Source organism: Tardiphaga sp. 42S5, from assembly GCF_034044155.1.
In the GTDB taxonomy this organism is placed as follows: Bacteria; Pseudomonadota; Alphaproteobacteria; order Rhizobiales; family Xanthobacteraceae; genus Tardiphaga; species Tardiphaga robiniae.
In genome coordinates this window covers 5,243,721-5,359,063 of record NZ_CP139027.1, presented here as the reverse complement: position 1 = coordinate 5,359,063, position 115,343 = coordinate 5,243,721, and the positions used below count along the sequence as shown (strand labels likewise).

Annotated in this window: 103 protein-coding genes (1 of these 103 only partly in view); 57 read left to right on the top strand and 46 right to left on the bottom strand. The window is 62.7% G+C overall.

Annotation, left to right across the window (positions count from 1 at the left end):
* From fliR to SFY93_RS24985, 6 genes are all read left to right on the top strand, one after another.
* Positions 1-274, top strand: partial view of a flagellar biosynthetic protein FliR gene (gene fliR, locus SFY93_RS25010; protein ID WP_068735671.1) — the end only. The gene continues 497 nt to the left of window position 1, outside the view; only the last 274 of its 771 coding nucleotides appear in the window; the start codon falls outside the window, past its left edge; its stop codon occupies positions 272-274.
* Between the two features lie 10 nt (positions 275-284).
* Positions 285-1,358 carry a flagellar biosynthesis protein FlhB gene (gene flhB, locus SFY93_RS25005; protein WP_093756615.1) on the top strand — a complete coding sequence of 358 codons (1,074 nt, stop codon included), beginning with the start codon at positions 285-287 and terminating at the stop codon, positions 1,356-1,358.
* Between the two features lie 160 nt (positions 1,359-1,518).
* Entirely contained in the window at positions 1,519-4,092 is a 2,574-nt protein-coding gene (cckA, locus tag SFY93_RS25000; RefSeq protein ID WP_320445002.1) for a cell cycle histidine kinase CckA, read from the top strand.
* Between the two features lie 215 nt (positions 4,093-4,307).
* Positions 4,308-5,345, top strand: a complete 1,038-nt coding sequence (locus tag SFY93_RS24995; protein ID WP_320447849.1) for a Tim44 domain-containing protein — start codon at positions 4,308-4,310, stop codon at positions 5,343-5,345.
* 211 nt (positions 5,346-5,556) lie between these two features.
* Positions 5,557-6,225: a lectin gene (locus SFY93_RS24990; protein WP_089265691.1), complete on the top strand. Its 669-nt coding sequence runs from the start codon at positions 5,557-5,559 to the stop codon at positions 6,223-6,225.
* 182 nt (positions 6,226-6,407) lie between these two features.
* Complete coding sequence (locus SFY93_RS24985; RefSeq protein ID WP_320445001.1) at positions 6,408-7,115, top strand: glutathione S-transferase; 708 nt, start codon at positions 6,408-6,410, stop codon at positions 7,113-7,115.
* A gap of 24 nt (positions 7,116-7,139) precedes the next feature.
* Here SFY93_RS24985 and SFY93_RS24980 read toward each other — a convergent pair whose 3' ends face one another.
* The 3 genes from SFY93_RS24980 to SFY93_RS24970 all read right to left on the bottom strand — a co-directional run bounded on the left by SFY93_RS24980 (position 7,140) and on the right by SFY93_RS24970 (position 8,719).
* The gene (locus SFY93_RS24980) at positions 7,140-7,814 is read right to left on the bottom strand and encodes a methyltransferase family protein (protein WP_320445000.1); all 675 of its coding nucleotides are present in this window, start codon (positions 7,812-7,814) and stop codon (positions 7,140-7,142) included.
* 104 nt (positions 7,815-7,918) lie between these two features.
* The gene (locus tag SFY93_RS24975) at positions 7,919-8,089 is read right to left on the bottom strand and encodes a hypothetical protein (RefSeq protein WP_170849544.1); all 171 of its coding nucleotides are present in this window, start codon (positions 8,087-8,089) and stop codon (positions 7,919-7,921) included.
* A 156-nt stretch (positions 8,090-8,245) separates the two neighbouring features.
* Complete coding sequence (locus SFY93_RS24970) at positions 8,246-8,719, bottom strand: hypothetical protein (protein WP_320444999.1); 474 nt, start codon at positions 8,717-8,719, stop codon at positions 8,246-8,248.
* Between the two features lie 191 nt (positions 8,720-8,910).
* Here SFY93_RS24970 and SFY93_RS24965 point away from each other — a divergent pair, with 191 nt between their 5' ends.
* Complete coding sequence (locus SFY93_RS24965) at positions 8,911-10,563, top strand: fumarate hydratase (protein ID WP_089265165.1); 1,653 nt, start codon at positions 8,911-8,913, stop codon at positions 10,561-10,563.
* A gap of 15 nt (positions 10,564-10,578) precedes the next feature.
* On the top strand, positions 10,579-11,253 hold the full coding sequence (locus tag SFY93_RS24960) for a DUF429 domain-containing protein (RefSeq protein WP_320444998.1): 675 nt from the start codon (positions 10,579-10,581) through the stop codon (positions 11,251-11,253).
* 1 nt (position 11,254) lies between these two features.
* Here the strand turns inward: SFY93_RS24960 and SFY93_RS24955 are convergent, their stop codons facing one another.
* Positions 11,255-12,244: an SH3 domain-containing protein gene (locus SFY93_RS24955; RefSeq protein ID WP_320444997.1), complete on the bottom strand. Its 990-nt coding sequence runs from the start codon at positions 12,242-12,244 to the stop codon at positions 11,255-11,257.
* Between the two features lie 401 nt (positions 12,245-12,645).
* Here SFY93_RS24955 and SFY93_RS24950 point away from each other — a divergent pair, with 401 nt between their 5' ends.
* Positions 12,646-13,347: an Ig-like domain-containing protein gene (locus SFY93_RS24950; RefSeq protein ID WP_320444996.1), complete on the top strand. Its 702-nt coding sequence runs from the start codon at positions 12,646-12,648 to the stop codon at positions 13,345-13,347.
* On the opposite strand, the gene SFY93_RS24945 is transcribed toward SFY93_RS24950, so the two are convergent.
* From SFY93_RS24945 to SFY93_RS24930, 4 genes are all read right to left on the bottom strand, one after another.
* On the bottom strand, positions 13,344-13,916 hold the full coding sequence (locus SFY93_RS24945; RefSeq protein WP_320444995.1) for an inner membrane-spanning protein YciB: 573 nt from the start codon (positions 13,914-13,916) through the stop codon (positions 13,344-13,346). The two genes, SFY93_RS24950 and SFY93_RS24945, sit on opposite strands and share 4 nt — an antisense overlap.
* A 56-nt stretch (positions 13,917-13,972) precedes the next feature.
* Complete coding sequence (locus SFY93_RS24940) at positions 13,973-14,548, bottom strand: hypothetical protein (protein ID WP_320444994.1); 576 nt, start codon at positions 14,546-14,548, stop codon at positions 13,973-13,975.
* A 90-nt stretch (positions 14,549-14,638) separates the two neighbouring features.
* Positions 14,639-14,962 carry a hypothetical protein gene (locus SFY93_RS24935; RefSeq protein WP_320444993.1) on the bottom strand — a complete coding sequence of 108 codons (324 nt, stop codon included), beginning with the start codon at positions 14,960-14,962 and terminating at the stop codon, positions 14,639-14,641.
* Between the two features lie 228 nt (positions 14,963-15,190).
* Positions 15,191-16,594, bottom strand: a complete 1,404-nt coding sequence (locus tag SFY93_RS24930; RefSeq protein ID WP_320444992.1) for a carotenoid oxygenase family protein — start codon at positions 16,592-16,594, stop codon at positions 15,191-15,193.
* Between the two features lie 88 nt (positions 16,595-16,682).
* Here SFY93_RS24930 and SFY93_RS24925 point away from each other — a divergent pair, with 88 nt between their 5' ends.
* The gene (locus SFY93_RS24925) at positions 16,683-17,438 is read left to right on the top strand and encodes a TetR/AcrR family transcriptional regulator (protein WP_320444991.1); all 756 of its coding nucleotides are present in this window, start codon (positions 16,683-16,685) and stop codon (positions 17,436-17,438) included.
* A 61-nt stretch (positions 17,439-17,499) separates the two neighbouring features.
* On the opposite strand, the gene SFY93_RS24920 is transcribed toward SFY93_RS24925, so the two are convergent.
* Complete coding sequence (locus SFY93_RS24920; protein WP_320444990.1) at positions 17,500-18,114, bottom strand: hypothetical protein; 615 nt, start codon at positions 18,112-18,114, stop codon at positions 17,500-17,502.
* Between the two features lie 148 nt (positions 18,115-18,262).
* Here SFY93_RS24920 and SFY93_RS24915 point away from each other — a divergent pair, with 148 nt between their 5' ends.
* Positions 18,263-18,970, top strand: coding sequence for an SET domain-containing protein (locus SFY93_RS24915; protein WP_320444989.1), 708 nt, complete (start codon positions 18,263-18,265; stop codon positions 18,968-18,970).
* Here the strand turns inward: SFY93_RS24915 and SFY93_RS24910 are convergent.
* Positions 18,967-19,365 carry a hypothetical protein gene (locus tag SFY93_RS24910; protein ID WP_320444988.1) on the bottom strand — a complete coding sequence of 133 codons (399 nt, stop codon included), beginning with the start codon at positions 19,363-19,365 and terminating at the stop codon, positions 18,967-18,969. The two genes, SFY93_RS24915 and SFY93_RS24910, sit on opposite strands and share 4 nt — an antisense overlap.
* 116 nt (positions 19,366-19,481) lie before the next feature.
* On the opposite strand from SFY93_RS24910, the gene SFY93_RS24905 reads away from it, so the two are divergent.
* Complete coding sequence (locus SFY93_RS24905; RefSeq protein WP_320444987.1) at positions 19,482-20,300, top strand: helix-turn-helix domain-containing protein; 819 nt, start codon at positions 19,482-19,484, stop codon at positions 20,298-20,300.
* A 63-nt stretch (positions 20,301-20,363) separates the two neighbouring features.
* Entirely contained in the window at positions 20,364-21,029 is a 666-nt protein-coding gene (locus SFY93_RS24900; RefSeq protein ID WP_093756596.1) for a DsbA family oxidoreductase, read from the top strand.
* 10 nt (positions 21,030-21,039) lie between these two features.
* On the opposite strand, the gene SFY93_RS24895 is transcribed toward SFY93_RS24900, so the two are convergent.
* Entirely contained in the window at positions 21,040-21,984 is a 945-nt protein-coding gene (locus SFY93_RS24895) for a JmjC domain-containing protein (RefSeq protein WP_320444986.1), read from the bottom strand.
* A gap of 18 nt (positions 21,985-22,002) precedes the next feature.
* Entirely contained in the window at positions 22,003-23,157 is a 1,155-nt protein-coding gene (locus SFY93_RS24890) for a GNAT family N-acetyltransferase (protein WP_320447848.1), read from the bottom strand.
* A 371-nt stretch (positions 23,158-23,528) separates the two neighbouring features.
* Here SFY93_RS24890 and SFY93_RS24885 point away from each other — a divergent pair, with 371 nt between their 5' ends.
* Positions 23,529-23,765: a hypothetical protein gene (locus tag SFY93_RS24885; RefSeq protein ID WP_320447847.1), complete on the top strand. Its 237-nt coding sequence runs from the start codon at positions 23,529-23,531 to the stop codon at positions 23,763-23,765.
* A gap of 173 nt (positions 23,766-23,938) precedes the next feature.
* Positions 23,939-25,339, top strand: a complete 1,401-nt coding sequence (locus SFY93_RS24880) for a caspase family protein (protein WP_320444985.1) — start codon at positions 23,939-23,941, stop codon at positions 25,337-25,339.
* 7 nt (positions 25,340-25,346) lie between these two features.
* Here the strand turns inward: SFY93_RS24880 and SFY93_RS24875 are convergent, their stop codons facing one another.
* Positions 25,347-25,586 (bottom strand): PilZ domain-containing protein, encoded by a 240-nt coding sequence (locus SFY93_RS24875; RefSeq protein WP_089265685.1) that lies wholly within the window; start codon positions 25,584-25,586, stop codon positions 25,347-25,349.
* Between the two features lie 231 nt (positions 25,587-25,817).
* Between SFY93_RS24875 and SFY93_RS24870 the strand changes: the two genes are divergently transcribed.
* Positions 25,818-26,105 (top strand): HdeA/HdeB family chaperone, encoded by a 288-nt coding sequence (locus SFY93_RS24870; RefSeq protein ID WP_320447846.1) that lies wholly within the window; start codon positions 25,818-25,820, stop codon positions 26,103-26,105.
* Between the two features lie 147 nt (positions 26,106-26,252).
* Positions 26,253-26,534, top strand: a complete 282-nt coding sequence (locus SFY93_RS24865) for a hypothetical protein (RefSeq protein WP_089265144.1) — start codon at positions 26,253-26,255, stop codon at positions 26,532-26,534.
* A gap of 89 nt (positions 26,535-26,623) precedes the next feature.
* On the opposite strand, the gene SFY93_RS24860 is transcribed toward SFY93_RS24865, so the two are convergent.
* Positions 26,624-26,833, bottom strand: coding sequence for a DUF6894 family protein (locus SFY93_RS24860; protein WP_089265143.1), 210 nt, complete (start codon positions 26,831-26,833; stop codon positions 26,624-26,626).
* Between the two features lie 294 nt (positions 26,834-27,127).
* Here SFY93_RS24860 and SFY93_RS24855 point away from each other — a divergent pair, with 294 nt between their 5' ends.
* Together SFY93_RS24855 and SFY93_RS24850 are read left to right on the top strand one after the other, a co-directional pair.
* A complete protein-coding gene (locus SFY93_RS24855) occupies positions 27,128-27,445 on the top strand; it encodes a hypothetical protein (protein ID WP_093756592.1) in 318 nt (105 codons plus the stop codon).
* A 104-nt stretch (positions 27,446-27,549) separates the two neighbouring features.
* Positions 27,550-27,987, top strand: coding sequence for an acyl-CoA thioesterase (locus SFY93_RS24850; protein WP_309948116.1), 438 nt, complete (start codon positions 27,550-27,552; stop codon positions 27,985-27,987).
* 40 nt (positions 27,988-28,027) lie between these two features.
* On the opposite strand, the gene SFY93_RS24845 is transcribed toward SFY93_RS24850, so the two are convergent.
* Positions 28,028-28,255 carry a hypothetical protein gene (locus tag SFY93_RS24845; RefSeq protein ID WP_068735728.1) on the bottom strand — a complete coding sequence of 76 codons (228 nt, stop codon included), beginning with the start codon at positions 28,253-28,255 and terminating at the stop codon, positions 28,028-28,030.
* Between the two features lie 142 nt (positions 28,256-28,397).
* On the bottom strand, positions 28,398-28,622 hold the full coding sequence (locus SFY93_RS24840; protein WP_320444984.1) for a hypothetical protein: 225 nt from the start codon (positions 28,620-28,622) through the stop codon (positions 28,398-28,400).
* Positions 28,623-30,214: 1,592 nt separating this feature from the next.
* On the opposite strand from SFY93_RS24840, the gene recA reads away from it, so the two are divergent.
* Positions 30,215-31,318, top strand: coding sequence for a recombinase RecA (gene recA / locus SFY93_RS24835; RefSeq protein WP_089265133.1), 1,104 nt, complete (start codon positions 30,215-30,217; stop codon positions 31,316-31,318).
* A gap of 182 nt (positions 31,319-31,500) precedes the next feature.
* On the opposite strand, the gene SFY93_RS24830 is transcribed toward recA, so the two are convergent.
* The 5 genes from SFY93_RS24830 to SFY93_RS24810 form a co-directional block, all read right to left on the bottom strand.
* On the bottom strand, positions 31,501-32,514 hold the full coding sequence (locus SFY93_RS24830) for an ABC transporter ATP-binding protein (RefSeq protein WP_320444983.1): 1,014 nt from the start codon (positions 32,512-32,514) through the stop codon (positions 31,501-31,503).
* On the bottom strand, positions 32,511-33,518 hold the full coding sequence (locus SFY93_RS24825) for an ABC transporter ATP-binding protein (protein ID WP_320444982.1): 1,008 nt from the start codon (positions 33,516-33,518) through the stop codon (positions 32,511-32,513). Before SFY93_RS24825 ends, SFY93_RS24830 begins: the two co-directional genes overlap by 4 nt.
* A gap of 25 nt (positions 33,519-33,543) precedes the next feature.
* The gene (locus SFY93_RS24820) at positions 33,544-34,482 is read right to left on the bottom strand and encodes an ABC transporter permease (RefSeq protein ID WP_320444981.1); all 939 of its coding nucleotides are present in this window, start codon (positions 34,480-34,482) and stop codon (positions 33,544-33,546) included.
* Positions 34,483-34,737: 255 nt separating this feature from the next.
* Complete coding sequence (locus SFY93_RS24815; RefSeq protein ID WP_149531197.1) at positions 34,738-35,718, bottom strand: ABC transporter permease; 981 nt, start codon at positions 35,716-35,718, stop codon at positions 34,738-34,740.
* Positions 35,719-35,748: 30 nt separating this feature from the next.
* Positions 35,749-37,356: an ABC transporter substrate-binding protein gene (locus SFY93_RS24810; RefSeq protein ID WP_320444980.1), complete on the bottom strand. Its 1,608-nt coding sequence runs from the start codon at positions 37,354-37,356 to the stop codon at positions 35,749-35,751.
* 252 nt (positions 37,357-37,608) lie between these two features.
* On the opposite strand from SFY93_RS24810, the gene SFY93_RS24805 reads away from it, so the two are divergent.
* Complete coding sequence (locus tag SFY93_RS24805; RefSeq protein ID WP_320444979.1) at positions 37,609-38,862, top strand: NAD(P)/FAD-dependent oxidoreductase; 1,254 nt, start codon at positions 37,609-37,611, stop codon at positions 38,860-38,862.
* Between the two features lie 116 nt (positions 38,863-38,978).
* Positions 38,979-39,230 carry a DUF6489 family protein gene (locus SFY93_RS24800; RefSeq protein ID WP_068735746.1) on the top strand — a complete coding sequence of 84 codons (252 nt, stop codon included), beginning with the start codon at positions 38,979-38,981 and terminating at the stop codon, positions 39,228-39,230.
* 8 nt (positions 39,231-39,238) lie between these two features.
* On the opposite strand, the gene SFY93_RS24795 is transcribed toward SFY93_RS24800, so the two are convergent.
* The 4 genes from SFY93_RS24795 to SFY93_RS24780 form a co-directional block, all read right to left on the bottom strand.
* Positions 39,239-40,216 carry an alpha/beta hydrolase gene (locus SFY93_RS24795; RefSeq protein WP_320444978.1) on the bottom strand — a complete coding sequence of 326 codons (978 nt, stop codon included), beginning with the start codon at positions 40,214-40,216 and terminating at the stop codon, positions 39,239-39,241.
* Between the two features lie 166 nt (positions 40,217-40,382).
* Positions 40,383-43,616, bottom strand: a complete 3,234-nt coding sequence (locus SFY93_RS24790; protein WP_320444977.1) for a bifunctional cytochrome P450/NADPH--P450 reductase — start codon at positions 43,614-43,616, stop codon at positions 40,383-40,385.
* Positions 43,617-43,725: 109 nt separating this feature from the next.
* A complete protein-coding gene (locus SFY93_RS24785; RefSeq protein WP_320444976.1) occupies positions 43,726-44,721 on the bottom strand; it encodes an alpha/beta fold hydrolase in 996 nt (331 codons plus the stop codon).
* A gap of 9 nt (positions 44,722-44,730) precedes the next feature.
* Entirely contained in the window at positions 44,731-46,272 is a 1,542-nt protein-coding gene (locus SFY93_RS24780) for a WS/DGAT/MGAT family O-acyltransferase (protein ID WP_320444975.1), read from the bottom strand.
* Positions 46,273-46,763: 491 nt separating this feature from the next.
* Between SFY93_RS24780 and SFY93_RS24775 the strand changes: the two genes are divergently transcribed.
* On the top strand, positions 46,764-47,252 hold the full coding sequence (locus tag SFY93_RS24775) for a phasin family protein (protein ID WP_231079957.1): 489 nt from the start codon (positions 46,764-46,766) through the stop codon (positions 47,250-47,252).
* Positions 47,253-47,354: 102 nt separating this feature from the next.
* On the opposite strand, the gene SFY93_RS24770 is transcribed toward SFY93_RS24775, so the two are convergent.
* The 4 genes from SFY93_RS24770 to SFY93_RS24755 all read right to left on the bottom strand — a co-directional run bounded on the left by SFY93_RS24770 (position 47,355) and on the right by SFY93_RS24755 (position 52,044).
* Positions 47,355-47,780 (bottom strand): DUF4399 domain-containing protein, encoded by a 426-nt coding sequence (locus SFY93_RS24770; protein ID WP_089265122.1) that lies wholly within the window; start codon positions 47,778-47,780, stop codon positions 47,355-47,357.
* A gap of 27 nt (positions 47,781-47,807) precedes the next feature.
* Complete coding sequence (locus SFY93_RS24765) at positions 47,808-49,340, bottom strand: SUMF1/EgtB/PvdO family nonheme iron enzyme (RefSeq protein ID WP_320444974.1); 1,533 nt, start codon at positions 49,338-49,340, stop codon at positions 47,808-47,810.
* A 213-nt stretch (positions 49,341-49,553) separates the two neighbouring features.
* Positions 49,554-51,131, bottom strand: a complete 1,578-nt coding sequence (locus SFY93_RS24760; RefSeq protein ID WP_320444973.1) for a fatty acid--CoA ligase — start codon at positions 51,129-51,131, stop codon at positions 49,554-49,556.
* Between the two features lie 109 nt (positions 51,132-51,240).
* Complete coding sequence (locus SFY93_RS24755; RefSeq protein ID WP_320444972.1) at positions 51,241-52,044, bottom strand: AraC family transcriptional regulator; 804 nt, start codon at positions 52,042-52,044, stop codon at positions 51,241-51,243.
* Between the two features lie 129 nt (positions 52,045-52,173).
* Between SFY93_RS24755 and SFY93_RS24750 the strand changes: the two genes are divergently transcribed.
* Entirely contained in the window at positions 52,174-52,578 is a 405-nt protein-coding gene (locus tag SFY93_RS24750; RefSeq protein ID WP_320444971.1) for a hypothetical protein, read from the top strand.
* Between the two features lie 66 nt (positions 52,579-52,644).
* On the opposite strand, the gene SFY93_RS24745 is transcribed toward SFY93_RS24750, so the two are convergent.
* A complete protein-coding gene (locus SFY93_RS24745; protein ID WP_089265117.1) occupies positions 52,645-53,517 on the bottom strand; it encodes an SDR family oxidoreductase in 873 nt (290 codons plus the stop codon).
* Positions 53,518-53,629: 112 nt separating this feature from the next.
* Between SFY93_RS24745 and SFY93_RS24740 the strand changes: the two genes are divergently transcribed.
* The 6 genes from SFY93_RS24740 to ppc all read left to right on the top strand — a co-directional run bounded on the left by SFY93_RS24740 (position 53,630) and on the right by ppc (position 61,858).
* Positions 53,630-54,439 carry a crotonase/enoyl-CoA hydratase family protein gene (locus SFY93_RS24740; RefSeq protein ID WP_320444970.1) on the top strand — a complete coding sequence of 270 codons (810 nt, stop codon included), beginning with the start codon at positions 53,630-53,632 and terminating at the stop codon, positions 54,437-54,439.
* Between the two features lie 204 nt (positions 54,440-54,643).
* On the top strand, positions 54,644-56,188 hold the full coding sequence (locus SFY93_RS24735; protein WP_320444969.1) for an acyl-CoA synthetase: 1,545 nt from the start codon (positions 54,644-54,646) through the stop codon (positions 56,186-56,188).
* A 22-nt stretch (positions 56,189-56,210) separates the two neighbouring features.
* Positions 56,211-57,005, top strand: coding sequence for a transporter substrate-binding domain-containing protein (locus SFY93_RS24730; protein WP_320444968.1), 795 nt, complete (start codon positions 56,211-56,213; stop codon positions 57,003-57,005).
* 60 nt (positions 57,006-57,065) lie between these two features.
* Positions 57,066-58,052, top strand: coding sequence for a tripartite tricarboxylate transporter substrate binding protein (locus SFY93_RS24725; protein WP_320444967.1), 987 nt, complete (start codon positions 57,066-57,068; stop codon positions 58,050-58,052).
* Between the two features lie 5 nt (positions 58,053-58,057).
* Positions 58,058-58,981: a DUF1932 domain-containing protein gene (locus SFY93_RS24720; RefSeq protein WP_320444966.1), complete on the top strand. Its 924-nt coding sequence runs from the start codon at positions 58,058-58,060 to the stop codon at positions 58,979-58,981.
* Positions 58,982-59,080: 99 nt separating this feature from the next.
* Positions 59,081-61,858, top strand: coding sequence for a phosphoenolpyruvate carboxylase (ppc, locus tag SFY93_RS24715; RefSeq protein WP_414717157.1), 2,778 nt, complete (start codon positions 59,081-59,083; stop codon positions 61,856-61,858).
* Positions 61,859-61,992: 134 nt separating this feature from the next.
* On the opposite strand, the gene SFY93_RS24710 is transcribed toward ppc, so the two are convergent.
* Entirely contained in the window at positions 61,993-63,108 is a 1,116-nt protein-coding gene (locus tag SFY93_RS24710) for an SMP-30/gluconolactonase/LRE family protein (RefSeq protein ID WP_320444965.1), read from the bottom strand.
* 306 nt (positions 63,109-63,414) lie between these two features.
* On the opposite strand from SFY93_RS24710, the gene SFY93_RS24705 reads away from it, so the two are divergent.
* Positions 63,415-64,647, top strand: a complete 1,233-nt coding sequence (locus SFY93_RS24705) for a tetratricopeptide repeat protein (RefSeq protein ID WP_320444964.1) — start codon at positions 63,415-63,417, stop codon at positions 64,645-64,647.
* 57 nt (positions 64,648-64,704) lie between these two features.
* On the opposite strand, the gene SFY93_RS24700 is transcribed toward SFY93_RS24705, so the two are convergent.
* The 4 genes from SFY93_RS24700 to SFY93_RS24685 form a co-directional block, all read right to left on the bottom strand.
* Complete coding sequence (locus SFY93_RS24700; RefSeq protein ID WP_089265109.1) at positions 64,705-66,006, bottom strand: MFS transporter; 1,302 nt, start codon at positions 66,004-66,006, stop codon at positions 64,705-64,707.
* A 335-nt stretch (positions 66,007-66,341) separates the two neighbouring features.
* Positions 66,342-67,265: an SDR family NAD(P)-dependent oxidoreductase gene (locus SFY93_RS24695; protein ID WP_120291267.1), complete on the bottom strand. Its 924-nt coding sequence runs from the start codon at positions 67,263-67,265 to the stop codon at positions 66,342-66,344.
* 173 nt (positions 67,266-67,438) lie between these two features.
* Positions 67,439-68,578: a thiolase C-terminal domain-containing protein gene (locus tag SFY93_RS24690; RefSeq protein ID WP_320444963.1), complete on the bottom strand. Its 1,140-nt coding sequence runs from the start codon at positions 68,576-68,578 to the stop codon at positions 67,439-67,441.
* A gap of 4 nt (positions 68,579-68,582) precedes the next feature.
* A complete protein-coding gene (locus SFY93_RS24685) occupies positions 68,583-68,996 on the bottom strand; it encodes a Zn-ribbon domain-containing OB-fold protein (protein WP_320444962.1) in 414 nt (137 codons plus the stop codon).
* A 214-nt stretch (positions 68,997-69,210) separates the two neighbouring features.
* Between SFY93_RS24685 and SFY93_RS24680 the strand changes: the two genes are divergently transcribed.
* From SFY93_RS24680 to SFY93_RS24650, 7 genes are all read left to right on the top strand, one after another.
* On the top strand, positions 69,211-69,543 hold the full coding sequence (locus tag SFY93_RS24680; RefSeq protein ID WP_068735784.1) for an AtuA-related protein: 333 nt from the start codon (positions 69,211-69,213) through the stop codon (positions 69,541-69,543).
* Between the two features lie 40 nt (positions 69,544-69,583).
* Positions 69,584-70,948 carry an amidase gene (locus tag SFY93_RS24675; RefSeq protein ID WP_320444961.1) on the top strand — a complete coding sequence of 455 codons (1,365 nt, stop codon included), beginning with the start codon at positions 69,584-69,586 and terminating at the stop codon, positions 70,946-70,948.
* A gap of 24 nt (positions 70,949-70,972) precedes the next feature.
* Positions 70,973-71,662: a DUF2848 domain-containing protein gene (locus SFY93_RS24670; RefSeq protein WP_320444960.1), complete on the top strand. Its 690-nt coding sequence runs from the start codon at positions 70,973-70,975 to the stop codon at positions 71,660-71,662.
* A 259-nt stretch (positions 71,663-71,921) separates the two neighbouring features.
* Positions 71,922-72,665: a 2OG-Fe(II) oxygenase gene (locus SFY93_RS24665; RefSeq protein WP_320444959.1), complete on the top strand. Its 744-nt coding sequence runs from the start codon at positions 71,922-71,924 to the stop codon at positions 72,663-72,665.
* Between the two features lie 21 nt (positions 72,666-72,686).
* On the top strand, positions 72,687-73,337 hold the full coding sequence (alkB, locus tag SFY93_RS24660) for a DNA oxidative demethylase AlkB (RefSeq protein WP_320444958.1): 651 nt from the start codon (positions 72,687-72,689) through the stop codon (positions 73,335-73,337).
* Positions 73,338-73,557: 220 nt separating this feature from the next.
* Entirely contained in the window at positions 73,558-74,817 is a 1,260-nt protein-coding gene (locus tag SFY93_RS24655; protein WP_414716969.1) for an MFS transporter, read from the top strand.
* A 110-nt stretch (positions 74,818-74,927) separates the two neighbouring features.
* Positions 74,928-76,145 carry an ABC transporter substrate-binding protein gene (locus tag SFY93_RS24650; RefSeq protein WP_320444957.1) on the top strand — a complete coding sequence of 406 codons (1,218 nt, stop codon included), beginning with the start codon at positions 74,928-74,930 and terminating at the stop codon, positions 76,143-76,145.
* 124 nt (positions 76,146-76,269) lie between these two features.
* On the opposite strand, the gene SFY93_RS24645 is transcribed toward SFY93_RS24650, so the two are convergent.
* From SFY93_RS24645 to hpaH, 6 genes are all read right to left on the bottom strand, one after another.
* Positions 76,270-77,895: a thiamine pyrophosphate-dependent enzyme gene (locus tag SFY93_RS24645; RefSeq protein WP_320444956.1), complete on the bottom strand. Its 1,626-nt coding sequence runs from the start codon at positions 77,893-77,895 to the stop codon at positions 76,270-76,272.
* A 15-nt stretch (positions 77,896-77,910) separates the two neighbouring features.
* Complete coding sequence (locus tag SFY93_RS24640; protein ID WP_320444955.1) at positions 77,911-78,780, bottom strand: fumarylacetoacetate hydrolase family protein; 870 nt, start codon at positions 78,778-78,780, stop codon at positions 77,911-77,913.
* Between the two features lie 28 nt (positions 78,781-78,808).
* Positions 78,809-79,792, bottom strand: coding sequence for a 3,4-dihydroxyphenylacetate 2,3-dioxygenase (hpaD, locus tag SFY93_RS24635; RefSeq protein ID WP_320444954.1), 984 nt, complete (start codon positions 79,790-79,792; stop codon positions 78,809-78,811).
* Between the two features lie 174 nt (positions 79,793-79,966).
* Complete coding sequence (gene hpaE / locus SFY93_RS24630; RefSeq protein ID WP_320444953.1) at positions 79,967-81,508, bottom strand: 5-carboxymethyl-2-hydroxymuconate semialdehyde dehydrogenase; 1,542 nt, start codon at positions 81,506-81,508, stop codon at positions 79,967-79,969.
* Positions 81,501-81,899, bottom strand: a complete 399-nt coding sequence (locus SFY93_RS24625; protein WP_320444952.1) for a 5-carboxymethyl-2-hydroxymuconate Delta-isomerase — start codon at positions 81,897-81,899, stop codon at positions 81,501-81,503. Before SFY93_RS24625 ends, hpaE begins: the two co-directional genes overlap by 8 nt.
* Before the next feature lie 16 nt (positions 81,900-81,915).
* Positions 81,916-82,722 (bottom strand): 2-oxo-hept-4-ene-1,7-dioate hydratase, encoded by an 807-nt coding sequence (hpaH, locus tag SFY93_RS24620; RefSeq protein ID WP_320444951.1) that lies wholly within the window; start codon positions 82,720-82,722, stop codon positions 81,916-81,918.
* 137 nt (positions 82,723-82,859) lie between these two features.
* Between hpaH and hpaR the strand changes: the two genes are divergently transcribed.
* The 7 genes from hpaR (at position 82,860) to SFY93_RS24585 (ending at position 90,357) form a co-directional block, all read left to right on the top strand.
* Positions 82,860-83,381, top strand: a complete 522-nt coding sequence (gene hpaR, locus SFY93_RS24615) for a homoprotocatechuate degradation operon regulator HpaR (protein ID WP_231079978.1) — start codon at positions 82,860-82,862, stop codon at positions 83,379-83,381.
* Between the two features lie 159 nt (positions 83,382-83,540).
* Positions 83,541-84,689, top strand: a complete 1,149-nt coding sequence (locus SFY93_RS24610) for an ABC transporter substrate-binding protein (RefSeq protein ID WP_089265093.1) — start codon at positions 83,541-83,543, stop codon at positions 84,687-84,689.
* Between the two features lie 220 nt (positions 84,690-84,909).
* A complete protein-coding gene (locus tag SFY93_RS24605) occupies positions 84,910-85,785 on the top strand; it encodes a branched-chain amino acid ABC transporter permease (protein ID WP_092146577.1) in 876 nt (291 codons plus the stop codon).
* Complete coding sequence (locus SFY93_RS24600; protein WP_320444950.1) at positions 85,782-87,560, top strand: branched-chain amino acid ABC transporter ATP-binding protein/permease; 1,779 nt, start codon at positions 85,782-85,784, stop codon at positions 87,558-87,560. Before SFY93_RS24605 ends, SFY93_RS24600 begins: the two co-directional genes overlap by 4 nt.
* Positions 87,560-88,303, top strand: coding sequence for an ABC transporter ATP-binding protein (locus tag SFY93_RS24595; protein WP_089265090.1), 744 nt, complete (start codon positions 87,560-87,562; stop codon positions 88,301-88,303). Before SFY93_RS24600 ends, SFY93_RS24595 begins: the two co-directional genes overlap by 1 nt.
* Positions 88,304-88,354: 51 nt before the next feature.
* On the top strand, positions 88,355-89,440 hold the full coding sequence (locus SFY93_RS24590) for a malate/lactate/ureidoglycolate dehydrogenase (RefSeq protein WP_089265089.1): 1,086 nt from the start codon (positions 88,355-88,357) through the stop codon (positions 89,438-89,440).
* Between the two features lie 140 nt (positions 89,441-89,580).
* Positions 89,581-90,357, top strand: a complete 777-nt coding sequence (locus tag SFY93_RS24585) for an HpcH/HpaI aldolase family protein (protein ID WP_068735824.1) — start codon at positions 89,581-89,583, stop codon at positions 90,355-90,357.
* A gap of 162 nt (positions 90,358-90,519) precedes the next feature.
* Here the strand turns inward: SFY93_RS24585 and SFY93_RS24580 are convergent, their stop codons facing one another.
* From SFY93_RS24580 to SFY93_RS24565, 4 genes are read right to left on the bottom strand one after another with little or no spacing between them, the layout of a single operon-like run.
* Complete coding sequence (locus SFY93_RS24580; RefSeq protein ID WP_089265088.1) at positions 90,520-91,113, bottom strand: MarR family winged helix-turn-helix transcriptional regulator; 594 nt, start codon at positions 91,111-91,113, stop codon at positions 90,520-90,522.
* Positions 91,114-91,117: 4 nt separating this feature from the next.
* The gene (locus SFY93_RS24575; RefSeq protein WP_089265087.1) at positions 91,118-91,870 is read right to left on the bottom strand and encodes an ABC transporter permease; all 753 of its coding nucleotides are present in this window, start codon (positions 91,868-91,870) and stop codon (positions 91,118-91,120) included.
* A gap of 2 nt (positions 91,871-91,872) precedes the next feature.
* Positions 91,873-92,694, bottom strand: coding sequence for an ABC transporter ATP-binding protein (locus tag SFY93_RS24570; RefSeq protein WP_320444949.1), 822 nt, complete (start codon positions 92,692-92,694; stop codon positions 91,873-91,875).
* On the bottom strand, positions 92,694-93,662 hold the full coding sequence (locus SFY93_RS24565; RefSeq protein WP_089265680.1) for an ABC transporter substrate-binding protein: 969 nt from the start codon (positions 93,660-93,662) through the stop codon (positions 92,694-92,696). The genes SFY93_RS24570 and SFY93_RS24565 overlap by 1 nt, the downstream gene beginning before the upstream one ends.
* Before the next feature lie 298 nt (positions 93,663-93,960).
* Here SFY93_RS24565 and SFY93_RS24560 point away from each other — a divergent pair, with 298 nt between their 5' ends.
* From SFY93_RS24560 to SFY93_RS24505, 12 genes are all read left to right on the top strand, one after another.
* On the top strand, positions 93,961-95,121 hold the full coding sequence (locus SFY93_RS24560) for an FAD-dependent oxidoreductase (protein WP_320444948.1): 1,161 nt from the start codon (positions 93,961-93,963) through the stop codon (positions 95,119-95,121).
* On the top strand, positions 95,100-96,050 hold the full coding sequence (locus SFY93_RS24555; RefSeq protein WP_320444947.1) for a polysaccharide deacetylase family protein: 951 nt from the start codon (positions 95,100-95,102) through the stop codon (positions 96,048-96,050). The genes SFY93_RS24560 and SFY93_RS24555 overlap by 22 nt, the downstream gene beginning before the upstream one ends.
* Positions 96,051-96,225: 175 nt before the next feature.
* Entirely contained in the window at positions 96,226-97,224 is a 999-nt protein-coding gene (locus SFY93_RS24550; protein WP_320444946.1) for a Bug family tripartite tricarboxylate transporter substrate binding protein, read from the top strand.
* A gap of 887 nt (positions 97,225-98,111) precedes the next feature.
* Positions 98,112-99,635 (top strand): D-arabinonate dehydratase, encoded by a 1,524-nt coding sequence (locus SFY93_RS24545; protein ID WP_320444945.1) that lies wholly within the window; start codon positions 98,112-98,114, stop codon positions 99,633-99,635.
* A gap of 234 nt (positions 99,636-99,869) precedes the next feature.
* Positions 99,870-103,157 (top strand): transglutaminase family protein, encoded by a 3,288-nt coding sequence (locus tag SFY93_RS24540; RefSeq protein ID WP_320444944.1) that lies wholly within the window; start codon positions 99,870-99,872, stop codon positions 103,155-103,157.
* Positions 103,158-103,188: 31 nt separating this feature from the next.
* The gene (locus SFY93_RS24535) at positions 103,189-105,696 is read left to right on the top strand and encodes a circularly permuted type 2 ATP-grasp protein (RefSeq protein ID WP_320444943.1); all 2,508 of its coding nucleotides are present in this window, start codon (positions 103,189-103,191) and stop codon (positions 105,694-105,696) included.
* Complete coding sequence (locus SFY93_RS24530; protein ID WP_320444942.1) at positions 105,693-106,571, top strand: transglutaminase family protein; 879 nt, start codon at positions 105,693-105,695, stop codon at positions 106,569-106,571. Before SFY93_RS24535 ends, SFY93_RS24530 begins: the two co-directional genes overlap by 4 nt.
* Complete coding sequence (locus SFY93_RS24525; protein WP_320444941.1) at positions 106,568-107,767, top strand: BaiN/RdsA family NAD(P)/FAD-dependent oxidoreductase; 1,200 nt, start codon at positions 106,568-106,570, stop codon at positions 107,765-107,767. Before SFY93_RS24530 ends, SFY93_RS24525 begins: the two co-directional genes overlap by 4 nt.
* Positions 107,768-107,799: 32 nt before the next feature.
* Positions 107,800-109,182 (top strand): ethanolamine ammonia-lyase subunit EutB, encoded by a 1,383-nt coding sequence (locus tag SFY93_RS24520; protein WP_320444940.1) that lies wholly within the window; start codon positions 107,800-107,802, stop codon positions 109,180-109,182.
* A 218-nt stretch (positions 109,183-109,400) separates the two neighbouring features.
* Complete coding sequence (locus tag SFY93_RS24515; RefSeq protein ID WP_089265078.1) at positions 109,401-110,984, top strand: B12-binding domain-containing radical SAM protein; 1,584 nt, start codon at positions 109,401-109,403, stop codon at positions 110,982-110,984.
* A 16-nt stretch (positions 110,985-111,000) separates the two neighbouring features.
* Positions 111,001-111,786 (top strand): ethanolamine ammonia-lyase subunit EutC, encoded by a 786-nt coding sequence (gene eutC, locus SFY93_RS24510; protein WP_320444939.1) that lies wholly within the window; start codon positions 111,001-111,003, stop codon positions 111,784-111,786.
* A 247-nt stretch (positions 111,787-112,033) separates the two neighbouring features.
* Positions 112,034-114,373, top strand: coding sequence for an efflux RND transporter permease subunit (locus tag SFY93_RS24505; RefSeq protein WP_231079997.1), 2,340 nt, complete (start codon positions 112,034-112,036; stop codon positions 114,371-114,373).
* An 84-nt stretch (positions 114,374-114,457) separates the two neighbouring features.
* Here the strand turns inward: SFY93_RS24505 and SFY93_RS24500 are convergent, their stop codons facing one another.
* The gene (locus SFY93_RS24500; protein ID WP_320444938.1) at positions 114,458-114,958 is read right to left on the bottom strand and encodes a hypothetical protein; all 501 of its coding nucleotides are present in this window, start codon (positions 114,956-114,958) and stop codon (positions 114,458-114,460) included.
* Between the last annotated feature and the right edge of the window lie 385 nt (positions 114,959-115,343).

Genomic DNA, 115,343 nt, shown 5'->3' with positions numbered 1-115,343 from the left:
GGGCGATGTGGCAAAGCTCGCGACCAATGCCTTCGCAGCGGCGTTCAAGATCGGCACGCAGCTTGCTGCGCCTTTCCTGGTGTTCGGCCTCGTCTTCAACATGGGACTTGGCGTGTTGGCACGGCTGATGCCGCAGATGCAGGTCTATTTCGTCGGTGTACCGCTTTCGATCATGATCGGATTCCTAATCTTCGCCGTCGTGCTCGCGACCATGATGGGGACCTACCTCGAATACGTCACCGGCGTCATGCAACAAATGATGCCGCGGATATAGGGGCGCGCGGATGGCCGACGACGATTCCGAGAAGACACATGACCCCACGCAAAAAAAGCTCGACGATGCTCACGAACGCGGTGACGTAGCCAAAAGCCAGGAGGTCAATACCTGGTTCCTGCTGGCGGGCGCGACGCTGGTCTTGTCGACCTTCAACGGCTCGGTCGGCGGCGGCCTGCAAACGCCGCTTAAAAACCTTCTGCAAAATTCCTGGATGATACGGACTGACGGGCCCGGACTTTTGATGCTGGCCAAGAGCCTCTGCATGTCCATCTTGTCCACCATGGGCATGCCGATCCTGTTTCTCGTGATCGCCGCGCTCGCGGGCAATTTGATCCAGCACCGGCTGGTGTTCTCCACCGAAGGTCTGGTGCCCAAGTTCAGCAAGCTGTCGCCGATGGAAGGCGCCAAGCGTGTCTTCGGCAAGCAGGCGCTGGCCAATTTCCTGAAGGGGCTGTTCAAGCTCGTCCTGCTCGGCGCCGTGATGTGCGCGGTGCTGTGGCCCGAGCGGTTTCGTCTGGATGCGCTGATCCATATCGATCCGTCGGCGATCCTCGGCATCACTACATCGCTGACACTGCAGCTGATGGGTTCGGTGGTGGCGATGCTTGCCTTCGTCGCCATTGCCGACTTCTTCTTCCAGTACCGCACCTGGTACGAGAAGTTGAAGATGTCGTTGCAGGAAGTGAAGGAAGAATACAAGCAGTCCGAGGGCGACCCCCACATCAAGGGCAAGATCAAGCAGCTGCGTCAGCAGAACATGAAGAAGCGCATGATGGCAGCGGTGCCGAAGGCGTCGGTGATCATTACCAACCCGACGCACTACGCCGTGGCGCTGTCCTATGAGCGCGGCATGACCGCGCCGATCTGCGTTGCCAAGGGCGTCGACAACATCGCGCTGAAGATCAGGGAGGTGGCCGGCAAGCACGACATTCCGATCGTCGAGAACGTGCCGCTGGCGCGCGCGCTTTACGCCACCGTCGAGATCGACGAGGAAATTCCGGGCGAACACTACCATGCGGTGGCCGAAGTCATTGGCTACGTCATGGGCCTGAAGCGTGGCCTGTCCGGGCGCCCGTCATGATTCGGCAAAGCGCCTGGCAAGGGGCCGGGAACGTGTTGCGAATCGGCGGATTGGAAGCGAATAGGCCGACGCGGCGCTTGCGTAAGGCCAGCCGATTGATGCACTCAGGAGGCGCGCAAACCCGCGCTGCCGCAACTGCCAACAGGCGACGAACCGTCCGATGACTGCCGAGACCGACCACGATCGCCAATCGATGACGGCGCAGAATCCGGTTCTGCACGAGCCGGCCCGGCGCAGCGGCAGCATCGTGCTGGTGCTGCTGATTGCCGCCGCGATCATCGCCTGCGCCGTGGCATTCATGACGCTCGGCCGCGCCCAGGCGCAGCCTTATATTTTGGGCCTGCTGGCGCTGCTGGCGATGGTCGGCCTGTTCGTGTTGTTCGCCTTTGCCGCCGGTATTGTCCGCTTTGCCGATCGCACCTCCGACGACCCGATCATGCGCACCGTGGCCGATCACGCCTTTGACGGCATCGCGGTCACCGATGCGCGGGGCCATGTGGTCTATGCCAATGCTGCCTATCTCACATTGACCGGTGCGGCCTCCGCGCAGGATGCGCGACCGGTCGAGCGCGTCTTCATCGGCAATCCCGACGTCTCCGAAGCCGTCTTCCGCCTGCTCAAGGCTGCCCGCGAGGGCAAGCGTCAGCAGGAGGAAGTCCGTGTCGCAGCGCCGGACGGCAGCCACGGCCGCTGGCTGCGCATGCGCGTGCGTCCACTGGGTGAGGGTAAGCGCGAAGCCAAATCCACGGTGTGGTCGGTGGCCGATATCTCCCGCGATCGCCAGCGTCAGGAAGACGTGTTCCAGGAATTGCAGCACGCCATCGAATATCTGGATCACGCGCCTTGCGGCTTCTTCTCGGTCAATCCAAAGGGCGAGCTGGTTTACGTCAACGCCACACTGGCGAACTGGCTCGATCACGATCTTGCCGAGATCGGCTCCGGCGGTCTGAAGCTGACCGACATCGTCTCCGGTGACGGCGCCTCGTTGCTGACATCCATTGTGCCGATGCCCGGCGAGGTCAGAACCGAAGTCTTCGACATCGACCTGCGCATGCGCAACGGCAAGACCATGCCGGTGCGGCTCTATCACAAACTCGCTTTCGGCGCCGACGGCGTGCCGGGTGCGTCGCGCACCCTCGTCATCAGCCGCGCGCGCGACGAGCGCTCGGATCCGCAACGCGCCGCCGAAGTGCGCTTCATGCGCTTCTTCGATCATACGCCGATGGCGATTGCGACGGTGGATCGCGACGGCACCGTGGTGCGCGGCAATGCCCGTTTCGCCAAACTGGCGCAGAGCCTCAACACATCGGGCGCCGTCAACAAGTCGATCCTCGCCGCCGTCAGCGACCGCGACCGCAACCAGCTCGTCGCGGCCATCGGCCACGCCGCGCAGGGGCAGGGCGATATCCCGCCGGTGGAAGCGCTGCTGGAAGGCGCCAAGGAACGCTGGGGACAGTTCTTCGTCACCGCCGTGGAGGAGAACGAGCGCGAGACCGAAGCCGCCATCGTCTACATGCTGGAGACCACCGAGCGCCGCACGCTCGAGAACCAGGTCAACCAGGCGCAGAAGATGGACACCATCGGCCAATTGGCCGGCGGCATCGCGCACGATTTCAACAACGTGCTCTCCGCCATCATGATGGCCAACGACTTCCTGCTGAACGCGCACAAGCCGACCGATCCGTCGTTCCAGGACATCATGCAAATCAAGCAGAACGCGACGCGCGCGGCGACACTGGTGCGCCAGTTGCTCGCATTCTCGCGCCGCCAGACGCTGCGCCCGACTGTGCTCAATCTTGGCGATGCGCTCTCGGATATCGATCTGCTGCTGAAGCGTCTGATCGGCGAGAAGGTCAAACTCGAAGTCGTGCACGGCCGCGATCTGTGGCCGGTGAAGGTCGACATCTCGCAATTCGAGCAGGTGATCGTGAATCTCGCGGTCAATGCGCGCGATGCGATGCCGGACGGCGGCGCGTTGACTGTGCGCACCGTCAACGTCTCGGCCGAGGAAGCCGGGCGGCTGTCCTATAAGGGTATGCCGCCATCGGACTATGTGCGTATCGATGTCAGCGATACCGGCACTGGCATTCCCGCCGATATCGTGGAGAAGATCTTCGAGCCGTTCTTCTCCACCAAGGATGTCGGCAAGGGCACCGGCCTCGGCCTTTCCACGGTCTACGGCATCGTCAAGCAGACCGGCGGTTTCGTTTATGTCGACTCCGAGCCGGGCAAAGGCACCACGTTCCGTATCTTCCTGCCGCGCCATCATCAGGAAAAGGAAGTTGCTCCCGACCCGGCGATTGCGGCCGCCGTCGCCGCCAAGGAAGCCGCTGCCGACGCCAAGCCGCGCGCGGACCTGACCGGACAAGGCACCATCCTGCTGGTCGAGGACGAAGAGGGCCTGCGCGCGCTGAACGCCCGCGGTCTGCGCTCGCGCGGTTACACGGTGGTCGAAGCCGGCAACGGCGTCGAAGCGATGGAGCTGTTCGACGAGCAGAACGGCGCCATCGATCTCGTGGTCTCCGACGTGGTGATGCCGGAGATGGATGGACCGACGCTGCTGAAGGAGATGCGCGCCCGCAATGCGGATATTCGCATCATCTTCGTGTCAGGCTATGCCGAGGAAGCCTTCGAAAAGAGCCTGCCGGAAAACCAGCAATTCGCCTTCCTGGCCAAGCCGTTCGCCTTGAGCGCGCTGATCGCCAAGGTCAAGGAAACCATGGCGCCGAACTAAGGGCGCCACCTTCCCAAAACGGCCGTGCTCTCAAACGCGCATTCACCCCGCAATGCAGCATAAGTGTTTGAAAGCAAGATGACTCTTGCGCCAAAGGTTCAATGATGAGCCGCGACCGAGGGCCGCAGCGTTTACCCTCGAACGGTGCTTCCCTTTTAGGCTGGGGTAGCCATGTTAGGGGTGTTTTCCCCCTGCCGGGGATTGAGGGAATGACCATGACTTTCACGTTCAGCATGCGCGGCGTCGTCAAGACGATGGCCGTCGTCCTTTCGCTGGCGATGCCGCTCACAATTGCAATCTCCTCTGCCGACGCCCGCGTTGGCGGTGGCAGCAGCTCGGGCTCGCGCGGCAACCGCACGTTCTCGGCCCCGCCGAGCACGTCGACGGCGCCTAACGCAGCTCAGCCGTTCAACCGCACCATGCAACAGCCGGGGTCGCCCGGCATGAACAGCGCGACCACGGGCGCAGCCAGCAAGGGCGGTTTCTTCAACCGTCCGGGCATGGGCATGCTCGGCGGCCTCGCTGCCGGCTTCCTCGGTGCAGGCCTGCTCGGCATGCTGTTCGGCGGTGGCTTGTTCAGCGGCCTCGGCGGCATCTCCTCGATCATCGGCCTGCTGCTGCAGGTCGGCCTGATCATCATCGTCGTCCGCCTCGCAATGTCCTGGTGGCAGCGTCGCAACCAGACGGCGTCGGCCTATGCCGGTCCGGCCAGCTCGGCCTATACCGGCCCGGCCAATGGTCCCGACCAGAACCAGGCACACATGAACCAGGCGCAGCAGGGTTATGGCGCACAGCCGACCCAGCGCAGTGGTCTCGGTGGCTTCGGTTTCGGCGGCTCGAACAATGACAAGCCGATCGAGATCGCACCGCAGGATTATGAAGCTTTCGAGAAGCTGCTCAGCGACGTGCAGGCTGCCTGGTCGAACGAAGATGTCGAGAAGCTCGGCAAGCTGTCGACGCCGGAAATGGTGTCGTACTTCGCCAAGGACCTCGCCGAGAACAAGGCTCGCAACGACATCAACAAGGTGTCGGATGTGAAGTTGCTGCAGGGCGACCTCGCGGAAGCCTGGCGCGAAGGCGACACCGACTATGCGAGCGTCGCGATGCGCTTCTCGCTGGTCGACAAGACGCTGGAGCGTGGCACCAATCGTCTGGTGGCTGGTAGCGAAACGCCGATCGAAGCGACCGAGATATGGACCTTCGTGCGCCCGCGCGGCGCCCAGTGGGAACTGTCGGCGATCCAGCAGGCGTAAGCCTTGCGTCATCGAAATCGGACAAGCGCCGCGGATCATTCCGCGGCGCTTTTTGTTGGCCTCATGCGTGTGCATTACCAGGCGATGATCTCAATAAGAGAGCGGGAATAATCCGCCGGATGACGTGTTGGTCAGTTGCGTCCCATCGCGACTGGCGTTGCGTGGCTACAAAAACAAATTGGAGGAATCGATGCCCACTCTTCTCTCGACCATGACCCGTCTCGGCCTATGCGCCGGTGCTGTCGCCGTCTCGCTTGCAGCAACGTCGCCATCGTTCGCGCAGGGCGCGGACACCAGCTTCTTCGTCACCAGCAATGGCATCGGCAATGGCGGCAATCTCGGTGGCCTCGCCGGCGCCGACAATCACTGCCAGACGCTGGCACAGGCTGCAGGCGCGGGCGCCAAGACATGGCGCGCTTATCTCTCGACGCAGGCCGCCGACGGCAAGCCTGCGATCAATGCCAAGGACCGGATCGGCAACGGGCCGTGGAAGAATGCCAAGGGCGTCGTCGTCGCCAAGGATGTCGCTGACCTGCACGGCGCCAGCAACAACCTCTCGAAGCAGACCTCGCTCAGCGAGAAGGGCGAGGTCATTAATGGCCGCGGCGATACGCCGAATCGCCATGACGTGCTGACCGGCTCGCAGGCCGATGGCACCGCCTTCGCCGCCGGCGAGGATCGCACCTGCAAGAACTGGACGAGCAGCACCCAGGGGGCCGCCATGGTCGGTCATATCGATCGTACGGGGCTGAACGAAGAACCGCCGTCCAAGTCATGGAACACCTCGCATCCGTCGCGCGGCCCCGATGGCGGCTGCTCGCAGAACGACCTGAAGAGCACCGGCGGCGACGGGCTGTTGTATTGCTTCGCGTCGAATTGAGGTCTGTTGCGGCAAACAAGTAGCAATACACTCCGCCATGGCCGGGCCTGTCCCGGCCATGGCGCGTTTTGCGGCGATAGCTGGACGATGGTGCGGAGTTCTCGCCGGACCAGCGCGGCGAACGAATTCCGCGGTGAGCAGTTACCTTGGCACCCCTGACGCGACATTCGGCGAGGTTCCGCATGCGATATGAGCTGTATTATTGGCCAACGATCCAGGGCCGCGGCGAATTCGTGCGTCTGGCGCTCGAAGATGCCGGCGCGGACTACCGCGATATGGCGCGTGGCAAGGGCGGCATGGCCGCAATGACGAGGATGCTCGACGGCAAGAAGGGCATTCCGCCATTTGCGCCGCCATTCCTCAAGGCGGGCAATATGGTGATCGGCCAGACTGCCAACATCCTGTTCTATCTCGGCCCACGTCATGGCTTGGCGCCGAAGTCGGAAGTGGCGCGTCTGCAACTGCATGAACTGCAGCTTACGATTACCGATTTCATCGCCGAAGTGCACGACACCCATCACCCGATCGGCGTGTCGCTCTATTACGAGGATCAGAAAGGCCCGGCCAAAAAGCGCAGCGCTGAATTCCTGAAAGAGCGCGTGCCGAAATATCTCGGCTATTTCGAGCGGATATTGAAAGCCAGCGATGGTGCCTATGTCACCGGGCGCAAGGCGACCTATGTGGATCTGTCGTTGTTTCAGATCGTCGAAGGACTGCGCTACGCATTTCCGAAACGCATGAAAAAATTCGAGCGGGAGATTCCAAGCCTGATCGATTTGCATGACCGCGTGGCGGCTCGCCCGAACATCAAGGCCTATCTCGACAGCGACCGCCGCATTGCCTTCAACAAGGATGGCATCTTCCGGCACTACAAGGCGCTGGACAAATAACGCCGCGCGGCTCGCGTGGCGAGGTTACCAGAGCCCCGGACACAGACGATAGCGGACGCGCGTCGTATAGTCGGTGTAGCCGGGGAGACCGTCCCGCAAGGTATGCTCTTCGGCCGTCGTGCGCCATGCGAGCAGCACGGCCAGGATCAGCGTCAGCGCGGTACTCCACCACGAGCCAAGCCAGAGGGATGTGCCGAGAAAAAACAGGATGGCGCCGCTATACATGGGATGACGCACGAGATGATACGGACCGGTATCGATGACGTGCTGGCCGCGGTCGCGTTGAAGCTTGATGACCGGTGCGGCGAAACTGTTTTCGCGCAGTACCCAGAATGAGATTGCCATTCCCGTGATTGCGAGTGCCGTGCCCGCGACCTGGACGCCGACGGTCATTTGCGAAAGACCGAAGCGCTGATCCAGCCCTGCGACGATCAGCCAGACCAGTGCCACGGTAAAGAACGCCACCATGAAGACGCGGTCCGCTGTGGGCTGCCCCTGCTGTACCATGGGGCGCATGCGTTCTTCAAACAGTGCGGGATCGATCTGGATCAGCCACAGGCCACCGCCAAGGCCGAGCAGGATCATGAAGAGCAGAAATGACCACGCCGCCGGCCATTGCCAGGTCCCGGCGGCGGTGAACAAAACGGCGCCGATCACGCCGAACCAGACCAGCGTACGTATCACGAGGCGAGCGATCATGTCGGGCCTCCTTCGGCCCGCATCCGATACCAGATTCGCGGCAGTGATGGGGCAGGCCTCGCGTCAACGCGACCGGCGGCTGGTCTCTGTCCGACGGCGCCGAGTTAAGCGAGCTGATCGATCCGGGTGCCTTGGCCGGGCGGCAGTGCTGCGCGCGGTGGGGGCGGCGCGGTGCGGCTGTCGTTGTCGTCGTTCTTCTTCGGCTCCGGCGGCTTTGCCTCGATCGGCTTTACCTCAGCGACCGGTGGTGCGCTGCTCACGCTTGAAACGCTCATTACAAATTCCCTGTTTCCAACTCTTGCAGTCGGACAATGGGGTGTGCGCCAACAAGGAGTTGGTAAATCAGGCGCTGCAATTTGCAGCAATCGGGGCGGATCGGAAACGGTGGTAAACGCGCCGTCCAGGACTTCACTACAATTGAAACGAAATACTCATTCGTCCTTGCCGCGGGAGATCGTGATGTTCGCCGATGTTTTGTTGCGGGTGCAGCGCAGGTCAAGCCGGCGATAGCGGAGCTTCACGTCATCGCCGCGGAAAATCCCCATGCGGCCGAGACATCGCGTGGTGCCCTTCACCGTATCCGGTTTGGGGATCGTGAAGATGACGGCTGCCGCACTGGCGACGAGATCGGTGAAAGCTGGCGCCGGCTTGCGGGTCGCGGACGCCGCATAGAGCTCGTTGCTGAAATTGCGACTGGCGCAGCCAAGCCGCAATTGTTTGGCCGCCGGATGCGACAGGTAGATCACGTTGGCCGCCGTACGCCCGACGCTGAGCCCGTCGATCTGGCTCTTGAGCTGCCGCGCGAGATCATCGCAGCGATCGGCGCGGGCAGGCGAAGCGGCAAGGGTCACGGTGGCGAGCAGCGCCACAGCCGAAAAAATGCCGCGCAGGCGGTGGATGAACATTCCAGATTCTCCTCAATCCCCGGTCGCACTGAAACGCGGGACGTCACTTTATGCAAGGCGCGGCGGGTTACTGCTGGAACGGGGGATTATCCCCGCGATTGCGGGCCTGTCCCTCTGTTTTGAACCCTTCAAAACTGTCCGGAAACCGCCTACAAGGGCCTCAAATCCCCTCCCTTTTTGAGGCCCCACCCATGAACGCTCCCACCGCTTTCCCTGATCCAAAGCCCGTCCCGCCCTACAAGCACACCCCGCTGTTTCCGCTGGGCGCGGACACCACCCCCTACAAGAAGGTCACCACCGAGGGCGTGCGGGTCGAGAAGGTGCTGGGCAGGGACATGCTGGTGGTGTCGCGGGATGCGCTGAAGGCGCTCTCGGAGGCCGCGTTCGGCGACATCAACCACTATCTGCGCCCCGGCCATCTGCAGCAGCTGCGCAACATCCTGGACGACAGCGAGGCCAGCCCGAACGACAAGTTCGTGGCCTTCGACTTCCTCAAGAATGCGAACATCGCCGCCGGCGGCGTGCTGCCGATGTGCCAGGACACCGGCACCGCGATCATCATGGGCAAGAAGGGCTGCAACGTCATCACCGATGGCGACGATGAGGCGGCACTCTCGGAAGGCGCCCGCGACGCCTATCTGCGGCGCAACCTGCGCTACTCGCAGGTCGCGCCGCTGACCATGTATGAAGAGAAGAACACGGCTAACAACATGCCGGCGCAGTGCGAGATCTATGCCGAGGGCGACGACGCCTACAAGTTCATGTTCATGGCCAAGGGCGGCGGCTCCGCCAACAAGAGTTTTCTGTTCCAGGCCACACCGTCGGTGCTGACCAAGGATCGTCTGCTCGCGTTCCTGAAGGAAAAGATCATGACGCTGGGCACCGCCGCGTGCCCGCCATATCACCTCGCCATCGTCATCGGCGGCACCTCCGCTGAGCTCTGCATGAAGACCGTGAAGCTCGCTTCGGCCCGCTATCTCGACGCGCTGCCGACCCAGGGCTCGCCGGATGGCAACGCCTTCCGCGATCTCGAGATGGAGCAGGAAATCCTCAAGATGACGCAGTCGTCCGGCGTCGGCGCGCAGTTCGGCGGCAAGTACTTCTGCCACGACGTTCGCGTCATCCGCCTGCCGCGCCACGGTGCGTCATTGCCCATCGGTCTCGGCGTGTCCTGCTCGGCGGATCGTCAGGTGCTCGGCAAGATCACCAAGGACGGCGTCTATCTCGAAGAGCTTGAGCATAACCCGGCGCAGTATCTGCCGCAGGTGGAACAGGCGCTCGGCGGCGAGGTTGTGAAGATCGATCTCAACCAGCCGATGAAGGACATTCTCGCCACGCTGTCGAACTATCCGACCAAGACGCGCCTGTCGCTGACCGGCACCATGATCGTCGCGCGCGACTCGGCGCATGCCAAGCTGCGCGATCGCCTGGAGAAGGGCGAGCCGCTGCCGGATTACTTCAAGAACCACCCGGTCTATTACGCCGGCCCCGCCAAGACGCCCGAAGGCTATGCCTCCGGCGCGTTCGGCCCGACCACGGCCGGCCGCATGGATTCCTTCGTCGATCAGTTCCAGGCCGCCGGCGGCTCCATGGTGATGGTTGCCAAGGGCAACCGCGCGGTTGCGGTGCGCGAGGCCTGCAAGAAGCATGGCGGCTTCTATCTCGGCTCGATCGGCGGCTCGGCGGCCAACCTCGCCGAACACTGCATCAAGAAGGTCGAGGTGGTCGAATATCCCGAACTCGGCATGGAAGCGATCTGGCGCATCGACGTCGTGGATTTCCCGGCCTTCATCATTATCGATGACAAGGGCAACGACTTCTTCAAGGAATTGAACCTCGGCTAGGACCGAGCGCGCCCGATGATCGCTAGCGGGCTCGATGGCTTCAGCAAAGGCTGGGTCGCCGTCACACTCGACGGCGACCACCGCTGCATCGATTTTATCAGCGACATCTCCTGGCTTGCGAATCAGCGCTTTGCCCGTGCGGCGATCGATATTCCCATCGGTCTCGGCGACGACGGCGTGCGTGCCTGCGATCAGCTCGCCCGCAAGAAGCTCAGCCCCCACGGTTCGCGCGTATTCTCCGGCGGACGTCGCTGGCTGTGGCAGGACTTCACCGATCCCGACCTCGCCAACGCGGAGGCCGAGAGGCGCGGGCAGAAGAAAGTCTCGCGCCAGCTCTGGCATCTCGGGCCGAAGATCATGGAGGTCGATGGCTTCGTGCGAGAGCACCACGATCTCGATATCCGCGAAGCGCATCCTGAACTTGTCTTTCTCCGTCTGAATGGCGATGCGCCGCTGCCGTCCAAACATGCGGAGGAGGGGCTCGCGCTGCGTCGTCATCTGCTGACGGCGAATGGCTTCAGCGATCTCGACGACTGGCTGACCGGTAAGCGCACGCGCACCGGCGCAAAGCGGGATGATGTGCTCGATGCCTGCGCGGTGGCGCTGGCCGCGCGCGATTGCGTGGGCTGTCTGCCGGAAGGTACTGCACCGCGCGATGCGCTGGGCGTGCCACAGCAAATCTGGTTCTAGCTCAGCTGCAATTCGTCACCTGGCTCGAGCACAGCCGTCGCCACCAGCCGCGGACGCCGTCGTGGCTTTCCACCAGCGCCCAGAACCCGCTGCAGGCGAGAACGCGCTTAGGGCCGCCGTCGGCGCTGATCTCGCTGCCACCTTCGCCTTTGGCCGGTGTCCATTGCGCGTCCACATGCGGCGCCTGAAACAGCCCGCCCATCCGCGTGTCGCCATTGGCATATTGTGCGCCGACCTTGCTGGCGGCGACCCAGCCGCGGCCGCCATAGGGCTTTGGATGATTGCGCGGATAGAAGCTCTCGTCTTCGTAGTCCTTGCCGGGCGGCGTTGCGCCTTCGATCAGGAACCAGCCATCCTTGAAGCCGATGATGGAAAATTCCGTCAGCCAGCCTCCGTCAGGCACGTTCTCACCTTTGCTCTTGAATTTGTAGGGCGGCGGCAGTGTGCCGAGCACCTTGGCCTTCGTCGATGGGCCGGCGCGTACGTTCAATCCGTTCGGATCGCGCTCGGTCGACCAGCCATGGATATCGCAGGGAACGGCGCCATCCGGCAGCGCGCCGCGCGTCTTCAGCAATTCGGCGTGGAGTTGGCGATATTCCGCATCGTCATGCGCGGCGCTCAGTACACGCGGGATGTTGCTGTTCAGCGTGACGTCGCGCGAGCGCAGCTCGGCTGACAGGGCGGTCAGCTTGCCGTCGCTGCGCGCGAGTTTTGCGACCAGCATCTCACCGGCATCGAATGCGCTTGCCGCTGTCTTCGGATCGTTAGCACCGGCTGGATAGATCGCGACATATCCGACCGGCGCCTGCGGATCGGACATGTCTACATGAAACGCCTGACCGGCCACGCGGTCCGGCGGCACGAAAGCACGCGCGCTCGCAAACCACTCCGGTGTCTCCTGCGATAGCAGCTCCGGCGGCGGCGTCACGGGTTGCGCAAAGGCGGTGCCGGCGGTGATGAGGCCGGCGATCAGGATGGCGATTCGGGTCATGGTTTTGTGTCGCAGCGCCAGCGATTTGGTTCGACAAAACGCGACTCAGGCTTGCAGCAACCCCGCTGAATTTTGGTCTGCGCGCGGGACTCGATTCTCCGGTGACTCGCAAGGATGCGGAGGAAAAAGAAAAGCGGTGACGACTCAGGCGGCGCTGTTCCAATAGCGATCAGACTGCAGATGAATTCGAGGCCGCGCCATGTTGGATGCTCTGAAGCTGAATGTGACGGTGGTGACGTTGTTGGCCGCGGCCAGCGCGGTCAACGGGATCATGTTTTATCAGTATCTGTGACGAATTGTTCACATCGGCATGCGGCCTCTCCGCATCCGGTTTTTTTGTGTTTGAACCTTTTCGCCGGCCACGCGCCTCATCCCAGGGGTGGCAAACCGGAGTGTAACAGGTGAACAATTTTCATCTGGTCGTCGTCACTGCAGTTATGCTCGCAAGTCCGGCCGCGGCCCGCGCCCAATCCATCATTCACTCCGAACTGACCCGGACCACTTTGGTGGCATCCATCGATGCGACCGGTCGCACGACACTGACGGCGTCAGTGACCAGTGAACGCGGTGGGGGCGTCCCGGGCGGCATCGTCCGCTTTGTCGATGAGACGACGCTCATGGTGCTTGGCTGGGTCGATGTGGCCCATGCGTCGCTGGTGGTCCAGCGACTGCCGCCGGGTCCGCATCGCTTCCGCGCGGACTACATGGGTACGTCCAACTATCTGCCTGTCGTGGTGCAGCCGAGCCAATCCGCGGTGGTGGAGGAAACCATACGCGTCACGCCGGCGGTGGCGCTATCGTCGTCCGAGAATCCTTGTCCGTCTGGAGCGGTGGTCACGTTGACGGCCGCGATTGCCGGCGGTGTTGGCATTCCGAAAGGTGCCGTCACCTTTCGCGATGGCGAGCAGGTTCTTGCGACCCATGTCGGCCTCGACCGCGCCGGCACGGCGTCGTTCACCACCTCGGCGCTGGCGGATGGCACGCGCTGGATCACGGCTGAATATGAGGGCGACACGGTTCATGCGCCCGCGGCATCGCCGCCGCTGACGGTGAATGTGGGAGTAGCCCGTTTGCGAAGCTCGCTGTTGCGTACGAGCGACTAGGCGCCCATCTGCGGTGCCGTCGCTGCAGCTGCGCGAAGCTTGCGGCCGACGATCACCCGGAACACGACATACTGGATCGCGAAGGCCAGCACCTTGGCGCCAATGGCCACGACCGACACATAGAACGCCCACAGCTTCATATCGCCGGTCATGGCCACAGCTATGACACCGGCGCCAAGCGCGAACATCAGCGCAGCCCAGGCATAGCCCGCAGCGGTCACATATTCAGGGATCGTCTCGCTGACGATAGGTGGCAGGTAGCGCAGCATCCAGCCTTTGCGCAGCATGATCGCGCCGATGGCGAAATGCCCGATGCTGGGCTTGGCCAGCACGAAGCGCGGATCCTTGGTCAGCAACGTCGCGCCGCCGAGGACGACCACCAGCGCGAGACTGGCATAGGTCATTACATCAAGCCTCGAGCCCTTGATGCGGGCACAGACAAACTGTGCGACGGCACCCGCAATCGCCACGCAGGTCGCCAGCAGGACGTCACCGGTGACGAGGTAGAGCACCAGGAAGACGATGGTGGAGAAGAAATCCTGGCCAAGTTTAGCGAATACGTCCTTCATCGCAGTGCTCCCAATGCAGTCGAGATGGTCAGGCGTCGATTTGCAGGCGAAATGGATCAGGGCTTCAGCGGTTCAGCCGGCTTCGCAGCGCCGTATTTTGCGCGGCGATATTGCGGATACCATTTGGTGAAGGCAACGGCCGAATTGCGCGCGGCAAAAGCCACCGCAAAGCCGATCCACAGCGGCAGCGAGGGCATGTAGATGATCAGCATGTCCGCCACCAGCATCAGCACAAATGCGCCGGCCCAGGCCCAGGTGAGGATGTAGTTCGCCTTCATGAAGCCGGGCAGCTTCGAGGTTTCGGCGTCGACCATCTCGCGGGCATATTGCAGCGTGAAGGGCAGGCGGATCGCCAGCGACAGCAGCACGATTGAGAGCAGGCCGACATCGACGGCGAGGCGGACGGCCACCGCGCTCCAATTGCCGTCGACCAGCGTGATGTAGCAGCCGAGCGCGCTGAAGATCAGCACCGAGCCTGCTGCAAGCATCTTTAGCGAGCCGCCGCGGATCACGTCCCAGACCACGATGCCGAGCGACAGCGCGGCTGCGGCGAAGAGGCTGATCGCGACCGATGACACCATCATCAGTATGGCGAAAGCACCGAACGGGGCGATGATGAGAAAGGAAGCCATGGCGTTTCCAGTTCGGGCTGTCTTGATGTTGTAAAAGTGCGTTGCGGGCCGGCTTATGAAGCCGTTGCGTCGTTGCGCATCATTCTGCGATCATATGTCTTGTTGTGAGAGCGGGCAGACATTGCTGACCGGCGTGAAAACGTCATGAGAAGCCGTGGCGGCCGCGCCGGATGGTTCGATACCGACGAGCGTGGTCCCGGTCACAACGAGCACGAGGGCCAGGCTGCCCCAGCTTGCTGTCCGGGTCATCACGTCCGGCCGGCGATATGCGGTTCGTGCGAGAACGAACTGTGTCGCAGCACCTGCGACGGCGACGGCAGTCGCGATCAGCACGTCTCCTGCGACCGCAAAGGTCGTGAAAAAGGCGATGGTGGAAAGGAAGCCGATGGCCAGCTTGGCGAGGACGTTGATCATGGCGTGGTTCCGCGCGCTTGTTGTCGAATGAGTACTTTTGTCGATGTGCTTCAGGAGCCGGTGGCACCCGCGCCGATCATGAGAAAGGACGCCACCCTGTTTTCCCGTCCCTCCATCTTTACGTTGTCAAGATTTCTTCTAGGCCTTGCCCGCGGGCTCGTCAACAAAAATCTTTACACTGTCAAAATTATGTGAGGCGAGATCTTTAACTGTCATTGGATCAATGGTTTAGAGGGAATTAACCCAGTTGCCGTGAAAGCCTGCTGGTACCCGGTGACCGAGCTGGACAAGAGCGATCGGTCCCGCGGCGACATCGGTGGCATTGAACACTGCCAGATCGCTGCGGTTCTGCCGGGCGCGCCAAACCACCGCGAGCAGCCAGCCGTCGCCTTCGGCTGCATCCTTGCCGCGTGCGACGAAGACGGGTTCGGAGATGCTGTCGCCGAGTGGCAGCATGTATTGGCCGAGCCTGACGCCGTCACGCCAGACATGTGTGATCCCGGAAAAGGCCTTGCTGGCACCCGGTGCCGGGTTATCGCAGGCGTACCAGCCTTGCGTGCTGACGAGGCCGGAGCGGCGCTCGTCGATGCGCGGGAATTCGCCGGTAACGTCGTCGAGATAGGTGCGGGTGAAACGATCGGTATTGGCTGACAGATCGAAGGTCCAGCGACAAAGTCGCGCGTTGGATTTCGCAGGATCTGTCGGCGAGCCGTCGGGATGCGTGAACAGCGGCGCTTCCTCGGACTGCATGACGTCGGCGATGATGCGGTCGCCTTCCTCCCACGCATTCATCACATGGAAGACGTAGCAGGCCTCGGCGCGAAACCACTTGATATCATCGGCACTGCCGCCGCGCTTCATCACGCCGACGTAAGAACCCTTGTCCGGCTCCCAGGCATAGGGCGGGCGGCCTGATCGCGCGCGATCCATGCTGCCGGTGATGGGCAGGATCGGAAACAGCAGGTGGTTCTCGGTGACGATGAAGTCATGCACCATGCTGGCATAGGGCGCATCGAAACGTTCGAAGCGCGTGACGATGCCCGATGAATCGATCGCGCCGAACGAGATTGTCGGACTGAAGATTCCCCGGGCATTATAGCCGAAGAAATTCATTTCGCCGGTGACGGGATCGATCTTCGGATGCGCGGTGAATGGTCCGCCGATGCGCCCGCTATAGTTCTGATAGCCGAGCGTCTTCAGCGTGCCCGGTTCGATCTCGGTTGGCGCATGGCCTTCCTCGAGCGCGAGCAGGCGGCCGGCATGAAAGACGATGTTGGTATTGGCGGCGCCTGAGTCATTGCCAAGTGAAGCCGGGGCATCCGGCATTTTCTGGCCGAAGCCGCGATAGAGCGCGCGGCCGGCATCGTGCTCGGCGAGAAATTTCGGTGTGCGGATCCAGCGATTGCGATAGCTCGCGCGGCCGTTCTCGATGTGAAAGGCGTGCAGCATGCCGTCACCGACAAACCAGTGCGAGCCTTTGGTTTCGAATTGAGGATTGGGGCCGTTGCGGTAGAGCGTGCCGTTGAGCTCACGTGGCAATTCGCCGACGACTGTCAGGAATGGCGCGTCGCACTCCATCGGGATCGGCGCAAGATTGTCATGAGCAGCCTCGATCGGGTCCAGCAGCGCCATCGTCGTCTCCCATGCTGTTATCTTTACGTTGTCTAGATTGCTAGATGCGAGCTGTCGGCCCGTCAAGCAAAATCTTTACAGTGTAAAAATGACGACCTATAACATCACCATGACGAAGCAGACCAAGATCGCGAAACCGCGCGCCGTTCCGCAAGACCGCCGCAAGAAGGTCGCAGGAATTTCGCAAGCCAAGGGCGCGCCCAAAAAAACCGCCGGCGCCGAATCTCCCTATCATCACGGGGACTTGCATGGTGCGCTGCTGAAAGCCGCGGAAATCGTGCTGGAGCGCGATGGACTATCTGGCCTGACGCTGCGCGCCGTCGCCCGCGAAGCCGGCGTCTCGCATGCGGCTCCGACGCATCACTTCGGTGATCTCACCGGCCTCGTCAGCGAACTCGCCGCCATCGGTTTTCGCAACTTCAACGCCACAATGACTGCGGCTGGTGCGAGCGGCACGACGCCGCTAGAAAGCGCGCTCGCCCGCGCCAAGGCCTATCTCGCTTATGCACGTGCGCAGCCCGGCATGTATCAGCTGATGTTTCGTACCGAGCGGCTCGACATGACGCGGCCGAATCTGCGCGAGGCAGCCAATGCATCCTTCGCCGGTCTTGCCAGCGTGGTCGGCGCACATCATGCGGGCAATGTCGCCACCGATGCGCTGACCATCGAGCAGGCTGCGCAGATCGCACGCACGTGGTCGCTGGTGCATGGTTTCACCATGCTGACCCTCGATGGCCGCCTCACTGACATCCTGCGCCGTTTGCCCGATGGTACCGACGCAGAGAAGCTGTTCGTCGAGATGCTGAAGATCACCGTCGCCAGGGCGATGGAGACGCCGAAGTAGCGAAGCTCTTTGCCCACGGCCAGCCGATGCGGCAGCGCTATCGCGAAATCAACAAGACCGCCTAGCGCGATGCAATCGCCAGTGCCGTGGCGCGGCCTCCGATACCGATCACGCTGACCTTGTCTGTCTTGCAATCGAAGCCGCGGGCGAGTTCGTCGGCGGCCTTGCGGGCTATCTCATTGGCCTGCGGATTGGCCGTGACGTCGACATAGGCGACGTGGCAGACGGCGCCCGGCGGCAGTCGCGTCACCACCAGCATCTGTTTGGACTTCGGCCGGCCATTTTTCTCGGGATCATCGTTATCGGCGATGTGCCAGCGCTGGATCATCGCGAATGGTTTGCCGCCAATGACGCGCCATTCGATCGTGTTGGTCGTCGAATTGAACGGGCCGAAGCCCTGCGACGCTGCGGGCTCGCTGTTGGCGGCCGCAGCCGTGGTGCCGGCCGAAATGGTTTCGCGGAGATCATCTTCGTTCTTGAACACGACGAGGCCTGCGGGGCCCTTGCAGACCTGTTCTCGCGCATAGTCGTCGCCATCGATCTTGAAGTTGGAGACGCCGCGGCAATCCCTGTCGGCCACGGAGCTGTAGAGGCTGCCGATAGTGTCCGCCGCGGCGAATGAGGTGGCGGCGAGCAGGATCGCCAGGGCGGCAGCGAGGGCGGGCAGGCGGGGCATTCAAGGGCATCCAGCACGGGAAAGGTGTTGTTTTGACGCTCACAAGCTGGGGAAGGTTCAACGGAAGCGGCTGACAGGGCTTATTGAATCGCGCTAGACAGCTTGGTCAGCCTTCATTTTGTCTCCAGCAGCGTCAGTTCCTCATCCCATGCCCGCCTCGACTTCCGCCAAGCCCTATCGCATCGGCCGTTCCAAAACAGGTCTCGGTCTTTTCGCCACCCAGCCGATCAAGAAGGGCGTCAAGATCGTCCAATACTTCGGGCCCCTGCTGGATTCGAAGAACGAGAAGCACGATGCGATCGAGAACAAGTATCTGTTCCAGATCAGCAAGCGCTGGACCGTCGATGGTTCGATCCGCAAGAACATCGCGCGCTATATCAATCATGCCTGCAAGCCGAACGCCGAGTCCGACGTCAATGCGGCGAAGAAGAAGATCATCATCCGGTCGATCAAGAAGATCGAGCCGGGCGAAGAGATCAACTACGATTACGGCACGGAATATTTCAAGGAATACCTGAAGCCGATCGGCTGCAAGTGCGATTCCTGCGAGAAGAAGCGCAAGAAGAAGCGCGCCGAGGCACGTGCCGAGAAGCTGAAGGCCAAGGAGAAGGCCGAGCGTAAGGCGCTGAAGAAGGAAGAAAAGGCGAGGGCCAAAGATAAGGCCAAGAAGGCCAAGTCTTCGGGCAAAGTGGCTTCGGGCAAAGCCAAAACGACCAAGGCCGCCGCGAAGAAGACCTCCGCAGCGACCAAGGCCAAGTCTGTTAAGGCCAAGTCTGTTAAGGCCAAGTCGGCTAACTCCAGGTCGGCCAAGGTTAGCAAGGCCAAGGCCGGCACCGCCAAGAGCAAGGCGGCTTAAGCCGCCTGTGCCGCTGCGCTTCGGCGCAGCCCGATATATTGCAGCTCCGCGAACACGCCGACTGCGATCGCTTGCGCGGCCACGAAGATCTGGCCGAGCAGGTTCGGCGTCACCGCGCCCGAGAACAGCAGGCCGATGCTGCCCAGCGTCCACAGCGCGTTGCCGATGATGATCGCCAGCACCAGCAGCTTCGGCATGGTCGCGCGGGTGCCGAGCCAGCCGACCAGCGCCACATAGGCAATCAGAAACAGGCCGGATTCCAGCAGCAGCGCTTCAGGCAGATGCAGCAGCGGTGCCAGCAGGCCCGCGGCAAAGGTCAGCAGCAGCGCCATGGCGCCGCTGGCGATGGCGTCGATCTGGATGGCGCGGCGGAGCAACAGAGAGGGATTGATCATGGTCGTCGTCCTTCGGTTGGTCGTTGTGGATGTCCCGACAATGACGACGCCGCAGAGCCAAATCGATTACCTGTGAGGTCATGGAAGCTGCGAAATTCGCGTGTTAGCTTTTTGCCATGAACACACAGCTTGCAGCGTCCTCCGCAACATCCCGGCCCGCCGGGATCGGCCATCATTTGCGCGAATGGCGGCAGCGCCGCCGCCTGAGCCAGCTCGATCTGGCCGGCGATGCCGAGATTTCCACGCGTCATCTGAGTTTCCTGGAGACCGGCCGCGCCTCGCCCTCGCGCGAGATGGTGTTGCGGCTGGCCGAGCGGCTCGACGTGCCGCTGCGCGAGCGCAATGTCTTGCTGGTGGCTGCTGGCTTCGCACCGGCCTTTCCGCAGCGTGCGCTGGACGATCCCGCGCTGAATTCAGCGCGACAGGCCATTGACCTCGTGCTGAAGGCCCATGAGCCCAATCCGGCGCTGGCGGTCGATCGGCACTGGAATCTCGTGTCCGCCAACCGAATGGTGATGCCGCTGCTGGAAGGCATCGCGCCGCGCTTGCTCGGGCAGCCCTTCAATGTGCTGCGGCTGAGCTTTCATCCGGAGGCGTTGGCCCCGCGCACCGTCAATCTTGGTGAATGGTGCGCGCATCTGCTGGAGCGCCTGCACCGGCAATGCGAGGCAACCGCCGATCCTGACTTGCTCAAACTGTATCAGGAATTGAAGACCTATCCGGTACCGGCGCGGTCGGCGCCGATCGCGGCTGACAGCGTTGTGGTGCCGTTCCGGATGAGGCTGGGCGACGATGTGCTGAGCTTCATGTCGACGACCATGACCTTCGGTACGCCGCTGGATATCACCCTGTCGGAAATCGCCATCGAGACGTTCTTTCCGGCGGATGACGTCACGGCGAACAGGCTCCGGGAGATCGCTTCAAACGGGACCTAACGGCCTTGTCCGCGATGTCCACGACGCCTATTTGTGGGCGGAACAAATACAGGGAGCCCGCCCATGAGCACCATCAAGCCGCTTCAGATCGATATCGTCTCCGACGTCGTGTGCCCGTGGTGCTATATCGGCAAGCGCCGGATCGAGAATGCGCTGGCGCTGGTCCCCGACGTGCCGGTGCATGTCAATTGGCGGCCGTTCTTCCTCAATCCGTGGATCCCGCGCGAGGGCATTGATCGCTCGACCTATCTGGAGACCAAATTCGGTTCTGTCGAAGCCTACAAAGGCATCGCCGGCCGTGTCGTCGATGCGGCCGAGCAGGAGGGCCTGACCTACCGGCCGGACAGCGTGAAGCGCCAGCCGAACACCATCGATTGCCACCGGCTGATCCATTGGGCCGAAGCCTCCGGCAAGTCGGCCGAGGTCAAACAGCGCCTGATGGAATTGTATTTCCGCGATGGCGGAGATCTCACGCAGAGTGAGACGCTGGTGCAGGCTGCGGCCGATGTCGGGCTCGATGCGGACGATATCCGCAAGCGCCTCGCCACTGATGAGGACGTCGCGCTGATCTCAGGCAACGCCAAGGAAGCCGCCGACAAGGGCATTTCCGGCGTGCCGACTTTCGTATTCGCCGGCAAATATGCGGTGTCCGGTGCGCAGGATGCGGAGAAGCTCGCGCGCGCGATCCGTCAGGTCTCGGCGGAAGTGAACGCGGAGGCGGCCGAGTAAGGGCGCGCGCTTACGCGCCCTTCAGATAGTAATTCGCCTTCTTGCCGAGCGCGATGCGGCGCAGCAGTTTACGCATGGCCAGTGAGCTGCGCAGCGGTTTGATCACCGTGGTGACGGTCCGGTAGAAGGCCAGCTTCAGCGTATCCAGTATCGGCTGCTGGCCGGGCGGCTTCTGCGGCAAGCCGATGCCGCGCAGCATCGAGTTGAAGAAGTGCAGGTCGTTGATGCGGCGCACTTCCTTGGTCTTCCAGGTGATTGCCATCGAGATCGAGAACGATCCGGCCGTGCGCACCCAGTGCGGCCACTGATAGGGCACGTAGCAGCCATCGCCATCGAACATGTGAAACTCGACGGCGCGCGGTGCGAAACTGTCGTCGAATTTGAGATTGCGGTGCTTGGTCATCGAGCGCTCGATCTCGTCGTCGGAGACGATAGCACGGTCCTTGTTGTCATAGATCGTGAAGAACTTCTCGCCGTGGATCTGGACGAAGAAGTTATCCTCGCTGTCGAGATGGAACGGTGTGGTCGAATTCGGCGACGACACGAACAGGAGGCCTTCGAGCTGTTCGAAGCCGGCATCGAGCAGGCTGTTGAAGCCGCGGGCGCGCGCCACCGACAGCAACGTGTCTTCGAGCAGTTGGCGATACTCCGGCGAGTTCTCGATCCGCTTCAGCACCATCCACGCACCAGCGGTCTCGATGCGCTTGACCACTTCGACCGGGTCGAGATCCACCGACGGGATCGCGTCGGGGTCCTGGCTGATCGCGACCTTTCCCGAATTGTATTCGATGAGATCGCGCGGCAGTTCGGATGCGAGCTGCGCGATACGCTGCAGCGTCAGCAGCGGATGTCCGGCGAGCTTGTGCTTGATGGCGAACGGCTTCAGCGGAAAATCGTTCTTGAGCGATTGATTGGCGGCCGAGATCACCGGCGCGACGTCAGTTGCAGCGTTCATGGTTGAACCCCTGGATATCTATCGGAGGCGGTTGCGGATGGAGCGGGCGACGTGCCGCAGCGGCTCGCGGATCGAGCGACGCAAGGTGAGTGCGCCGTGGATCAGCAATACCAGCGGATCGTGCTTGCGCAGCGGAATCAGCACGTCGCCGATGGCAAGGCGGCCGCGCCAGATCGGGTCGATCATCGGGTGACCGGCATTGGCCGTGGAGTCGGCACTTGCAATCACGGGATCGGCGCAGAGATGCCGCGTCACGTCGAGCGTGAGCTGCACACCAGGGGATAGTTTGGCGAAGCGCTCGTCGACGCCGAGCTTGAAGTAGAAGGCGCGGTCGAGATGCCTGAGCAGCACACCGGAGGCGACCGGGGTGTCGCCGGCGCGAAGCGTGACGATCTCGCATTGGCCCTGTTCGGCGAGCGCCTTGGTGGCGCTGCGGATGAAGGCATTGTCGCCGGCATCCTGCATCAGGGCGGTGCCGCGTTTGCCCTTCCATCCACTCGCTTCCAGCGTCAGGAACGTGTCGATGGTCGCAGCGATTTCCGCGGGCGTGCGCGCGATCTCGAATGTCACATCGCCATGTTCGGCGAGACGATTGCGCTGGCGGCGCAGTTCTTTCAGCTTCTTCGCGCCGAGCGCATCGCGCAGCAGATCCTCGGCATCGCGCGTGGCATCGAGGCAGGCGCGGGCGTGCGATTGCAGGATGCGCGGCGCAAGATCCTGCATGGCGAGCGACTTGCGGATCGCCTGCATTGCGGCGCCGTCGAGCGAGACGTTCTCGAGGATCAGCGCATGCGCGCCGGCTTTGCGGGCCTGCTCCAGCAGGCGCGTCACGGCGTCCGATGCCATGTCGCGATCGAGCAGCGGCGTCGAGAGCGTGCCATAGGGATCGGCGCTGACCAGTGCCGGGAGCGGAATGCGATAAGCGCGCCGCGCCGTGATCACCGGCAGCAGCCCGATCAAGCGGGGCGTTCCGGTGTCGCTCATCCAGGCGCTGAGCGCGGCGACATCGGTGCGGCCGCGCGCGGATGCATTGACGGCCAGTTCCCAGTCGGCGAGGTAATAGCCGTTCGGCTCGATGGCCTGCTGCGCGAGCGCGCGCCATGGCTCGGGCGCGATTGCTGCGAGCGGCGCAAGCGCATCGGGCGCAGACGCTGGGCGGTTCGCCGCGGTCATCCCGGCGCCCGTTGCTCTGCTGCCATGCATGCCGGCTGGGTTTGCAATGTCGACCACGTCCCCGATCCCCGTCGCAAGGAAGGCGGCGCAGGCCGCTTCTCCATTGCTGTCTGCGGAGACTAGGCGAAACATTCCAAGATCCGGTTTTTCCGGACACGAAATTTGACGGGAATGTGCAACCGATCGTTCACCAAACGGTCGCTGAAAAGCCTGTGTTTTCAGCGGATATGGGTCGGCCGGGGTGGCGAGTGCCGGAGTATTCGCTCGTTTCCAAGGACGGGCGGACCTGCGGTCGATGGTCGCGGCCTCGCCATGTTGGGGCTGGAAAATGGCCTGCACGTCAGGCTATCAAGGCGCCGGAGGGACGCATGATGAGAGCATTGGTATTGGCGATCGCGGCAGTGGCGCTTCTGGCTGCGCCGGCGACAGCGCAGATGGGCGGCAAGCGCGGCGGCGCCGATCATGCGCCTGGGCCCGAAAAGCCGAAGATCGACGAGAAGGCGTACAAGGCCGCCTTGGAGCGCGTTCCGACTCCCAAGGAAAAATACGATCCATGGGGCGGCGTCGCTCCTGCTCCCGCGCCTACAACGGCAGCGAAGAAAAAGTAATCTTCGACTGCATATGTCGCACGCGGTTCCCGTGAACCGCGCTTGCGTTGACAGCGACCAAATTGGGCAGCGGCAGGCCGTCGCATTGTTGGCGTGCGGCCATCCTGATTTCAGTTGAATCAGGCGGGGAATTATCCGTCGCGCGAGCTGGCCCAGGCCGGGGAGACTGTTCGATGGTTCGTCCTGTCATTCGCAGCGCGATCGTTGCAGCCACGGTAATGCTCGGCTCGCAAGCCGCATGGGCGGAGAGTCGTCTGGCGCTGGTGATCGGGCAGTCCTCCTATCGGTCCATCGCGCCGCTCCCCAATCCGGTCAATGACGCCAAGGCCATGGCGCAGATGCTCGGCGATGCCGGCTTCGAGGTGCAGTCGGCCACGGACCTGTCGCAGACCGATCTGCGCGCCAGGATCGCCGGCTTCGCCGCCAATGTGTCCGCCAAGGGGCCTGACACGGTGGCGCTGGTGTTCTATGCCGGCCACGGTTTGCAGATCGACGGCGAGAACTATCTGGTGCCGGTCGATATCGATCCGAAGCGCGAAGCCGATATTCCACTGCAGGCGGTGCGCCTCAATGACATCCTGAACACGCTGACATCCGTGCCGAGCAAGAGCCGCATCATCCTGCTCGATGCCTGCCGCAACAATCCGTTTCCGGCTATCAGCAAGACCACCGGCCGCGGGCTCGCCCAGGTCGACGTGAAATTCGGCACGCCCGGCACGTTGCTGTCCTTCTCGACGTCGCCCGGCGCCGAAGCCGAAGACGGCAAGGACGGCAACAGCCCCTATACGACGGCGCTGCTGAAGGCGGGGCGCGAGCCGGGCCTGCCGATCGAGGATGCGTTCAAGCGCGTGCGACTGTCGGTCAATCAGGCCACCGAAGGTCGTCAGACGCCGTGGGAGAGCTCATCGCTGGTCAATGACTTTCGCTTCTTTGGCACTGATGCCGGCGCCAAGCCCGCCGTGACCAAGAAGACCGTCGATCAATGGCGCAAGGAGCTGCAGGGCAAGCCGGTGCAGGACGCCAACAATCTGATCGTCTCGGATGGGTCGGTGGAAGCCTATGAGGCCTTTGTCGGCCTCTATGCCGAGCCGCCGCTCGGCCCGCAGGCGAAAGAATGGCTCGACCGTCACTACAAGATGGTGGCGTGGAACAACGCCGTCATCACCAACACCGCGCCGTCCTATCGCGACTTCCTGGCGAAATATCCCGACAGCGATCTGACATCGACCGCGCAGAAGCTTGAGGAGCGCACGCGCAACAGGCCGGTGCCGGATGCGGTAGCGAACGCGCCGACCAATGTCGCATTGGCCGGACCGGGCCTGACATGCCCGTGCGGTGCGCCGCCCGCAGCAGCGCCTGCATCGAAGAAGGCCGAGAAAGCCACCGAGCCTGCGAAGAAGCGCGCCGACAAGCCATCGCCACCGCCGCGGCGCAGCCGTGAGATCGTCGAGGAAGAGGTCATTATCCGCCGTGCGCCGCCGGTCTATTACGAGCCGCTACCGCGCGTCTATTACGGCGGTGGAGGCTATGTCGGTTACGGCGGCGGCAACTATGGCGGCCGCGGGCGCTACTGACGGGCGCCTACTCGAACGCCACGCCAAGCTGGCGGTCGTTATTCCAGACCGGACGGCAGCGGCGGATGAAGTGATCCGCCTCGATCACCAGCATGAAATTCGAGGGCAAGCCGAGTGGGCTCGCGATATCGACACGCGCGCCAGAGGCCGAGAGGTTGCGGACGGTGCAATCGATACCGCCGCCGCCAAAGGCCAGCGTGCCGCGCTTCAGAACCCGGTGTCGTGGAGCCGTTCGTTTCTCGATCATGGTTGTCGTCCGCATCGTCTGCATGCGCCACGTCTAGCACCGCGATCTTGCCGGCCGATAAAGCCGATCGCAGAAATCCCGACCCGCCTTTTCATCCTTCGTGAAGTTCTGGAGGATCAGAATATTTCATAAAAATATCAAATCAAGGAAATGGGCTCCATGATACCGTCGGGCTGAGAACGCTCGGGCCAGCCATCGGCCGGCGTCATTTTTTGGGGGAAGGGGATCATGATGAAATTCGCCTGCGCGTTTCTGACTGCCGCTGCCATGTCTGCCGCGCCGGCCCAGGCTGTCGTGCTCGATCTGTCCACCATGTCCTGCAAGCAATTCGTCGAATCCGGTCCCGACGAGATCAAGATGGTGCTGACCTGGATGGACGGCTGGTACAAGGGCGACTCGGACGATGCGATCATCGACACCGAGGTGTTCGTCGAGAACGCCAAGAAGTTCGGCACCTATTGCGCGGCGCACCCGACCATCAGCATCGTGACGGCCGCGGAGAAAGTGCTAGGCGACTAGGCTCCAATCCCGAGCCAGCGCCCGGGTTTCTCGGTTTCCGAAGGTTTCAACCTGCGTGAGGCACGACGGGGTGCCCTGCGCCAGGTGCTTGGCGTGCCCGAATGGCCAGTGGTATAACCCCTCCGAAATTCACGGAGCTTTGGTGCCATGAAACGATCCAGCAAACTATTCAGCGTCGTCGCAGCGCTCGCGCTTCTGACCGGACCGGCCGCCGCGCAGATGATGAACCTGATGCCGGAGGTGAAGTCCAAGTCGGCGGAGGAGAAGGAGCAGGACGCGATCACCGAGAAGGCGTATCGCGAGTCGCTGCGCAAGATTCCCGACACCAAAGCCGCGGCCGATCCATGGGGCAATGTGCGCAGCGATGCGCCGAAGGCGGCTGCACCCGCTAAACAGCCACGCACCAAGACCGGCAGCGCTGCGAATTGATCAGGCCATGACGTGGCATCGGCGGCTCGTGCCGCCGGGCGCGCAAATGGACTGAAGCCTGCGCGCGGCCACTGACATATGCGCCTGTGTCAGTTGCTCCAGGACAGCGGCACTTCGAACAATCCGCCGCTGTCTTCATTCTCGACGACGATCGCGCCCCTCACGACGCCGAGGCTGCGCACCATCTCCGATGCGAGCTGACGTGCGTGCAGCATCGCTTCCTGATCGTCCTTGAAGCTCGTCCCTTCTTCGTCGAGGAACGTGTTTTCGGCGATAATATGAAAGAAATATCGAGGCACGGGAAACGACCACAGCTGGCGCGCGTGTAAATGGCTTGCAGCACCTGAGGTTGCTGTAAGACAATGATACCGCTAAACTAACTTGTTCCGTGCGTCGATAGAAATGTGCAAAATTTGCGGCAAATAAACGGTTTTTTTGCGCAGCCCGTCGCGTGCAGGGATCCGCTTTCGGAACCGTGATGCATCTCTGGGTTGTCATCGAAGGCGGCCATTGTATCGGGCGCCATGATCGTTGCGGTATGATGGGATGAGATACGGGAGTCATCCGGCCGCGATTTCACATATGGGGCAATCATGTCGTCGGCCGATATCGTATTTGCGTGTGCTCTGGTCGTGATGATCGGGTGCAACCTCTATGGCGAGCCGCGGATTGCAGGTGAGCGCGTTGCGATGCAGTGGGGCTTCGACGGCAAGCCGACATGGGATGCGCCGAAGCGGATTGCACTGTGGGGCATGGTCGTTTTTATGCTGACGGTGCGCTTGATCATCTGGACGGCGACAACCTTCGCACCGGAGAAGGTTCATGGCGCCAATCTCGGACTCATGCTGGCGTCGGTAATCATCGCAGCGTCGCACATTTTCATTGTGCTGAAGGCCATCAAGCGGAGCTGAGTTGCGGCATGACGTCTCCCTGCGGCGGCTGGCTTCGCCGCGCAAGAGAGGCTAGGGGAGCATCAGGGCGGAGAACGAAGCCGCCGCACATAGGCGAGGGGCATATGTCACGCGACCGGTTCTGGTTCTTCCACCCGTTTCGGGTGCGCTATTCCGAGATCGACGGCCAGGGCGTCGTGTTCAACGCGCACTATCTCACTTACTTCGACACGACCATCACCGAATATTTTCGTGCGCTCGGCTATGACCAGTTTGCCGATGCCAAGGCGAGCGGCGTCGACTTTCACGTCGTCAAATCGGTGATCGAATACAAGGCGCCGATCCTGTTCGATCAGGAGCTGGATGTCGCTGCGCGGGTGGCGCGGATCGGCAATTCCAGTCTGGTGTTCGAGCTCGGCATCTTCGCGCGCGCAGCCGACGATCTGTTTGCGACGGGTGAGATCGTCTGGGTCAATACCGATCAGAAGACCCATCGCCCGGTACCGATCGCGCAGCCGATCCGCGATTTGATCGCCACGCGCGAAACGCATCTCGCGGGATAAGGCACAGGTGACGTGGGCCGGTGCGCGGCGCCGGGCGACTCTAGGCTGGCTCGTCCAGATCGTAGAAATGGGCGAGCCCCCGGCAGATCTCCATCAACCGGTCGCGAAAAGGGGTCTGTGCCGGATCCGAGTAGCTGACGATGACGCGCCAGCTGTCATCCAGCGAATAGATGATCACGCTCATGTTCTTGGGCCATGGCCCGGCGATTGCGGCGGCTTCTCGAATGATCTTCTGAAGTTCGGCGGCGGTTTTCTTTGGCTTGGGCATCTACGCTCCCTGGCTAGAAGCGTTCTAAAGTGACGGCGAGGACCTGTCCAGACTCCGTCTCGGCGCGAAAACGCGCTCTCCGTCGATGGAATCGATGAGGGCGGGGTCTTCGTTGCGAAAGGGCCGTCCGCGAAGGCGGGCCTTACTTCTTTGGATTGAAGCGCCCGCCCAGGACTTTGATGCTCCCGGCCGAAGGTTGCGTCTTCGTGAATTCGGCTATGGCCTTGGCCAGCTCAGCATCCGACATGGGGTTGACGGGCTGATGCAACGAGCCGTCCCGAAAGCCACGCTCGATGGCAGCGTAATGCTCTGACTCATCTACAAGAATGAGCTTTTTAATTCGGGCCAGGAATGCAGAGAAGGGCATGGCGCGACTTCGGTAAGTTCGAATTCGTGAAACAGGCTGCCTGTCGTTTACGGCGGACAACATATCCAACATAGGTCAATGCCATTTTCAAACTAGGCCACTACGGCCGGAAACACGCCAGTACCGAAATTCCGGTACTGGCCGAAATAGGTCACTCACAATTTCGAAACAGGCCACTTGGCAGCGACTACCGGACCAGCCGTCGGCCGCCCGGATAGCACTTGTAGTCTGGCCCATGCTCTTGTTTGCATGAGGAGTGCATATCGGCCACGAAGAAGGCTGCCATCAGGACCACGAGAATTAGACACGCTATGGCTATTCGAGGGTTCGTCATCGCCACTCGCTGAATTAAAGCAGGCCACTGTTTCAGTTGGCGACAGCACTGAGAGCTTTGTCCAGCGAAAACCTTTCAGTTTTCCCGTTCTCGAAAACTAACCCGAAGCACCTGGTCGCGAAGCCGCGACCTTTTTCTAGCATCGGATAAAATTCCTTCGGAGGAGATGGAAGAGGCCAATTGGTTTTTGCGCAATAGGCCTCGTATAGAGCTTTTAAGCTTAGGAACTCATCGGGTGTAACGCGTTGCGAGATCGGTGTGTTTTTCAGGATTGGATCATAAACATCTTGGCTGCAGTTATGCTGGCAAACTGCCACTTGCCCTCGATATCGATCGCTTTTACGGCCATCTTGGATTCCCTCACTATTCGAAATGTTTATGAAAGCGCTTTTGGTCCGCGGCGCGATCCTATGCGCAGCGAGAGGTCCTGGCGCTCCGCGTAGCTGGTCGAGACGTACTGCTCGGGATCGCCCGACATGACCTCACGGCTTACAGCTACTGGACTGGTAACGAAGGTGCAAAATGAAAGAGGTCGCCCATTGAGGCGGCCTTTTAAAATCTGAGATACCTATTTTGCCGCCGCTTCCTTCTGCACCACTCATCAAATTGAGCGTTCCAAAGAGCTTGTAGAATTTCCTGCGGCTTCAATTTCTCAGTTACCCAATGGGCGACAAACGGCCCCCATTCGGGGTCGCGCTCCACTTCAGTTCGAATCTGGTTGGCAATCTTTCGATCGCTAATCTCGCGGTTAACTTGGTTCGGCGAACGGTCCCGCCTAATGCCACCTAAGCCAGATGCACGAGCTTGATCGTAGCCAAAACCCATCCGTAAGCTTGTTGGGGCATCGTTGGACATACTCAAGCTACCGATCTCGCCAGCCGTTGATCAGGAGATCTTTTGAGCACCACAGGACCGCGTCATCGCAGTCGTAGCCTCGCGCAACGATTGCCTGCCTAGTTCCAATGCCCATCCAAACGCCGTTTTTGAAAGCGTGGAAAACAGTCGTGTCATTCATCGTTGCAACCTCCTTAGGTTGCGTTAATGAAGCTTAACAATTACGGCAAAATTGGAACCAGGCCACTGCCAATCTAAAAATAGGCCACTGCGGTCGGAAACAGGCCAGTACCCAAAATTCTCAAAAGAACATATTGCGAACATAGAACAGATGGGGTACGTTGTTTTCAGCCCGAACAGCGCCGCCATCCTTTGGCGCTTGCCGTTTGTCCTGTCGCGAATCCCTTCATAAGGAGCTAGATCAATGGCTACCACTCCGACTGCCCTGCGTATCGTTGAAGGATCCTCCATGGACAAGACCAAGGCCCTGTCGGCCGCGCTCTCCCAGATCGAGCGCCAGTTCGGCAAGGGCTCGGTGATGAAGCTCGGCAAGAACGACCGGTCGATGGACATCGAGGTGATTTCGTCGGGCTCGCTCGGCCTCGATATCGCGCTCGGCGTCGGCGGGCTGCCCAAGGGCCGCGTGATCGAGATCTACGGACCGGAATCCTCGGGCAAGACGACCTTGGCGCTGCATTGCGCCGCGGAAGCCCAGAAGAAGGGCGGCATCTGCGCCTTCATCGACGCCGAACATGCGCTCGACCCGGTCTATGCCCGCAAGCTGGGCGTCAATGTCGATGAGCTCCTGATCTCGCAGCCGGATCACGGCGAACAGGCGCTGGAAATCGCCGACACGCTGGTGCGCTCCGGCGCGGTGGACGTGCTGATCATCGACTCCGTGGCAGCGCTGGTGCCGCGCGCCGAACTCGAAGGCGAAATGGGCGACGCGCTGCCGGGCCTGCAGGCTCGCTTGATGAGCCAGGCGCTGCGCAAGCTGACTGCCTCGATCAACAAATCCAATACGATGGTGATCTTCATCAACCAGATCCGCATGAAGATCGGTGTGATGTATGGCTCGCCGGAAACCACCACCGGCGGCAATGCGCTGAAATTCTACGCCTCGGTCCGTCTCGACATCCGCCGCATCGGCGCGATCAAGGAGCGCGACGAGGTCGTTGGTAACTCGACCCGCGTCAAGGTGGTGAAGAACAAGCTGGCACCGCCTTTCAAGCAGGTCGAATTCGACATCATGTATGGCGAAGGCGTCTCCAAGATGGGCGAAATCCTCGATCTCGGCGTGAAAGCGGGAATCGTCGAGAAGTCCGGCGCCTGGTTCTCTTATGACAGCCAGCGTCTCGGCCAGGGCCGGGAGAATTCCAAGGCCTTCCTGAAGGCCAATCCGGACATGACCGCCAAGATCGAAGCCTCGATCCGGCAGAATTCCGGCCTGATCGCCGAGCAGATTCTCGCCGGTCCCATCGAGCGCGACGAAGACGGCGGTGACGGCGAGGAGCCGGCCGAAGATTGATCGGATCGGTCCGGAGACGCACTGACGTTCATGCGCAGTGATCTTGCCGGACCGATCTTGCAGCCGAGATTTTCGGCTGAATGATTTCGCGGTGGGTGCTGTGGGGGTCTGTTGCCGATACCCTGCGGTGCCTGCCGCGTTGTCGTTTCAGGCGTCCTGATCTGGGTGCGCGCTGATCGCAATTATCGCCGCGCGGCGGGGACAGCTTCGCTTGGCGGCGCGATCAGTTTGTTGACCGCATGACAGGCGACGCCGTCGACCAGATCCGGCACGACTTTGCGACAGAGATCGAACACTTCCGGGCAGCGCGGATGAAACGTGCAGCCGGAGGGCGGATCGATCGGATTGGGAATCTCGCCGGAGACCGCGATGCGTGCGCGACCTGACATGGCCAGATCCGGCACAGCGCCCAGCAGCATGCGCGTATAAGGCATGCGCGGCGCGCGGAAGAGTTCGCGCCCTTCCGCAATCTCCACGATGCGGCCGAGATACATCACGCCGATCCGGTCAGCCATGTGCCTGACCACAGCAAGGTTGTGGCTGATAAACAGATAGGTCAGGCCGAATTTGTCCTGCAGTTCGCGCATCAGGTTGAGAATTTGCGCCTGCACCGAGACATCCAGCGCTGAGGTCGGCTCGTCGCAGACGATGAACTCGGCCTCCGATGCGAGTGCGCGGGCAATCGCGATACGCTGGCGCTGGCCGCCGGAGAACTGATGCGGGTATTTCTGCCCGTCGTCGGGATGCAGGCCCACCAGCGTCAACAATTCGCCGACGCGGGCGCGAATGTCGCGCTCGCCCTGAATGAGATCGAAGGCGCGGATCGGTTCGGCGATGATCGCATCGACGCGCAGCCGCGGATTGAGGCTCGCATAGGGATCCTGGAAGATCATCTGGATGCGCTTGCGCAGCAGCTTGCGCGCGCCGGCCTGCCCGGGATCGCTCATCGAGACGCCGTCGATGATGACGTCGCCGGATGTCGGCGGCAGCAGCCCGACCACCATCCGCGCCACCGTGCTCTTGCCCGAACCGGATTCGCCGACCAGCGCAAAGGTCTCGCCGCGCTTGATCTCGAACGAGACGCCGTCGACGGCCTTCAGAAACTCCATCGGACTGCGCTCGATGACGCGGTTGAGCCACGGCTTCGAGACGTCGAATGCGCGTTTGAGATTGCGTGCCTGCACCAGCGCCGTCATGCCGCGCTCTCCGCAGGAGCGTGGTCATGGAGATGATTGGGATCATAGAGGTGGCAGGCGACCTGCTGCGCGCCGACGGCGATAGGTTCAGGCCGCTCGGTGCGGCAGCGGTCGAACGCGAAACTGCAGCGCGGATTAAACGCACAGCCCTGCGGAATGGCAGACAGCCGCGGCATTGAGCCTGGAATCTGCACCAGCCGCTGCGAGGCGTCGCCCGTCAGCGTCGGGATCGCGCCCATCAGTCCCTTGGCGTAGGGATGCAGCGGGTTCTGCACCACGTCGCGCACCGGGCCGATCTCGGCGATGCGCCCGGAATACATCACGGCGACGCGGTCGGATGTCTCGGCGATGACACCCATGTCGTGGGTGACCAGCATCACCGCCGTGCCGTGGTCGCGGCCGAGCCGTTTGATCAGCGCAATGATCTGCGCCTGCACGGAAACGTCGAGCGCGGTGGTCGGCTCGTCCGCGATGATCAGTTCGGGCTCGGCCGCGATCGCCAGCGCGATCACCACGCGCTGTCGCATGCCGCCGGAAAATTCATGCGGATAGGCATCGACGCGCTTGTCCGGCGCGGGAATGCCGACCTCGGCGAGCAGATCCACCGCGCGCTTGCGTGCCTGCGTCTCGTTCATGTTGAGATGGGTGCGGATCGTCTCCACCAGCTGGTCGCCAATGCGATACAGCGGATTGAGGCTGGTCAGCGGATCTTGAAAGATCATCGCGATGCGTTTGCCGCGAATCCGGCGCATCTGCTCCGGCGGCAGATTGTCGATGCGCAGACCCGACAGCAGGATCTCGCCGCCTGAGATGCGCCCGGGCGGATCGATCAGGCCGATGGCCGCAAGCCCCGTCACCGATTTGCCGGCGCCGGATTCGCCGACCACGCCCAGCACCTCGCCCTTGGCGATGTCGAAGGACACGCCGTCGATGGCACGCAGCGCGCCGCGTCGGCTGGCGAATTCAACGCACAAGTTGCGCACGGAGAGGACGGGCACGCTCATGTCGGGCACTGCTTGAGGTGAGACATCATTGCAGCTTCGGGTTCAGCGCATCGCGCAGCCAGTCGCCGAGCAGATTGATCGACAGGATCAGCGAGGCCAGCGCGAGGCCGGGAAAGGCGATGACCCACCATTCGCCGGAGAACAGATAGTTGTTGCCGATGCGGATCAGCGTGCCCAGCGACGGCATGGTGTCGGGCATGCCGGAGCCGAGAAACGACAGCGTCGCCTCGGTGATGATGGCCAGCGCCAGATTGATGGTGGCGATCACCAGGATCGGCCCCATGGTATTCGGCAGCACATGGCGGATCATGATGACGCGCGCGGGCAGGCCGATCAGCTGCGCCGCGGCGACATAGTCCTTGTTCTTCTCCACCATCACCGAGCCGCGCACGGTGCGGGCATATTGCACCCAGAAACTCAGCCCGATGGCCACCACCAGCACGATCAGCGTGGTCGACGCATCGAGATGATTACCGAGTGCGGACTTCACGACGCCGTCGATGAGCAGCGCGATCAGGATCGCCGGAAAGGTGAGCTGCACATCGGCGATGCGCATGATCAGGCTGTCGACGGCGCCACCGACATAGCCGGCGATCAGGCCGAGCCCGATGCCGAGCACCGCGGCGAAACTGACGCCGAGCACGCCAACCACCAGCGAGATCCGCATGCCGTAAAGAATCGCCGAATAGATGTCGCGGCCCTGTTCGTCAGTGCCGAGCAGGAACGGCCTCTGGCCTTCCGCCGTCCAGAGCGGCGCGATGCGCGAGTTGATCAGTTCGAGCTGCGCCGGATCGAACGGATTCTGCACCACCAGCACAGGCGCAAACAGCGCCATCATCAGCAGCACGAACACGATCGCAGCCGCGACCATTGTGAGCTTGGAGCGGCGGAACGAATAGAAGATGTCGCTGTCGATGGCGCGGGCGAGGAGGGAGGGTGTGTGGGGGAGGGGCGCGTCGGTCATGGTGCGCTCCGCATGTTCGCGCTCCGCTGGAGTGCACTAGGCTTACAGTTGTCATCCCCGCGAAGGCGGGGATCCATAACCACCGAGCTCGCGGTGAGGTGCTGTGGGTGAGGCCGCGTTTTAACTACGCGCACGGCGGTTATGGGTCCCCGCCCCGCGCACGCCTTTGGCGTGCTAGACGGGGACGACAGACTGAGAGAACTTGCGCGAACGCGAGGGATGAGGTTGCAACGTGCTTGAGTCATGCGTTCCCCCTCATGCCGGCCGGTTGATCGTCGCGCGCAGGCGCGGATCGACGATGGTGTAGAGGATGTCCACAATCAGGTTGATGGTGACGAAGATCAGCGACACCACCAGGAGATAGGCCGCCATGATCGGGATATCGACATTCTGCACGGCCTGCACGAACAGCAGCCCCATACCCGGCCACTGGAACACCGTCTCGGTAATGATGGCGAAGGCGATGACCGAGCCGAATTGCAACCCGGCGACGGTGATGACCGGCACCAGCGTGTTCTTCAGTGCATGGCCGAAATGGATCGCGCGGGTGGTCAGGCCGCGGGCGCGGGCGAAGCGGATATAGTCGGTGCGCAGCACCTCCAGCATCTCGGCGCGGACGAGGCGCATGATCAGCGTCATCTGGAACAGGCCGAGCGTCACCGATGGCATGATCAGCGCCTTCAGGCCGGAGATCGTCAGCAGGCCGGTGGTCCACCAGCCGAATTTCACGACATCGCCGCGCCCGAAGGAGGGCAGCCAGCCGAGTGTCACCGCGAAGAGATAGATCAAGAGAATGCCAATCAGGAAGGTCGGCAGCGAGATGCCGATCAGCGACACCGCCTGCAGCACCTTGGCGAAGAACGAATCCTTCCGCAGCGCCGAATAGATGCCCATCAGGATGCCGAACACCATGGCGATCACGGTGGCGCAGGTGGCGAGCTCCAGCGTCGCCGGCATGCGCTCCTTCAGCAGCGCCGAGACCGGCTGACGAAACTGGTAGGAGACGCCGAACTTGAACTGCACGGCATTGATGAAGTAGCGCGCGAATTGCACCGGGACAGGATCGTCGAGGCCAAGCGACGCGCGCACCTCGGCGCGCTGCGCCGGCGTGGTGTCGATCGCCACCATCTGGTTCACCGGATCGCCGGCAAAGCGGAACATGGTGAAGGCGATGATGCCGACGGCGATCATCACACCAATGGACTGCAATGCGCGGCGCAGGATGAAAGCGAGCATGCGTGACCTTCGCTTTCCGCTGGGTGCCGCCTAGTCCTGCTTCACCGCCCAGTATGGCAGCACCTGATTGTCTGGGCGCTGCACGATCTTCACCTTCTTGGAGACGCCCCAGGCCAGCGCTTGCTGATGCAGCGGGATATAGGCCCAGTCCTTGGCGGCGATCTCATAGGCCTGTTTGATGAGCTGGTCGCGCTTGGCGGTGTCGGTCTCCTGCAGCACCTTGTCGGTGAGGGCGTCGAAATCCTTGTTGCAATAACCGCCGAGATTGGTGGCGCCGCGCGGGCTCGCGGGATCGTCGCGACAGCCCATGATGTCATGCATCACATTGTGCGAATCCTGCGTGCCCGGTGTCCAGCCGAGCAGATAGAATGAGGTGTTGAAGCCGCCGGTCTTGAAGACCTTGGCAAAATACAGCGCCTTCGGCTGCGCGTTCAGCGTGACCTTGACGCCGATGCGCGCGAGCATGCCGACCACGGCCTGACAGATCGCGGCGTCGTTGACATAACGATCATTCGGGCAATCCATGCCGACTTCGAATCCGTCGGCATAGCCGGCATCGGCCAGCAGTTTCTTGGCGCCGTCGGCGTCGTATTTCGGCCGCGTGAAGTCGCCGGAGAGCTTGAACAGCGGCGGCGCGATCATCAAAGCGGATGGTGTCGACAGGCCGCGCATGACGCGGCTCTTGATCAGTTCGATGTCGATGGCCTTGTAGAAGGCCTCGCGGACGCGGATGTCCTTGAACGGGTTCTTGCCCTTGATATTCGAGAAAAGAAGCTCGTCGCGAATCTGGTCCATGCCGAGGAAGATGGTGCGCAGCTCCGGCCCGGCCATCACGGCGGCGTTGGCTGATCCATTGACGCGGGCGATGTCCTGCACTGGCACCGGCTCGATGATGTCGACTTCGCCGGACAGCAGCGCCGCGACGCGGGTGGCATCGGAGGCGATCGGCGTGAAGATGATCTCCTTGAGATTATGCTCGGGCTTGCCCCACCAGTTAGGATTGACCTTGAAGACCGTCTTCACGCCCGGCTGATGGCTTTCGATGGTGAAGGGGCCCGTGCCATTCGCATTCAACGACGCGAAGCTTGGCGAGGTCGCCGCGGCCGGCGTCGGCGCGTTGGCATTGTTCGCCTCCGCCCATTTCTTGTCCATGATGTACCAGACGTCCCATTGCGACGTCAGGATGGGATTGGGCTTGGTCAGCACGAAATCGACGGTGTAGTCGTCGATTTTGAGCACCTTGGCATCGGCCGGAATGACCGTCGTGAAGTCGGAGCCCTTGGCGCGCACGCGGTCAGCGGAGAACACGACGTCGTCGGCGGTGAAGGGGTCGCCATTGTGGAATTTGACACCCTTGCGCAGATGGAAGCGCCAGCGCGTCGGCTCCGGTGTTTCCCAGCTCTCGGCGAGCGCCGGGATGATCTGCAGATCCTTGCCGCGCCCGACAAGGCCTTCATAGACCTGGCCGTGATGAGCAATCGTCGTGGTTTCGCGCAGCGTATAGGGATCGAGCGATTTCAAGTCGCCCTGATTGGCATAGCGCAGCGTTTGTGCGGAGGCGGGCAGTATGGGGGCAGAAAGTGTGGCGAAGGCGATCAGCGATGCAGCGGCGGCAATGAACGTCTGACGGATCGACATACTGAGCTTCTCCATTGCATAACCGCGATTGCATCACCACGCGGCCGCCTGCCGTTGAGCGAGTGTCACATTGTTGGCGGAGATTGCACGCCGCGCAAGCAGCATTTGTCAGCTATGCGCTGCACAATGAAGTGGCTGGCGCAATCCTTGCTAGGATTGGGTATAAGCAATTCTACGCATTGCGTGCGTGCATCATTCGGTCACGACACTGCGCTAACAGGACCGCCAGAACGGCAAGATTTCGGAGCAGGAATGGCGGAACTCAAGGCTGATGTGCTTGTGCTCGGCGCAGGTATGGTCGGTGTGTCGGCGGCGCTGCATCTGCAGGCGCGCGGCCGCAATGTGGTGCTGGTCGACCGGCATGAGAAGGCCGGCGAGGAAACCAGCTATGGCAATGCCGGGCTGATCCAGTGCTGTTCGGTTTTCCCTTATATGCTGCCGCGCGATCTCACCAAGCTCTTTAAATATGCGCTGAACCGCGCGCCCGAGGTGCACTATCATCTCAACGCGCTGCCCGGCATGCTGCCATGGATCGTCAGATATTTCCTGAACTCGTCGCCTGAGGGAGCACTCCGCAGTGCGATGGCGGCGCTGCCGCTGATCCAGCGCAGCCTGATCGAGCACGAGGCCTTGATCGCGGAGGCTGGCGTGCCGGAGCTGCTGCGCCGGATGGGATGGATCAACGCGTTTCGCTGCGAGGCGAGTCTCGCGAAGGGAATCGCGGATCTCGAGCGCCATCGCGCCTATGGCGTACCGGGCGACGTTCTGGACGCCGCCGCCATTGCGGAGCAGGAGCCGAACCTGTCCACCGATTTTGCCGGTGCCATCCACTGGACGTCGCCGGGCTTCGTGCCCGATCCCGGCGGCCTCGCAAAAGCCTATGCCGCGCTGTTCATCCGCAAGGGTGGTCGCTTCATTGCTGCCGATGCCCGGACGCTGGAGCAGAGCGACGGCAAATGGCGCGTGGCCGGGCCGAACGGGGCGCTGGTCGCGCGCGATGTGGTGGTCGCGCTCGGGCCATGGTCGGATCAGGTGTTTCGGCCGCTCGGCTACAATATCCCGCTCAAGAGCAAGCGCGGCTATCACATCCATCTGGCGCCATCCGGCAATGCGGTGCTGCGCCATCCGGTGCTCGATGCCGATCGCGGCTATCTGTTGGCGCCGATGAATCGCGGCATCCGCCTGACCACCGGCGCCGAGTTCGCGCTCCGCGATGCGCCGCCGACGCCGGCGCAGATCGAGCGGGCGCTGCCGATCGCACGGCAGACCTTCCCGCTCGGCAATCCCGTCGAGGCGAAGCCCTGGATGGGCGCGCGGCCCTGCCTGCCGGACATGCTGCCGGTGATCGGCAAGGCGCCGCGCCACAAGGGCCTGTGGTTCGATTTCGGCCACCAGCATCATGGCTTCACGCTGGGGCCGGTGACCGGCCGTCTGATTGCGGACATGGTGACGGGCGTCACGCCCTTCACCGATCCCAAGGCCTTCGCGGCCGAACGCTTCGGCTGACATCTCGCAACTGCAATGTAGATGTCACATCGCTTGCATCGGGCAGGCGTCAGCGGCGATACTGCCACTGCGCCGCCATGTTCGCGTGAGCGGCCGGTTTGCCTCAGGAGCTGATAATGAAAGTGATCGTCACCGTGGACTGTACGCCGCTTGAGGCGCGCGAATTCCTGGGGCTGCCTGATGTGCAGCCGATGCAGTCGGCGATGATGGATCAGATGCAGAAAAAGATGATGGACAACATCGACAAGTTCTCGCCGGAGTCGATCATGCAGAGCTGGTTCTCGTTCGATCCGAAGATGGGCGAGCGCTTCCAGGAGATGTTCGCCAACATGGCCGGCCTCGGCGTGAAGCCGAAGGACAAGAAGTAGACGCGGGCTCAGCCCGCGCGGCGCGCGTTGACCTGCAGCGGCTGCTGCAGCTTCGCGCCATGCGCATGCCGCGAGATGGCGTCGATCACCAGGGACCACATCGAGATCGGCAGAGCGTGGCCCATCCGGTCGACCATCATCAGCTTTGCGCCGGGAATCGACGCCGCTGTGTCGCGGCCAGCGGCCGGATGCACCAGAGGATCGATCTTGCCGTGGATCACCAGCGTCGGCGCGGTGACCGTGGCGAGTCTTTCTTTACGGCTGCCCGAAGCGAGAATGGCGCGGAGTTGCCGGCCGACACCGGCCGGGCTCAGGCCACGCGCATAGGTCCGCTCGGCGCGGTCGAGATCCCTGGCTTCGTCGTCGGGGAAGCTGCCAACGCGCAGGAACAGCCAGGTCTGCTTGAAGCGTTCGAGGAACGCCTCATAGCCGGTCGGCTGTGGCTTCAGCAGCAACAGTGACACCGCGCGGCTCGGCTGCGGCAGGCGCGGATTGCCGGTGGTCGACATGATCGAGGTCAGCGAGCGCAGGCGCTCCGGATAGGTGATCGCCATTTCCTGCGCGATCATGCCGCCCATGGAGGCGCCAACCACATGCGCGGAGCGGATCCGCAGCACGTCGAGCAGGGCGACCACATCGGTCGCCATGTCGCTCAGCTTGTAGGGGGCCGAGACAGGCGTGCCGAGAAAACGCAGCTTGGCCAGTTCGTACAGAGTGAACGGCTTGCCGCCGGCCATCTTGGAGGACAGGCCGATGTCGCGGTTGTCGAAGCGGATCACGCGAAAGCCATTGCTGGCCAATTCGCGGCAGAAGTCGTCGTCCCAGTGAATCATCTGGGCGCCGAGGCCCATAATCATCACCATCGGTTCCGCATCCGAATATCCGAAGATGTCGTAACAGATATCGATGCCGTTCGCGCGCGCCAGCTGTGGCGGCTCGTACGGGACATCAATCGGTTCGGGGGATCGGGCGGAACGTGGGCTCATGTCAAACATATGACACGGAAAGTCCCTGCGAAAAAGTGACAACCGCGTCATGCGCCAAACAAATCGTCGCAGCGATTAATGAGAGATTGCGCGTATGGCAATTATGACAGTGCGCGCGGGCTTTTGTGACACCGATTGTGACAATGGAACTGGTATCAGCCTCTCGCTAACTCCCGGCCCAGACGTCGAGCACGTAGCGATTGCGTGTGCCGAGATCGTCGATCCAGGTCAGCGCCGCAGCGTCATCGCCGCCGCTGCGTTCGCGCTGGATCGCCATCAGCGCCGCTTTCACATCCGGCTCCATCTTGCCGCCATCGCCGCAGACATAAGTAATGGCGCCTTGCTCAATCAGATCCCAGACGCGGTCCTTCTGCTGGGTGATGAGGTGCTGCACATAGGTCTTCGGCACATCGCCGCGCGAGAAGGCGGTGTGTAGTTCACAGATACCATCGGCGGCGAAACCCTTCAGCTCCTCGGCATAGAGAAAGTCCTGATCGGGATGGCGGCAGCCGAAGAACAGCAGCGCAGGGCCGAGTGTCGCGCCTTGCGCCTTGAGTGCGGCGCGTTCCTGCAGGAAGCCCCGGAACGGCGCGAGACCCGTACCCGGTCCGATCATGATGAGCGGCACGAGGGGATCGTCGGGCAGGCGGAAACCGGCCTTGGTCTCGCGCACGATGGCATGCACGGTATCGCCGGCGCGGCGGCCGCTGAGATAGTTGGAGCAGACGCCCTTGTAGATGCCGCGGCCAGAATGCGCGGGGCCCTGGACCACTGCCGTGGTGACGCTGCAGCGTGCCGTCTCACCCTGCGGCGACGACGAGATCGAGTAATAGCGCGGCGCCAGCAGCGACAGCATTTCCAGATAGGTGTGGAACGGCAATTCGCAGGCCGGATGTTCTTCGAGGAGGTCGAACACCGATTTGCGTTTGGCGAGGATGTCACTGCGATAGCGCTCGCTTGCGGCGGGATCGTCGCCGATATAACCGAGCAGTTTCGGTCTGGTCATCGGGCAGCGGGCGTTCTCCGCCATGATCTGGATCTGCTTGCGGGTGGCGACCTGCTGCAGCTCGACGAACTCTGTCAGCAATCGGCCGACAGAGACGACATCACCGACAGGCAATTGCGCGCGGCGGCCCGTCGCGACCTGCAGCCGAATCTGGTCGTCCGGCAGGAAGCCGAAACGGCGCGCGACCGCATCGACAAGCGCGGGATCGTTGCGCGGCACCACGCTGAGGTGGTCGCCGGCGCGGTAGCTGGTCCCGGCAGGCAGCTCGATCTCGATATGACGTGTCGAGCGATCCGACGCACCGTTCTGCAATTCCCTGTTGCCCAGCACCTTCATCGGTACCACGCCGCCGAGGGCGACGACGGTGTTCACCGCGCTCGGCGCGACAGGTTCGATCTGATAGAGTGGTGCATCGTCGGCGCTGCGCTCGAAGCCGGTGTCGAGGCCGAATTCCTTCACCGCGAGCGGACGCAGTTTCGCGAACCAGTCCTCGAACTGACCGTCGAGATCGTCGCGCGCATCGCCTTCGCCGCGGACATAGGCGTTGGTGGCACCATGTTCGCGCAGCTTGTCGTCGATAGTGCGCGGGATCGACTGATAGGTCGCGAGCCAGTCGCTGTTGCCACAGCCGAACACGGCGTAGCGCACCTTGGCAAAGGCGTCCTTCGGCAGGTCAGTACTGAGCCAGTTGACGAATTGCGTCGCATTGTCCGGCGCCGCGCCGTTGTAGGACGCGCAGAAGATCAGCACGCCGCCCTCGGTCGGCAGTTTGCCGACAAAGTCATCCAGCGGTGCGAGCTTGGTCGCAAAGCCATTGACCTCGGCGAGATCGGCGACGCGTGTCGCCAGTTCCTCGGCGGTGCCGAGATTGGAGCCATACAGCACCAGCAGCGGTGTGTTGTGGCTGGGCCGCGCGCGACCCGTGGCAACTGGCGCGAGTGGCGCGGCAGCCGAGGTGGCCACGTTTGTGCGGCCGGCATAGGCGCCGCGCTCGTGATCGTGGCGCGGGCGCACCTTGATCTTGAAACCGTCGGGTTTGATGGTCAGCGTTTCCTTCAGCACCATCTGGTAGCGTCTGTGGTCGGTCATCTTGAAGCGCTGCAGGATCATGCCGAGCGCCAGCGCGGCTTCATGCATGGCGAAGCCGCGGCCGATACAGGCGCGCTGGCCGTTGCCGAATGGTTTCCAGGCGTTGATCGGCCGCGCCGCTTCGGCCTCCTTTGAAAAATTTTCGGGATCGAAGGCATCGGGATTGGATCCCCAGACCGAGGGATCGCGATGCAGCGCCAGCACCAGGATGGTGACGAAGGTGCCTTTGCGCAATTTGTATTTGCCGCCGCCGATGGCCTCGTCCTGCACCGGCGCGATGCCATAGGCCGGTGCCGGCGGCCACAGCCGCAGCGACTCCTTGAGGATCTGCGTGATGTAATGCAGCTGCGTGACCTGCTGATAGGTCGGCTTGGCGTTGACGTCGGGGCCGAACACGCGGTCGACTTCCTCATAGGCCTTCTTCAGCACCTCCGGATGTTTCAGCATCGCGTAGATCGCACAAGACAGCAGGCCCGAGGTGGTCTCGTGGCCGGCGATCAGGAAAGTGTTGATCTGGTAGCGGATGTTGACGTCGTCGAGCTGTTCGCCGGTGGCGCGGTCGACGCCGGTCATCATCGCCGCTAGCATGTCCTTCTTGCCGTCCGCTGCCTCGGCCGCCTTGCGGCGCTCGGCAATGATCTCATCGACCATGGAGTTCATGAAAGCGACGTCGCCGGCGAGATCGCGGCGGCGCTTCTGCATCCACAGACTTTCCAGCGGCAGGCCGCGGGTCATCATGATGGTCTCGAGCGAGCGCACCAGCGATTCCACGAAGGGGTGATAGTCGCTGCGGTAGAACGAGTTGAAGCGATAGTCGAAACCGCACAGGCCGATCGTGTCCAGCGTCAGCGCCGTCATGTCATGGACGACGTCGATCTCCTCGTCGGTGTTGAGGCGTTCCCATTTCTTCACCAGCTGCTCGGCGATATCCACCATGCTCGGGTGATAGGACTGCATCGCGCGGTTGCCGAACGGCTGCAGCAGGATGTTGTGGGCCTTGGTCCAGTTCGGCTCTTTCGTATCCGCCGTGAACAGCCCGTCGCCCCCGACCGCGCGGACCCGGCGCAGCGCGCCGCGCACCGCCTTGTCGAAGCGCTTCTCGTCGCTGAGCTCGTCCACCAGATCGTGGCCGCCGACGATGACGATGGGTGAGCCCATCATGTCCAGCCAGAAGATCGGCCCGAGCTCCTTGGCCAGCCGCGCCAGATCCTGCACCGGCGCATTGGCGTCCAGCGACAGCATATTGCCCACCACCGGCTTCTTCGGCGGATGCGGGATCGGGGCGAGTTTATTGGTGGAGGACATTCTCAAGCGTTTCCTGTTGCGTAGGATGGGTAGAGCGTCTTCGCGAAACCCATCAAAATCCTGCACCCGGCCGTGATGGGTTTCGCATGAGCTCTACCCATCCTACGGATCATCCAAATCGTCTCCGCCGCCAGTCAATCAGCACCTGGCTGACCTCATCGGGCTTCTCTTGTTGGGTCCAGTGGCCGCTGTCCTTCACCAGATATTTCTCCAGGTCGGGAATGATGTTCTCCATGCCGTCGGCGGAGGAGGGCGGCAGTACCGCGTCGTTCTCCGCCATGATCATCAGCGACGGCACGCGCACGGTGTGATCGAGCCCCTCGGCGCGCGCCCAGTTGGCGCTCATGTTGCGATACCAGTTGATGCCGCCGGTGAAACCGGATTCCTTGAAGGCGTCGACGAAGATCTTCTTTTCCTCGTCGGAGAGAATCTTCTGGCGCGGGTCCTTCCCGGGATCGTAAGCAGCGACCATCTGCGGAAACGCCAGATTGGTCTTCGACGACGCGCCGATGCCGCCGACCGGCGCTTCGCCAACATTGGCGTGCTTGCGCGGCATCGGCTTGCGCATGAAGAAGTCGAAGGCCTTGTCGACATTCTCGCCGAAGATGCGATCCGGCTCGTGCGCGGGATCCTGAAACTGGACGATATACATCGTCTCGCCGAAGCGCTTTTTATAGATCTGCAACGGATCGACCGGTGCGCGATCGGTGTGCGGCGTATTCACGCCGACCACGCCGGCGACGCGATCGCGATGCCGCAGCGGCATCTGCCAGACGATGAAGCCGCCCCAGTCGTGGCCGACGAAGATCGCCTTGTCGATCTTGAGATGATCGAGCAATGCGACGAGATCGCCGGTGAGATGTTCGATACTGTAATCCTCGACGGCGTCGGGGCGCGACGTCGCGCCATAACCGCGCTGGTCCGGCGCGATGACGCGGATGCCGGCGGCAGCCAGTGCCTTGATCTGATGCCGCCAGGAGAACGCCATTTCCGGCCAGCCATGGCACAGCACCACAGGCGGCGTGTCGCTCATGGGGCCGGCATCGTAATATCCCATGCGAATGCCATTCAGCTTGGCGAACTGCAACGGGGGCATTTCAATCATGGTTATTCCCTAGCTGGCGGTCTTGAGAACGTCGGGCGGCGCAAACGCCGCCTGCAGCAGCGCGAATTCGTCCGGCATCATGTCGGCGAGCACCTGCACATGCGGGATGATGTTGGCGCCGGCAATGAAGCCGAAATCGAGCTGGTCGCGATAGCTCTGCACGGTGATGTTCAGCGCCAGCCCATGGGTGGCGATGGAGACCGGGAAGATGTGCAGCAGCTCGGCGCCGGCCGCATAGAGTGTCTGCCGCGGACCGGGCACGTTGGACACCGTGATGTTGGCCGCCGGCGGCAACACGTCGGAGAGGTTGGTGCGGCTGTAGAGCAGCGCCAGGATCTGCACCATGATCGGTGCGCCCAGCATGGAGATGTTGGAGACCTGCGGCATCAATGCGCGTAGCGGATGCGACATCTCCTTGGACTTGGTCGATTGCGCGATGATCGCTTCCAGCCGCTCCTTTGGGTCCTCGATATTGCTGGCGATCGAGCAGATCATGCCGAACACCTGATTGTTGGAATCGGTGTTGCCTTCCTCGCGCAGCGAGATCGGCACCGCGGCAGTCAGGGACTTGGCGGGCAGGGCGCCTTTTTCCTTGAGGTAGCACCGGACAACGCCTGACGAGAGCGCCAGCACCACGTCGTTGAGCTTGCCGCCCGCCTGCTTGGCCACGGCCTTGGCGGCGGACAACGGCACCGACACGCCGGCAAAGCTACGCTCGGACGAGATCGTCTTGTTGAGCAGCGTCGGCGGCGAGAGCATGCTGTTGAGACTGTCGCGCGATTTCGGATCGGCGATCTTTGCCAGCACGTCGGAGGCGCTCTTTACCATGGTCGGAATCGAGCCTGCGAATTTCACCGCGCTCTCGATCTGGAACATGGCGTTGTCAAACAGGATCGAGCCGATGTCGCTTTTGCCCGAACGTGGCAGTTCGATGCCCTTGCCGGCGCCTTCCAGCGGCTGGCGCCAGAGCTGCTGATAGGAATCGATGAAGCTCGCCGCAATATCGCGCGGCTCCTGACGCAATTTGGCGCGGACTTCCGGCTTCTCGATCTCGCGCGGGATCGGCGTCACGTCATAGATCATGCTGGTGAGCGCGGCGCCGGCGCCGCCGTCGATGCAGGCATGGTGCATCTTCGAATACAGGCCGATCTCGTTGTCCTTCATTCCCTCGAAGACATAGAACTCCCACAGCGGCCGGGCGCGGTTCAGGAGCTTGGCATGCATCCAGCCGACGATGCGCTCCAGCGTGGCGCGGTCATGCGGGGCGGGCAGGCTGCCGCGAAAGATGTGACGGTCGATGTCGAACTGGTCGTCCTCGACCCAGGAGGGATGGTCGATATCCAGCGGGGCCTTCTCCAGCCGTGCCTTGAGGATCGGCGCCATATGCAGCCGCGAGGCGATCATCGCCTTGAAGTCCTCGAAGAAGTCGCCTTTGTAATCGCCGGGCAGGCGAAAGATCGCCATGCTGCCGACATGCATCGGCATCTCCGGCGTTTCCAGATACAGAAACGACGCGTCCATTGAGGACAGCTTCCTGCTGGCTTCCGCCATGATACGTCCCTCCCTCGCATGGTGACCGACGCCTTTGCAGCGTTCTACCGATGAGTGTGCCTGCGCGCGGGGCGAATATGCAATGGCAAAGGCGAGGCCGGAGACCGGCCAGGCCCACGACTTAAGGCTGGGGTCGCCAAGGCGTTGCGACGCCGGTTTGCCGACTTAAAGGGCAGGTGCCATTTGCCTTGCCCAATTGGATATCCGAAGAATCTGCGGCTCGAAATGCTAAATTATAAAGCTAAATCAACACGTCGGTTACTCTCCTGTTTCAGATCGCTGGCGGTAGCCCGTTAATGCATCAGGCGTCGCCTGATTACCGGGCATATCACGGGTTTGTGATGTTGCGATGCACCATAGATGTTGCAGTGCATTATTTACTATGTCATAGAAGTTGCACCCCGGGCCCACAACGGCGGGACGGGGTGAGCCGAGCCTGAGTGCAAGCATGAGCTTTGCAGAGGCGGCCCAACCCGAGGATGGAGACGAACATGACGATCGAAACCGAAACCAATTCCGTGCTGAACAACGTCAAGCAGGCTTTCGCGCCCGTCACCGAGGCGTTCACCAAGCTGCAGAATCTGGAAGTGCCCGAAGCGACCCGTGACTTCGTCAAGCGCGCTGCCGGCACTGCCAAGGACAAGGCCGCCGACTTCCAGGCCAATTCCGAAAAGGTGACCTCCGCCATCGAAACCGCTGTGTCGAACTCGGTCTCCGAGGCGACCAAGATCAGCCGCAACGTTCAGGACGCGTTCTATGCCGACGTCCAGTCGTTCTTCGCTGGCATCGACAAGCTCGCTTCGGCGAAATCGCTGACCGAAGCCTTCCAGGTGCAGACCGATCTCGTGCGTGCCCATGGCGAAGTTTTGAGCTCGCGCGCCAAGGCGTCGACCGAATATCTCGGCAAGCTCGTGTCGGAAGGCGCCAAGAGCGCGCAGGACAACTTCTCGAAGGCGACGTCGTTCGCCAAGACCGCCTGATCCACGCGATCAAGCGACATGAATTCGAAAGGCCCGCGCAAGCGGGCCTTTTTTTCGTCGTTCCGCCAGAGCAGGCCGTACGTCCCGGCATCGGAAGCACGCTCACTTGATTGTCACGGTGATCTTGTTCGAGACGATGGGCGGGTTGAAGGGATAATGAGCGCCGTCTCCCAGCACGAGCTGGAGCGTATGTTTGCCGGGGGGCAATTCGATGCGTGCTTCGGTCTGGCCGGCTCCGAAATGGAGATGCGACTTGTCCTGCGGGATCGGCTCCTTCGGATCGAGCGGGTCATTCACATCGATCAGCAAATGATGATGGCCGCTGTTCTGGAAATTATCGCCTGCATGAGTGACACCCATGTTGCGTAAACCGAAACGACACCAGAACCCGCCCTTGATCACCGCTTTGTCCTGTGGCCACACGAAATAGAGGACCGCATCCTTCGGTGCGGACTTTCCTTGCGCATGGACTGCAAGGGGCGCCGTTGACAGCATGGCGGACAACACGATGAGCCCGGTGATCCTCATGACGCAGCCTTTCCTTCGGGGGCGGTCTCAGGACGAAATGGCAATCCGGAAGCCGTGGGTCGGATATCGCACATTGGTGTCGTAGCCATCGCGGCTTGCGGGTCGGGCGTAACGCGCATCGTTTTTCCAGGAGCCCGATCGAATGACGTGCGAGACGCAGTCGTTCTCGACCCATGGCGCGCCGTTCTGCGGGGCACCCTGATAGTTCTTGTGCCAGCAATCCTCTGTCCATTGATTGACGCCGCCACCCATATCGTAGAGCCCGAACGGATTTGGCTTCAGACTGCCGAGCTTGAGCGGCTGTTCGGCGGCGGCATCCGTGCAGTTCTTGCAATTGGCCATGCCCGGCTGGAGCTGATCGCCCCACCAGTATTTCGTTTGCGTGCCGCCACGCGCGGCATACTCCCATTCAGCTTCGCTCGGGAGCCGGAAGGCTTTTTGCGTTTCCTTCGCGAGCCATGCGACAAACTGCTTGGCATCGGTCCAGCTCACATCCGTGACCGGAATGTCGTCCCGCCCTGTCACCAGAAACGCGCATGCATTCGCAGCAGCGCACGCGTTCCATTCCCGAACCGAGACCGGATACTTGCTGATAGCGAAAGGCTTGATCGTGACCTGGTGGACCGGCTTTTCCGATATGTCGTCATTGCTGCCCATCGCGAAGGTCCCGCCGGGGAGGGGGACCATGACGGGCTCTATGACCGGCTTTGGTGGTGCTGGCGGCGGGGGCGGGGCAGGCGTTACCGCCGGCGCAGGTTCAGGCCGGGCTTGCTTGGCGGCGGGCGCGGGCGCTGATCGGGGGCTTGCATTCCCTGTCTCTTGCGGAGGCGCCGCGGGAGCTGCCGCCTGATTGCCGATTTCACTGCGCGGATAAGTCCTCATGTACCAGACGCCGGCGCCTGCGAGAGCCAGCAGGATGGCGCAAAACGAAATGATCAGAACATGTTCACGCCGCTTCCGTGCCTTGTTGAATGCCGCGGGATCAGGAAGCACCCGGTAAACGCGCACCGGGTCGGTAATGTTCTTGATCTTGCGATCTCCAAGCGACTCATAACCGCAGACGAGCTTGTGCTTGATCTGCTCGTAGATGCCACCCGAGATGTACACTTGGCCGGGGTCGGCGATCCCCTCGAGGCGCGCGGCGATATTGACGCCATCGCCGAAGACATCATTGGGCTCGATGATCACGTCTCCCAGATTGACCCCAATGCGATATTCGATCCAGGAACTCTTTGGCAGCGCTGCGTTGCGCCCGATCATGCTTTGCTGGATGACGATGCCGCATCGAACGGCTTCGACTGGACTGTCGAATATCGCAATGAACCCATCGCCAGTCCTTTTGACGAGTTTGCCGTCGTGCTCGGTAATGCTCGGCTCGATGAGGTCACGCTCGATGCGCTTGACGCGCGCATGCGTTTCTTCCTCGTCGAGTTCCATGAGGCGGCTATATCCGCAGATGTCCCCCACAACGATCGCCGCAAGGCGACGCGGCGTTCCGACGCGCGGGGTGGCAGGGTCCTTACCCCTGCCTGAACTGATGTCACGAATCTCGCCGCGCATGACTTCGCGCCTCTACAACGGACACACGAGGTTCACTAGCCGTTCGGTCGACCGTCATGACGCTACGCTCAACGTCTCCGTCAGACAATTAGCTGAAAACGCAAATTGGCTGATCCCGGAGGAGCCGCGCGGTAGCGAGATGACGACGTTCCTCGCATTCGCTGTATCGATATACCCGGCGCCGATAGAATGCGGCGGTAGCTATACAAGTTCTCAGTTCACCTGCCGCTCTTTCCCCACCCAATAGGGATCGCGCAACTGCCGTCGCAGGATCTTGCCCGATGCATTGCGTGGCAATGCTGCGATGAAGTCGATCGTCTTCGGCGCCTTGAATCCCGCGATGCGCTCGCGCGTGAACTTCATCAGTTCGGTTGCGCCGAGCTCCTTGCCGGGCTTCAGCACCACCACGGCCTTCACCGCTTCGCCCCATGTATCGTCGGGAATACCGATGACGGCGACTTCGGCGACATCCGGATGATCGCAGATCGCGCTCTCGACTTCGGCGGGATAAATGTTCTCGCCGCCGGAGATGATCATGTCCTTGATACGGTCGTGTATGTAGAGGAAGCCGTCTTTGTCGAGATAGCCGGCATCGCCGGTGCGTAGCCAGTTGTCGCGGCCGAGCGTGCGCGCGGTGGCGTCCGGCAGATTCCAGTAGCCCACCATATTGGACGCCGAGCGCGTCGCGATCTCGCCGACCTCGCCCACAGGCAGCTGTTTGCCGTCGATATCAAGGATGGCGATTTCGATTCCCGGTAGCGCCTTGCCGGCGGAACGCATGCAGTCGCGGCCCTCGACGTGATCTTCCGGGGCCAGCACCACGATGGTACCGGTGGTCTCGGTCATCCCGTACATCTGCACGAAGCCGCAGCCGAATACGCTGATGCATTCCTTGAGCAGGGCGGCGGAGATCGGCGATGCGCCATACATGATGTAGCGCAACTTGCTGAAATCCATCTCCCGCGCACGCGGCTGCCGCACGATGAACTGCATCGCTGCCGGCACCAGGAACAGTTTGCTGATACCGTAGTCCCGGAAGAAATCGAGCACCTTGTTGGGATCGAACTCCCTGGCGATCACGCTCTTGGCGCCGTGATAGAGCCCGAACACCGCCCAACCGACGCCGCCGATATGAAATACCGGCATCGCCACCAGCGACACATCGGTGTCGGTCCAGACGTTCCAGTCAGGGTTGTCGTCGGTGCCGCCGATGCGCAGCAGTGACAGGAAATTCTGATGTGACAGCATCGCGCCTTTCGGCTTGCCTGTGGTGCCCGACGTGTAGAGCTGGATCGCGACATCGTCCTTGGTCATTGTGAGGTTAGGATCGCGCTCGCTCTGCGCGTCACGCCAGGCCGTAAAGTCCTGCCACTCGGTTGCGCCGCCTTCCATGGTCATGACGATGCGCACGCCCGGCATTTGTGGCTTGAGGCTGCGTACGAGATCGACGAATTCCGGTCCGACGAACAGCACCTGTGCTTTCGCGTCGTCGATGATGAAGGCGATCTCCGGTCCGGCGAGCCGCCAGTTCACCGGCGCCGTCACCACCTTGGCCTTCACGGCGCCGATCAGCAGTTCGATGAAGAGGTCGCTGTTCTTGCCGAGATAGGCGATGCGCTCATTGGGCTTGACGCCGAGCGCGATCAGCCCGTTGGCGACGCGGTTGGCATTGCGATCGAGTGATCTGTAGCTGGTCTCGCGGCCCTCGAACACCAGCGCAATTGAATCGCCGCGCGTCTGTGCTTGCACGCGAATGACATCGGCCAGCGTGGCCGCTTCCGCAACGGACATGTGTCTCCCTCCCTCAGTTTATTAGTTGCGGCGAGTGTGCGGGCGTCCGGGAGGACTGACAAGACGGGAAAGGTGCTGCGGTGCGGTGAGACAGGTGTCGGGAGGTCGTTCAGCCGACGTTGCGCGTCCTACGCTGTTTTGCAAAATAGCGCGCGGGCGGCTCGCCAAACGCCCGTCGAAACATCGCGATGAAGTTGCTGGACGTGGCATAGCCGAGCGCTTCGGCGACATCCGCGACGGGTTCATTGGCGGCCAGCCGTTCCAACGCCAGCGTGAGACGCGCCTGCTGCCGCCACTGCGTGAAGCCCATGCCGGTCTCCGTCATGAAGATGCGACGTGCCGTTCGTTCCGACAGGCCAGCCCATTCGCCAAGCTCATGCAGCGTGCGCGCGTCATGCGGCCGCCGGATCAGCGCATTGGCGATACGCAAGGCGCGGATATCCGTCGGCATCGGCAGATGCAGCGGCTCCTGCGGCGCACCGCGGATTTCGTCGAGCAGCACGGCCACGACGCGCGTCTGCGCCGGCGTGAGCCGATCCGCATTCGTCCAACCCGCAGCGCGCCTGACGAGCGCGCGCAGCAGATCGCTGACACCCATGACGCAGGGCTGCGACGGCAATGTCCGGCTCGCGGCCGGCGTCAGGAGCACGCCCCATCCGCTCAGTACACCGCTCAGGGTCACCTTGTGATAGAGCCCGGGCGGCAGCCAGCCGATGCGCTGCGGCGGCAGTAGCCACGAGCCCTGTTTCGTGTGCAGGCGGATCAATCCGCTTTCGATACAGAACAACTGGCCGCGGCGGTGATGATGCCAGTCGAGTTCGCGGGTGCCGAGCCGAAATGCATCGCCGGGCTCATCGCTGCCCCAGATGGCGATTGCGGATGGTCCGTCGAGGCGCTCGGTGAGCGAGGTCATGACACCATGCCTTTTCAGAACCGCTCCAGCCTGGCCGGTTCTCATTATTTTGCGTCCGAATGTCGTTAACGGGTTTGAGCGACCGGGTCTATCTCCGCATGCAGATCAACGAACAGTCAGGAGACGACGATGAGCCTCGATAGCGGTGCCTTTCTCATTCACGATGTAGCGGCCTTCCCGATCGTGTGGGTCCGGCATGATGAGCTTCAGCCGGGAAGTGCGGCGCAATGGGAGGTCGAGATGGACGATCTCATCGGCCGCAAGCAGCCTTTCGTCATGATCATGGCCAGTCATCATCATGATGAGGCGCATGAAGATCGCAAAGCGAGGGGGCTTTGGCTCAAGCGCAACAAAGCGACGCTCGCGCTGCTTTGCCGTGCCATCATTGCCGTCGAGCCGAATGCCGTCACACGCGTTCTCGTGGAGGCCCAGTCGGCACTTGCGACGAAGGCGTTCGGCATCAGTTCCGCGGTGGTCGCATCCGAAGACGAGGCCATGAGGGTTGCGCGCGAGCGGTTGCAGGTTGCGTGTTGATCAAAAAACAAAGCGAGGCCTCCCGCATGGGAGAGCCTCGCTGCCGGTCGAATTATTTTGCGGCCCTTACCCCCGCTGCGCCTTGTCCTTTTCGTTCTGCGCTTTGATGCTGTCGCGTGCTTGGATCCACTCGGCATCGGACCAGTCGCGAAGCTGATAGAAGTTGCCGCCCATGGCGAGCGCCTGCGCGCCGTCCATGGCGATGGTCTCGCCACTGATCCAGTCGCAGCCGCCGGAGATCAGGAATACTGCGAGGTTCTGCAGTTCTTCCATCTTGCCGACGCGGCCCATCGGGTTCTGCGCGCGGGTGCGTGCACCGGCCTCGTCGCCGGGCTTGATGCGCTTGCTCATGCCTTCGGTCGGGATTTCGCCGGGCGCAATGGTGTTGAGGCGGATGCCGTAGCGGCCCCATTCGGTGGCCAGCGACATGGTCATGGCATGGATCGCGGATTTGCTCATGGCGGAGGGCACCACATAGGGGCTGCCATTGCGTACCCAGGTCACGGTGATCGAGACCACATTGCCCGGCACCTTGTCGGCAATCCAGCGCCGACCGACCGCATGGGTCATGTAGAACGTGCCGTGCATCACCGTGTTGGCGACGGCGTCGAAGCCGCGCGCCGACAGGTCCTGCGTCCGCGAGATGAAATTTCCGGCGGCGTTGTTGATCAAGTCCGTGAGGGGACCATCGGCCCAGATGCCTTCGATCATCGCATCGACCGCCGCGGCGTCGCGGATGTCGACGCCGTGGCTGGAGACCTTGCCGCCAAATTCCGCCATCAGCTCGGTTGCGGTCTCGTCGCATACAGCCTTGCGGCGACCGCAGATATGCACTTCGGCGCCGAGTTCGAGGAATTTCGCCGCCATCGATTTGCCGAGACCGGTGCCACCGCCGGTGACGAGGATTTTTCGGCCTGCGAGGAGCTGCTGATTGAACATGGGAGGGTCCTGCTTTAAGAGGATGCGGACGGGTTAATTAGTTGATTGACTAAACCCGATACCGCTTGCGTGTAAAGCGGGAAGAAAAACAAGTCTAGGAAGGAAACCACCCATGGAAGACCGCATCTCTGTGTCCATGACGGATGGCGTTGCCGATGTTCGCCTCGTCCGCGCGGACAAGATGAATGCGCTGGATGCGGCGATGTTCGCGGCATTGGTCGATACCGCCGAGCGCCTGAGCCGGGAGAAGGGGCTGCGCGCGGTCGTGCTGTCCGGCGAGGGCCGGGCGTTCTGCGCCGGCCTCGACATGGGACGATTCGCCGCGATGAACGACAATGGCGGCGACGGTATCGGCGGCGCGCAGAAGCGCGATCTCTCGCTGCGCACCCACGGTCTTTGCAATCACTCCCAGCAGGCGGTGTGGGGCTGGCGTCAACTGCCGGTGCCGGTGATTGCGGCGGTTCATGGCGTCGCCTTTGGCGGCGGTTTCCAGGTCGCGCTCGGCGCCGACATGCGGTTTCTCGCGCCGGACACGCGCATGTCGGTGATGGAAATCAAATGGGGCCTCGTGCCTGACATGGCCGGCACACCGATCCTCGCTTCGCTTGTGCGCGACGACATCCTGCGCGACCTCACTTACACCGGCCGCATCTTCTCGGCACAGGAAGCGCTGAGCTACGGTCTCGCTACGCGCATCTGCGACGATCCGCGCGCCGCAGCGCTCGAGACGGCGCGCGAGATCGCCGGCAAGAGCCCGGATGCGATCCGTGCTGCCAAGCGCATGCTCAACAATCTCGCGGTCGATCCCGGTCCGGCGCTGCTCGCCGAATCCGTCGAGCAGATGAAACTGATGGGCGGACCGAACCAGACCGAAGCCGTGCGCGCGAATATCGAGAAACGTGCGCCGAAATTTGTGGATTAGTAGACTAACACTCCGCCCTCATCCCAGCCTGAACGCAATTGCGTTCAGGCGAGAGGAGCGACCTCTTGGTCGCGTCTCGAAGGATGGTGGCGCACACCAACTCATGGTTCGAGACGCGCGAAGACGCGCTCCTCACTATGAGGGCCTCGGAGTGACGCGCTAGCTTCTCTCTTCAATCAAAAACAAAAATCCGGAAACGTATCCATGTCGACAAATTCCCTGTTTCAAGGCGTCATCTCAGGCGATCGTCGCCGCGGCTTTTCCGAACTGACCGAACGCGCGAGCCGCATCGCCGGCGGGTTGTCGCGGCTTGGCGTCAAGCAGGGCGACAGCGTCAGCATCCTGATGCGCAATGACATTGCGTTTCTCGAAGCGGCCTATGCGGTGGCGCAGCTCGGCGCTTATGGCGTACCGGTGAACTGGCACTTCAAGCCGGAAGAGATCACCTATGTGATCAAGGACTCCGGCAGCAACGTCCTGATCGCCCATGCCGACATGCTGCATCAACTGCGCGAGGCAATTCCGCAGGGCATCGTGTCGTTGAGCGTGCCGACGCCGCCGGAGATCATCGCGAACTACAAGGTCGATCCGGCACGGCTCGGCACCCCGGATGGCGCTATCGATCTGGAGAGCTGGCTGACCGAACAGGCGCCCTATGATGGCCCCGCGCTACCGCAGCCGCACAACATGATCTACACGTCGGGCACGACAGGCCACCCGAAGGGCGTGCGCCGCTTCGCGCCGACGCCGGAGCAGGCGGCGTCCGCCGACCAGATGCGTGCGCGCGTCTATGGCCTCAAGCCCGGCGCCCGCGCTTTGCTGCCCGGACCGCTCTATCACTCGGCGCCGAATGCCTTTGCGCTACGCGCCGGGCGTCTTGGCGGCGCGCTGGTGCTGATGCCGCGCTTCGATCCCGAAGAATTTCTGCGCGTGGTGCAGGACGAGAAGATCGACACCATCTTCATGGTGCCGACCATGTTCATCCGCCTGATGAAGCTGCCGGAGGATATCAGGAAGAAATACGACATGTCGTCGCTGCGCCATATCATCCACGCCGCCGCGCCGTGCCCGGCCGACGTCAAGACCGCGATGATCGACTGGTGGGGCCCGGTGATCTATGAATTCTATGGCTCCACCGAATCCGGTGCGGTGACCTTCGCGAATTCCGAAGACGCGCTGAAGAAGCCGGGGACTGTCGGCAAGATCGCGCCCGGCGCCGAACTGCGCTTCCTCGGCGATAATGGCGAGATCCTGCCGCAAGGCGAGATCGGCGAAATCTATTCACGCATCGCAGGCAATCCGGATTTCACCTATCACAACAAGCCGGAAAAGCGCGCCGAGATCGACCGTGACGGCTTTATCACCTCGGGTGACGTTGGCTATCTCGATGCCGACGGCTACGTCTTCATCTGCGATCGCAAGCGCGACATGGTGATCTCCGGCGGCGTCAACATTTATCCTGCGGAGATCGAGTCGGCGCTGCATGCGCTGCCCGGCGTCCATGACTGTGCCGTGTTCGGGATTCCCGACGAGGAGTTCGGCGAGTCGCTGATGGCGGTGATCGAGCCGCAGCCCGGCGTGGTGCTCGACCTGGCGACGGTGCGCGCGGACCTGAAGAAGGCGCTGGCCGACTATAAAGTGCCGAAGCAGATGGAGATCCAGAGCAATCTGCCGCGCGAAGACTCCGGCAAGATCTTCAAGCGCCGGCTGCGCGATCCTTATTGGGCCAAGGCTGGGCGGACGATCTAGGAGGGTGATGATGCGCGTGGCAATGATTGGAAACAAACTTGCCGCGCAGATCGCGGCAATCACGCTCCTGGTGGCAGCGTTTGCCGGTCCTGCAGTTGCCGTCGACCTCGAGCCGAAGCAGATCCTCGCACCAACCGGAAAGCTGCGTGTCGGGCTCTATCCGGGAACACCGACGTCTATTCTCGTATCGCAAACCGAAGGCCCGCGTGGTGTCGGTTACGATCTCGGCAAGGAGCTCGCGCGGCAATTGGGCGTGCCCTATGAGCCGGTGGTGTTCTCCAGGAATGCCGAGGTTCTCGAAGCGGTGAAGACAGGCGCCGTCGATGCCGCTTTCACCAATGCGTCGGCCGCGCGTGCGAACGACATGGATTTCGGTCCGTCTTATCTGGAAAGCGATCTTGGCTATCTCGTCGCGAAAGAGTCCAGGGTTGCGGGGCCCGATGATGTCGATGTCAAAGGCGTCCATGTCGGCGTCACCGCCGGAAGTTCATCCGATGCCGTGCTGTCGCGCGATTTGAAGAATGCCGAAGTCGTTCGCGTGCCGGCCATCAGGCTTGCGCCCGGCCTGCTGATGGCCGGCAGCATCGATGTGTTTGCTACCAACAAGGTGACACTGTTCGAACTCGCAGAGCAGGCGCCGGGCGCGAAGGTGCTGGACGGTCGCTGGGGTGTCGAGCGACATGCCATCGCGATCCCCAAGGGGCGCGATGAGGGGATGGCATTTGTCCGCAAATTCACCGAGGATGTGAAGGCGCGGGGACTGGTCGACGCGGCCATCGCACGGTCCGGGCTGCGCGCTGCGACCACAGCCAGGTAGCACTATCAAGTAGCAACGACACGAGATTGTTGCGCGATATTACAAGAGGGACGACCATCCATGCCCGTGTCTTTGCCTGCGCCCATGAAACTGGCCATCGCCACGGCGGCTGCGCTGCTGTCTTTCACCAGCCCGTCGCTGCACGCCCAGACGTTCCCTAGCAAGCAGGTGACGATCCTGGTGCCCTATGCAGCCGGCGGTGCGGTTGACGTGCTGGCGCGGACCTTCGCCCAATCGCTGTCGAAGACCTGGGGCCAGCAGCCGGTGGTGGACAACCGTCCGGGCGCCGGTGGCATCATCGCCTCGCAGGCCCTCGCGAAGTCGCCGCCCGATGGCTATACGCTGATCCTCGTCGCATCGGGCCATCCGCTCAATCAGTTCTTCTATCCGAAGCTGCCCTACGACACGTTCAAGGATTTCACCGCGATCAGCGAGGTCGCCTATTCGCCGCTGGCCATCGTGGTGTCGAAGGACAACCCAGCCAAGAATCTGCAAGAGCTGCTGGCGCAGGCGAAAGCCAAGCCGGACTCGCTGTCCTACGGCATGTCCGGCAACGGCACCTCGGCGCATCTCGCCGGCGAATTGCTGAACCATATGGCTGGCACCAAGATCGTCTCGATCCCTTACAAGGGCGGTGCGCCGGCGCTCACAGCCGTCATTGCCGGCGACATTCCCATGAGCATCAATCCGCTGCCGGAGATCGTCGGCCAGCTCGAAGGCGGCGCGGTGCGCGCCATGGCCGTGACGACAGCGACGCGCTCGGCGGCGCTGCCCAATGTGCCGACAGTCGCCGAATCCGGCGTCGCCGGTTATGATACGGCGGTGTGGTGGGGCTTCCTCGGACCTGCCGGCATGCCGGCTGATGTCGTGGCGAAGATCCATGCGGATCTGGTGACAGCCCTGAAGGATCCGGTGGTGCTGGCGGCGCTGAAGAAGATCGATGCCACGCCGGTCGGTTCCTCGCCCGCAGACTTCGACAAGTTCATGCATGCCGAAGCGGACAAATGGGGGCCGGTGCTGAAGGCGGCAAACATCAAGGTCCAGTAAGAAGCATGACTGAACATTCGAACCAGTGGCACGTCGGCCTGATCGGCTATGGCGAAGTCGGGCGCATTCTCGCGGAAGACCTGCGCAAGCAGGATCTCCGCGTCAGCGCCTATGATCTCAAGCTCGACGGCGCAGATGCCGGGGCGCTGCGCGACCACGCCGAGACGCATGGTGTCACGCTCGCATCTTCGCATGCCGATCTCACGTCACGCGCCGACTTCATCATCTGCGCGGTGACTGCGAGCCAGACCGTGCCGGCGGCGCAGGCCTGCGTGCCCGGCCTGAAGCCGCAGGCATGGTTTCTCGATTTCAACTCCGCATCGCCCGGCGCGAAGCAGCGCGCGGCCGCGCTGATCGATGGCGCCGGCGGGCGCTATGTCGAGGGCGCGGTCATGACTTCGATCCCGCCATACCGCATCAGGGTGCCGCTGCTGCTCGGCGGCACCGGCGCGCGCGATCTCACGCCGCTGCTCAACGCCATCGGCTTCGATGCGCAAGTCGCCAGTGACAGGCTTGGCGTCGCCTCGGCCACCAAAATGTGCCGCAGCATCATGATCAAGGGCCTCGAGGCCATGGTGATCGAGAGCTTTACGACCGCGCGCGCCTATGGAGTCGAGGACGCGGTGATCGCCTCGCTGGTCGAGACGTTTCCATCCATCGACTGGGAGAAGCAGGGCGCCTATTTCTTTCAGCGCGTCATCGAACACGGTCGCCGCCGCAGCGAGGAAGTCCGCGAGGTCGCCGAGACCGTGCGCGAGATCGGGCTCACGCCGTGGTCGGCCGAAGGCACGGTCGAGCGCCAGGGCTGGATCGCCGATCTCGCCGAAGACGGGCTGTTCGGCACCAAGGGCGAGGCGGGGTTCGCGCGCAGCGCCGACTGGCGGGTCGAGGCGGACCGCATTCTCGGCAAGGTGAAGCCGAAGGGCTGAGTTCCGAGAGGAGCCGCGCGCCCCCAACTTCACCTTGCGTCGCAGCATGAGTTGCGACCAAATGGGGCGCCGGCAACTTCCTGGAGCGTCCTTGTGTCCCTGCCTCTGTCCACCGAAGAGACCGCGATCCCCCGCGGCGACGACATTGCGGCCCAGGAGGCCGATGCCCGGCTGCGCGAGGATATCCGGCTGCTCGGCCGCATCCTCGGCGACACCGTTCGGGATCAGGAAGGCGAGGCGGTGTTCGCCCTGGTCGAGAATATCCGGCAGACCTCGGTCCGCTTCCACCGCGACGAGGACAAGCTGGCGCGGCGCGAGCTCGAAGCCATTCTCGATGGCATGTCGATCGCCGAGACCGTGCGCATCGTTCGCGCTTACAGCTACTTTTCGCATCTCGCCAATATCGCCGAAGACCAGAACAACATTCGCCGGATGCGGGCGCAGCGCGCGAATGCGGCCAACGCATCGGGCACGCTGGCCCATGCGGTGAAGCGCGCGCGCGAGGCCGGCATCGATGCGGGGCTGCTCAGCAAGTTCTTCGGCCAGGCGCTGATCTCGCCGGTGCTGACCGCGCATCCCACGGAAGTGCGCCGCAAGAGCACCATCGACCGCGAAATGGAAATCGCAGCATTGCTGGACCGGCGCGAGCGCATGCAGCTCACCGCCGAGGAGATTGAGGCGTCCGAGGAACAGTTGCGCCGCGCCGTGGTGACGCTGTGGCAGACTAATCTGCTGCGCCGGAGCAAGCTGACGGTGCTCGACGAGGTCGCTAACGGATTGTCGTTCTACGATTATACGTTTTTGCGCGAAGTGCCGCGGCTGCATTGCGTGCTGGAAGACAGCCTGCGCGCGCAGGGCGGCGCGGCCGAGCTCGGCTCGTTCCTGCGCATGGGAAGCTGGATCGGCGGCGACCGCGACGGCAATCCGTTCGTCACGGCAGATGTGATGCGCGGCACCATGATGCTGCAGAGCAGGCGTGCCTTCAGCTTCTATCTCGACGAGCTCCATGCACTGGGCGCGGAACTGTCGATGGCGGCGCATCTCGCCGATGTCTCCGATGAGCTGCGCGCATTGGCCGAACGCTCCCCGGATCCATCGCCGCACCGCGCCGGCGAGCCCTATCGTCTGGCGATCTCCGGCGTCTATGCCCGCATGGCGGCAACGGCCCATGCGCTCGAATTGCCGAACCGCCGCGCGGCCGTGGGCGATGCCCCGGCTTACGCATCGGCGCAGGAGTTCAAGGCCGATCTCGACGTGCTCGATCGCTCGCTGATCGCTGATAATTCCGCTGTCATCGCCCGCGGCCGGTTGCGGCAATTGCGCCGCGCGGTGGATTGTTTTGGCTTCTATCTCGCCAGTCTCGATATCCGGCAGAACTCGGCGGTGCATGAGCGCACCGTCGCCGAACTGATCGATGCCGCGATGCCCGGCACGTCCTATCTCGCGCTCGGCGAGGAAGCGCGCATCGCGCTGCTGACGAATGAATTGAAGAACGCGCGGCCGCTCGGTTCGCTGTTCGTCAAATACAGCGACGAGACGCTGGGTGAACTGGCGCTGTTCCGTATGGCGGCGCAGGTCCACGCGAAATTCGGCGCGGCGGCGATCCCTCAATGCATCATCTCCATGTGCAAGGGCGTCTCCGACATGCTCGAAGTCGCGGTGCTGCTGAAGGAAGTCGGGCTGGTGGATTGCTCCGGCCGCAGCGCCATCAACATCGTGCCGTTGTTCGAAACAATCGAGGATCTGCAGGCCTCTGCAGCCATCATGGACCGCATGTTCTCGCTGCACGACTATCGCAAGCTGGTCGACAGCCGCGGCGCGGTGCAGGAAGTCATGCTCGGCTATTCGGACAGCAACAAGGATGGCGGTTTCGTCACTTCCGGCTGGGAACTGTACAAGGCCGAGATCGAACTCATCGAAGTGTTCGAGCGGCATCACATCCGGCTCAGGCTGTTCCATGGCCGCGGCGGCTCTGTGGGCCGCGGCGGTGGCCCGAGCCACGATGCGATTCTGGCGCAGCCCGGCGGCGCGGTGGATGGCCAGATCCGCATCACCGAACAGGGCGAGATCATCTCCAGCAAATATTCCAACGCCGAAGTCGGCCGCAACAATCTGGAAATCCTTGCCGCCGCGACGCTGGAAGCAAGCCTGCTGGCGCCGAAGCATAGCGCGCCGCGCCGCGAATATCTCGAAGCCATGGAAGAGATTTCCGAACTGGCCTTCAAGGCCTATCGCGGTCTGGTCTATGAGACCGAGGGCTTCGTCGATTACTTCTGGGAATCCACCGTCATCAACGAGATCTCGACGCTGAACATCGGCAGCCGTCCGGCCTCGCGCAAGAAGACCCGCGCCATCGAGGATCTCCGCGCCATCCCCTGGGTGTTCTCCTGGGCGCAGTGCCGCTTGATGCTGCCCGGCTGGTACGGTTTCGGCAGCGCCATCGAGGCCTGGCTCGCCAATCATCCCGACAAGGGCATGGCCTTCCTGCAGGAGATGCACCGCGAATGGCCGTTCTTCCGCACGCTGCTGTCCAACATGGACATGGTGCTGGCCAAGAGCTCCATCGCCATCGCCTCGCGCTATGCTGAGCTCGTCGCCGACCAGAAGCTGCGCGAGACCATCTTCGGCCGCATCCGCGGCGAATGGCATCTGTGCATCGAGACGCTGCTGGATATCATGGAGCAGGAGCGCCTGCTGCAAAACAACCCGCTGCTCGACCGCTCGATTCGCAACCGGTTTCCGTATCTCGATCCGCTCAACCACGTGCAGGTCGAGTTGCTGAAAGAACATCGCGCGAATAATCCCGATGAGCAGGTGCTGCGCGGGATTCAACTGACGATCAACGGCATCTCGGCGGGATTGAGGAATAGCGGGTAGTTATTGAAGCACTCGATCCTCTCCACCGTCATGCCCGGCGCATGCCGGGCATCCACGCCTTGGCCGCAGGACACACAAGACGTGGATGGCCGGGACAAGCCCGGCCATGACGGCTGATAGTGATGCAAGCCCCCTCAACAAAAATGCGCGCCCTGCGTTTCCACATAGGCCGCATAGAGTGACTGGCTCGCGGTCATGAACAGCCGGTTGCGCTTCTTGCCGCCGAAACAGACATTGGCGCAGGTCTCCGGAAGCTTGATCTGGCCGATGCGCTGGCCGTCAGGTGCAAAGATCTGCACGCCGTCATAGCCCTCGCCGACCCAGCCGGCGCCGACCCAGATATTGCCTTCGGTATCGACGCGCAGCCCGTCAGGGAAGCCGGACTTGCCATCCAGCGTCATGTCGATCAGCGGCTTCGCATTGCTGAGCTTTCCGCCGTCCACGTCGTATTGCCACACCACATTCTTGGCATTGGGATAATGCGTGATGCCGGTATCGCAGACATAGAGCTTCTTGTAATCCGGGCTGAACGCCAAGCCGTTCGGCTTGAACGGTTCATCGGCGACCTTGTTCACCTGGCCGCTCGTTGGATCGATGCGATACACCGCTTCCTTCTGGTGCGGCTGCGTGACGCCCGCCGCGGCGCGCTGGCCCTCATAGAGATTGATGGCGCCGTAACCGGGATCGGTGAACCAGATCGCCTTGTCGATCGGATTGACCACCATATCGTTCGGCCCGTTCAGCGGCTTGCCGTTTGCCTGTTCAGCCAGCGTCGTGACGCTGCCATTGTGCTCGAAGCGGACAAGGCGCGTGCGCTGCGCGCTGAGCTGGCGGCCCTCGGTGTCAAACGAATTCCCGTTGCTCTCCTCGGATGGATAGCGGAAGCGCTCGGAGATGTGGCCGTCATCGTCGAGATAACGCAACTGGCGATTGGCAGGGATATCGCTCCAGATCAGATACTGACCCTGTGCATTCCACGCCGGTCCCTCCGCCCACAGGCAGCCCGTATAGAGCCGCTTGATGACGGTGTTGCCGACTCTCGCCTTGAAGCGATTGGCGTCGATGACGACGATATCAGGATCGGGATAGCGCTGCGGCTCCGCACCGCGACCGAAGTTGCGCGCGAGTGCATCAGGTGCGATCAGCGTCGTTGCTGCTAATGCAGCGGCGCTGCCTAGGATATTTCTGCGACTGAGTGAGTTGGATATTGCGGCGGGGTGAGCAGAGTCGTGCGAGAGCTGAGTTGGCATCGTCGTCCTCCCGGCTTTTCTGGTTTTCTCCAGCCGTTGCCGGGAGTTTAAATACCGTTGCGACGGGGATGCTACACAATTCGATGCTGCCGCGCGATCATGGCGGTGCACAAGCGCGCATCGCAGCGCAGTGAACGTTTTGATAGTTCCGCGCGACCAACACCAAAGCCCTCATTTGATGCGCGGTTCCCCATGTCGTCGTTTCGCTGTCACATATGTGTTGCAGTCGCTTCTGCAGCATTGCTGTTCGCCACATCATTGTCAGCGCACGCGGATAATGGATGTCGCCCGCCGATGGATCAGCGGATGATCGCGGGCTGTAGCGATATCATCGATCATGCCGGCGCAGCGGATGCCGAGCGCTCCGAAGCGCTTCGCCTTCGCGCTATCGGGAACTTCGAACTCGGCCATATGGAGGCGGCGCGCGCGGATTTTACTGCGTTCATCGCACTCAATCCTGATTTTGCGAAAGGCTATGGCGCGCGCGCCATGGTCCACAACCGCCTCGACGAATTCGATCTGGCTATCGCGGATGCTAACAAGGCGATCGCCCTCGATCCCACTTACGCCTCGGGCTTCGGCTCGCGGGCGAGCGCTTATGAATCCAAGGGCGATTTCGTGCGGGCGCGCGCCGATTATGACAAGGCGATTCGCCTGCAGCCGGGCAATTCGTCCTACCATCGCGGACGCGGAATGTTGCGCAAGAGATTGGCCGACATCGATGGCGCGATCGCAGATTTCTCGGAAGCCATCCGCGTCGATCCGAAAGACTATGCGGCGTTCGCATTACGCGGTAACAGCCGTGCCGCCAAGAAAGACTTTAGCAAGGCGCTGGCCGATTACGACGCTGCGCTGCAGATCAAGCCCGGCGACACCTATGCCCACCGTGGTCGCGCTGACGTCAGGATTCGACAGGGCGACAATGACGGCGCGATCGCGGATTTCGACGTCGTTCTGGCCGGCGATCCGAACGACGTCGGCGCCCATGTTGACCGCGGCATCGCCTTTGCGCGCAAGGGCGATTTTGCCGGCGCGATCCCGGACCTGGACGCGGCGCTAAAGCTGAGGCCGGACGATCCCGACACCCGTAACCGGCGATCGCATATGAACTTCATCGAGGGACATTTCGCCGAGGCTGCCGCCGACTTCGGCGATGTGGTCGAGAAGACGCCGCAATACGAACTGGGCAAGCTGCTGCGCTACATCGCGCGGGCGCGTAGCGGCGATTACGATATTGGCGAGCTGAAGCGCAACACCGACACGCTCGATCGGAAGGGCTGGCCGTGGCCGATGGTGGCGGTCTATCTTGGCCAGATGACCCGCGACGAGATGCTCGCCAAAATGAAGGACATGCGGCTCGACGACGACTTCGGCCCTTGCGGCGTGTCGTTCTATCTCGGTCAGTATCTGATGGTGAAGCACAAGCCGCAGGAAGCGTTGCCCTATCTGAAACAGGCAGCTGAGGTGTGCCGGGGCGACGGCGAATTCGAGCGCGATGCGGCGCGGAATGAACTCAAGCGACAGCAGGCGTCGCGCTGATCAATAAAAAAGGGGCAGCGTCACCGCTGCCCCTTCGACATTCGCTAGCAGGCGAAATCAGACCTCGTGTCTGTCCGACGCGAAGATCGCAATCAGTGTGATCACCGCGGCGGCAAGCACGTAATAGCCGATGTAAGCGAGCCCGTAATTCGCCTGCAGCCAGGTGGCGATGTAAGGCGCCAGCGAGGCACCGAAGATGCTCGCCAGATTGAACGTCATCGACGCGCCGGTATAGCGCACGGTGGTCGGGAACGGGGCCGCGAGTGCGGCGCCGATCAGGCCGTAATTGATGCCAAAGATCGCCAGACCGATCAGCGCGAAGGCATAGATGCCCGCCACGCCGCCTGACAGCAGTGGTGCCAGGAAGAACGAGAACACGATCACCATCAGGCAATTGGCGATCAGCAGCGTGCGGCGACCGATCTTGTCGGCGAGCAGGCCGGCCAGAATGTTGGTGGTGCCGAAGGCGACGGCGCCGGCGATCTGCACCTTGAGCGCGTCGAGCAGCGACATCTTCGCGATACCGACATTGTAGGACAGCAGATAGGCCGTGCAGACATAGAAGAACACGAAGGTCATCAGACCGACCAGCGTGCCGAGCACGAGGCTGCGCTTGTGCTTGCGCAGCAGCTCCATGCTGGGGACGGCAACGCGCTCGGCCTTCTCGATTGCCTTCTGGAATTCCGGCGTCTCGGTGATCGACAGGCGCACCCACAATCCGATGGCGATCAGCACGATGGAGGCGAGGAACGGCACGCGCCACGCCCAGCTCAGGAACGTTTCCGGCGAAACGAAATGCAGCAGGATGAAGAACGTGCCGGACGACAGGAACAGGCCGAGCGGCGCACCGAGCTGCGGGAACATGGCGTACCAGTTGCGCTTGCCTTCCGGTGCATTCTCGGTGGCGAGCAGCACTGCGCCGCCCCATTCACCGCCGAGTCCAAAGCCCTGGCCGAAACGGCACAGCACCAACAGCAGCGGCGCAGCGAGGCCGATCTGCGCATGCGTCGGCAGCAGGCCGATCAGCACGGTCGAAATGCCCATGGTGAGCAAGGCTGCGACCAGCGTGGTCTTGCGGCCGACGCGATCGCCGAAATGGCCGAACACGACGGCGCCGAACGGACGCGCAAAGAACGCGATCGAGAACACCGCGAAGGACGCGAGCAGCGCGGCGGTGTCGTTGCCGGCCGGGAAGAACAGTTTTGGAAACACCAGCACCGCGGCGGTGGCATAGACGTAGAAGTCGAAGAATTCGATCGTGGTGCCGATCAGGCTCGCCAGCAGAACGCGGGCGGGGGAATTCAGCGGCTTGGAATGCGGCATGGCCGCGGAGGGCATCGCGCCCGCGTGATCTGTCATGATGTTCGTCCAGCAAATGCGGTTTCGTCCGCACATGCGTGACGTCAAACCCGTTGATTGCTGGTGACATAGCCGGTCTTGGCCGGCGTTTGAATTCTTTATGACGAAATTAGCGCGATCTCGGGTCAGATAAGACCGCTATGCATAGCTATTTGAGTAATATTGTTTCGTTTTCGATTTTGGGTTGTGGAGATGGTCGGTATGTCGGCGGCAAGAGGGCGCCAACCTCTCCACGTCATGCCCGGGCTTGTCCCGGGCATCCACGTCTTCACCACATGCAAAGGTAAGGCGTGGATGGCCGGGACAAGCCCGGCCATGACGGAGTGGAAAGTGCTTTACACCGGATCCCAGCTGAAGATGTCAGCCGAACGGTCGAGCTTGTAGAACGATGACTTCAGCGCCGGCATGCCGTGTTCGGCGAGGCTCTGCGGGGTCCAGCCTTCGGCGCGGTGGATGGAGCGCAGCGGGCGCGACTGGCCCATCAGGAAGATCTCGTTCATGCGGGCGGCAAAGATCTGTCCGGAGATTTCCTTGGCGTCGTCGGAGAGCAGATGCGCCACCAGCGGTGCGATCTTTTCCGGACCCATGCGCTGCATGCGCTCGACGCGGGCCTTCTCGGCTTCGGTCTCGGTCGGGATGCTGCCGATCATGCGGCTCCAGGCGAAGGGCGAGACGCAGTTCGAATTGACGCCGAAGCGTCCCATGTCGAGCGCGATGGACTTCGACAGGCCGACGATGCCGAGCTTGGCGGCCGAATAGTTGGCTTGGCCGAAATTGCCGATCAGGCCCGAGGTAGAGGTGAAGTGCACGAACGAGCCGGAATTCTGCTCGCGGAAGTAACGTGCGGCGGCGTGCGAGGTGTAGAACGAGCCCATCAGATGGACCTTGATCACCATCTCGAAGGCATCGATCGACATCTTGTGGAAGATCGCATCGCGCAAAATGCCGGCATTGTTCACCACGCCGTCGATCTTGCCGTAGGTGTCCACGGCCTGCTTGATGATCTTGCTGGCCGGGATCGCTTCGGCAACCGACTCGAAGTTTGCAACGGCGGTGCCACCGGCTGCTTTGATTTCCTCGACGACCTGCTCGGCCGGAGCCGCGCCATCGCCGCCCGAACCGTCGGTGCCGACGCCGGGATCGTTGACGACAACCTTGGCGCCTTCAGCGGCGCAGAGCAGCGCAATGCCGCGGCCAATGCCGCGACCTGCGCCGGTGACGACAATGACCTTGCCGTCGAGTGATTTGGTAGATGCCATGTGGTGGTTCCTCTTGGTGGTGGTGTTGTGTGTTCTGGTTCGTCATTCCGGGGCGCGAGCGCCACTTGGCGATCGCGAACCCGGAATCTCGGAGTGATGAACACTGCGGGATTCCGGGTCTGCACTTCCGTCGGCTTCGCCGACTTCAGCGCATCCCGGAATGACGAGGTGAGTTACTTCTCGTTCGTAAAAATCACCGTCCCCGACGCGGCGAACATGCCGCCGACGCCGTGGCACACGGAGATCTTCGCGCCAGGCACCTGTGCCGGTGCGATGCCGCGCATCTGTCGCACGCTCTCCTGCAGCGCATACATGCCGTACATGCCGGAATGCATATAGCTGAGGCCGCCACCATTGGTGTTCATCGGCAGCTTGCCGCCGGGGCGGGTGTTGCCATCCGCGATGAATTGGCCGGTTTCCTCATGCGGCATGAATCCGAGATCGCCGAGACCATACAGTGGCAGATGCGCGAAGGCGTCGTAGATCATCAGGTGATCGACGTCCTTGTGCGCGATTCCTGCCTCGCGGAATGCGGTCGGTCCGGCCACGGCGAAAGCGCGCGATGAATCGAACGTCTTCATCTGGCTGACCATCGGCGTTTCCACGCTCTCACCGGTGCCGAGAATATAGACCGGCTTGTTCGGGAAATCCTTGGCGCGATCCGCCGAGGTCAGGATCAGCGCGCCGCCGCCGTCGGTGACGAGGCAGCATTGCAGGATGCGGAACGGATAGGCGATCATCTTCGAGTTCAGCACGTCCTCGACGGTGATCGGCGCCTTCATCATCGCGCGCGGATTCTTCGCGGCCCATTCGCGCTGGAACACGGCGACGGATGCGATCTGCTCATGGGTGATGCCATGCGTCTTCATGTAGCGCAGGACGGGGATCGGGAACATGCTCGGCGGACCGTAGACCCCATAGGGCGCCTCGAACTGGCCCTGCAGACTGTCTGCCGGAATCGAGCGTGGCAATTTGCCGATCATCGACTTGCCGGACTCCGCGTGCGTGATCAGAACCGTCTTGCACAACCCGGCTTCGATCGCGGCGGCCGCGTGGCGAACATGCAGCATGAAGGAGCAACCGCCCACCGATGTGCCATCGACCCAGGTCGGCGTGATGCCGAGATAATGCGCGATCTGCTGCGGCGTCTCCACCGCGGTGGCGATGCCATCGATATCGGACAGCTTCAGCCCGGCATCCTTGATGGCGTTGAGCGCCGCATCCGCGTGAAGCTGGATCTGCGACATGTTCGGGATGACGCCGAGCTCGGTGGTCTCGGCTGCGCCGACAACGGCGACTGCATTTCTGCGCATGATCTCAGCCCTTCGCCGGACGGAATACGGGGAGGGTGATGGCGTCGTCGAGCTTCTCGAAGGCGACCTCGAGTTTCATGTCGAGTTCGAGCGCTTCGGGCGTCTGCGGGCAATCGATGATATTGCTCATCAGCCGCGGGCCTTCGTCGAGTTCGACCACGGCGATCGCGTAAGGCGGCGTGAAGCCCGGCGCGGCGGGCCGGTGATTGATGACGTAGCTGTAGAGAAAACCTTTGCCGGAGGCCTTGAACACCGACACCTTGCGCGAGGCGCAGCCGGGGCAAAACGGCCGCGGCGGAAAATACACATTGCTGCAATCGTCGCAGCGCTGCAGGCGGAGTTCGCCGGCTTTGGCGCCGTCCCAATAATGCTGGGTTTCCGGTGTCGGTTTCGGCCGCGCGCGGGCTGGTTCAGCCATGTCTCGTGTTCTCTCCCTTGGACGGGGATTTGGCCCCGTTCGTTGTCCTCTGGATGGACATTCCACATTCCACCGGGGGCGGTCCAGCGCGCGGGCTGCATGGCCGTATCTGCCCACTGCGGGGCGGCGTGGAATTCAGGTTGAAATACGTGCGAGGCTTGTCCCGCTGCAACCAGGCAGGGTAGGTTGGTACGGATGGTTGAGGGAGCATGACGTGAAGCTGCGCGAGATCGCCCATTCCCGCACAGGTGACAAAGGCAACATTTCCAACATCTCGGTAATTGCCTTTGACGCAAAGCTATATCCGTTGATAGTATCGCAAGTGACCGCCGCGCGCGTGAAGGCCCTGTTTGCGGGCATCGTCGCGGGCGAGGTGGTCCGCTATGAACTGCCCAATCTGGCAGCCTTGAATTTCGTCATGGATCAGGCGCTTGGCGGCGGGGTGACGCGATCGCTGGCGCTCGATGCGCATGGCAAATCGCTCAGCTCCGCGCTGCTTGATCTGGAAATCGAGGACACTTTCGGCGATACCGACCGGGCGCCGTGACCACCTGCGGGTCCGGCAAGACACACAGGATGCCGCGACCATGAGCAACGACTTCCACCAGACCGCACCGACCCTCGCCAGCCTGGCCGCCGACCTTGCCGCCGGTCGCACCACCTCCCGCAAACTGGTCGAAGCCTGTCTGGCCAAAATCGCCGATCCGAACGGCGAGGGCGAGCGCACCTTCATTCATGTCGACAAGGATGCAGCTCTGGCCGCCGCCGATGCCATGGACGCGCTGCGCAAAGCCAATGCCGCGCCGTCGCGCTTTGCCGGCATTCCGATCTCCATCAAGGACCTGTTCGACATCAAGGGTCAGGTGACCCGCGCAGGCTCCCGCGCGCTGGACGATTCCGCACCCGCCGACACCGATGCGCCCACCGTCGCGCGTCTGCGCCGCGCCGGCTTCGTGGTGATCGGCCGCACCAACATGGTCGAATTCGCCTATTCGGGCATCGGCACCAATCCGCATTACGGCACGCCGAAGGGGGCGTGGAAGCGCGAGGTCGGCCATGTGCCGGGCGGCTCATCCTCGGGCGCCGCTGTCTCCGTGCTCGATGGCATGGCGCATGCGGCATTGGGTACCGACACCGGCGGTTCCTGTCGCATTCCGGCAGCCTTCAACGGCATCGTCGGCTACAAGCCGACGCAGCGCCGTGTGCCGCTCGATGGCGCGGTGCCGCTGTCCTTCACGCTCGACAGCATCGGCCCGCTCGCGCGCTCGGTCGCCTGCTGCGCGGCGATGGATGCGGTGCTGGCCGGCGAGCCCGAATTTGAACTCACCCCGCGTCCGATCAAGGGCATGCGTCTTGCGGTGCCGACCACGCTGGCGATGGACGATCTCGATCCCGTCGTGGCATCGGCTTTCGAGCGCGCGCTGAAGAAGCTGGCCGACAAGGGCGCGATCATCGAGCGCATCGAGGTGCCTGAATTCAACGACATCGCGCCGATGAGCACCAAGGGCGGCTTCACCGCTGCTGAATCCTATGCCTGGCATCGCTATCTGCTCGCCAGCAAGGGCGACGTCTATGATCCGCGCGTCGCACTGCGCATCCAGCGCGGCGAGACCCAGAATGCCGCCGACTATCTCGACCTCCTGCCGATGCGCCGTTCGCTGATCGCGCGCACCGAAAAGCGCATCGCGCCTTACGATGCGCTGGTGTTGCCGACCTGCGCGATTACGCCGCCGTCGATTGCCGACATGGCTGACGACAAGGTGTTCTCCAAGCAGAACCTGATGGCGCTGCGCAACTGCACGCTGATCAACATGATCGACGGCTGCGCCATCTCGCTGCCGATCCACGCCAAGGACGAAGCCCCTGTCGGCCTGATGCTGGCCGGTGCCGGCGGCTCCGACCGCCGCATCTTCGAACTCGCCGCGGGCATTGAAACCACCGTTCGCGGTTAATCTCTAAAACTTGAGGATACACGCATGACCACCGAGATCGCGTTCACGCTGGACGCAAAAGGCACCAAGACGCCGCTGACGCTCAAGATCACGCAAGGCGTCATCGCCGGCTGGACCGGCCGCGATCCCGTCGCGCGCGATCATCACATCAAGGAACTCGAGGCGCTCGGCATCGCGCCGCCGGCCTCGACGCCTATCTACTATCGCTGCTCGGCGCGCCGCTTCACCACCGATGGCATGATCGAATGCACCGACGAAAATTCGTCGGGCGAAGTCGAGTTCTGCCTGTTCGCGTCGGGTGGCAAGACCTATGTCGGCGTCGGCTCCGACCACACCGACCGCAAGGTCGAGACCTACAACATCACCGTGTCGAAGCAGATGTGCGACAAGCCGATCGCACCGGTGGTGTGGGAGCTCTCGGACCTGCTTCCACATTGGGACCAGATCATCCTGCGTTCCTGGGCCACCATCAAGGGCGAGAAGGTTCTCTACCAGGAAGGCCTGCTGAGCGGCATGCTGCCGGTGGCCGAACTGATCAAGAAAGGTTTCGACAGCGACAAGCTGCCAGACGGCACCGCCATGTTCGGCGGCACCTTCGCCGCCAAGGGTGGCATCCGCCCGGCCGATCGTTTCGATTACGAGATCGAAGATCCCGTGCTGAAGCGCAAGATCAGCCATGGGTATGATGTGAAGACGTTGCCGGTGGTGGGATAACCACACGCTCGTCGTAGTCCTACACTCGTCATTCCGGGGCGCGGGCAGCGCGAGCTGCACGCGAACCCGGAATCCCGACGTGTTTGGCTCCCGGAGACCCCCATGCCGAGATTCCGGGTTCGCGACCGCCAAGTGGCGCTCGCGCCCCGGAATGACAGTGAGAGGCATCCGGAAATCGGGTGGCTTCGCTCGCCCATCTCCCCAAAATGGCCAGATGGCCATGACACGCTGATCGCGGCCGGATGACGGAGGCGATGACATGGTTTCGCTCGCAAAGAAGAGTACCGAACGCGGCGACCTCGTGCAGTCGCGCGTCGACGCCATCGACTGGCAGCGTATCTCTGCCGATCTCGACGCGCAGGGCTGCGCCGTCTTCGACAAACTGCTCACCGCCGATGAGTGCCGTCACCTCGCATCGCTCTATCCCGACGATCCCCGTTTCCGCAGCCGCATCGTCATGGGCCGCCACGGCTTCGGCCGCGGCGAATACAAGTATTTCAATTATCCGCTGCCCGATCCGATCGCCGGCCTGCGTCCGGCGCTCTACGGACCATTGAGCACGATCGCCAATCGCTGGAACGCAACGATGGGGATCGACGTCCGCTTTCCCGCCGATCACGCCGCGTTCCTCAAGCGCTGTCACGACGCCGGACAGACCCGGCCGACGCCGCTGCTGCTGCAATATGAAGCCGGCGACTACAACTGCCTGCATCAGGATCTCTATGGCGAACACGTGTTTCCGCTACAGGTTGCGATCCTGCTGTCGGAGCCGTCGGAGGATTTCACCGGCGGAGAATTCGTGTTGACGGAGCAGCGGCCGCGCATGCAGTCGCGCGCCGAAGTGGTAGACTTGCGGCAGGGCGATGCCGTGGTGTTCGCCGTGCATCACCGGCCGGTTGCCGGCACGCGCGGCAGCTATCGCGTCAATCTGCGCCACGGCGTCAGCCGGGTGAAGTCGGGCCGGCGCCATACGCTCGGGGTGATCTTTCACGATGCGAAGTGACGGGACGACTGAACAACCGCGATGACCGACCTGTTCGCCGATATCAGGGATGACCAGCCTCCGTGCGAGCAGCTCGCTGAGGGAGCCGTTCTGCTGCGCAACTTCTTCGCTGCCGAACAGCCGGATGTGATCGCGGCGCTGCGTATGATCGTGAAGGCGGCGCCGTTCCGCCATCTGGTCACGCCGGGCGGTCACACCATGTCGGTCGCCATGACCAATTGCGGCCGGGTCGGCTGGGTGTCTGACGCACGCGGTTATCGCTACGACCCCGTCGATCCCGAGAGCGGCAAGCCATGGCCCGAGATGCCGGCGCCGTTTCGCGATCTCGCCGCACGTGCGGCGGTTCGTGCCGGCTTCGAGGCCTTCGTGCCCGATGCCTGCCTGATCAATCGTTACAAGCCCGGCGCCAAACTCTCGCTGCACCAGGACAAGGACGAGCTGGATCTGCGCGCGCCCATCGTCTCGGTCTCGCTCGGCCTGCCAGCGACATTTCTGTTCGGTGGTCTCACCCGCAGCGCGCCACAAAAGCGCTATCGTCTGACCCATGGTGATGTCGTGGTCTGGGGCGGCCCGGCGCGGCTGGCCTATCACGGCGTCGCGCCGCTGCCGGACGGCGAACATCCCGTCATGGGCGGCCAGCGCATCAATCTGACTTTTCGCAAGACGCAGTGACGCGCTGATCTTCCCCTCTCCCCTTGCGGGAGAGGGTGGCTTCGCGAAGCGAAGACGGGAGAGGGGTAGCAGCGGAGCTCCAGCATTACCCCTCGTCCGGCACGGCCTTTGGCCGCGCCACCTTCTCCCGCCTAGCGAAGCTTCGCTTCGCGCGGGGGAGAAGGGAAGGAAGAGAAGCGTTGAACGCTTTCCTTGGCTGCCGCGACCATTCTATGGTCGGGTGGGGCGAGGGGACCATGAGCGAGCAGGACGAACCGGCACACAGGCCGCCACCAGCAATGGCGCGGGCGTCTATCTCGCCGTGCTGCAACTGGTCTTTACGCTCGGCTGGGTCACCTATGTGATCTATCTGCCGAAGCTTGCCGCCGATGTCGGCATTGCCCCCACCGTCGTGATTGTCATCCTGATGCTCGATCAGGCGATCTTCACCGTCACCGATACGGCGATGGGCCTGGTCGCTGACAGGATCGCGCGCGTGGTCGGGCGGCTCGGTCTTATTGTCGGCATCCTGACCGCAGTGTCCTGCGCAGCCTTCGTCGCGCTGCCTTTCGTTGCCGGGCAGGGACCGAAGGCGCAAGTCGCGCTGATCGCATTGATCGTGATCTGGTCGGCGACATCCTCCGCCTTGCGCGCGCCGCCGCTGACATTGCTCGGCAAATATGCCGTGCGCCCGTCGCGGCCGTTTCTCGCGGCATTGGCCATGCTCGGCTATGGCGTCGCCGGTGCGCTGGCGCCCTATCTCGGCGCAACATTGCGCGGCGTCGATCCGCGGCTGCCTTTCGTTGTTGCCGGCGTGGTTTTGCTGATCGTGACGTTGGCGCTGTCGCGCGTCGAGCGCGGCCTCGTGCAGGTCAGCGCGCGTGAAGCGAAGGCCTCGCCGGCGCAAGGCAACGCGCTCGGCCGCATGCCCATGCTGTTCATCGCTGCCATGGTCATTCTCGCGCTCGGCTTCCAGCTGCATTTCAGCATCAACAGCGCGCCGATGTTCCTGCGTTTCGCCAAGCCGGCCGATCTGGAATGGCTGATGCCGATATTCTGGATCGGCTTCAACATTGCGATGTTTCCAGCCAGCGCGGTGGTCAAGCGTCAGGGCGGCATCATCGTCATCGGGGCAGCCGGATTGCTTGGCGCGCTTGCGGTGATCAGCGCCGAATTCGCTGTGAATCTCAACATGCTGATCGCTGCGCAATTCATCGCTGGCGCGGCATGGGGCTGCATGATGATGAGCGCGGTGTCGGCGGCGATGGCGATCGGCGAGACAGGCGCGGAAGGCAAGGTCATTGGTCTCGTCTTCTCGGCGCTCGCACTCGCGACCTTCGCACGCATGGCCGCCGTCGCCGGCGGATTGCAGAAGCTGCCGGACTATGCGCCGTTGCTGCACTGGGCGCCCGTCGCATGCTGGGCGGTCGCCGGTGCTGGACTACTGGCGCTCGCTGCGGTTCGGCTGCAGCGGCGGAGCGCATCGATACCAGTCGTCTGATGCTTTCCGCGCGTCGGAATTCGATTTAATCGGTCGATTAAATTTCGCTGGCCAAGGCATTCGGCCGCTATTACGCTTTCCTCAATAAAAACCAGAACGAGGAAACGACAATGACCCGAATGGGCATATTGGCTGCCATTGCTGTTGCTTGCCTGAACGGTTCGGCGCTTGCCGAACCCATCACCAAACCTCTCACCATCGCCGTGCTGAACGACAAGAGTTCGGTATTCTCCGATGCCGGCGGCACCGGCAGTGTGGTTGCGGCGCAGCTTGCGATCGACGATGTCGGCGGCAAGGTGCGCGGCCTGCCGGTGAAACTGCTCGGCCCCGATCATCAGAACAAGACCGATATCGGCGTGTCGCTGGCGCGCGATCTCTACGATCAGCAGGGCGTCGATGCGATCTTCGACATCGGCAATTCGGCGATCTCGCTGGCGGTGCAGAACATGGCGCGTGAGCGCGGCAAGGTGCTGGTGCATGTGGGTTCGGCCACTGCCGACGTGTTCGGCAAGCAATGCGCGCCGACCGCCGCGATGTGGCTGTACGACACCTACTCGCTGGCGCAGGGCATCGCCAAGGCCGTGGTCAAGCAGGGTGGCGACACCTGGTATTTCATCACGGCAGATTACGCGTTCGGCATCGCCATGCAGGCGGAAGTCTCGAAAGTGGTGGAAGCCGCCGGCGGCAAGGTCCTCGGCGCGGTGAAGCATCCGGTCGGCACGATGGATTTCTCGTCCTTCCTGCTACAGGCGCAATCCTCCGGCGCCAAGGTGATCGCGCTCGCCAATGCCTCGGGCGACACTGTCACCAATATCAAGCAGGCGCGCGAATTCCAGATCGGCGAGGGCAAGCAGAAGCTCGCCGTGCTGATCTTCTATCTCACCTCGGTGAAGGCGCTCGGCTCCGAAGCCACGCAGGGCGTGCAGTATCTCGAAGGCTATTACTGGGACAATGACGACAAGAGCCGCGAATTCGGCAAACGCTTCATGGTCAAGCACGGCAAGATGCCGACCCATGCGCAGGCCGGCGTCTACAGCGCCGTGAAACATTATCTGCGCGCTGCGGAAGCCGCCAACGAGAATGACGGTCTGAAGGTGATGCGTCAGATGAAGGCGATGCCGGTCGACGACTTCTTCGCGCCGGGCGCCCGCGTGCGCGAGGACGGCCGGCTGATGAACGACATGCTGCTGGCGGAAGTGAAGAAGCCGTCGGAGGTCAAAGGCGAGTGGGACCTGCTCACCATCAAGGGCAAGGTGAAGGCCGAAGACATCATGCGGCCGATCGCGGATGGCGGCTGCACGCTGCTGGATCCGCCGGTGAAGCAGTAATAACACCTCTCACCCCGCACCGTTATGCCCGGGCTCGTCCCGGGCATCCACGCCTTCTTCGCTCAAACCAAGACGTGGATGGCCGGAACAAGTCCGGCCATGACGATCGAGAGAGTGGAGGTCCTTACGGCTTCTTCGGATGAATGAACGCCCACGGACTGACTTCCGAATCGCGCGGCACGTCGATCGCGATCAGATACGGCCCGCCATCGGCCAGTGCCTTTTCCAGCGCCGGCTTGAACTCCGCCGGTGACGTCACCCTGATAGCACCGACGCCGAATGACTCCGCGAGCTTGACGAAATCCGGATTGACCAGATCGGCGGCCACTACGCGGCCGTCGAACACCTGCAACTGGTCGCGCCGCACATTGCCATAGGCATTGTTGTTGAACACCAGCGTCACCACGCCGATCTTGAACTGCACGGCCGTCGCCAGTTCCTGCACCGCGAACATGAATCCGCCATCGCCGGTGATCGCAACGACAGGCCGGTCCGGCTGCGCCACCTTGGCGCCGAGCGCGGTGGGAAAGCCCGAACCGAGCGTGCCCTGATAGCCCGAGGTGATGAAGGTGCGCGGCTGATAGACCGGAAAGCCGAACCACGACGTGAAGCCGACCTGCGAGAGCTCGTCGGTGACGATGGCATTGTCGGGCAGCACGTCGCGCAGGATGTCGAGATAGGCCATCTGCGGCTGGATCGCCTGGATATCTTTTTGCGCTTTCGCCGAGGCTGCGCGGATCGTCTCGCGACGCCCGGCCGTCTTCGTATATCCGGCCTTGCTTACGGCGGCGACCAGCGCGCGCGTTCCTTCTGTAGCATCGGCAACGATCGGCGCATCGACCGTGAGCCGTCGGAATTCGACGGGATCGATATCGATGCGGATAGACTTCAGCCCCTCCGGCCGGAACGGCCAGCGGAACGTGGTCGGCAATTCCATCCGCGAGCCGATGCCGATCATGAGATCGGTCTGCGGCCACAGATTATAGGCCGCGGCCATGGTGAGGCCGAGCTCATGGGCATTGCTGACGATGCCGCGGCCGGATCGGAACGCAACCACCGGCGCGTCGATCATCTCCGCGAGTGCGAGGATGTCGTCGCCCGCATCCATCGCGCCCGCGCCGACAAAGATCATCGGCGATTTGCTCGCCTTGATCAGCGCGGCGGCGGCTTTGATGCGATCGGGATCGGGCGAGGGCGCAGCGAATGGTTCAAGCGTCGTCGCTGCGGCGGTTTCGGCACGCTGCGTGAACACATCCCATGGCATTTCCAGCGCCACGGGGCCGCGGCGGCCGGACATCATCTCCTGAAATCCGCGCGCCACTTTTGTTGGTGCGTCCGCGGGATAGTCGATGCGCTCGGCCCATTTCACGAAACTGCGAAGTGTCGCGAGCTGGTCCGGCATCTCATGTAGATGACCGCGGCCCTTGCCAAGGTAATCACTCGGCACCTGACCGGTGAGACACATCACCGGCTCGTTGCAGCCGAAGGCTGTCAGCATCGCCGCGCTGGCATTGAGAATGCCCGGGCCGGGCACCACGCTGAACACGCCAGGCTCGCCGGAGGCGCGGGCATAGCCGAACGCCATATAGCCGCAGGCCTGCTCGTGGCGCGCGCCGATGACGTTCAGCTTGGCCTGATGAAAGGCGTCGAACAGGCCATAGACCTGCGCGCCGGGCAAGCCGAACACCGTGTCGACGCCGTGTGCCTTGAGCCCGCTGACGATGGCTTCGCCACCGGTGAGAACAGTCATGCGTATTCCAATCCGTTAGTGTTCGTCGACGACGCCATTGCGCAGCGTGCCGATGCCATCCGCCTTGATCTCGATCACATCGCCGGGGGTAAGATAGCGGGGCGGATCGAAGCGTGCGCCGGCGCCGGTCGGCGTGCCGGTGACGATCACGTCGCCGGGCACGAGGGTCGTGAAGGTCGAGATATAGCTCAGCAGATAGCGGAAGCTGAACATCAGCCGCGAGGTCCGATCGTCCTGCCGTAGCTCGCCGTTGACATGCGTGGTGAGGCGGATATCGGCGATCTGGCTTTCATCAGTGTAAGGCACGACCCACGGCCCGAGGCTGCCGGTGGAGTCGAAATTCTTGCCTTGGGTGACGTTGAACTTGGCGTGCCGCACCCAGTCGCGGATGGTGCCTTCGTTGCAGAGCGTCAGCGCAGCGATGTGGTCCAGCGCATCGCCCTCGGCGATGTGTCGCCCGGCCTTGCCGATCACCAGCACCACTTCGCCTTCATAGTCGAGCTGCCTGGAGACGCGCGGCCGCACCAGCGGCGCCTCATGCCCGACGAAGGAGCGCGGCGTGCGCATGAACATGCTCGGATATTTCGGCGCGTCCTGACCGTCCTTGTATTCGGCATTGCGGTCCGGATAGTTGACGCCGATGCAGATGATCTTTTCCGGGGCGGGGATCGGCGGCTGCCAGGTGATGCTCTCCAGTGCAAAATCCGCAGGCTGGTTGGCCGCGGCATCTGCGAGGCGATGCAAGGCCCCATGGGCGATGGCTTCACGCAATGTTGGATAATCCCCGCCGTAGCGCGCGGACAGATCGACGATCCCGTCGTCGGTGACGGCGCCGTATTTCAGCGTGCCATTGACGGTGAAGGTGGCGAGGCGGGAGTGGGTCATCGCGCGTATTCCTCACACTCTATTGTCATCAATCCGCAATCGTCACATCCGCCACGAAAGCCGGCTCACGCACGGCCTGCCCATTGAACGGTGACCCCTGTTCAAACCACGAGCGCGGGGCGGGTGCGCCCCACAGGGTCTGGCGGCGCGGGTCCTTCAGCGACCAGCGCAGGGGCTCGTGGTCGGTGTCCATGGTCTGGTAGTCTGACGTGTAGAGTTCGAGGCGATGGCCGTCGGGATCGCGCACATAGAGGAAGAACGCATTGGAGATGCCGTGGCGGCCGGGGCCACGCTCCAGGTTCTTCAGATAGCCCGATGACGCCATCACGTCGCAGAGATGCAGGATGTTCATCGCGGTCGGCACCCAATAGGCGAAGTGGTGCAGCCGCGGCCCTTTGCCATTGGTGATGGCGAAGTCGTGCACATTGCCCTTGCGATGCATCCAGGCCGCGGCGATGCGGCCATTGTCGCCGTCCTCCTCGCCATATTCGGTCAGCCGGAAGCCGAGCCGCGCATAGAAGTCGACGGTGTCCTGCACCTCGGCGGCGAAGACGTTGAAATGATCGAGCCGCTGCGGATGGCAGCCCTTGTAGAGGTCGAAGCGGCGCAGCAGATGCGGACGCTTCTCCATGGTCGCATAAAGTTCGATCTGGAAGCCGAACGGATCGGTGACATGCATCGTGCGGCCCTGAAACGGGCGCTCGACGAAGGAATAGGTGATGCCGTTGGCGGCGAACCAGGCGGCGGCCTTGTCGAGATCGTTCTCGCTGGCGACGCGAAAGCCGAGACGATGGCACGCAGCTGTTGCCGCCTTGCGCAGCACCAGCGAGTGATGCTGGTGCTCCTCCACGGCGCGCAGATACACCGTCTCGCTGTCGGCGTCCTCGACATGCAGGCCGACCGCGTTCTCATAGAATGCGCGGCTGGCCTTGAGATCAGTGACATCCAGCACGACATGGCTGGAGCGCAGGATGTTGAAGGGCGGATCGAACACGTGGGTCGGCACGGGCATGGCGTTTCCTAGCGTTTTTATCTCGTCATTCCGGGGCGCGTGCGCACTAGCGCACGTGAACCCTGAATCCCGATATGTTCATCACTTCTCGATGCCGGGCGATTCAGAGGGTGATGAACCGCACAGGATTCCGGGTTCACGTGCGGAAGGGCGCACGTGCCCCGGAATGACAGTCTAGATACCGAGGCGTTGTATCTTATGCGTCCCCTTCGCGAGCGAGACGTGTTTCGTTTCCATATAGAAGTCGAATGAATAATCGCCACCGTCGCGGCCGATGCCGGAGGCTTTCATGCCGCCGAATGGCGTCGGCAGGTGGCGGACATTTTCCGAATTGAGCCAGATCATGCCGGCTTCCAGCGCATCGGCGACGCGTAGCGCACGGCCCACATCATTGGTCCAGACATAGCCGGTGAGGCCGTATTGCACGGCGTTGGCGATTTCGATCGCGTCCGCTTCGTTGCTGAAGGGGATCACTGTGAGGAACGGGCCGAACACTTCCTCCTGCGCCACGCGCATGTCCTTGTGTGCGCCAGTCACCAGCGTCGGCTGCACGTAATGGCCGCCGCCGGGGCCGTCATGCGGCTTGCCGCCGACGGCAATGGTCGCGCCGTCCTGCCGTGCGATGTCGAAATAGCTGCAGACCTTGGCGTGATGCCGCTCATGGATCAGCGGACCGACTTCAGTCCGGGGATCGAGCGGATGCCCGACCTTCAGCGCTGTCACGCGGGCCGTGAGCTTCTCGATGAATGTGTCAGCAATGCTCGCCTGCACCAGCAACCGGCTGGACGATGTGCAGCGTTCGCCATTCAGCGAGTAGATCATGAACACCACGGCATCGAGCGCGCGGTCGAGGTCCGCATCGTCGAACACGATCACCGGATTCTTGCCGCCGAGTTCGAAATGCACGCGCTTCAGCGTCGGCGCGCCCTGCGCCATGATCGCGGAGCCGGTGGCGCTCTCGCCGACGAATGCGATGGCCTTGATGGCCGGGTGTTCGGTCAGCGCCTTGCCGGATTCTTCGCCGAAGCCATGCACGGTGTTCAGCACACCGTCGGGCAGGCCGGCCTGCTTGGCGAGCTTCGCCAGCAGATCCGCGGTGACCGGCGACCATTCGGCCGGCTTGTGAACGACCGTGCAGCCGGCGGCCAGCGCCGGCGCGATCTTCCAGGTGGACAGCATGAACGGAGTGTTCCACGGCGTGATGACGCCGACCGGGCCGATCGGCACGCGAGTCGAGACATTCCAGTGCTCATCCGCCGGCATGTTGAGGCCGTCGCGGGCCTCGGTGCATTTGTCGGCATAGAAGCGGAAATTCTCGGCGCCGCGGATCGCGGCCTTGGCCATGAAGCGATGCGCCTGGCCGGTATCGATACATTCCAGCACGGCGATGTCGTCGGCATTGTCCTCGATGGCATCGGCGACGCGATGCAGCAGCTTCTTGCGCGCGGTCGGCGCCATGTCGCGCCATTCCCTGAAGGCGCGATGGGCGGCCTTGGCGGCACTGTCGATATCCGCTGCCGTGCCGCGCGCGACCTGTGCCAGCACGGTGCCATCGATCGGCGATGTCGTCTCGAACACCTCCCCCGACGATGACGGTACGATCTGGCCGTCGATAATATTGCCGATGCCGTCGGCCGTGAGCTTTTTCAGCAGCGGCGCGGCGCGTTCCTGATTGGCCGCGAAGACGGCGGCTGGATCGGCAGGGGTCTTAGCCATTGTTGGCCTCGGCTTTCAGCAGGTCGTGAATAGGATTGCGCTTCCAGCTCGTCGTGCTGTCATTGATCTGCATGTCGAAGGACAATGCGAATCTGCCGGACGCAAAGACGTTGTCGAGATGGGTCGAGACCACATCGAAGATATGCGCACCGGCATTCTGGCGAACCTCGAGCGACCGGCCTTCGCCGATCCGCAGCAGAATATCGAGAAAGCTGAGGCCGGCGCGGCCGTCGGCGATGGCATAATGCTCGCAGCGGATCGCGCGGACGCGGATGCCGCCGAGCGGAAAGATACCGGTCTGCACCGCAGCATTGCGGATGACCTCGCAAAGCGCGCTGATATCGATCGCGCCGTCGAGATTGGCCGAATATTCGATGGTGAAATGCGGCATGGTGCGTGATCCCTGTTCAGCCGAAGTAGCAGCTCACGGTGCCCCATGGGCCATAGTCCGCCTGGATCGTGTCGCCTTTGCGGGTCTCGATGGGGCGAATGAACGAGCCGGCGAGAACGACCTGACCGGGTTCCAGCGCTAGCCCATGCGGCGCGATCTTGTTGGCCAGCCAGGCGACGCTGGTGGCGGGATGATTCAGCACACCAGCGGCCAGGCCGGTTTCTTCGAGCTGGCCGTTGCGATGGCACATGGCGCCGACCCAGCGCAGGTCAGTCTCCAGCGGACGCATCGGCCGGCCGCCGAGCACGATCCCGGCATTCGCCGCATTGTCGGCGATGGTGTCGAAGATCTTTCGCGTGGCTTTGGTTGCGGCATCGACGCGCTCGACACGCGTGTCGAGGATCTCGAGTGCCGGGACCACGAAGTCGGTGGCGTTCAGCACGTCGAACATAGTGCAGTCTGGCCCGGACAAGCGCGTCTTCATCACGAAAGCCAGCTCGGCCTCGACCCGGGTGGCGATGAAGCGATCGGTGGGAACGATGCCGCCATCGGCGAAGAACATGTCGTCGAGCAGCACACCGGAATCCGGCTCGTCGATATTCAGTGCGCTCTGCATCGCCTTGGAGGTGAGGCCGATCTTGTGGCCGCGCACGATGCGACCCTCTGCGACCTTGATCTCGATCCAGGCCTTCTGGATCGCGTAGGAATCGTCGATGGTGATGCCGGGATGATCCAGCGATAGTTGACGGATCTGCGTCCGCGTCTTCTCGGCGTGATGCAGGCGCTGCGCAGCGCTTGATATGTCTGAAGAGGTGAGTGCCATCGCGTCGTCATCCCGCGCAGAAAAGCCGCGCGGAAAACCGATTAACATGTTAAGTTGTTGCGATCAAACCCCGGCCGTGACAATTCGATTGTGCGTTGCACACTGGGATGCGCCAGAATCATCTTATAGAGGCGATCATGACGACAGCATCGAAGCCACGGACCGCCGCCAAGTCCGCCGCGAAAATCCCGATGCGCGACTTCTCGCAGTCGCTGCCGATGTCGCTGCTGCGAACGCGGGAATCGGTGATGCGACATTTTCGCCCATCGCTGCGGGCGCATGATCTCACCGAACAGCAATGGCGCATCCTGCGCGCGCTCGCGGCATCGGGCGAGATCGAGGTGACGGAACTCGCGCGGGTCGCCTTCTTGCTGGGGCCGAGCCTGTCGCGCATCCTGCGTGATCTCGAAGGGCGCAAGCTGATCGAGCGGCGCTTGCTGAAGGCCGATTTGCGCCGCAGCATTGTTTCGATCACGTCAAAGGGATTGAAATTGATTGAGGCCGTCGCGCCCACATCGGAGGCAATCTATGCCGAGATGACGAAGCGCTTCGGTGCGCGCAAATTGTCGGACCTGCAGGCTTTGTTGCATGAGTTGGAAGCCGCGCTGCTGGCCATGCCTGCTGCCGATGGGGCGGAAGACGATGACGCTGGTGAATAACTGATCTGCATATTTTTGCGGCAAGGCCGTCGCACGTCACGCGAGCGTTAATTCGTCGTACGAATTTCGCTGGGCTGTAGACAGGAGAAGAATTTTTCGCTCAACTCCCGCCATCAAAAGAAGGCTGGCGCTCAAGTCCGGCCTCTTAGGGAGAGAACGATGACGCTCACGAGACGTGGATTCACGGCAGGATTGGCCGCTGGTCTGACCGCCCCCTACATTATTGGCAGCGCGCGCGCCCAGGGCGGCGGAACGATCAAGATCGGCATGTGCGCGCCGATTACGGGACCGGCTGCGGAAGCGGGCAAATATGCGACCGGCGGCGCCAAACTCGCAGTCGAGGCCATCAACAAGGCGGGCGGCATTCTCGGCAAGCAGATCGAACTGATCATCGAGGACGACCAGACCACCAATCCCGGCATCGTGCTGGCCTTCTCGAAGCTTGCTGCCAATCCCGACATCGTCGGTTTCCTCGGCTCGATCCGTTCGACTCAGGTGCATGCGATGGCGCCTGACGTGCTCAAGCTCGGCAAGCCCGTGATGTTCGGCGGCACCGATCCCAACCTCACCAAGCTCGGCAATCCCTGGCTGTTCCGTTTTCGTCCGAATGACAGCTATTCCGGCCGCGTCATCGCCGAATATGGCGTCAAGAATCTCGACAAGAAGAAGTGGGCCGTGCTGCATTCGACCGATGCGTTCGGCACCGCGGGCGGCAAGGCACTGACCGAAGCGCTCGGGCCGCTGGGTGCAACCGTCGCGCTCGATCAGGGCTACGCCAATCAGAGCCAGGATTTCACGCCTGTCGTATTGGCGATCAAGCAGTCGGGCGCCGACATTCTCGGCTCATACTTCACCTTCGAAAACGATCTCGGCATTTTTGCCCGTCAGCTGCGCCAACTCGGTGTCAACATTCCGTGGGTCGGCTCGCCCTCGATCGTCAACGTCACCGCATTGAAGCTCGCCGGTCCCGCGCTCTACGGCACCTATGGCGTCGCCGATTACGCGGAAGATTCCTCCGAGGCGTCGAAGGCCTTCGGCAAGGCCTATCGCGATGCCTACAAGGTTGCACCGGATAACCAGAGCTCCTGGCCATATGATGCGATCAACGTGCTGGCAACGGCGATCAAGAATGCCGGCTCGACCGATCCGCAGAAGATCCGCGAGGCGATCCTCACGGTCAAGAAATATCCGGGCGCGGAGGGCGAGTACAACTTCGACAAGAATGGCGACGGCCTGCACGGCTACAACATCGTGAAGAACGAGAAGGGCAACATCGTCTTCGACAAGCACATCGAATTCGATAACTGACGGTGATGGCCGTCTTCCGACGGCCTTCACCGTCATCCCGGGGCACGCGCATCTTCGCGCGTGAACCTCAGCCACTCCAATTGGAGTGGCGGGGGATCCCAGAATGTTCAGCGCCTGTTGCCACGCACACCATGTCGGGGTTCCGGGTCTGCGCCTGACGGCACATCCCGGAACGACGAGTTTGTCGCCATAAGCATTCACCTCCCACCGAGCGCGCCTGATGGATCTGGTACTGCAATTACTGTTTACGGGAATCGGCATCGGAGCCGTCTATGCGCTGGTGGCGCTGGGCTTCGTGCTGATCTTCCGCGCCACCAATGTCGTCAATTTCGCGCAGGGTGAGTTCTCGATGGTCGCCGCCTATCTGATGGTGGTCTGCGCCGTCGATCTGGAACTGCCCTATTGGCTGTCCTTCATCATTGCGCTCGCCGGCATGGCGATCATCGGCGTCATCTTCAATCTCGGCGTCTATTATCCGCTGCGCCACCGCACCTATCTGCCTGTGATCATCGCCACCATTGGCGCCTCGATCCTGATGGCCAACGGCGTGCTGGCGCTGTATGGCCCGCAGCCGCAGGTGCTGCCGGGCTGGTTCGATACGCCCGGCATCCAGCTCGGTCCGGTCTATCTCGACAGCCAGTATCTGCTGATCATCGTGGTCACCATCGCGCTGGTGATCTTCAATTACTGGTTCTTCGAACACACGATGATCGGCAAGAAGCTGCAGGCGACGTCGCAGGACAAGGAGATGGCCTCGCTGCTCGGCATTTCCGTCTCGACCATGATCATGGTCACCTTCATCTATTCGGCCGTGCTCGGCGGTCTCGCCGGGCTTCTGGTCGCGCCGATCCTGTTCGTCTCGATCCAGATGGGCTCCACCATCGCGCTGAAGGCGTTTGCGGCCACCATCATCGGCGGCTTCGGCGATGTCACCGGCGCCATCATCGGCGGCCTTGCGCTCGGCATCATCGAGACGTTCGGCGCTGCCTATATCTCCGTACCCTACAAGGACGGCTTCGCTTTCCTCGTGCTGGTGCTGTTCCTGGTGTTCCGTCCGCAGGGCATCTTCGGCGAACGTGTCGCGGAGAAAGCATGAGCACCTCCAGCGACAACATCCCGGCAGTGGTCATCACGCGTCCGAAGCCGCTGCTGCTGCGTCACGCGCCGTATTTCATCGGCGCCGCTATCGTGGTCTTCCTCGCCGCGTCGATGCAGTTCGATGGCTACATCCTCAACATCCTGATGCAGGCCACCACTTTCGCCATCGCCGTGTTCGGCCTGTCGGTGGTGCTCGGCCTGTGCGGCCAGATCAACCTGGCGCAGGCGGCATTCTTCGGCTTCGGCGCCTATGCGGTCGGCATCGGCACCACGGACTATCAGCTCAGCTACTGGCTGTGTCTGGTGGCCGGCTGCGTGATGGCGCTGGTCGCCGGCGCGGTGCTCGGCCTGTCGACGCTGCGGCTCGGCGGTCACTACCTCGCGATGGTGACGATCTCGTTCCAGCAGATCGTCACTTTGGTGATGATCAACGCGATCTGGCTCACCAAGGGACCGGACGGCGTGTCGAAGATCGGGCGCCCGTCGCTGTTCCTGTCGTCGCAATCCTATCTGGCCTTCTGCGTCGCGATGCTGGCGCTGGTGGGCTACATCGTCTGGCATCTGCCGGAGACGCGGCTCGGCCGCGCCATGCGGGCGGTGCGCGACAACGAACTCGCAGCCGGCGTCAACGGCATCGATGTGTTCCGCACCAAGGTCTATGCCTTCGCCATATCGGCCGTGCTTGGCGGCCTCGGCGGCGGCCTCTTTGCGGGCGGCTTCGCTTATATCAGCCCGGACCAGTTCTCCTTCGCCGAATCCATCGTGTTTCTCACGATGTCGCTGCTCGGCGGCGTGGCGTCGCCGATCGGTTCGGCCATCGGCACGGGTCTTCTGATCCTGATTCCGGAATGGCTGCGCTTCCTCAAGAGCGTGCCGGGCCTCTATCTCGCCATCTACGGCCTGTCGGTGATCCTGATCATCCGCTTCATGCCCGACGGCATCTGGGGCTTCGTCACCGCGGCCTATGATCGCATGCGCAGCAGCAAGAAGGTGGCCGTGACCAGCGTGCCGCTGCAGCTCAAGCCGGCCGCGACCGGTGGTGACATGGTGCTCGAAGTGACCGGCCTATCGAAACATTTCGGCGGGTTGAAAGCTGTCGATCAGGTCGACATATCCGTGCGTCGCGGCGGCGTGCATGCGCTGATCGGTCCCAACGGCTCCGGCAAGACCACGACGCTGAACGTGCTCTCGGGTCTCTACAACGCGACCTCCGGCAAGGTGGTGCTGGACGGCACCGACGTCACCACGATGCCGCCGCATCTGCGCGCAGCAGCGGGGCTCGGCCGCACCTTCCAGAACATCCGCCTGTTCCGCTCGATGACCGCACTGGAAAACGTCATCATCGGCGCCGAGCGTCCGGGCAATACGCTGACCGGCAAGGGCGATGAAGCCGCGCTGACCGAGCGGGCGCTGGCGGCGCTCACTTTCGTTGGCCTCGGCCCGCGCGCCATGGAGCTGATCTCCAGCTTCTCCTACGGCCATCAGCGCCTGATCGAGATCGCGCGCGCATTGGCGGCGAATCCGACGCTGCTGTTGCTGGACGAGCCCGCTGCCGGCCTCAATTCGACCGAGAAGCTCGAACTGCATGAACTGCTCAAGCGCATCGCCGCGCAGGGGCTGACCATCCTGATCATCGATCACGACATGACGCTGGTGTCGGAAGCAGCGCAGCACATCACCGTGCTGAATTTCGGACGGCGCATTGCCGATGGCGAGTCGATGGCGGTGCTGCGCCATCCCGATGTCGTCTCGGCCTATCTCGGAACAGACTGATGCCGCTGCTTGAAATCAACGATCTCAATGTCCGCTACGGCGAAATCGTCGCGCTCCGCGGTGTGTCGTTCAATGTCGAGGAAGGGCAGGTGGTGACGCTGCTCGGTGCCAATGGCGCCGGCAAGTCGACCACGCTGCGTGCGATCTCGGGTCTCGCCAAGCCGGCCTCGGGCGACATCCTGTTCGACGGCAAGTCGATCGCAGGTTTGGGCCCGGAAGCCATCGTGCGGATGGGCATCTCCCATGTGCCGGAGGGCAGGCGGGTGTTTCCCGGCCTGACGGTGAAAGAGAACATCATGCTCGGCGGCTCCAATCGCAAAGCGAGCAAGGCCGAGCTCTCGCGCGAAGCCGACGCGATGTTCGATCTGTTTCCCGACATACGGAAATTCTCTGGTGCGCTCGGCTGGACGCTGTCCGGTGGTCAGTTGCAGATGGTCGCGGTCGCCCGCGGCCTGATGGCCAAGCCGCGGTTGCTGCTGCTGGACGAGCCCTCCCTCGGCCTCGCGCCGGTCATCGTGCAGGCGGTGTTCCGCATCATTACGGAAATTCGGCTGTCCACCACGGTCTTGCTTGTGGAGCAAAATGCGCGCATGGGACTATCCGTCGCCGATCAGGGTTACGTGCTGGAAACCGGCCGTATCGTGCTTGGCGGCAAGCCGGAGGATCTCTGGGCCAACGAGGCCATCGCGGCCGCCTATCTCGGCGGTCATGGCAAACCTGCAGCGGGTCTTGCGGCCCATTGAGGGCTTGCACCGACGGCCTCGCTGCCCATCAACAAGGACGAATGTCCCGCCATGGTTACAGTTCAAGTCAATAAGCTCATCGATTTCGTTGCCGACGTGTTCGCCCATGCCGACTCTTCTCCGGAAGAAGCTCGGCGCATCGCGACCTATCTCACGACAGCGAACCTCACCGGCCATGACAGCCACGGCGTCATCCGCGTTCCGGTCTATATCCGCTGGCGCAATAACGGGATGATCACCCCGAACCAGACCATCGAAATCCCCGTCGATACGCCGTCGCTCGCCGTCGTCGATGGCCGCTTCGGCTATGGCCAGACGGTCGGCCCGCAGGCGGTCAAGCTCGGCATCGAGAAGTGCAAGGCGGCCGGTCTCTCCGCCATCGCCACCAAGAATTCCGGTCACATCGGCCGCATCGGCGACTGGGCCGAGATGGCCGCGGCCGAGGGCCTGGTCTCGATCCATTTTGTCACCGCGGCAGGCTCCGTGCTGGTCGCGCCCTATGGCGGCGTCGAGCGCCGTCTGTCCACCGCTCCCTATTGCGTCGGCATTCCGCGTCCCGGACAGATGCCGGTGGTGCTCGATTTCGCGACCTCGGTCGTCGCCGAAGGTAAGGTGCTGGTCGCCTCGCGCGGTGGCAAGAAGCTGCCGAAGGGCGCGCTGATCGCTCCCGATGGCACGCTGAGCGAAGATCCGGCACTGCTCTACGGCCCGCATGAGATGCAAGGTCCGCGCGATCACTCCAAGGGCACCGGCGCGATCCGCGCCTTCGGCGATCACAAGGGCTCCGGCCTCGCATTGATCTGCGAACTGCTCGGCGGAGCGCTCACCGGCAACGGTGCCACCAAGTATGATCGGCCTTTCGCCAATGGCATGTTCTCGATCTATATCGATCCGAAGGTCATCGACCCCGCGAACTTCTTCGACGGCGAAGTCGCGCGCTATGTCGACTTCTTCAAGAGCGCCAAGCCGGCCGCCGGCGTCGATGCCGTTCTGATCCCCGGCGACAACGAGGCCAAGACTCGTGCCGAGCGCACTGCGAATGGCGTGCCATTGCCGGATGAGACCTGGGCTGCCATCGTGCAGACCGCCCGCGACGTCGGCGTCAGCGAAGACGCCGTGAAGAAGGCGACGTCGTAGTCATGCGTCACGCAACACTCACCGTCGTCATGCCCGGGCTTGTCCCGGGCATCCACGTCTTTACTATCAATCACTGAAAAGGCGTGGATGGCCGGGACAAGCCCGGCCATGACGTCTCATGAAGAGCGGAGGAAATATCGATGGCAAACAAAGTCAAGGAAATCTGGAAGGCGGGCAAGGTCGCCGTCAACGGCTGGCTCGCGATTCCGTCGGGCTTCTCTGCCGAAGTGATGGCGCAGTGCGGTTTCGACAGCGTCACCGTCGATATCCAGCACGGCGTGCAGGACTACATGTCGATGGTGGAGTGCTTCCAGGCGATGGGTGCGCATCCGGTGACGCCGATGGTCCGCGTGCCATGGAACGAGCCCGGCATCATCGGCAAGGTGCTCGACGGCGGCGCTTACGGCGTGATCTGCCCGATGGTCAACACCAAGGAAGAAGCCGAGAATTTCGTGCAGTACTGCAAGTATCCGCCGCGCGGCACCCGCAGCAACGGTCCGATCCGCTCCGGCATGTATGGCGGCGCCGGCGACTACCAGAAGACGGCGAACGCCGACATCATCTGCCTGCCGATGCTGGAAACCAAGACCGCGGTCGATAACATGGAAGCCATTCTTGATGTCGAAGGCATCGACGGCGTCTATGTCGGCCCAAGCGATCTCGGCTTCTCCTATGGCCTCGTGCCGAAGCTCGATCGCGAGGAGCCGGAGATCCTCAAGATCTACGACAAGCTCATCAAGGAATGCGACAAGCGCGGCCTCAATCCCGGCATCCATTGCTCGGGCCCGGTCGGCGCCGCCAAGAACATCGGCATGGGCTTCAAGCTGGTGACACTGCTCAACGACAGCGGCATTCTCGCCACCGGCGCGAAGAGCTGGGTCAACGACACCCGCAAGGGCTCGGGCGGCAAGGCGTAACGCCACAGGCTCTCTTCCCTCTCCCCTTGTGGGAGAGGGTGGATCGCCGCGAAGCGGCGAGACGGGTGAGGGGTAGCCACAAGCTCCGAGCGCCCGGCCGGACCCCTCATCCGTCACGGCCTTCGGCCGTGCCACCTTCTCCCACAAGGGGAGAAGGAAGGATCACCCCACCACCGGCGCCGTGTCTGTCTTGATCTCGCTCTGCCGGCCGTCGATCACGTCGGCGAAGCGCGTGAGTTCGTGCATCAAGAGCTGCTGTCCTTCGAGTCCGAGCGGTGCCAGCAACTCCCGCTGCACGTCGAACACCCGCGGGATCGCTTCATTGATCACGGTCTCGCCCGCCGAGGTAAGCTGCACGCGCAGCGTCCTGCGATCGTTCGGCTCCGGCAGCCGCGCCAGGTAGTTCTGCGCTTCCAGCTTGTTGAGCCGGCTGGTCAGGCCGGCGCCTGATAGCAGCAGCGATTGGGCGATCTGCTTCGGCGACAGGCTGTAGGGCGCGCCGGCGCGGCGCAGCGCCGTCAGCACGTCATAGGTGCCGCGCGTCAGTTCGAAGGGCGCGAGCGCCTCGTCGATGAGGGCTGTGCATTGCATCTGAATCCGGCCGATCAGGCCGTAGATGTGCACCGGGCTGGGGTCGATATCCGGTCGCTCCGTCTGCCACTGCGCAAAAATGGCCTCGACCTGTTCGCGCATTGCCGCGCGCGCGCGTGTCGGGCGACGCGAGGGTGGTTTCGATCCAGATGTCTCGTCAGTCATGGCGTCACGGCGTCCAGTCGATCACACGTCGTTCGATAAACTCGATGCCGTGAAACAGCGCGATACTTAGCACGGTGAGCAGCGCGATGGCGGCGAAAGCGAGCGGCGTCTGCGACTGCGCGGTGGAGGTCAGGATCAGATAGCCGAGCCCGTCCTGCGCGGCGACGAATTCGCTGATCACCGCGCCGATCACGGCGAAGGTCACCGCCACCTTGCAGCCGGTGAAGAAGTGCGGAAGCGCCACGGGAACGCGCAGCCGGCGGAACACCATATGCGGCGAGGCGCCGAGCGAGCGCATCAGGTCGAGCATGGTCTTTGGCGCAGCCTCGAAGCCGGCAACCATGTTGACGAGGATCGGGAAGAAGCAGACCAGCACCACGACCAGGATCTTCGGCCATTCGGAGAGGCCGAACCACAGGATGATCAGCGGCGCCACAGCGACCTTCGGCACCGACTGCAGGCCGAGCAGGATCGGATAGATAATCCGGCGCGCCAGTGGATTGAGGCTGATCAGGATCGCCAGCGGCAGCGACAGCGCGATCGCCAGCACGAAGCCGAGCACGGTCTCGCGCAGTGTCACCAGGGCATTCGATGCCAGCTCCGGCGCCCACTTTACGGCTGAATGATAGATCTCCAAGGGCGCCGGCAGGATCCATGTCGGAATTTTCAGGGCGTCGCAGATGAGTTCCCAGCCGATCAATAGCGCCAGATAGATCAGTGGCGTGGCGGCGCGTTCGATGAAGCGCGGGAAGGACATGATCAGCCACCCATCCGGTTGAAGATGATGTCGCGGATCTGGTTCTTGATCTCCTGGAAGCGCGGCAGCTTCACGGTGTCGGCATCGCGCGGACGCGGCAGATCGATGGTGATGTCGGCACGGATGGTGCCGGGGCGTTCCGACATGATCAGCACGCGGTCACCAAGCAGGATCGCCTCCTCGATGTCATGGGTGATGAGCAGCGCGGCGCGGCCGAGCTCCTGCCAGAGGCGCGAGAGTTCGAGCGACAATTCCTCGCGGGTGAGCGCGTCGAGCGCGCCAAAGGGTTCGTCGAGGAGTAGCAGGCGCGGATCGGAGATCATGGCGCGGCAGAAGGCGGCGCGCTGCTTCATGCCGCCGGACAGTGCCTGCGGGCGCTGATGGGCGAAATCCTTCAGGCCGGTGAGTTCGAGCAGTTTCAGCGCGCGCTCGCGCGCGGCGGCTTTCGGCAGCGCCAGCACGTCGGCGGGAAGCAAGACGTTGTCGAGCACGCTGGTCCACGGAAACAGCACGTGCTCCTGAAACACGATGCCCACTTCATGCGATGGGCCCTCGAGCGGCGTGCCATAGCGCTGCATGGTACCGGTGTCCGGCATTTCCAGCCCTGCAACGAGGCGCAGCAGCGTGGACTTGCCGCAGCCTGACGGGCCGACCACCGAGACGAAACTGCCGGGATCGATGCGCAGATCGACCGGGCCGAGTGCATGGGTCGCCTTGCCGCCTTTGCCGGGATAGGTCTTGGTGACGCCCTTGAGGTCGATTGCAGGAACCGCCGCCGCGGCAGTCCGCGACGGCGCATCATTGTGTGCGGAAATCGCCGTCATCAGTCGATGAAGCCCGGCGCGAACAGGTCTTCCGGCTTCACGGGATTCTTCAGCGTGAAGTTGGCCGACATCACATCGACGGTGCTGGCGATGCTCTTCGGCTCGATATGGCCGAGCGCGCCCTTCACTTCGGCGAGCTCCTTCACCAGCCTGGTCTCGCCTTCGATCACGGCAGGCGCGAGCTCCTTCTGATACTTCGCCATGATGGTGGCGGCTTCCGCCGGATTAGCGAAGGCGTCCTTCATGCCCTTGATGGTGGCGCGGACGAAGGCCTTCACCTGATCCGGGCTCTTTGCGATCATCTCCTCGGAGGCGATCAGGCCGTTGCCGTAATAATCGAGATTGGAGTCGGCGTAGTTGATACGGGTGACTTCCTTCGGCGCCACGGCTGCCGCAATCAGCGGCTCGCCGACCGAGAACTGGCAGATCGCATCCGCGCGTCCGTTGGCGAGCAGCGACGGCAGCGCCGAGCCTTCGGCGACCACCCACTTCACCTTGCTGGCGTCGATGCCGGCGGCCTTGGCGAAAGCCGGGAACAGCAGGCGCACCGAGCTTGATGCGGTGTCGGCGACGGTCTTGCCTTCGAGATCCTTCGGCGAATTGATGCCGCTGCCCTTGATGGCGAAGATCGCCTGCGGCGGCTTCGCATAGACCACCGAGACCAGCTTCACCGGCACGCCGTCATTGCCTCGCGCCAGCACCAGCGAACCGGCATCGGCGAAGCCGAAGGTGGCGACGCCGGCAGCAACCTTCTTGATGGCGTCGGCCGAGCCCTGGCCGCGCACGAAGGTCACGTCGAAGCCCTCGGCCTTGTAGTAGCCCTTCTCGCGGGCGACGTAGAAATAAGCGTGGCGGCCGTTGAAGCCGAAATCGGTGATGAAATTGATCTCGGCAGCCTGCGCGCTGGAGACGCCGGCCGTGGCCAGGGTCGCAAGCAGGGCGGCGGTGAGGCGAGCGCGGAATTTCATGGTCTGACCTTCAGTGACGGGTGAGGAGGAGGCCGGCTTTCGGTGCGCAAGCGGCGCACCCAAATTCGTTCGCAGTCGAATAAATGCTAAGGGCGGCTTTGAGGAAGATCAACGGCGGCGCTGCCCAAAAACTCATCGCGAACAACGAAAAATCGCGCAAAATCCGCGCATTTCGCTCGTTTTCGAGGCGAATCACGCCGTTGCTTGACAGCTGAGATCAGCCCGTTCTATGCGAAATCATTAGCTATCGAATGATCTGCGGCCCGGACGCCGTGGCGCCGCTGGAACGAGGTGAGAGATGGATCGCGGAACACGGATCGCCGTTCTCGGCGCGGGTCTCGCCGGATTGACGGTGGCGGGGCTGCTGCAGCGCGCCGGCTTCCCGGTCGCGGTCTATGAGCAGTCGCCGCGTTTTTCGCGCATCGGCGCCGGCATCATTCTCGGCGCCAACGTTTCCAAGGTGCTGCGCCGGCTCGATCTCGAAGACGCCTTCGCCGCCACCGGCATTCGCCCCGATGCGTTTCTCAGCCGTGCATGGGATACGGGCGAACAGCTCTACAGGCTCGATTTCGACGCGGAATGCGAAGCGCGTTTTGGCGGCCCCTTTGTCAATATCCACCGCGCCGATCTGCATCAGTTGCTGCAGCGACCGCTCGCGCCCGGCACCATCCGTTTCGGCCACAAGCTCACCGGCATCGAGGAGCGCGGCGACGCGCTCACCTTGCGCTTCGAGAACGGCACAAGCGCGGAAGCCGATATCGCCATCGGCGCTGACGGCATTCGCTCCATCACCCGCGAACTCATCCTTGGCGCGGAAGAGCCACGCTTCATCGGGCGTTCTGCACCGCGCGCGGTGTTTCCGGCGAGCCGCATCACGGGTGACCCCATCGACGACTGCACCAAGTGGTGGGCGCCCGACCGGCATACGCTGGCTTACTACATGACGCCCGACCGCAACGAGGTCTATGTCATGGCGGCGCTGCCGATGGCGCGCTGGGACGGCGACGGTTCGCCGGTGAAGGGCGACCGCGACGAATTCATTGCCGCCTTCGACAGCGCGCATCCCGATCTCAGGCGCGCGGCGGAAGCGGCGGAAGATGTCACCGTGTGGCCGATCTTCGATCGGCCGCGCAACGACACCTGGCACAAGGGTCGCGTGGTGCTGATGGGCGATGCCTGCCATGCGGTGCGTCCGTTCATGGCGGCTGGTGGCTCGGCGGCCATCGAGGACGCCGCGATCCTCGGTCGCTGCATCGCCGAGTTCGGCGATCCCGCCACGGCTTTCGCGCATTACACGATGGTCCGCATCCCGCGTGTCGCCGACATCCAGCAGATTTCCATCGCCAATTCATGGATGCATGGCCCGACCGAGACCGACTGGTTCTTCGGCTATGATGCCTGCACCGTGCCGCTCGACCGAGCCATTCCGGAGGCCCTATGTCCGAATTTGCAGCGATGAAGCCCGGCGACATCCGACCGGAGCCGATGATCGAACGCGATCTCGTCGGTTACGGTGCCACGTCGCCCGATCCGCGCTGGCCGAACGGCGCGAAGATCGCGGTCAGCATCAGCCTGAATATCGAAGGTGGCGGCGAGTCCACGCTGGTGAATGGCGATGCAGTCTCCGAAGGCATGCTGAATGACATCGGCGTGCCGACGAAAGAGGGCGTGCGCGTTCCGCTGGTGGAGTCTGTGTTCGAATATGGCAGCCGTCGCGGTGCCTGGCGCATTCTCGATGTTCTCGATCGCTTCAAGGTGCCTGTCAGTATTCTCGGTGTTGCGAGGGCGCTGGAGCAGAATCCGGAGCTGGCGAAGGCCTGCGTTGCGCGTGGCCACGAGATGGTCAGCCACGGCTATCGCTGGATCGACTACTGCCATGTGGATGAAGCGACCGAGCGTGTGCATATCCGCAAGGCGATCGAGATACTCACCGAGCTGACCGGTAGCCGCCCGCTCGGCTGGATGACCGGACGTCCCGGTCCCAACACGCGGCGGCTGCTCGCGGAAGAGGGCGGCTTTCTCTACGACCGCGACTCGCTCGCGGATGAGTTGCCCTATTGGGTGAAGACCGAGCATGGCCCGTTTCTTGTCGTGCCTTACTCCTATGAATCCAACGACAATCGCTTCAACGAGAATTCCGGCTTTTCGACCGGAGAGCAGTTCTTCACTTACATGCGCGATGCCTTCGACGTGCTCTACGCGGAAGGCGTCGCCGGCGCGCCGAAACTGCTGTCCATCGGTTTGCATGACCGTTTGATCGGCCGTCCTGGCCGTGTTGGCGGGCTCATCAAGATGCTCGAACACATGAGCGCGCATGATGGCGTATGGTTCTGCCGCGGCATCGATGTCGCGCAGCATTGGCGAACGCATTTTCCGCCGAAGCCATGACGCGCCGCTGACGGCCGGGCAATATTCCGGCTGATGGCATGCACGCCGGAGGCGGCGTTGCTGCAAGTGTTCTCAGAACATCTGTGCGTGCCACTGCTGCTTTGCCTTCGCAGGCGAAGCCGGTCATACTCGATACACTTATCCGCAGAGATAAGATCAAATCGGGAGAATGATCGTGCGAAACAACTTGCGTCTGTTCAACCGACGCCAATTCGTCACCGCGGGCGCAGGCGCCGCTGCATTGTTGAGTGCGCCGTCACTCGTCCGCGCCGACACCTGGCCAACCAAGCCGATCAAGATCCTTGCCGGCTCCGCGGCCGGCGGCCAGACCGATCAGTTCTCGCGTGTCTATGGCGAGTATCTGTCGCGCGAACTCGGGCAGACCGTGGTGGTCGAGAACAAGGCCGGTGCCGGCGGCGCCGTTGCAGCGATGGAGCTGAAACGCTCCGATCCCGACGGCCACACGCTGATGATCTGCAACACCACCGCCTATATGCTCAATCCCGTTCTCATCAAGGACATCAAGTACAGTGTCCCGCAGGACTTCGCCTGGGTCGCGGTGATGCCGGGCGGAAGCCTGCCGCTGATGGTGAGCGAAAAGGTCGGCGCCAAGACGCTGAAGGACTTCATCGACTATGCGCGCAAGACCGAGAAGGTGAATGTCGGCACATATGCGTCCGGCTCCTTCGCGCATATGGTCATCGTCGAGCTCAACAAGCAGTATGGGCTGAAGATGGAAGCGGTGCATTATCGCGGCGAGGCGCCGATGTGGCAGGATCTCGCCGGCGGCTCCATCGATGCCGGCATCGGCAGCTACGCCGCGGCACTGCCGGTGCTGCAAACCGGCAAGGCCCGCGCCGTTGCGGTGTCGCGCCGCCGCATCAAGGATCTTCCCGACGTCGGTACATTCCTCGAACAGGGCGCAACCTCACGCGCACACAGCCTGCTGACCTTTCAGGGCTGCGTGGCTCCGGCGAAGACGCCGCCGGAGGTCGTCGCAAAACTGTCCGCGCTGTTCGTTGGCGCCGGCAAGAGCGATCGCGTGCGCGAACTCCTCAAGAGCCAGGGTATCGACGAGGGCCCGATGACGCTGGAGGCGAGCCAGGCGCTCTACAGGGAAGAGGCGCCGGTCTGGGCCGAGCTTGCCGCGAGCCTGGGACCGCAGCCGCAATAGTTGGGCGTCATTCCGGTGTGTTCGCGGCGCAAGCCGCGCGCATACGCGGAACCATGCTCGTCATTCCGGGGCGCGGCCGGCACTCGCCGGACGCGAACCCGGAATCCCGGAGTGTTTGGCACTACGGAGACTCCAACGTTGAGATTCCGGGTTCGGTCCCGTCGCCTGCGGCGCCGGTCCCGCCCCGGAATGACAGTGTGGGGCGGCGATGCAGCCATCAAATATTTTTTCCTATCCTCCGTTGACAATATCCCCATCAGGTTTATATTCCCCTTCGTCCTGCCCCGCCGAGAGGGGCGATCGCGATCGTCACGTTCGCGGGGCAGGATGCGGTGGACGCCGGAGATGCGGCGTCACGCGGTTTGGGGGTGACGTCTGTCTTCGGGCAGGACGGATCTGCGCCAGCACTGCCACTGGCAAGGAGACGGCCGGCCTTGGGATGGAAAGACTCTCTGGACAGTGTGACGGACGACCAAGTCAAAACGCGTTCGGCCCAGTCGCTTGAGGCTCCCTTCCCAGGGACTTTAATTCGCGAGCGGAGCGTTCGTCGAGGCAAAGTGCAAGCAACCGAAAAAACACCGCATGCGGAACGCTGGGCACTTGCTCGGCGCCTCCGAAAGTCCTGATGCATTCTAAATTGCGGAAGACCGCATTCGCATCAGGCCCAAGGGTGCAACGGGCACCCGGCGTTCCGCACGCCCTCTCACAGGGGGCAGGGAATGCAAGCAACGACGGCGCCCCCGCGCCGCAAACAATGGGGGTGATGACGCATGTCTGATCGGCGTCATCATGGGCCAAAGCAGGGCTGACGCCGCCTGCGTCTTTCAGCTAGAGTCATTCCAAACAAGAGGTCTGCCAGACCACAAAACGCGCGCGAGGAAATCCCGATGGCTCCATCTCCCGTCATTCGTCTGCATGACAACGACGCCGTATTGATCGCGCGTACCACGCTGCTGCCCGGTATCGAGGTGACGACAGGCGTCGTGACGTCGGAGCGCATCCCCGCGGGCCACAAGGTCGCGATCCGGCCCATCGCCACCGGCGAGGAGATCCGCCGCTACGGGCAGATCATCGGCTTTGCCACGCAGCCGATCGCGCCGGGCCAGCATGTCCATACGCAGAACATGGGCATGGGCGATTTCGATCGCGACTATGCTTACGGTGTCGACGTCAAGCCGACGCCGAATTTCGATCTGCCCGCCACCTTCATGGGTCTCAAGCGCAGCGACGGCCGCGTCGCCACGCGCAACTATATCGGCATCCTCACCTCGGTGAATTGCAGCGCGCATGTCGCCAGCATGGTTGCCGACGTGTTCAAGAAGAATCCCTTCACCGGGCACAATCCGCTCGCCGACTATCCCAATGTCGACGGCGTCGTCGCGCTCACCCACAAGACCGGCTGCGGCATGACGCAGGACGAACCGCTCACCTTGCTGCGCCGTACGCTCGGCGGCTATGCGCGGCACGTGAATTTCTCGCACGTGGTCGTGCTCGGTCTCGGCTGCGAGATCAACCAGATCGGCGGCTTGATGCAGGAGCAGAAGCTCGCAGGGCGCTTGCGCGAAATGCAGATCCAGGAAATTGGCGGCACCCGCAAGACTACGGAAGCAGGCGTTGCCTTCGTCAACGAAGTGCTGGCCGATGCCAACAAGGTCACGCGCGAGGAAGTCTCTGCCAGCGAGTTGACGGTGGCCCTGCAATGCGGCGGCTCCGATGGCTATTCGGGCATATCCGCCAATCCGGCGCTCGGCGCGGCGAGCGATCTCTTGGTGCGCCATGGCGGCACCGTGGTGCTGTCGGAAACGCCGGAGACCTATGGCGCCGAACATCTCCTCACGCGCCGCGCGGTGTCGCGCGAGGTCGGCGAGAAATTGGTTGGGCTGATGCGCTGGTGGGACGCCTATTGCGAACGCGAGGGCGCCGAGATGAACGCCAATCCGAGCCCCGGCAACAAGGCCGGCGGCCTCACCACCATTCTCGAAAAATCTTTGGGCGCTATGGCCAAGGCCGGCTCGACCAATCTCGTGGATGTGCTGAATTATGCCGAGACGATCACCAAGAAAGGCTTCGTCTTCATGGACACGCCCGGTTACGACCCCGTTGCCGCGACAGGGCAGGTCGCCGGCGGCGCCAATCTCGTCTGCTTCACCACCGGCCGCGGCAGCGTGTTCGGCTGCAAGCCGGCGCCGTCCATCAAGCTCGCCACCAACACGCCGATGTTCAAGCGCATGGAAGAGGACATGGACATCAATTGCGGAACCATCCTCGATGGCGACGAGACGGTGCAGGAATGCGGCCAGCGCATTTTCGAGCTGATGCTCAAGACCGCGTCCGGCGCGCCGACCAAGAGCGAAAGCTTCGATTTCGGCGGCGCGGAGTTCGCGCCCTGGGTCTTGGGCGCGACGATGTGAGGGTGACCGCTGCTCCGTTCTCATCCTGAGGAGCGGCGCACTTGCGCCGCGTCTCGAAGGATGGCCCAGCACTCCGATTCATGGTTCGAGACGCGCGCCAAGCGGCGCGCTCCTCACCATGAGGGCTGAGTTAGGTGAAGCGCCCCCAATCGAGGCACATCGTGCCCGTTGTTAGAGCTTGATCCCTGGCACCTCCGGTGTTCTGCTTAAAAAAGCTGCTGGAGTTGCGCCACTGTGTCGATCTTCGTCGCACTGAACCACGTCACCCACTACAAATATGATCGGCCGATCACGCTGGGGCCGCAGACCATCCGGCTGCGACCGGCGCCGCATGCGCGCACGCCGATCCTGAGCTATTCGCTGAAGGTCACGCCGACCAACCACTTCGTGAACTGGCAGCAGGATCCGCAGGGCAACTGGCTGGCGCGCTTCGTCTTTCCGGAACCGGCCAACGAATTGAAGATCGAGGTCGATTTCACCGCCGAAATGACCGTGATCAATCCGTTCGACTTCTTCGTCGAGCCCTATGCCGAGACGTTTCCGTTTGCTTATACCGATGACCTGAAGAGCGAACTCGCGCCCTATATGGCGACGACCGAACCAGGTCCGCGCTTCACCGCCTATATGGCGGAGATCGCGAAGGAAGCGCCGAACACGGTGAACTTCCTCGTCGATCTCAATGCGCGTCTGCGCGAGAAGGTCAACTACATCATCCGCATGGAGCCCGGCGTGCAGACGCCGGAGGAAACGCTGCTGTCCGGCGCCGGGTCGTGCCGCGATAGCGCGTGGCTGCTGATCGAGACGCTGCGCCATCTCGGTCTCGCTGCACGTTTCGTCTCCGGCTATCTCATCCAGTTGCGGCCGGACATCGATCCGATCGAAGGGCCGCCTGAAGTCGAGGCTGATTTCACGGACCTGCACGCCTGGGCCGAAGTCTATATTCCCGGCGCCGGCTGGGTCGGTTTCGATGCGACGTCGGGCATGCTGACAGGCGAGGGGCACGTCCCCGTGGCGGCGACACCGCATTTCCGTTCGGCGGCGCCGATCTCCGGCATGGCGGGCTTCGCCGAAGTCGAGTTCGCGTTCGCGATGGGCGTCAAACGTATTCGCGAGGCACCGCGGATCACCAAACCGTTCTCGGATGAATCCTGGGCCAGGCTCGATGCACTCGGCGAGAAGGTCGATGCCGATCTCAAAGCCCATGACGTGCGTCTCACCATGGGCGGCGAGCCGACATTCGTGTCGGTCGACGATATGGAATCGCCGGAGTGGAATACGGCCGCCGTCGGCCCGACCAAGCGCGGCCTCGGCGACGATCTGATCCGCCGGTTGCGTACGCGCTTTGCACCCGGTGGCCTGATGCATTACGGCCAGGGCAAATGGTATCCCGGCGAAAGCCTGCCGCGCTGGGCGTTCGGCCTGTACTGGCGCAAGGACGGTGTGCCGATCTGGAAGAACGATGCGCTGATCTCACGGATCGAAGGCCCGCGCAGCGCCGATATCGGCGGCGCCGAGCGTTTTGCCGAAGGCACTGCGCGGCGGCTTGGCTTGCCGAAGGACTATGTCATCCCGGCCTTCGAGGATCCCGTCTATTGGGAGCAGAAGGAATCGAACCTGCCGAACAATGTCGTGCCCGGCGACTCCAAATTGCCCGATCCGGAGGAACGTGCGCGCATGGCGCGGGTCTTCGAACATGGACTCGACAGGCCGAAGGGGTTCGTGCTGCCGATCCAGCGCTGGAATGCGGAGACGGCTGCCGACAGACGCTGGCGGTCCGAGCGGTGGAAGCTGCGCCGCGGCAACCTGTTCCTGACACCGGGCGATTCACCGATGGGCCTGCGCCTGCCGTTGTCGTCGCTGCCGCATCTCACCGAAGAGGAATATCCGTTCATCGTCGAGCAGGATCCGCTGGAGCCGCGCGGCGACATGCCGGTGTTCGACGAAATCGCGTCGGCGGAAAACCAGCCTGCCGCGCAATACGTCCAGGAACAGCAGATTCGTTCCGGCGGCGTACGCACGGCGATGTCGATTGAAATTCGCGACGGCATTCTCTGTGCCTTCATGCCGCCGGTCGAAAAGTTTGAAGATTATCTCGAACTGGTGACGGCGCTGGAGGCGACGGCCGAAGAACTGCAGATGCAGGTGCATGTCGAAGGCTATCCGCCGCCGTTCGATCCGCGCGTCGAGGTCATCAAGGTGACGCCGGATCCGGGCGTGCTGGAGATCAACATCCATCCCGCCTCGAGCTGGCGCGAGGCCGTCGATACCACGACATTTCTCTATGAGGAGGCCGCGAAGACGCGGCTCGGCGCCAACAAGTTTCTGCTTGATGGCCGTCACACCGGCACCGGTGGTGGCAATCACGTCGTGGTCGGCGGCAGCTCACCGGCGGACTCGCCGTTCCTGCGTCGGCCGGATCTCCTGAAGAGCCTCGTGCTGTATTGGCAGCGGCATCCATCGCTGTCCTATCTGTTCTCAGGCATGTTCATCGGTCCGACCAGTCAGGCACCGCGCATCGACGAAGCACGGCATGACGGTCTCTATGAATTGGAGATCGCGCTGGCACAGGTGCCGCCACCCGGTGGAAAGGCGCCGTTGTGGCTGGTCGACAGGCTGTTCCGGCATATCCTCGTCGATATCACCGGCAATACCCATCGCGCCGAGATCTGCATCGACAAACTCTATTCGCCCGACGGCACCACGGGCCGCCTCGGTCTCGTCGAATTCCGTGCGCTGGAGATGCCGCCCGATCCGCGGATGTCGCTGGCGCAGCAACTGTTGATCCGCGCGCTGATCGCCAGGATGTGGCGCGCGCCGCAGGACGGCAAATTCGTCCGCTGGGGCACCGCACTGCATGATCGTTTCATGCTGCCGCATTTCCTCTGGGAGGATTTCCAGGACGTACTGAGTGAACTCGGCCGGTCCGGTTACGAATTCTCCAAGGAATGGTTCGAGGCCCAGCTCGAATTCCGCTTTCCCGTGTTCGGCCACGTCACCTATGGCGGCGTCACGCTGGAAGTCCGTCAGGCGCTGGAGCCCTGGCATGTGCTGGGCGAGGAGGGCTCGGCCGGCGGCACCGTGCGCTATGTCGATTCCTCGGTGGAGCGGCTGCAACTGAAGGCCAACGGTTTCACGCCGGGCCGGCACATCATTACCTGCAACGGCCGTGCGTTGCCGATGACCGATACCGGCCGGGCCGGCGAGGTGGTCGCCGGCGTCCGTTTCAAGGCCTGGCAGCCGGCGTCCGGCCTGCATCCGACGATTCCGGTCCATGCGCCGCTGGTGTTCGATATTTATGACAGCTGGAATAGGCGATCGCTCGGCGGTTGCGTCTATCATGTGGCGCATCCCGGCGGTCGCAATTACGAGACAAAACCGGTCAATGCCTACGAGGCGGAAGCTCGCCGGCTGGCCCGTTTCGAGGAGATCGGCCACACGCCCGGCGAAATCGCTCCGCCAAGGGCAGAACGCACACTTGAATTCCCATTGACCCTCGACTTGCGAACGCCTCTCCTGCATTGAGAATGCAGGCAGTTTGGGCTGGAGAGTCGGAATGACGGGAGAGGCCGGTCAGGGGAAAAAGCCCCGTCCGGGACATCGTAAGGTCGCGCAATGGACCCGCGACTACGAGCGGCTGCCCGGGATTCCCGACGAATTCATCGCCCAGGACGGCACGCCCCGCGAGGTCTGGACGCGGTTTTTCGAGGCCTTCGGCGCCATGGCGCCTGTCGAGATCGAGCGCCGCTTCGGTTCCGCCGACCGTCATCTCCGGGAAGCCGGCGTCACCTACCGCGCGCCCGGCGAAATCGCCGACCGGATCTGGCCGCTCAGCCATGTGCCGCTCCTGATCGACGAATCCGAATGGCTGCAGATTTCAGCGGCAATGACCCAGCGCGCGGAGTTGCTGGAGAAGATCCTCGGCGATCTCTATGGCGATGCCAGCCTTGTCGCGTCCGGCGCGATCCCGGCGGCGGCGATTGCCGGCAGCTCCGAATATCTGCGGGCAATGCGCGGCGTGAAGCCGCCGGGCGGCCGCTATCTCAACGTCTATGCGGCCGATCTCGGCCGCGGTCCCGATGGCCGCTGGTGGGTGCTCGGCGATCGCACGCAAGCGCCGTCCGGCATGGGCTATGCGCTGGAAAACCGGCTGGTGCTGTCGCGTGCCTTTACCGATCTCTACAAGTCGATGAATGTCGAGCGCGTCGCGCCGTTCTTCGAAGCCTTCCGCGACAGTCTGCGCGCGTCGGCCGATCGTGACGAACCGCGGGTCGGCCTGTTGTCGCCGGGGCCGTTCAGCGAAACCTATTTCGAACACGCGACGCTGGCGCGCTATCTCGGCTTCCTGCTGGTGGAAGGCGATGACCTCGCAGTCTCGGGAGACCGCGTGCACATCCGCACTGTGGCCGGCTTGAAGCGCCTTGATGTGCTGCTGCGCCGCGTGGATGCCAATTCGCTCGATCCGCTGGAGCTGGATGCCTCGTCGCAACTCGGTGTGCCCGGGCTGATCGACGTTGTCAGAAAGAATGGCGTCGTCGTTGCCAACATGCCGGGCTCCGGCGTGATGGAAGCGCGCGCGCTTTTGGGTTTTCTGCCAAGCTTGAGCCGGAAGCTGCTCGGCGAACCACTCAAGATGCCGCATATCGCGACATGGTGGTGCGGCCAGAAATCGGCGCGCGAGGAAGTGCTGGCGCGGCTCGACGACTTTGCCATCGAAGGCGCCTATGGCGGAGCGGTGCCCGGTTTCCCTGGCTACTCGCCCGTGCTGCCGTCGCAGCTCTCGCCAAGCGAGCGCGAGCGTCTGAAGGCGGCGATTGCCAATCGCGGTGTCGATTATGTCGGGCAGGAGCTGGTGCAGCTTTCGACCACGCCGGTCTGGGACAATGGCCGGCTCGCGCCGCGTCCGTTCGTGCTGCGCGTCTTCGCGGCGGCGACGCCGGATGGCTGGACCGTCATGCCCGGCGGGTTCTGCCGGATTGCGGATCAGCCGGATGCCCGCGCAGTCTCCATGGGCGCGGGCGCCCGCGCCGCTGATGTTTGGGTGGTCGCCGACAAGGCCGTCCCTGCCTCGACGCTGCTGCCGGCCGTCGACAATGTGCGTATCCGCCGCATCGCCGGCTGGGTGCCGAGCCGCGCCGCCGACAATCTGTTCTGGCTCGGGCGCTATCTCGAGCGCGCCGAATCCACACTGCGTCTGATCCGCGCGCTCAGCGTGCCGCAGCGCGATCCCGGCAAAGGCGGCGCCACCGGGCAGCAGTCGATTGAACGCATCCAGCGCATGCTGATGACCTGGGGTGCGACATCGCTGACATCACGTTCGCAGCCGGCGAAGGTCGCCGCGCAAGCCTTGCAGAGCGAGGAGCAGTTTGGCTCAGCGCTATCGCTGGTGCGCTCCGCATTGCGGACCGCAACCTCGCTGCGCGAACGGCTGTCCCCCGACGCCTGGCAGGTCATCACTGAAATGGCCGAGCGGCTTGCGCATGAAGTCGAAGATGACGATGACGTCGTCAGCGCGGCCGAACTGACCCTGCAGGAATTGGCAAGCTTCGCCGGTCTCGCGCAGGAAAACATGAACCGTGCCGCCGGCTGGCGTTTCCTCGAAATGGGACGCCGTGCCGAACGCGCCATCAACACCACGCGCTTTGCCCGGCAATTCGCGTCCGACGAGGCGACGAGCGACGATCTCGACATCCTGCTGACGCTGGTGGATTGCCAGATCACCTATCGCTCACGCTATCTGGTCGGTCCGCTATTGGCACCGGTCCGCGATCTCGTGGTACTCGATCCCTATAATCCGCGCTCGGTGGCATTCCAGGTCTCGGCACTGAACGATCACATCGCCAGCCTGCCGACGCTGAAGGAGAACGGCCTGATGGAACGGCCGCAGCGGCTGGCGGTGGCGCTGCGCTCGTCGCTCGTCACCGGCGAGGCATCCGAAATCCACACCAAGTCACTGTTTGCGCTGGAGCAAGATCTGCTGACGCTGGCGGATTCCATCGGCCTGCATTACTTCCCGCACGGTGCCAGCGCATCGCGCCCCGAAAAGCTGACGGGGCTGGCGTGATCTACGAAATCCGCCATGTCACGACCTATAGTTATGAAAGCCCGGTGAGTTATGCGCGCTGCTCGCTGCGGCTGCAGCCCAATAGCAGCGCCGGACAGCAACTGGTCTCGCACAGCGTCGATATCAAACCGCTGCCGGCGGCCCGCGCCATGCGGACGGATTTCTTTGGCACGCCGACGGAAAGCGTGTTGATCGAAACCCCGCATCGGGTGCTGCGGATCGACAGCCGGTCGCGGGTCTATGTCGAGCGTTTCGCGCCGGGGCGCGGCGATGACAGTCCTTCCTGGGAGAGCGTCCGCGAGGCGGCGTTCGATTCCAGCGACCTCAGCGGTGCCTCGCCGATCGGCTATGTCTTCGCCAGTCCGCTGGTGCCGATCATCGATGCCGTCACGGACTATGCGGCGGTGAGCTTTACTGAAGGCCGCGGGATTCTCGCGGGCGCCGTCGACCTGATGCATCGCATCCGCACCCAGTTCAAATACGATCCGAAGGCCACGGTGATCTCGACGCCGTTGCAGGAGGTGCTGGATAAGCGCCACGGCGTCTGCCAGGATTTTGCGCATATCATGATTGCGGGCATGCGCGGCCTCGGCCTGCCTGCCGCCTATGTCAGCGGATATCTGCGCACCATTCCCCCGCCGGGCAAGGAACGCCTGCAGGGCGCCGACGCGACCCATGCCTGGGTGTCGGTCTGGTGCGGCGAGGAACTCGGCTGGATCGGCTTCGATCCGACCAATGATATCCTGGTCGAGAACGATCATATCGTGCTGGCGATCGGCCGGGACTTCTCCGACGTGTCGCCGGTCGATGGTGTGATCGTTGGGGCGCGCAAGCAGAAGCTCGCTGTCGCCGTTGACGTGCTGCTGCTGGAATGACCATCGTTCGTCGCGCGCATAACACGGCCGACGTCGTCATTCTCGGTGCCGGTGCGGCCGGCCTGATGTGCGCCGGCATTGCGGGGCAACGCGGTCGCTCGGTGATGCTGCTTGAGCAGGCGAGGGCGCCGGGCGAGAAGATCCGCATCTCCGGCGGCGGGCGCTGTAATTTCACCAACCTGCATACGACGCCGGCGAATTTCCTGTCGCAGAATCCACAATTCTGCAAATCCGCACTGAAGGGGTTTACTCAGCAGGACTTCATCGCGCTGGTCGAAAAATATCGCATCGCCTATCACGAAAAGACGCGCGGGCAATTGTTCTGCGATGGCTCGTCCCAGCAGATCATCGACATGCTGCTGGACGAAAACCGCCGCGGCGACGTGCAGATGCGGCTCGGCGTCGGCATTCTCGGTGTGACGAAGAACGACAGCGGCTTTGTGGTCGCTACCGATCAGGGCGAGTATCGCGGCCAGTCGCTGGTGATCGCCACCGGCGGGCCCTCGATCCCTAAAATGGGCGCCAGTGCCTTCGGCTACAAGCTGGCGCAGCAGTTCGGGCTGAAGATGATCGCGCCGCGGGCCGCACTGGTGCCATTGACCTTCGATGTCGGGGCTCTCGCGCAATTCAAGGACCTCGCTGGCGTTGCCGTCGATGCCGTGGTCAGTGTCGGCAAGACCAAATTCGACGAGGCGCTGCTGTTCACCCATCGCGGTCTCAGCGGTCCGGCGATCCTGCAGATTTCATCCTATTGGCGGGACGGGCTCGATGTCGTCATCGACATGGCGCCGACGCGCGATGTGCTCGCCGCCCTGAAGGACGCACGCCGCGAACGTCCGCGGCAGGAACTGGCGACCGTGCTCGGCGATATCTTGCCGAAACGACTGGCCCAGATGGTTGCGGACAGGATCGTCGGCCCGCCGCGGCTGGCGGATTTTTCGGACAAGCTTCTGGCGTCGGTGGCGGCAGCGGTGAAGGAATGGCGCGTACGGCCGAATGGCACCGAGGGCTATCGCACGGCCGAGGTAACCCTTGGCGGTGTGGACACCACAGAACTGTCATCAAAAACGTTCGAAGCGACATCAGTGCCGGGGCTATATTTCATCGGTGAAGTCATCGATGTCACCGGCCATCTCGGCGGCTTCAATTTCCAATGGGCGTGGTCGTCGGGCGTTGCCGCGGGGCGGCACGTCTAGACAGCCTCCGGCGAATATCCAACAATCCGGCCATGATCTATCGCCACGCCATCGGTGACCATACGCATGTCTTCGCGGATCTGCGCGACCTCATGGCCAAGGCAACGCCGCCGCGATCCGGTGATCGGCTGGCCGGGACTGCAGCCGAGACCGCCGAGCAGATGATCGCCGCGCGGATGGCGCTCGCGGATGTGCCGCTCAAACAGTTCCTGCAGGAAATGGTGGTGCCTTACGAGGACGATGAGGTCACGCGTCTTATCGTCGATACGCATGATGCCGCCGCATTCTCCACGATCTCGTCGCTGACCGTCGGCGGCTTTCGTGACTGGCTGCTGTCAGACGCGGCCACGCGGCAAGTCCTTCAGACCGTCGCCCGCGGCATCACCCCGGAAATGGCCGCCGCTGTCTCGAAACTGATGCGCAATCAGGACCTGATCCTGGTGGCCAGGAAGTGCGAGGTGATCACGCGCTTTCGCAATACGATCGGGTTGCGCGGGTGCATGAGCGTGCGGTTGCAGCCGAACCATCCGTTCGACGATATCAGGGGCATCACGGCATCCATTCTCGACGGGCTGATGCTGGGCTCCGGCGATGCCTGTATCGGCATCAATCCGGCGAGCGACGATCCGGCGGTGCTGGGCGGGTTGGTGCGGCTGCTCGACGATGTCATCACCAAGCTGGATATTCCGACCCAGAGTTGCGTGCTCACCCATGTCACGACCAGTCTTGATCTCATCAACCAGGGCGCTCCGGTAGATCTGGTGTTTCAGTCGATCGCCGGGACAGAGGCCGCCAATAAAAGTTTCGGCATGGATCTGGCGATCCTGAAGGAAGCTCATGCCGCGGGGCTTTCGCTGAAACGTGGCACGCTTGGCCAGAACGTCATGTATTTCGAGACCGGGCAGGGCTCGGCTCTGTCGGCCAACGCCCATCACGGCGTCGATCAGCAGACTTTGGAGGCACGGGCCTATGCAGTTGCGCGGGCGTTCGATCCACTCCTGGTGAACAGCGTCGTCGGCTTCATCGGCCCCGAATATCTCTATGACGGCAAGGAGATCATCCGTGCCGGCCTGGAGGATCATTTCTGTGGCAAGCTGCTCGGCCTGCCGCTGGGCGTCGACGTCTGTTACACCAACCATGCCGAAGCCGATCAGGACGACATGGACAATTTGCTGACGCTGCTGGCTGCGGCGGGTGTGACCTTCGTGATGGGCGTGCCGGGCGCCGACGACGTGATGCTGAACTACCAGTCGACGTCATTTCATGATGCGCTCTATATCCGCGACCTGTTTGGGCTCAAACGCGCACCGGAATTCGACGGCTGGCTGCAACGGGTCGGGCTCTCCGGAGCGGACCTTCGCATCCGCGATCGGGAAGGCCTGCTGCCCGATCTGGCCGCGCGTCTGATCGCCTGACGTCAAGAAACCGTCATGCAGCCTGACGCGCACTTGCGCGGAGCTGGTCACGACCTTGTCACCGCCCGCCACAATCTTGAAGAAATTCTGGCTCAGATTCGGACGTCGTGATTAGATCGCTCAAAGTATTCGGCAGGAGTGGAACGGTTTTATCTCGGCGACGTTATTGAAGGTTCAGCGCTTATGGGGACCGCTGATGCATTCACAGAGGAATTTTGATGAGAGCTGAGGGCAGGCAGACGGTCCGGCGCATCCTGTGCGTCTTTCCGCGATACACGTCTTCATTTGGTACGTTTGAATATTCATATCCTCTGACCGACGGCGTTCAGGCCTTCATGCCTCCCCAGGGCTTGCTGCTGATTGCCGCCTATATGCCCGAGAACTGGGAAGTCCGTTTCATCGACGAGAACATCCGCGCCGCCACGCCCAATGATTTCCTGTGGGCCGAAGTTGTGCTGGTGTCAGGCATGCACATCCAGCGTACGCAGATGAACGACATCTGCTACCGCGCGCATTCCTACGATCTTCCGGTGGCGATCGGAGGGCCGTCGGTCTCGTCATGCCCCGATTACTATCCGGCTTTCGACTATCTCCATATCGGCGAACTCGGTGATGCCACCGATCAACTGATCGATATCCTGGAAAAGGATACGTCGCGCCCGGACCAGCAGGTCGTGCTGAAGACCACCGACCGTCTGGACATGACCAGGTTTCCGATTCCGGCCTATGAACTGGCTGATATTCCGCGCTACTTCCTCGGCAGCATCCAGTATTCTTCGGGCTGTCCGTATCAGTGCGAGTTCTGCGATATTCCCGGCCTCTACGGGCGCAATCCGCGCCTGAAATCGCCGGAGCAGATCACCGCCGAACTCGACAAGCTGCTCGAATGCGGCATCATGGGCTCAGTGTATTTCGTCGATGACAACTTCATCGGCAACCGCAAGGCGGCACTCGATCTGCTGCCGCATCTGGTCGAATGGCAGAAGAGGACCGGTTTTGTCTTGCGCCTGTCCTGCGAGGCGACGCTGAACATCGCCAAGCGGCCGGAAATCCTTTCGCTGATGCGCGAAGCCTGGTTCGGCACGATCTTCTGCGGCATCGAGACGCCCGATCCCGTCGCCCTCAAGGCGATGAAGAAGGATCACAACATGATGGTCCCCATCATGGAGGCGATCGAGACGCTGAACAGCTTTGGCATGGAAGTCGTGTCCGGCATCATCCTTGGCCTCGATACCGACAAGCCCGAGACCGGCCAGCATTTGCTCGAGTTCGTGGAAACGTCACAGATTCCGCTTCTGACCATCAACCTGCTGCAGGCGCTGCCGCAGACGCCGCTTTGGGATAGGTTGAAGAAGGAAGGACGCCTGAACGAGGACGAGGGACGCGATTCCAACGTCGACTTCCTGTTGCCTTATGAAGACGTCGTGAAAAGCTGGCGGCGCGCCATGGGCAGTGCCTATGTGCCGGAGAAGCTGCTCGAGCGCTTCGAGTACCAGATCCGCCATACTTATCCGAACCGCATCAAGCCGCCGATCGGCGCCATGCTGACCTGGAAGAGCATCCGGCTCGGGCTGGTGATGCTGCGCAATATCTTCTGGAAGGTCGGGGTGCTCGGTGACTACAAGCGGGCGTTCTGGAAGTTCGCACTCCGGCGGCTGGCGCGCGGCGAGATCGAATATCTGATCAGCGGGATCATGGTCGCTCATCATCTGATCAATTTCGCGCGCGACGCGTCCGGCGGCCAGACCAACGCGTCCTACTATTCGCTGAAGCTGCAGGACGCTGCCGTTCCGGCCGAATGAGCGATAGACGGACGTCATGACAGATCGGAATGATGTGACGCCACCTTCGCCGCAGCGCTCCCTCGCGGAGCTGCGGGCGCTGACCCCGGCGCGTGTGGGTCTCGGCCGGGCCGGAGCCAGTCTGACCACGCAGGCCCTGCTTGATTTCACGCTCGATCATGCCCGCGCACGTGACGCGGTCCATGTGCCCTTTGAGGCTGAAGCCATCGCGGCCGTATTGGCCGGGCAGGGGACGAACGCGTTGGTCGTGACGAGTCAGGTCGCGGATCGGGCCGACTATCTCAAGCGCCCCGATCTCGGCCGCCGACTGTCTCGCGAGTCACAGGAGATGCTTGAAGGTCGCGACAGCGCCGCGTGCGATCTGGTGATCGTGATTGCGGACGGCCTGTCTCCGGCTGCGGTCAATGCGTACGCGCTTGGCCTGCTGGGTGCCTTAATGCCCAAATTGGCGGGGGTCAGGATCGGCGCTATTGTAGTTGCCGGCGGGGCCAGAGTCGCGCTTGGCGACGAGATCGGTGCGTTATTGAGGGCCCGGATGACGATCATACTGATCGGCGAACGTCCGGGTCTCTCGGCGCCGCAGAGTCTCGGCGCCTACCTGACCTTCGCACCGCAGCCGGGTCTGACGGACGCTGCGCGCAACTGCGTGTCGAACATCCAGGCGGCCGGTCTGTCCTTCGAGGAGGCAGCGAGCAAGATTGCCTGGCTGGCGCGCGAAGGGCTGAATCGCAATATGACCGGTGTGGCTCTGAAAGACGAAAGCGGTCTGGAACTGGTAGCACCGCTCGTTGCACCAGCATGAAACAACAGCCTCTGCGCTCCATTTTGTGACCTGAAACGCAACCTCTGCGCGCTCGCCGCCTTGCGATGTGTCATACAGACCTGCTACATCTGCCCGCGGCAAATTTACCGCATGTTTTCAAGGGCTAGCGCTGTTCGGTCTCGCCGATTCCAGCCTTACTACTGCCCGCGACGCTTGCTAGGCAGACGCCGCTGACGACAGGACTGGATAGGGTATGCACGATACGGTTCCCCCCCACGACGCGGATATGAATAAATTGCGCAAGGGGCCGATCAGCATCGCCTTCGGGCTCGAGCGCATCGGTCTGATCGCGGTGAAGGCACCGGTGCTGTCTTGCGTGATCCTGCTCGCGCTGGTGATCGGTGCGATCTTTGGCATCCAGCGCATCAAGATCGACGATTCGCTAAGCCAGCTATTTCGTTCTGACAGCAAGGAATACAAGCAATACGAGGAAGTGACGAAGCGCTTCCCGTCCACCGAGTTCGACGTGCTCGTGGTGCTCGAAGGCAAGACGCTGCTTGCGCGCGACAATCTTGGAAAGATGCGCGACCTCGTCACCGACCTGCAATTGGTCGATGGCGTTCGGGGGCTGATCTCGATCTTCTCGGCGCGCCAGACGCCGGCCCCCGGCAAGTTGCCGGCAGCGCTGTTTCCCAACGATCTTCCTGAAGGCGCCGACTACGACAAGTTCATCGAGACGGTGAAGCAGAACGAGCTGATCCGCGGCAAGCTTTTGTCCGACGATGGAACTCTGGCGCTGGTGGTGCTGTCGCTCGACCCGGCCGTGGTCAGCAACAGCAAGCTCAGCACCGTCGTCGCCGATATCCGCAAGACCATGAATGAGGACCTGGCCAATAGCGGTCTGACCAAGGAATTGTCGGGCGTGCCGGTGATGCAGCTCGAAATCCGCAACGCGGTCGAGCGCGACGGCCTGATCTATAACATCGCCGGCATCCTCGCCGGCTGCGTCATTGCGATCATCTTCTTCCGCAAGATCTCGTTCATGATCATCGCGGCGTTTCCGCCGCTGCTGGCGATCCTGTTGTCGCTCGGCGCGCTCGGCTGGGCCGGCTTCAGCCTCAACATGTTCCTCAATGTGATGACGCCGCTGATCATGGTGATCAGTTTTGCGGACTCGATGCAGCTCACTTTCGCGGCGCGTGACCGGTTGATCGCAGGCGAGGACAAGTATTCGGCATTTACCAATGCGGTTCGTGTCGTGGGTCCCGCCTGCGTCCTCACCCATGGCACCGCCGGCATTTCGTTCCTGGCGTTGCAGTTCTCCGACTCGGACCTGATCCGCGCCTTCGGCGAGGCCGGCCTCACGGCCACCATCATCGCGCTGGTTGCGGTGCTGTCGCTGGTGCCGGTGTTCGGCGTGCTGCTGGTGCGCAACGAGAAGATCTTCGCCGCCAAGTTCCAGACCGCCGATGCCGGCGTGCAGGCGCTGCGCGCCTTCTGCTACTGGATTGCGGTGCGCATGGTCGGCCGTCCTGGCCTGTTCAGCCTGATCTCGCTCGTCGTCGTCGTTGGTCTCGGGATCGTTTACGCCAATCTCGAGCCGCGCTATCGGCTGGCCGATCAAGTGCCGGACAAGGAGCAGGCGGTCGCCGCCAGCGGACGGCTCGACGCCAAGCTCACCGGCGCCAATCCGATCGACGTGCTGATCGAGTTTCCGAAGGGCGCGGATCTTTATTCGCCGGACACGTTGGCGACCATCGCCGAAGTCCACGCCATGGTCGAGAAGCAGGCCGGTGTGGGTAACGTCTGGTCGCTGGAAACGCTGCGGCGTTGGCTGGCGGAGAAGGCCGGTTCGTCGGATGTCGCGACGCTGAAGGAATATGTCAGCGTAATACCCGAACATCTGGTGCGCCGCTTCATCTCGGCGGACCAGACGGCGGTGGTGGTGTCCGGCCGTGTGCCCGACAGCGATTCGAGCAAGATCCTGCCGGTGGTCGACAAGCTCGACAATGCGCTGAATGCCGTTCGCACCAAGCACCCGGGCTATGAGATTGCGGTGACCGGCCTCTCGGCGATCGCGGCGCGTAACAGCGCCGGGATGATCGAGAAGCTCAATCACGGCCTGACCATCGAATTCGGATTGGTCGCCGTCTTCATCGGCCTCGCGTTCCGCTCGTGGGTGGTGATGCTGGCCTGTATCCTGCCGGGCATCTTCCCGGTGGTGCTGGCCGGCTTCGTATTGTGGCTGCTCGGGGAGGGGCTGCAATTCGCCAGTGTGGTGGCACTCACGGTGTCATTCGGCCTCGGCCTCAGCGCGACGATTCACTTCCTCAACCGCTTGCGTCTGGAAGACACGCCGGGCACTGATCCCGCGATCGCCGTCGAGCGTGCGACTGTGCTCGTTGGTCCCGCGCTGATCCTGACGACGGTGGTGCTGGCCTGCGGCCTCGTGGTGACGGTGTTCTCGGATCTGCCGTCACTGCGGCTGTTCGGCTGGCTCAGTGCCTTCTCGATGGTCGCGGCACTAGTGGCCGACCTGTTCATCCTGCGCCCGACCGCGATGTGGCTGATCAATCTGCAGCAGCGCCTCACCGGCAGTTCGGTTCTGGCGAAGCAAGAGAAGTAGTCAGCTACGCCCCAGCAGGACGATCAACAAAAAAAGCCCCCGGATCGCTCCGGGGGCTTTTTTGTGAAGGTGTGCAAGCCGGCGTCAGCTCTTGACCATATTGATCGAAACGCCGCGAATTTCGCCCTTGGAGCTGATCGACACCGACTGCTTGTTGCCGCGGGTCGTCAGCGTGATGTTGGCCGCAAAGCCCGCGGCCTCGACGAAGACGTCGATCTGGCCGCCGCCCGCCTTGCCGACCAGATTGCCGTAGACGTTGCGGCTGGCTTCGCTCCAGCTGCCCGAGACGTTGCTGCCCTGGCTGGTGACATTGCTGGAGAGGTCGAACTTGTAGCTGTCGCTGGCGCAGCGCAGCGTCTGCGCCAGGGCGCTGCCGCCGCCATCCACCTTGTACGTCGCCCGGCAGCGAATCCGCTCCGAGGAGCCGTCCGACATGGAGACCGTTCCGGTACCGCTCCAGGCCCCGTCGAAGCCGGCGAACGGTCCGGACTGGGCATGGCCTGCGGACACCGACAGCAGCAGGATCGCGCCAGCGCCAGCGGCCTTGAGGGCGTGCCCGAACCGCTTTGCAGAATGGAATGTCATGTAAGTTTTCCCAAAATAGCGCTGTGTAACCGAGTTATGCCGCGCCTCATCGAAGCTTAAGTGTCGCTGCACATCTTTAGGTTCAATAGAGCGATCATAATTGGACGATTGTAAAAGTAACATGTCACCGCCCACAAGCGCGAAGGTTCCCGGAGCGGAACGGGTGGAGGTGATGCGCGTCTGAACAATTGTCCTAAAACCTTATCTTGTCCTGCGGGGGTGGCATCGGCCGGTCCTGCAGCCAGTGCGGCCATGTGCGCAAGCTTTCGCCGCATTTATTCGTGTCTGTGGTGGCGGGAATGTTCTGTGTCCTGATTGCATCCATCGCCGCGAATTCGCCGATGTGCCTGAAGATAAAGCCTTCCCGGCGATGCGAATGTTTCAG

Bases quoted from the DNA above. Each gene is read 5' to 3' on its own strand.
- SFY93_RS24515 (WP_089265078.1), top strand. From the start codon at position 109,401: ATGAGAGCTGAGGGCAGGCAGACGGTCCGGCGCATCCTGTGCGTCTTT.
- SFY93_RS24880 (WP_320444985.1), top strand. From the start codon at position 23,939: ATGGTTCGTCCTGTCATTCGCAGCGCGATCGTTGCAGCCACGGTAATG.
- hpaE (WP_320444953.1), bottom strand. From the start codon at position 81,508: ATGGCTAAGACCCCTGCCGATCCAGCCGCCGTCTTCGCGGCCAATCAG.
- SFY93_RS24935 (WP_320444993.1), bottom strand. From the start codon at position 14,962: ATGATCAACGTCCTCGCCAAGCTGGCCATCGGCTTCCTTTCCACCATC.
- SFY93_RS24600 (WP_320444950.1), top strand. From the start codon at position 85,782: ATGAGCACCTCCAGCGACAACATCCCGGCAGTGGTCATCACGCGTCCG.
- SFY93_RS24570 (WP_320444949.1), bottom strand. From the start codon at position 92,694: ATGACGGCGATTTCCGCACACAATGATGCGCCGTCGCGGACTGCCGCG.
- SFY93_RS24970 (WP_320444999.1), bottom strand. From the start codon at position 8,719: ATGTTCATCCACCGCCTGCGCGGCATTTTTTCGGCTGTGGCGCTGCTC.
- SFY93_RS24940 (WP_320444994.1), bottom strand. From the start codon at position 14,548: ATGGCTTCCTTTCTCATCATCGCCCCGTTCGGTGCTTTCGCCATACTG.
- SFY93_RS24745 (WP_089265117.1), bottom strand. From the start codon at position 53,517: ATGTTCAATCAGCAGCTCCTCGCAGGCCGAAAAATCCTCGTCACCGGC.
- SFY93_RS24960 (WP_320444998.1), top strand. From the start codon at position 10,579: ATGATCGCTAGCGGGCTCGATGGCTTCAGCAAAGGCTGGGTCGCCGTC.
- SFY93_RS24580 (WP_089265088.1), bottom strand. From the start codon at position 91,113: ATGACTGACGAGACATCTGGATCGAAACCACCCTCGCGTCGCCCGACA.
- SFY93_RS24695 (WP_120291267.1), bottom strand. From the start codon at position 67,265: ATGGCATCTACCAAATCACTCGACGGCAAGGTCATTGTCGTCACCGGC.
- SFY93_RS24795 (WP_320444978.1), bottom strand. From the start codon at position 40,216: ATGAGCCCACGTTCCGCCCGATCCCCCGAACCGATTGATGTCCCGTAC.
- SFY93_RS24985 (WP_320445001.1), top strand. From the start codon at position 6,408: ATGCGATATGAGCTGTATTATTGGCCAACGATCCAGGGCCGCGGCGAA.
- SFY93_RS24895 (WP_320444986.1), bottom strand. From the start codon at position 21,984: ATGAACGCTGCAACTGACGTCGCGCCGGTGATCTCGGCCGCCAATCAA.
- SFY93_RS24775 (WP_231079957.1), top strand. From the start codon at position 46,764: ATGACGATCGAAACCGAAACCAATTCCGTGCTGAACAACGTCAAGCAG.
- SFY93_RS24730 (WP_320444968.1), top strand. From the start codon at position 56,211: ATGATTGGAAACAAACTTGCCGCGCAGATCGCGGCAATCACGCTCCTG.
- SFY93_RS24590 (WP_089265089.1), top strand. From the start codon at position 88,355: ATGGTTACAGTTCAAGTCAATAAGCTCATCGATTTCGTTGCCGACGTG.
- SFY93_RS24900 (WP_093756596.1), top strand. From the start codon at position 20,364: ATGAGCACCATCAAGCCGCTTCAGATCGATATCGTCTCCGACGTCGTG.
- SFY93_RS24875 (WP_089265685.1), bottom strand. From the start codon at position 25,586: ATGATCGAGAAACGAACGGCTCCACGACACCGGGTTCTGAAGCGCGGC.
- SFY93_RS24820 (WP_320444981.1), bottom strand. From the start codon at position 34,482: ATGACCGACGCGCCCCTCCCCCACACACCCTCCCTCCTCGCCCGCGCC.
- SFY93_RS24780 (WP_320444975.1), bottom strand. From the start codon at position 46,272: ATGGCGGAAGCCAGCAGGAAGCTGTCCTCAATGGACGCGTCGTTTCTG.
- SFY93_RS24545 (WP_320444945.1), top strand. From the start codon at position 98,112: ATGGCTCCATCTCCCGTCATTCGTCTGCATGACAACGACGCCGTATTG.
- SFY93_RS24520 (WP_320444940.1), top strand. From the start codon at position 107,800: ATGATCTATCGCCACGCCATCGGTGACCATACGCATGTCTTCGCGGAT.
- SFY93_RS24690 (WP_320444963.1), bottom strand. From the start codon at position 68,578: ATGCGCAGAAATGCAGTCGCCGTTGTCGGCGCAGCCGAGACCACCGAG.
- SFY93_RS24845 (WP_068735728.1), bottom strand. From the start codon at position 28,255: ATGCCCAAGCCAAAGAAAACCGCCGCCGAACTTCAGAAGATCATTCGA.
- SFY93_RS24705 (WP_320444964.1), top strand. From the start codon at position 63,415: ATGATCGCGGGCTGTAGCGATATCATCGATCATGCCGGCGCAGCGGAT.
- SFY93_RS24770 (WP_089265122.1), bottom strand. From the start codon at position 47,780: ATGAGGATCACCGGGCTCATCGTGTTGTCCGCCATGCTGTCAACGGCG.
- SFY93_RS24990 (WP_089265691.1), top strand. From the start codon at position 5,557: ATGACCCGTCTCGGCCTATGCGCCGGTGCTGTCGCCGTCTCGCTTGCA.
- SFY93_RS24500 (WP_320444938.1), bottom strand. From the start codon at position 114,958: ATGACATTCCATTCTGCAAAGCGGTTCGGGCACGCCCTCAAGGCCGCT.
- SFY93_RS24815 (WP_149531197.1), bottom strand. From the start codon at position 35,718: ATGCTCGCTTTCATCCTGCGCCGCGCATTGCAGTCCATTGGTGTGATG.
- SFY93_RS24605 (WP_092146577.1), top strand. From the start codon at position 84,910: ATGGATCTGGTACTGCAATTACTGTTTACGGGAATCGGCATCGGAGCC.
- SFY93_RS24710 (WP_320444965.1), bottom strand. From the start codon at position 63,108: ATGCCAACTCAGCTCTCGCACGACTCTGCTCACCCCGCCGCAATATCC.
- SFY93_RS24725 (WP_320444967.1), top strand. From the start codon at position 57,066: ATGCCCGTGTCTTTGCCTGCGCCCATGAAACTGGCCATCGCCACGGCG.
- SFY93_RS24785 (WP_320444976.1), bottom strand. From the start codon at position 44,721: ATGATTGAAATGCCCCCGTTGCAGTTCGCCAAGCTGAATGGCATTCGC.
- SFY93_RS24505 (WP_231079997.1), top strand. From the start codon at position 112,034: ATGAATAAATTGCGCAAGGGGCCGATCAGCATCGCCTTCGGGCTCGAG.
- SFY93_RS24980 (WP_320445000.1), bottom strand. From the start codon at position 7,814: ATGATCGCTCGCCTCGTGATACGTACGCTGGTCTGGTTCGGCGTGATC.
- SFY93_RS24915 (WP_320444989.1), top strand. From the start codon at position 18,263: ATGCCCGCCTCGACTTCCGCCAAGCCCTATCGCATCGGCCGTTCCAAA.
- SFY93_RS24700 (WP_089265109.1), bottom strand. From the start codon at position 66,006: ATGACAGATCACGCGGGCGCGATGCCCTCCGCGGCCATGCCGCATTCC.
- SFY93_RS24645 (WP_320444956.1), bottom strand. From the start codon at position 77,895: ATGACTGTTCTCACCGGTGGCGAAGCCATCGTCAGCGGGCTCAAGGCA.
- SFY93_RS24885 (WP_320447847.1), top strand. From the start codon at position 23,529: ATGAGAGCATTGGTATTGGCGATCGCGGCAGTGGCGCTTCTGGCTGCG.
- SFY93_RS24760 (WP_320444973.1), bottom strand. From the start codon at position 51,131: ATGTCCGTTGCGGAAGCGGCCACGCTGGCCGATGTCATTCGCGTGCAA.
- SFY93_RS24665 (WP_320444959.1), top strand. From the start codon at position 71,922: ATGGTTTCGCTCGCAAAGAAGAGTACCGAACGCGGCGACCTCGTGCAG.
- SFY93_RS24575 (WP_089265087.1), bottom strand. From the start codon at position 91,870: ATGTCCTTCCCGCGCTTCATCGAACGCGCCGCCACGCCACTGATCTAT.
- SFY93_RS24735 (WP_320444969.1), top strand. From the start codon at position 54,644: ATGTCGACAAATTCCCTGTTTCAAGGCGTCATCTCAGGCGATCGTCGC.
- SFY93_RS24890 (WP_320447848.1), bottom strand. From the start codon at position 23,157: ATGACCGCGGCGAACCGCCCAGCGTCTGCGCCCGATGCGCTTGCGCCG.
- SFY93_RS24825 (WP_320444982.1), bottom strand. From the start codon at position 33,518: ATGAGCGTGCCCGTCCTCTCCGTGCGCAACTTGTGCGTTGAATTCGCC.
- SFY93_RS24755 (WP_320444972.1), bottom strand. From the start codon at position 52,044: ATGACCTCGCTCACCGAGCGCCTCGACGGACCATCCGCAATCGCCATC.
- SFY93_RS24675 (WP_320444961.1), top strand. From the start codon at position 69,584: ATGAGCAACGACTTCCACCAGACCGCACCGACCCTCGCCAGCCTGGCC.
- SFY93_RS24740 (WP_320444970.1), top strand. From the start codon at position 53,630: ATGGAAGACCGCATCTCTGTGTCCATGACGGATGGCGTTGCCGATGTT.
- SFY93_RS24790 (WP_320444977.1), bottom strand. From the start codon at position 43,616: ATGTCCTCCACCAATAAACTCGCCCCGATCCCGCATCCGCCGAAGAAG.
- SFY93_RS24840 (WP_320444984.1), bottom strand. From the start codon at position 28,622: ATGCCCTTCTCTGCATTCCTGGCCCGAATTAAAAAGCTCATTCTTGTA.
- SFY93_RS24670 (WP_320444960.1), top strand. From the start codon at position 70,973: ATGACCACCGAGATCGCGTTCACGCTGGACGCAAAAGGCACCAAGACG.
- SFY93_RS24810 (WP_320444980.1), bottom strand. From the start codon at position 37,356: ATGTCGATCCGTCAGACGTTCATTGCCGCCGCTGCATCGCTGATCGCC.
- SFY93_RS24565 (WP_089265680.1), bottom strand. From the start codon at position 93,662: ATGAAATTCCGCGCTCGCCTCACCGCCGCCCTGCTTGCGACCCTGGCC.
- SFY93_RS24870 (WP_320447846.1), top strand. From the start codon at position 25,818: ATGAAATTCGCCTGCGCGTTTCTGACTGCCGCTGCCATGTCTGCCGCG.
- SFY93_RS24945 (WP_320444995.1), bottom strand. From the start codon at position 13,916: ATGAAGGACGTATTCGCTAAACTTGGCCAGGATTTCTTCTCCACCATC.
- SFY93_RS24720 (WP_320444966.1), top strand. From the start codon at position 58,058: ATGACTGAACATTCGAACCAGTGGCACGTCGGCCTGATCGGCTATGGC.
- SFY93_RS24925 (WP_320444991.1), top strand. From the start codon at position 16,683: ATGACGACCTATAACATCACCATGACGAAGCAGACCAAGATCGCGAAA.
- SFY93_RS24555 (WP_320444947.1), top strand. From the start codon at position 95,100: ATGTCCGAATTTGCAGCGATGAAGCCCGGCGACATCCGACCGGAGCCG.
- SFY93_RS24625 (WP_320444952.1), bottom strand. From the start codon at position 81,899: ATGCCGCATTTCACCATCGAATATTCGGCCAATCTCGACGGCGCGATC.
- SFY93_RS24765 (WP_320444974.1), bottom strand. From the start codon at position 49,340: ATGCGCGGCGAGATTCGTGACATCAGTTCAGGCAGGGGTAAGGACCCT.
- SFY93_RS24640 (WP_320444955.1), bottom strand. From the start codon at position 78,780: ATGACCCACTCCCGCCTCGCCACCTTCACCGTCAATGGCACGCTGAAA.
- SFY93_RS24850 (WP_309948116.1), top strand. From the start codon at position 27,550: ATGTCACGCGACCGGTTCTGGTTCTTCCACCCGTTTCGGGTGCGCTAT.
- SFY93_RS24965 (WP_089265165.1), top strand. From the start codon at position 8,911: ATGAACGCTCCCACCGCTTTCCCTGATCCAAAGCCCGTCCCGCCCTAC.
- eutC (WP_320444939.1), top strand. From the start codon at position 111,001: ATGACAGATCGGAATGATGTGACGCCACCTTCGCCGCAGCGCTCCCTC.
- hpaH (WP_320444951.1), bottom strand. From the start codon at position 82,722: ATGGCACTCACCTCTTCAGACATATCAAGCGCTGCGCAGCGCCTGCAT.
- SFY93_RS24610 (WP_089265093.1), top strand. From the start codon at position 83,541: ATGACGCTCACGAGACGTGGATTCACGGCAGGATTGGCCGCTGGTCTG.
- SFY93_RS24995 (WP_320447849.1), top strand. From the start codon at position 4,308: ATGACTTTCACGTTCAGCATGCGCGGCGTCGTCAAGACGATGGCCGTC.
- alkB (WP_320444958.1), top strand. From the start codon at position 72,687: ATGACCGACCTGTTCGCCGATATCAGGGATGACCAGCCTCCGTGCGAG.
- SFY93_RS24975 (WP_170849544.1), bottom strand. From the start codon at position 8,089: ATGAGCGTTTCAAGCGTGAGCAGCGCACCACCGGTCGCTGAGGTAAAG.
- SFY93_RS24855 (WP_093756592.1), top strand. From the start codon at position 27,128: ATGTCGTCGGCCGATATCGTATTTGCGTGTGCTCTGGTCGTGATGATC.
- SFY93_RS24920 (WP_320444990.1), bottom strand. From the start codon at position 18,114: ATGCCCCGCCTGCCCGCCCTCGCTGCCGCCCTGGCGATCCTGCTCGCC.
- SFY93_RS24560 (WP_320444948.1), top strand. From the start codon at position 93,961: ATGGATCGCGGAACACGGATCGCCGTTCTCGGCGCGGGTCTCGCCGGA.
- SFY93_RS24650 (WP_320444957.1), top strand. From the start codon at position 74,928: ATGACCCGAATGGGCATATTGGCTGCCATTGCTGTTGCTTGCCTGAAC.
- flhB (WP_093756615.1), top strand. From the start codon at position 285: ATGGCCGACGACGATTCCGAGAAGACACATGACCCCACGCAAAAAAAG.
- SFY93_RS24685 (WP_320444962.1), bottom strand. From the start codon at position 68,996: ATGGCTGAACCAGCCCGCGCGCGGCCGAAACCGACACCGGAAACCCAG.
- SFY93_RS24595 (WP_089265090.1), top strand. From the start codon at position 87,560: ATGCCGCTGCTTGAAATCAACGATCTCAATGTCCGCTACGGCGAAATC.
- SFY93_RS24930 (WP_320444992.1), bottom strand. From the start codon at position 16,594: ATGGCGCTGCTGGACCCGATCGAGGCTGCTCATGACAATCTTGCGCCG.
- SFY93_RS24535 (WP_320444943.1), top strand. From the start codon at position 103,189: ATGACGGGAGAGGCCGGTCAGGGGAAAAAGCCCCGTCCGGGACATCGT.
- cckA (WP_320445002.1), top strand. From the start codon at position 1,519: ATGACTGCCGAGACCGACCACGATCGCCAATCGATGACGGCGCAGAAT.
- SFY93_RS24805 (WP_320444979.1), top strand. From the start codon at position 37,609: ATGGCGGAACTCAAGGCTGATGTGCTTGTGCTCGGCGCAGGTATGGTC.
- SFY93_RS24800 (WP_068735746.1), top strand. From the start codon at position 38,979: ATGAAAGTGATCGTCACCGTGGACTGTACGCCGCTTGAGGCGCGCGAA.
- hpaR (WP_231079978.1), top strand. From the start codon at position 82,860: ATGACGACAGCATCGAAGCCACGGACCGCCGCCAAGTCCGCCGCGAAA.
- SFY93_RS24865 (WP_089265144.1), top strand. From the start codon at position 26,253: ATGAAACGATCCAGCAAACTATTCAGCGTCGTCGCAGCGCTCGCGCTT.
- SFY93_RS24910 (WP_320444988.1), bottom strand. From the start codon at position 19,365: ATGATCAATCCCTCTCTGTTGCTCCGCCGCGCCATCCAGATCGACGCC.
- SFY93_RS24585 (WP_068735824.1), top strand. From the start codon at position 89,581: ATGGCAAACAAAGTCAAGGAAATCTGGAAGGCGGGCAAGGTCGCCGTC.
- SFY93_RS24750 (WP_320444971.1), top strand. From the start codon at position 52,174: ATGAGCCTCGATAGCGGTGCCTTTCTCATTCACGATGTAGCGGCCTTC.
- hpaD (WP_320444954.1), bottom strand. From the start codon at position 79,792: ATGCCCGTGCCGACCCACGTGTTCGATCCGCCCTTCAACATCCTGCGC.
- SFY93_RS24905 (WP_320444987.1), top strand. From the start codon at position 19,482: ATGAACACACAGCTTGCAGCGTCCTCCGCAACATCCCGGCCCGCCGGG.
- SFY93_RS24955 (WP_320444997.1), bottom strand. From the start codon at position 12,244: ATGACCCGAATCGCCATCCTGATCGCCGGCCTCATCACCGCCGGCACC.
- SFY93_RS24525 (WP_320444941.1), top strand. From the start codon at position 106,568: ATGACCATCGTTCGTCGCGCGCATAACACGGCCGACGTCGTCATTCTC.
- SFY93_RS24830 (WP_320444983.1), bottom strand. From the start codon at position 32,514: ATGACGGCGCTGGTGCAGGCACGCAATCTCAAACGCGCATTCGACGTC.
- recA (WP_089265133.1), top strand. From the start codon at position 30,215: ATGGCTACCACTCCGACTGCCCTGCGTATCGTTGAAGGATCCTCCATG.